This is a genomic window from Streptomyces sp. NPDC058295, from assembly GCF_042880655.1.
Taxonomy (GTDB): Bacteria; Actinomycetota; Actinomycetes; order Streptomycetales; family Streptomycetaceae; genus Streptomyces; species Streptomyces coriariae.
Map to the genome: position 1 here is coordinate 170,275 of NZ_JBHVYO010000004.1, position 115,343 is coordinate 285,617.

94 protein-coding genes (2 of these 94 only partly in view) are annotated in these 115,343 nt (G+C 71.0%); 32 read left to right on the forward strand and 62 right to left on the reverse strand.

Annotation, left to right across the window (positions count from 1 at the left end):
* Positions 1-403, reverse strand: the 5' portion of a protein-coding gene (locus tag ACFVYS_RS06230) for a citrate synthase/methylcitrate synthase (RefSeq protein WP_389499352.1). 767 nt of this gene lie to the left of the window's left edge; only the first 403 of its 1,170 coding nucleotides appear in the window; its start codon is at positions 401-403; its stop codon lies beyond the left edge, outside the window.
* A 98-nt stretch (positions 404-501) separates the two neighbouring features.
* On the opposite strand from ACFVYS_RS06230, the gene ACFVYS_RS06235 reads away from it, so the two are divergent.
* The 4 genes from ACFVYS_RS06235 to ACFVYS_RS06250 all read left to right on the forward strand — a co-directional run bounded on the left by ACFVYS_RS06235 (position 502) and on the right by ACFVYS_RS06250 (position 5,402).
* Positions 502-1,758, forward strand: a complete 1,257-nt coding sequence (locus tag ACFVYS_RS06235) for a citrate/2-methylcitrate synthase (RefSeq protein WP_389499354.1) — start codon at positions 502-504, stop codon at positions 1,756-1,758.
* A gap of 225 nt (positions 1,759-1,983) precedes the next feature.
* Positions 1,984-2,925 carry a sucrase ferredoxin gene (locus ACFVYS_RS06240; RefSeq protein ID WP_389499356.1) on the forward strand — a complete coding sequence of 314 codons (942 nt, stop codon included), beginning with the start codon at positions 1,984-1,986 and terminating at the stop codon, positions 2,923-2,925.
* Between the two features lie 129 nt (positions 2,926-3,054).
* Positions 3,055-4,725 (forward strand): ATP-binding protein, encoded by a 1,671-nt coding sequence (locus tag ACFVYS_RS06245; RefSeq protein ID WP_389499358.1) that lies wholly within the window; start codon positions 3,055-3,057, stop codon positions 4,723-4,725.
* On the forward strand, positions 4,722-5,402 hold the full coding sequence (locus ACFVYS_RS06250; protein ID WP_054243652.1) for a response regulator: 681 nt from the start codon (positions 4,722-4,724) through the stop codon (positions 5,400-5,402). Before ACFVYS_RS06245 ends, ACFVYS_RS06250 begins: the two co-directional genes overlap by 4 nt.
* A gap of 79 nt (positions 5,403-5,481) precedes the next feature.
* Here ACFVYS_RS06250 and ACFVYS_RS06255 read toward each other — a convergent pair whose 3' ends face one another.
* The 3 genes from ACFVYS_RS06255 to ACFVYS_RS06265 form a co-directional block, all read right to left on the reverse strand.
* Positions 5,482-6,543: an ABC transporter substrate-binding protein gene (locus ACFVYS_RS06255; protein WP_389499360.1), complete on the reverse strand. Its 1,062-nt coding sequence runs from the start codon at positions 6,541-6,543 to the stop codon at positions 5,482-5,484.
* A gap of 132 nt (positions 6,544-6,675) precedes the next feature.
* Positions 6,676-7,539: an ABC transporter permease gene (locus ACFVYS_RS06260; RefSeq protein WP_389499362.1), complete on the reverse strand. Its 864-nt coding sequence runs from the start codon at positions 7,537-7,539 to the stop codon at positions 6,676-6,678.
* On the reverse strand, positions 7,529-8,344 hold the full coding sequence (locus ACFVYS_RS06265) for an ABC transporter ATP-binding protein (protein WP_020125102.1): 816 nt from the start codon (positions 8,342-8,344) through the stop codon (positions 7,529-7,531). Before ACFVYS_RS06265 ends, ACFVYS_RS06260 begins: the two co-directional genes overlap by 11 nt.
* Positions 8,345-8,505: 161 nt before the next feature.
* On the opposite strand from ACFVYS_RS06265, the gene ACFVYS_RS06270 reads away from it, so the two are divergent.
* Positions 8,506-9,198, forward strand: coding sequence for a response regulator (locus tag ACFVYS_RS06270; RefSeq protein WP_389499365.1), 693 nt, complete (start codon positions 8,506-8,508; stop codon positions 9,196-9,198).
* A gap of 46 nt (positions 9,199-9,244) precedes the next feature.
* Here ACFVYS_RS06270 and ACFVYS_RS06275 read toward each other — a convergent pair whose 3' ends face one another.
* The 6 genes from ACFVYS_RS06275 to ACFVYS_RS06300 form a co-directional block, all read right to left on the reverse strand.
* Positions 9,245-10,837, reverse strand: coding sequence for a cation acetate symporter (locus tag ACFVYS_RS06275; RefSeq protein WP_389499367.1), 1,593 nt, complete (start codon positions 10,835-10,837; stop codon positions 9,245-9,247).
* The gene (locus ACFVYS_RS06280) at positions 10,834-11,409 is read right to left on the reverse strand and encodes a DUF485 domain-containing protein (RefSeq protein WP_389499369.1); all 576 of its coding nucleotides are present in this window, start codon (positions 11,407-11,409) and stop codon (positions 10,834-10,836) included. Before ACFVYS_RS06280 ends, ACFVYS_RS06275 begins: the two co-directional genes overlap by 4 nt.
* 80 nt (positions 11,410-11,489) lie before the next feature.
* The gene (locus ACFVYS_RS06285) at positions 11,490-12,173 is read right to left on the reverse strand and encodes a response regulator (RefSeq protein ID WP_389499371.1); all 684 of its coding nucleotides are present in this window, start codon (positions 12,171-12,173) and stop codon (positions 11,490-11,492) included.
* A complete protein-coding gene (locus ACFVYS_RS06290; protein WP_389499373.1) occupies positions 12,170-13,321 on the reverse strand; it encodes a sensor histidine kinase in 1,152 nt (383 codons plus the stop codon). The genes ACFVYS_RS06285 and ACFVYS_RS06290 overlap by 4 nt, the downstream gene beginning before the upstream one ends.
* A complete protein-coding gene (locus tag ACFVYS_RS06295; RefSeq protein WP_389499374.1) occupies positions 13,318-13,842 on the reverse strand; it encodes a DUF1453 domain-containing protein in 525 nt (174 codons plus the stop codon). The genes ACFVYS_RS06290 and ACFVYS_RS06295 overlap by 4 nt, the downstream gene beginning before the upstream one ends.
* A gap of 279 nt (positions 13,843-14,121) precedes the next feature.
* Positions 14,122-16,242: a type IIA DNA topoisomerase subunit B gene (locus ACFVYS_RS06300; protein ID WP_389499376.1), complete on the reverse strand. Its 2,121-nt coding sequence runs from the start codon at positions 16,240-16,242 to the stop codon at positions 14,122-14,124.
* Positions 16,243-16,687: 445 nt separating this feature from the next.
* Between ACFVYS_RS06300 and ACFVYS_RS06305 the strand changes: the two genes are divergently transcribed.
* Complete coding sequence (locus ACFVYS_RS06305; RefSeq protein ID WP_020125094.1) at positions 16,688-16,918, forward strand: hypothetical protein; 231 nt, start codon at positions 16,688-16,690, stop codon at positions 16,916-16,918.
* A 120-nt stretch (positions 16,919-17,038) separates the two neighbouring features.
* Here ACFVYS_RS06305 and ACFVYS_RS06310 read toward each other — a convergent pair whose 3' ends face one another.
* From ACFVYS_RS06310 to ACFVYS_RS06340, 7 genes are all read right to left on the reverse strand, one after another.
* Positions 17,039-17,905 carry a serine protease gene (locus tag ACFVYS_RS06310; protein WP_389499377.1) on the reverse strand — a complete coding sequence of 289 codons (867 nt, stop codon included), beginning with the start codon at positions 17,903-17,905 and terminating at the stop codon, positions 17,039-17,041.
* A gap of 135 nt (positions 17,906-18,040) precedes the next feature.
* Positions 18,041-19,570 (reverse strand): RNA polymerase sigma factor, encoded by a 1,530-nt coding sequence (locus ACFVYS_RS06315; protein WP_389499379.1) that lies wholly within the window; start codon positions 19,568-19,570, stop codon positions 18,041-18,043.
* Between the two features lie 428 nt (positions 19,571-19,998).
* Positions 19,999-20,886 carry a FadR/GntR family transcriptional regulator gene (locus tag ACFVYS_RS06320; RefSeq protein ID WP_389499381.1) on the reverse strand — a complete coding sequence of 296 codons (888 nt, stop codon included), beginning with the start codon at positions 20,884-20,886 and terminating at the stop codon, positions 19,999-20,001.
* 165 nt (positions 20,887-21,051) lie between these two features.
* Complete coding sequence (locus ACFVYS_RS06325) at positions 21,052-23,298, reverse strand: ATP-binding cassette domain-containing protein (protein WP_389499383.1); 2,247 nt, start codon at positions 23,296-23,298, stop codon at positions 21,052-21,054.
* A 129-nt stretch (positions 23,299-23,427) separates the two neighbouring features.
* Positions 23,428-24,186, reverse strand: a complete 759-nt coding sequence (locus ACFVYS_RS06330) for an NUDIX domain-containing protein (RefSeq protein WP_020125089.1) — start codon at positions 24,184-24,186, stop codon at positions 23,428-23,430.
* A 130-nt stretch (positions 24,187-24,316) separates the two neighbouring features.
* Entirely contained in the window at positions 24,317-26,236 is a 1,920-nt protein-coding gene (locus tag ACFVYS_RS06335; protein ID WP_389499385.1) for a glycogen debranching N-terminal domain-containing protein, read from the reverse strand.
* A 721-nt stretch (positions 26,237-26,957) separates the two neighbouring features.
* Positions 26,958-28,811 carry a DUF4192 domain-containing protein gene (locus ACFVYS_RS06340; RefSeq protein WP_389499387.1) on the reverse strand — a complete coding sequence of 618 codons (1,854 nt, stop codon included), beginning with the start codon at positions 28,809-28,811 and terminating at the stop codon, positions 26,958-26,960.
* A 163-nt stretch (positions 28,812-28,974) separates the two neighbouring features.
* Here ACFVYS_RS06340 and ACFVYS_RS06345 point away from each other — a divergent pair, with 163 nt between their 5' ends.
* Together ACFVYS_RS06345 and ACFVYS_RS06350 are read left to right on the forward strand one after the other, a co-directional pair.
* On the forward strand, positions 28,975-31,140 hold the full coding sequence (locus tag ACFVYS_RS06345; protein WP_389499389.1) for a RecQ family ATP-dependent DNA helicase: 2,166 nt from the start codon (positions 28,975-28,977) through the stop codon (positions 31,138-31,140).
* Positions 31,141-31,495: 355 nt separating this feature from the next.
* Positions 31,496-32,116, forward strand: a complete 621-nt coding sequence (locus tag ACFVYS_RS06350) for a hypothetical protein (protein ID WP_062651016.1) — start codon at positions 31,496-31,498, stop codon at positions 32,114-32,116.
* Positions 32,117-32,322: 206 nt separating this feature from the next.
* Here the strand turns inward: ACFVYS_RS06350 and ACFVYS_RS06355 are convergent, their stop codons facing one another.
* From ACFVYS_RS06355 to ACFVYS_RS06365, 3 genes are all read right to left on the reverse strand, one after another.
* Entirely contained in the window at positions 32,323-32,961 is a 639-nt protein-coding gene (locus ACFVYS_RS06355) for a hypothetical protein (RefSeq protein WP_389499391.1), read from the reverse strand.
* A 68-nt stretch (positions 32,962-33,029) separates the two neighbouring features.
* Complete coding sequence (locus ACFVYS_RS06360) at positions 33,030-33,731, reverse strand: ribonuclease HII (protein WP_389499393.1); 702 nt, start codon at positions 33,729-33,731, stop codon at positions 33,030-33,032.
* Between the two features lie 93 nt (positions 33,732-33,824).
* Complete coding sequence (locus ACFVYS_RS06365; protein WP_389499395.1) at positions 33,825-34,448, reverse strand: TetR/AcrR family transcriptional regulator; 624 nt, start codon at positions 34,446-34,448, stop codon at positions 33,825-33,827.
* Between the two features lie 204 nt (positions 34,449-34,652).
* Between ACFVYS_RS06365 and ACFVYS_RS06370 the strand changes: the two genes are divergently transcribed.
* Positions 34,653-36,200 carry an MFS transporter gene (locus tag ACFVYS_RS06370; protein ID WP_389499396.1) on the forward strand — a complete coding sequence of 516 codons (1,548 nt, stop codon included), beginning with the start codon at positions 34,653-34,655 and terminating at the stop codon, positions 36,198-36,200.
* Positions 36,201-36,582: 382 nt separating this feature from the next.
* Here ACFVYS_RS06370 and ACFVYS_RS06375 read toward each other — a convergent pair whose 3' ends face one another.
* From ACFVYS_RS06375 to ACFVYS_RS06385, 3 genes are all read right to left on the reverse strand, one after another.
* On the reverse strand, positions 36,583-37,503 hold the full coding sequence (locus tag ACFVYS_RS06375; protein WP_389499398.1) for an ADP-ribosylglycohydrolase family protein: 921 nt from the start codon (positions 37,501-37,503) through the stop codon (positions 36,583-36,585).
* Positions 37,504-37,515: 12 nt separating this feature from the next.
* Positions 37,516-38,175 (reverse strand): histidine phosphatase family protein, encoded by a 660-nt coding sequence (locus tag ACFVYS_RS06380; RefSeq protein ID WP_028806031.1) that lies wholly within the window; start codon positions 38,173-38,175, stop codon positions 37,516-37,518.
* 139 nt (positions 38,176-38,314) lie between these two features.
* Complete coding sequence (locus ACFVYS_RS06385; protein WP_389499505.1) at positions 38,315-38,920, reverse strand: YdbC family protein; 606 nt, start codon at positions 38,918-38,920, stop codon at positions 38,315-38,317.
* Positions 38,921-39,075: 155 nt separating this feature from the next.
* Here ACFVYS_RS06385 and ACFVYS_RS06390 point away from each other — a divergent pair, with 155 nt between their 5' ends.
* Positions 39,076-39,609 (forward strand): TerD family protein, encoded by a 534-nt coding sequence (locus ACFVYS_RS06390; RefSeq protein WP_389499400.1) that lies wholly within the window; start codon positions 39,076-39,078, stop codon positions 39,607-39,609.
* 131 nt (positions 39,610-39,740) lie between these two features.
* Here ACFVYS_RS06390 and ACFVYS_RS06395 read toward each other — a convergent pair whose 3' ends face one another.
* Positions 39,741-42,641, reverse strand: coding sequence for a vitamin B12-dependent ribonucleotide reductase (locus tag ACFVYS_RS06395; protein ID WP_389499402.1), 2,901 nt, complete (start codon positions 42,639-42,641; stop codon positions 39,741-39,743).
* A 166-nt stretch (positions 42,642-42,807) separates the two neighbouring features.
* Positions 42,808-43,377, reverse strand: coding sequence for a transcriptional regulator NrdR (gene nrdR / locus ACFVYS_RS06400; protein ID WP_389499507.1), 570 nt, complete (start codon positions 43,375-43,377; stop codon positions 42,808-42,810).
* A 582-nt stretch (positions 43,378-43,959) separates the two neighbouring features.
* Here nrdR and lexA point away from each other — a divergent pair.
* Positions 43,960-44,739, forward strand: coding sequence for a transcriptional repressor LexA (lexA, locus tag ACFVYS_RS06405; protein WP_093779254.1), 780 nt, complete (start codon positions 43,960-43,962; stop codon positions 44,737-44,739).
* Between the two features lie 169 nt (positions 44,740-44,908).
* On the opposite strand, the gene ACFVYS_RS06410 is transcribed toward lexA, so the two are convergent.
* The 4 genes from ACFVYS_RS06410 to ACFVYS_RS06425 form a co-directional block, all read right to left on the reverse strand.
* The gene (locus tag ACFVYS_RS06410) at positions 44,909-46,885 is read right to left on the reverse strand and encodes an ATP-dependent DNA helicase (protein ID WP_389499404.1); all 1,977 of its coding nucleotides are present in this window, start codon (positions 46,883-46,885) and stop codon (positions 44,909-44,911) included.
* Positions 46,886-47,055: 170 nt separating this feature from the next.
* The gene (locus tag ACFVYS_RS06415; protein ID WP_389499406.1) at positions 47,056-47,679 is read right to left on the reverse strand and encodes a GNAT family N-acetyltransferase; all 624 of its coding nucleotides are present in this window, start codon (positions 47,677-47,679) and stop codon (positions 47,056-47,058) included.
* A 78-nt stretch (positions 47,680-47,757) separates the two neighbouring features.
* Positions 47,758-49,695, reverse strand: coding sequence for an IucA/IucC family protein (locus ACFVYS_RS06420; RefSeq protein ID WP_389499408.1), 1,938 nt, complete (start codon positions 49,693-49,695; stop codon positions 47,758-47,760).
* 157 nt (positions 49,696-49,852) lie between these two features.
* The gene (locus ACFVYS_RS06425; RefSeq protein ID WP_389499410.1) at positions 49,853-51,451 is read right to left on the reverse strand and encodes a diaminobutyrate--2-oxoglutarate transaminase family protein; all 1,599 of its coding nucleotides are present in this window, start codon (positions 51,449-51,451) and stop codon (positions 49,853-49,855) included.
* A gap of 522 nt (positions 51,452-51,973) precedes the next feature.
* Between ACFVYS_RS06425 and ACFVYS_RS06430 the strand changes: the two genes are divergently transcribed.
* Positions 51,974-53,197 carry a trypsin-like serine peptidase gene (locus ACFVYS_RS06430; protein ID WP_389499412.1) on the forward strand — a complete coding sequence of 408 codons (1,224 nt, stop codon included), beginning with the start codon at positions 51,974-51,976 and terminating at the stop codon, positions 53,195-53,197.
* A 211-nt stretch (positions 53,198-53,408) separates the two neighbouring features.
* On the forward strand, positions 53,409-54,608 hold the full coding sequence (locus ACFVYS_RS06435) for a hypothetical protein (RefSeq protein WP_389499414.1): 1,200 nt from the start codon (positions 53,409-53,411) through the stop codon (positions 54,606-54,608).
* Positions 54,609-54,682: 74 nt separating this feature from the next.
* Here ACFVYS_RS06435 and hflX read toward each other — a convergent pair whose 3' ends face one another.
* From hflX to miaA, 6 genes are all read right to left on the reverse strand, one after another.
* Complete coding sequence (gene hflX, locus ACFVYS_RS06440) at positions 54,683-56,176, reverse strand: GTPase HflX (RefSeq protein WP_389499416.1); 1,494 nt, start codon at positions 56,174-56,176, stop codon at positions 54,683-54,685.
* Positions 56,177-56,311: 135 nt separating this feature from the next.
* Positions 56,312-57,823: a M1 family metallopeptidase gene (locus tag ACFVYS_RS06445; protein WP_389499418.1), complete on the reverse strand. Its 1,512-nt coding sequence runs from the start codon at positions 57,821-57,823 to the stop codon at positions 56,312-56,314.
* Positions 57,824-58,001: 178 nt separating this feature from the next.
* A complete protein-coding gene (locus ACFVYS_RS06450) occupies positions 58,002-60,197 on the reverse strand; it encodes a RelA/SpoT family protein (RefSeq protein ID WP_389499419.1) in 2,196 nt (731 codons plus the stop codon).
* Positions 60,198-60,497: 300 nt separating this feature from the next.
* On the reverse strand, positions 60,498-61,367 hold the full coding sequence (gene dapF, locus ACFVYS_RS06455) for a diaminopimelate epimerase (RefSeq protein ID WP_389499421.1): 870 nt from the start codon (positions 61,365-61,367) through the stop codon (positions 60,498-60,500).
* Between the two features lie 73 nt (positions 61,368-61,440).
* The gene (locus ACFVYS_RS06460) at positions 61,441-61,950 is read right to left on the reverse strand and encodes a hypothetical protein (RefSeq protein ID WP_327187760.1); all 510 of its coding nucleotides are present in this window, start codon (positions 61,948-61,950) and stop codon (positions 61,441-61,443) included.
* Between the two features lie 108 nt (positions 61,951-62,058).
* Positions 62,059-62,997 carry a tRNA (adenosine(37)-N6)-dimethylallyltransferase MiaA gene (gene miaA, locus ACFVYS_RS06465; protein WP_389499423.1) on the reverse strand — a complete coding sequence of 313 codons (939 nt, stop codon included), beginning with the start codon at positions 62,995-62,997 and terminating at the stop codon, positions 62,059-62,061.
* Between the two features lie 181 nt (positions 62,998-63,178).
* Between miaA and ACFVYS_RS06470 the strand changes: the two genes are divergently transcribed.
* Positions 63,179-63,502 carry a hypothetical protein gene (locus ACFVYS_RS06470; protein WP_389499425.1) on the forward strand — a complete coding sequence of 108 codons (324 nt, stop codon included), beginning with the start codon at positions 63,179-63,181 and terminating at the stop codon, positions 63,500-63,502.
* A 24-nt stretch (positions 63,503-63,526) separates the two neighbouring features.
* Positions 63,527-63,796: an antitoxin gene (locus tag ACFVYS_RS06475; RefSeq protein ID WP_355703477.1), complete on the forward strand. Its 270-nt coding sequence runs from the start codon at positions 63,527-63,529 to the stop codon at positions 63,794-63,796.
* Between the two features lie 124 nt (positions 63,797-63,920).
* Here ACFVYS_RS06475 and ACFVYS_RS06480 read toward each other — a convergent pair whose 3' ends face one another.
* From ACFVYS_RS06480 to ACFVYS_RS06495, 4 genes are all read right to left on the reverse strand, one after another.
* Positions 63,921-64,637, reverse strand: a complete 717-nt coding sequence (locus ACFVYS_RS06480; protein ID WP_389499427.1) for a class III extradiol dioxygenase subunit B-like domain-containing protein — start codon at positions 64,635-64,637, stop codon at positions 63,921-63,923.
* Positions 64,638-64,698: 61 nt separating this feature from the next.
* Positions 64,699-66,228: a tRNA (N6-isopentenyl adenosine(37)-C2)-methylthiotransferase MiaB gene (miaB, locus tag ACFVYS_RS06485; RefSeq protein WP_389499429.1), complete on the reverse strand. Its 1,530-nt coding sequence runs from the start codon at positions 66,226-66,228 to the stop codon at positions 64,699-64,701.
* An 82-nt stretch (positions 66,229-66,310) separates the two neighbouring features.
* Positions 66,311-67,009, reverse strand: coding sequence for a response regulator (locus ACFVYS_RS06490; protein ID WP_389499431.1), 699 nt, complete (start codon positions 67,007-67,009; stop codon positions 66,311-66,313).
* Positions 67,009-67,989, reverse strand: a complete 981-nt coding sequence (locus tag ACFVYS_RS06495; protein ID WP_389499433.1) for a sensor histidine kinase — start codon at positions 67,987-67,989, stop codon at positions 67,009-67,011. The genes ACFVYS_RS06490 and ACFVYS_RS06495 overlap by 1 nt, the downstream gene beginning before the upstream one ends.
* A 373-nt stretch (positions 67,990-68,362) precedes the next feature.
* Between ACFVYS_RS06495 and ACFVYS_RS06500 the strand changes: the two genes are divergently transcribed.
* Positions 68,363-68,848 carry a cation:proton antiporter regulatory subunit gene (locus tag ACFVYS_RS06500; protein WP_389499435.1) on the forward strand — a complete coding sequence of 162 codons (486 nt, stop codon included), beginning with the start codon at positions 68,363-68,365 and terminating at the stop codon, positions 68,846-68,848.
* 4 nt (positions 68,849-68,852) lie between these two features.
* Entirely contained in the window at positions 68,853-70,076 is a 1,224-nt protein-coding gene (locus tag ACFVYS_RS06505) for a cation:proton antiporter (RefSeq protein ID WP_389499437.1), read from the forward strand.
* A gap of 51 nt (positions 70,077-70,127) precedes the next feature.
* Here the strand turns inward: ACFVYS_RS06505 and ACFVYS_RS06510 are convergent, their stop codons facing one another.
* The gene (locus ACFVYS_RS06510) at positions 70,128-70,535 is read right to left on the reverse strand and encodes a MazG nucleotide pyrophosphohydrolase domain-containing protein (RefSeq protein ID WP_389499439.1); all 408 of its coding nucleotides are present in this window, start codon (positions 70,533-70,535) and stop codon (positions 70,128-70,130) included.
* 98 nt (positions 70,536-70,633) lie between these two features.
* On the opposite strand from ACFVYS_RS06510, the gene ACFVYS_RS06515 reads away from it, so the two are divergent.
* Complete coding sequence (locus ACFVYS_RS06515) at positions 70,634-71,632, forward strand: TAXI family TRAP transporter solute-binding subunit (RefSeq protein WP_389499440.1); 999 nt, start codon at positions 70,634-70,636, stop codon at positions 71,630-71,632.
* Positions 71,633-71,641: 9 nt separating this feature from the next.
* On the opposite strand, the gene ACFVYS_RS06520 is transcribed toward ACFVYS_RS06515, so the two are convergent.
* Both ACFVYS_RS06520 and ACFVYS_RS06525 read right to left on the reverse strand, forming a co-directional pair.
* Positions 71,642-73,048, reverse strand: coding sequence for an ATP-binding protein (locus ACFVYS_RS06520; RefSeq protein WP_389499442.1), 1,407 nt, complete (start codon positions 73,046-73,048; stop codon positions 71,642-71,644).
* A gap of 12 nt (positions 73,049-73,060) precedes the next feature.
* Positions 73,061-73,747: a response regulator transcription factor gene (locus ACFVYS_RS06525; protein WP_389499444.1), complete on the reverse strand. Its 687-nt coding sequence runs from the start codon at positions 73,745-73,747 to the stop codon at positions 73,061-73,063.
* Positions 73,748-74,061: 314 nt separating this feature from the next.
* Here ACFVYS_RS06525 and ACFVYS_RS06530 point away from each other — a divergent pair, with 314 nt between their 5' ends.
* From ACFVYS_RS06530 to ACFVYS_RS06565, 8 genes are all read left to right on the forward strand, one after another.
* Positions 74,062-74,838, forward strand: coding sequence for an amino acid ABC transporter ATP-binding protein (locus tag ACFVYS_RS06530; protein ID WP_054243698.1), 777 nt, complete (start codon positions 74,062-74,064; stop codon positions 74,836-74,838).
* 106 nt (positions 74,839-74,944) lie between these two features.
* Positions 74,945-75,802, forward strand: a complete 858-nt coding sequence (locus ACFVYS_RS06535) for a glutamate ABC transporter substrate-binding protein (protein ID WP_389499446.1) — start codon at positions 74,945-74,947, stop codon at positions 75,800-75,802.
* Between the two features lie 110 nt (positions 75,803-75,912).
* Positions 75,913-76,578 (forward strand): amino acid ABC transporter permease, encoded by a 666-nt coding sequence (locus ACFVYS_RS06540; RefSeq protein WP_389499448.1) that lies wholly within the window; start codon positions 75,913-75,915, stop codon positions 76,576-76,578.
* Positions 76,575-77,477, forward strand: coding sequence for an amino acid ABC transporter permease (locus tag ACFVYS_RS06545; RefSeq protein ID WP_389499450.1), 903 nt, complete (start codon positions 76,575-76,577; stop codon positions 77,475-77,477). The genes ACFVYS_RS06540 and ACFVYS_RS06545 overlap by 4 nt, the downstream gene beginning before the upstream one ends.
* 175 nt (positions 77,478-77,652) lie before the next feature.
* Positions 77,653-79,272: an FAD-dependent monooxygenase gene (locus ACFVYS_RS06550; protein WP_389499509.1), complete on the forward strand. Its 1,620-nt coding sequence runs from the start codon at positions 77,653-77,655 to the stop codon at positions 79,270-79,272.
* A 188-nt stretch (positions 79,273-79,460) separates the two neighbouring features.
* Positions 79,461-79,532, forward strand: coding sequence for a putative leader peptide (locus ACFVYS_RS06555; protein WP_309544753.1), 72 nt, complete (start codon positions 79,461-79,463; stop codon positions 79,530-79,532).
* A 95-nt stretch (positions 79,533-79,627) separates the two neighbouring features.
* Complete coding sequence (locus ACFVYS_RS06560; protein ID WP_389499452.1) at positions 79,628-80,158, forward strand: cysteine dioxygenase; 531 nt, start codon at positions 79,628-79,630, stop codon at positions 80,156-80,158.
* Positions 80,155-80,583 carry a rhodanese-like domain-containing protein gene (locus tag ACFVYS_RS06565; RefSeq protein ID WP_389499454.1) on the forward strand — a complete coding sequence of 143 codons (429 nt, stop codon included), beginning with the start codon at positions 80,155-80,157 and terminating at the stop codon, positions 80,581-80,583. The genes ACFVYS_RS06560 and ACFVYS_RS06565 overlap by 4 nt, the downstream gene beginning before the upstream one ends.
* Before the next feature lie 21 nt (positions 80,584-80,604).
* On the opposite strand, the gene ACFVYS_RS06570 is transcribed toward ACFVYS_RS06565, so the two are convergent.
* The 5 genes from ACFVYS_RS06570 to recA form a co-directional block, all read right to left on the reverse strand.
* Entirely contained in the window at positions 80,605-81,582 is a 978-nt protein-coding gene (locus ACFVYS_RS06570) for a sugar ABC transporter substrate-binding protein (RefSeq protein ID WP_389499456.1), read from the reverse strand.
* A gap of 179 nt (positions 81,583-81,761) precedes the next feature.
* Positions 81,762-84,299, reverse strand: coding sequence for an FtsX-like permease family protein (locus ACFVYS_RS06575; RefSeq protein ID WP_389499458.1), 2,538 nt, complete (start codon positions 84,297-84,299; stop codon positions 81,762-81,764).
* Positions 84,296-85,039, reverse strand: a complete 744-nt coding sequence (locus ACFVYS_RS06580) for an ArsR/SmtB family transcription factor (protein WP_389499459.1) — start codon at positions 85,037-85,039, stop codon at positions 84,296-84,298. Before ACFVYS_RS06580 ends, ACFVYS_RS06575 begins: the two co-directional genes overlap by 4 nt.
* A 153-nt stretch (positions 85,040-85,192) precedes the next feature.
* Entirely contained in the window at positions 85,193-85,978 is a 786-nt protein-coding gene (gene recX / locus ACFVYS_RS06585) for a recombination regulator RecX (RefSeq protein WP_389499461.1), read from the reverse strand.
* 3 nt (positions 85,979-85,981) lie between these two features.
* Positions 85,982-87,112 carry a recombinase RecA gene (gene recA / locus ACFVYS_RS06590; RefSeq protein ID WP_389499463.1) on the reverse strand — a complete coding sequence of 377 codons (1,131 nt, stop codon included), beginning with the start codon at positions 87,110-87,112 and terminating at the stop codon, positions 85,982-85,984.
* Positions 87,113-87,467: 355 nt separating this feature from the next.
* Here recA and ACFVYS_RS06595 point away from each other — a divergent pair, with 355 nt between their 5' ends.
* Positions 87,468-88,310, forward strand: coding sequence for a hypothetical protein (locus tag ACFVYS_RS06595; RefSeq protein WP_389499465.1), 843 nt, complete (start codon positions 87,468-87,470; stop codon positions 88,308-88,310).
* A gap of 13 nt (positions 88,311-88,323) precedes the next feature.
* Here ACFVYS_RS06595 and ACFVYS_RS06600 read toward each other — a convergent pair whose 3' ends face one another.
* Together ACFVYS_RS06600 and ACFVYS_RS06605 are read right to left on the reverse strand one after the other, a co-directional pair.
* Positions 88,324-89,583 carry an AI-2E family transporter gene (locus ACFVYS_RS06600; RefSeq protein ID WP_389499467.1) on the reverse strand — a complete coding sequence of 420 codons (1,260 nt, stop codon included), beginning with the start codon at positions 89,581-89,583 and terminating at the stop codon, positions 88,324-88,326.
* 60 nt (positions 89,584-89,643) lie between these two features.
* Positions 89,644-89,838 (reverse strand): DUF3046 domain-containing protein, encoded by a 195-nt coding sequence (locus ACFVYS_RS06605; RefSeq protein WP_314224525.1) that lies wholly within the window; start codon positions 89,836-89,838, stop codon positions 89,644-89,646.
* Positions 89,839-89,917: 79 nt separating this feature from the next.
* On the opposite strand from ACFVYS_RS06605, the gene ACFVYS_RS06610 reads away from it, so the two are divergent.
* Complete coding sequence (locus tag ACFVYS_RS06610; RefSeq protein ID WP_389499469.1) at positions 89,918-90,862, forward strand: hypothetical protein; 945 nt, start codon at positions 89,918-89,920, stop codon at positions 90,860-90,862.
* A 54-nt stretch (positions 90,863-90,916) separates the two neighbouring features.
* Here ACFVYS_RS06610 and ACFVYS_RS06615 read toward each other — a convergent pair whose 3' ends face one another.
* Genes ACFVYS_RS06615 through ACFVYS_RS06625 form a run of 3 tightly spaced genes read right to left on the reverse strand, consistent with a single transcriptional unit; the run spans position 90,917 to position 92,300 of the window.
* Entirely contained in the window at positions 90,917-91,225 is a 309-nt protein-coding gene (locus ACFVYS_RS06615) for an AzlD domain-containing protein (RefSeq protein WP_327185417.1), read from the reverse strand.
* On the reverse strand, positions 91,222-91,977 hold the full coding sequence (locus ACFVYS_RS06620) for an AzlC family ABC transporter permease (RefSeq protein ID WP_389499471.1): 756 nt from the start codon (positions 91,975-91,977) through the stop codon (positions 91,222-91,224). The genes ACFVYS_RS06615 and ACFVYS_RS06620 overlap by 4 nt, the downstream gene beginning before the upstream one ends.
* Positions 91,956-92,300, reverse strand: coding sequence for a helix-turn-helix domain-containing protein (locus ACFVYS_RS06625; protein WP_389499473.1), 345 nt, complete (start codon positions 92,298-92,300; stop codon positions 91,956-91,958). The genes ACFVYS_RS06620 and ACFVYS_RS06625 overlap by 22 nt, the downstream gene beginning before the upstream one ends.
* Between ACFVYS_RS06625 and ACFVYS_RS06630 the strand changes: the two genes are divergently transcribed.
* The 3 genes from ACFVYS_RS06630 (at position 92,283) to ACFVYS_RS06640 (ending at position 99,046) form a co-directional block, all read left to right on the forward strand.
* On the forward strand, positions 92,283-97,274 hold the full coding sequence (locus ACFVYS_RS06630) for an ATP-dependent helicase (RefSeq protein WP_389499475.1): 4,992 nt from the start codon (positions 92,283-92,285) through the stop codon (positions 97,272-97,274). The two genes, ACFVYS_RS06625 and ACFVYS_RS06630, sit on opposite strands and share 18 nt — an antisense overlap.
* Positions 97,275-97,318: 44 nt before the next feature.
* Entirely contained in the window at positions 97,319-98,161 is an 843-nt protein-coding gene (locus ACFVYS_RS06635) for an Fpg/Nei family DNA glycosylase (protein ID WP_389499477.1), read from the forward strand.
* 120 nt (positions 98,162-98,281) lie between these two features.
* Positions 98,282-99,046, forward strand: a complete 765-nt coding sequence (locus ACFVYS_RS06640; RefSeq protein WP_389499479.1) for an SDR family NAD(P)-dependent oxidoreductase — start codon at positions 98,282-98,284, stop codon at positions 99,044-99,046.
* A gap of 558 nt (positions 99,047-99,604) precedes the next feature.
* Here ACFVYS_RS06640 and ACFVYS_RS06645 read toward each other — a convergent pair.
* From ACFVYS_RS06645 to ACFVYS_RS06690, 10 genes are all read right to left on the reverse strand, one after another.
* Positions 99,605-99,907, reverse strand: a complete 303-nt coding sequence (locus ACFVYS_RS06645) for a hypothetical protein (protein ID WP_389499481.1) — start codon at positions 99,905-99,907, stop codon at positions 99,605-99,607.
* A gap of 158 nt (positions 99,908-100,065) precedes the next feature.
* Positions 100,066-100,536, reverse strand: coding sequence for a Dps family protein (locus ACFVYS_RS06650; RefSeq protein WP_389499482.1), 471 nt, complete (start codon positions 100,534-100,536; stop codon positions 100,066-100,068).
* Between the two features lie 207 nt (positions 100,537-100,743).
* A complete protein-coding gene (locus ACFVYS_RS06655; RefSeq protein ID WP_020125026.1) occupies positions 100,744-101,124 on the reverse strand; it encodes a helix-turn-helix domain-containing protein in 381 nt (126 codons plus the stop codon).
* 109 nt (positions 101,125-101,233) lie between these two features.
* Positions 101,234-101,779: a CinA family protein gene (locus tag ACFVYS_RS06660; protein WP_389499484.1), complete on the reverse strand. Its 546-nt coding sequence runs from the start codon at positions 101,777-101,779 to the stop codon at positions 101,234-101,236.
* Positions 101,776-102,576, reverse strand: a complete 801-nt coding sequence (gene pgsA, locus ACFVYS_RS06665; protein ID WP_389499485.1) for a CDP-diacylglycerol--glycerol-3-phosphate 3-phosphatidyltransferase — start codon at positions 102,574-102,576, stop codon at positions 101,776-101,778. Before pgsA ends, ACFVYS_RS06660 begins: the two co-directional genes overlap by 4 nt.
* A complete protein-coding gene (gene rimO, locus ACFVYS_RS06670) occupies positions 102,573-104,042 on the reverse strand; it encodes a 30S ribosomal protein S12 methylthiotransferase RimO (protein ID WP_389499487.1) in 1,470 nt (489 codons plus the stop codon). Before rimO ends, pgsA begins: the two co-directional genes overlap by 4 nt.
* 89 nt (positions 104,043-104,131) lie before the next feature.
* Entirely contained in the window at positions 104,132-104,971 is an 840-nt protein-coding gene (locus tag ACFVYS_RS06675) for a helix-turn-helix domain-containing protein (RefSeq protein WP_389499489.1), read from the reverse strand.
* A gap of 255 nt (positions 104,972-105,226) precedes the next feature.
* Complete coding sequence (locus ACFVYS_RS06680) at positions 105,227-107,950, reverse strand: DNA translocase FtsK (RefSeq protein WP_389499491.1); 2,724 nt, start codon at positions 107,948-107,950, stop codon at positions 105,227-105,229.
* Positions 107,951-108,114: 164 nt separating this feature from the next.
* The gene (locus tag ACFVYS_RS06685; RefSeq protein ID WP_389499493.1) at positions 108,115-108,804 is read right to left on the reverse strand and encodes a two-component system response regulator; all 690 of its coding nucleotides are present in this window, start codon (positions 108,802-108,804) and stop codon (positions 108,115-108,117) included.
* Positions 108,805-109,085: 281 nt separating this feature from the next.
* Complete coding sequence (locus ACFVYS_RS06690; RefSeq protein WP_389499495.1) at positions 109,086-114,548, reverse strand: HAMP domain-containing protein; 5,463 nt, start codon at positions 114,546-114,548, stop codon at positions 109,086-109,088.
* 375 nt (positions 114,549-114,923) lie between these two features.
* Here ACFVYS_RS06690 and ACFVYS_RS06695 point away from each other — a divergent pair, with 375 nt between their 5' ends.
* Positions 114,924-115,343: the start of a SpoIIE family protein phosphatase gene (locus tag ACFVYS_RS06695; protein WP_389499497.1), read on the forward strand. Its footprint extends 2,322 nt past the window's final position; only the first 420 of its 2,742 coding nucleotides appear in the window; its start codon is at positions 114,924-114,926; its stop codon lies beyond the right edge, outside the window.

The window sequence follows — 115,343 nt, forward strand, 5'->3', positions numbered from 1 at the left end:
CCCGGCGCCGGTCCGCGTCGACGTCGTACACCGGTCGAAAGCCCTTCGCCGCGCCCAGCAACGACAGGGCCGTCCGCATCCCGGCCAGCGGATTCGCGCCCGCACCGGCCGCTGCCGCCAGGGCGGGCAAGGCGGCGGCCACCTCTTCGGGGAGGCCCCTCAGTGCCGCGGTCTCGGCGGCGAAGGCGGCGCTCCGTCGCCCGTCCGGCAGTTCTCCGTGGATCAGGAGGTGCCAGACGTCCTCGAAGCGGCGGGTGCGCGCGAGGTCCACGGCCGAGTACTGGCGGTAGTGGTAGAAGCCCTCACGTCCTCGGACGTCGCCGACCTCCGTGTCGGCGACGATGACACCCGCGAGTCCTCGCGGCACGTCCATGGATGAGGCTGCTGACAGGTTGACGGACATGTTTCCTCCCTGAACTTGATTCGACTGTCCATGCTTGACTCAAACTCTGTCAACATTGATTGAGTCAATGCATGCGTCTTGTGGATACGGTGACTCCCATGCGCGATCACGAACCCGGACCCGGCCACCCCGAACGACGGCTGAGCACCAAGGAGGCCGCCGAGCTGCTCGGCGTGAAACCCGAGACCGTGTACGCGTACGTCAGCCGTGGCCAGCTGAGCAGCAGGCGAACGCCCGGGGGCCGGGGCAGCACCTTCGACACCAAGGAGGTCGAGGCGCTCGCGCGGCGCAACAAGCGGGAGAGCAGCGGGAGTCCGGGCTCGGGGGCGGAACTGTCCGTGCGCACGCGCGTCACCTTCATCGACCAGGACCGGTACTACTACCGGGGCGTCGACGCGGTCGAACTGGCCTCCCGGCACTCCTACGAAGAGGTCGCGGAGTGGCTGTGGACCGGTCGGCTTCGGCCCGGTGTCACTTTCACCGCGCCCGAGGCGTCCGTCGAGGCCGCCCGACGCGTCGTCGCGGCACTGCCCGAACACACCGGGCCCACCGACCGGTTGCGGGTCGCCGCCGTGGCGGCCGCGGCCGCGGACCCGCTGCGGTTCGACCTGTCCGAGGACGCCGTGCTCGGCACCGCCCGCATCCTGATCCCCACCCTCGTCGCCGCCCTGCCCCCGAAACTGCCCACGCACCAGGACGAAGGCCCTCTCGCCCTGCGCCTGTGGGGCCGACTCAGCGGACGACCCGCCGGGAAGGCACAGCTGCACGTCCTCGACACGGCGCTCGGCCTGCTCGTCGACCATGACCTGGCCGCCTCGACGCTCGCGGTGCGGGTCGCCGCCTCGGCCCGCGCGCACGCCTACGCGGCCGTCTCCGCCGGGCTCGGAGTGCTCGAGGGGCCGCTGCACGGCGCGGCCGGGGGCCTGGCCCACCGCATGCTGCTCGAGGTGCTGGACGTCGGCAGTGCCGCCCCGGTGATCGCCGAGGAGCTGCGCGCGGGCCGCCGCATTCCGGGTCTCGGTCACCGGCTCTACCCCGGCGAGGACCCACGCGCGCGAGCCCTGTTCGCACTCCTGGAGGAGATTCCCGCTGCCGGGCCGGCCCTGGCCGCGGCCCGGGACATCGTGGCCACGACCGCGCGCCACGCACCGCTGCACGCCAACGTGGACCTGGCGCTCGCCGTCCTCACCGCGTCCTGTGGAATGGAGTCCTCGGCCAGCGAGACGATCTTCGCCGTCGCCCGTACTGCGGGCTGGATCGCCCATGCCCTGGAGGAGTACGGCGAGCGTCCCCTGCGGATGCGCCCGAGCGGGCACTACGTGGGGCCGAAGCCGCCCCAGCCACTGCCGAGGTAGGAAGACCGCGGAAGCCGTCACGAGCGGGCCCGTATCACCCTTCAGGGCGCCACTCCCGCTCGGGCGCCACGCCCGCTCGGGCGGCCGTCAGCGCCGCGACCAGCGACGACGCCAGGGCAGGCCAGGCTGCCCCGCCATTCGCCGCACACGCACGCGTACGCGCACGGCCGAGCACGCGCCCCGGCCGGAAGCCACGCTCCGGCAAGTCAGGTTAGGCTCACCTCTGTGAGTACGTGCGCGACCGTCTCGCGGGATCTCGGCGAGCCCATTTCCGGAACCGCGGCCACGGCAACGACCTGGCTCCTCCTGGAACAGCCCGGCCCCTGGGGTGCCAAGGCGCTGGTGTCGAGCCACCTGGACCCGGCCCTGGGCCGCGCCCTGGATGCCGCCGCGCGGGACACGGGCGTACGCGTCGCGCTCATCCGCCACCCGGGGCGCCACGCGGATTTCGGCGCACCGCCCCTGCGGCAGGTGTACGCGGCCCACACCGCCCCCGGCAGGGTGTGGCTGCGCAGCGCCACCACCCACGACCCACGACTGCTCCTGGACCTCGACTTCGCCGCGCTCGGCAGGGGTGACCACCACACCTTCGACACCGCGCTGCGGGGCGGGCCCCACACAGGTGACCCGCTCGCCCTCGTCTGCACCAACGGCAAGCGCGACCGCTGCTGCGCGCTCCTCGGCCGTCCGCTGGCCGCCGAGCTCGCCGCCTCGGGGGTGCGGGGTGCCTGGGAGGTCACTCATCTGGGGGGTCATCGCTTCTCCCCCACCCTGCTCGTCCTGCCGTACGGGTACGCGTACGGCCGCGCCGAGGCCCACACCGTCAGGGAGGTCCTGCGCGGCGTCCGGGACGGGCGGATCGTCGTGGAGGGGTGCCGCGGGTGTTCGGCCTGGGAGCGGCCCGGCCAGGCGGCGGAACTGGCGGTGCGCTCGGCGACCGGAGAGGACGCGGCGGAGGCGCTGAGCGTCGTCCGGACCACGGGCGGCGCGCCGCGCTGGGAGGTGACCGTCGCGCACCGGGACGGACGCCACTGGCAGGTCGTCGTCGACCAGGGCCCTTCACTGCCGCCCCGGCCGGAGAGCTGCGGCGCCTCGGTCCTAGGTTCACCTGCACGGATGGACGTGGTGGCGGTACGCGAGTTGGCCGGATCGGCCCTGGTGGGCTGACACGCCTCCGGACACCGTGCGGCCGCACGCCGCGCGGGCACGGATGAAGCGTTTCCTCTTGAGTCGGTCAAGAGATCCACACCACCCGGCCCTACGGCTGCGCCGGTCCACCCACGTACCGTCTTGGGTATGAGCCCCACTCCCCCCGCCCGCCGCCTGCGCCTCGGAATGCCGCGGCGCATGTTCTCGCAGGTCCTGCTCATGCAGCTGACGATCGCCGCGGGAGTCGTGGTGCTCGCGACCGGGCTGTTCCTCGCTCCGCTCAGCGATCAGCTGGACGACCAGGCGATGCGCCGTGCCCTCGCCATCGCGCAGACCACCGCGGCGGTGCCGCAGATCGCCGAGGACCTCCGGAGCACGCCGCCGTCGGTCGACGGTCCGGTGCAGCGTGAGGCCGAGCGGATCCGCAGGGCCAGCGGCGCGGAGTACGTCGTGGTGATGGACCTGCACGGCACCCGCTGGTCGCACGCCGACCCCGAGCAGGTCGGCGGCCATGTGTCGACGGACCCGAGCCAGGCCCTGGCGGGCAAGGACGTCATGGAGATCGACAGCGGCACCCTGGGCCGCTCGGCCCGCGGCAAGGTGCCTCTGCGTGACAGCGACGACAAGATCATCGGCGCGGTCTCGGTCGGTATCGAGTACGACAGCGTGCGCGCCCGCCTGATCCACGCGATCCCCGGACTGTTCGCCTATGCGGGCGGGGCCCTCGCCGTGGGCGCCCTGGCTGCCTGGCTGATCTCCCGGCGGGTCCAGCGACAGACTCGCGACCTGGCCTTCTCGGACATCTCGGCGCTGCTCGCCGAGCGCGAGGCGATGCTGCACGGCATCCGGGAAGGTGTCGTCGCCCTGGACCGCGCCGGCCGCGTCCGGCTGCTCAACGACGAGGCTCAGCGCCTCCTCGGCATCGGGGAGGAGGCGGTGGGCGCTTCACCCGACGAGGCGCTCGGCGACGGACGTACGGCCGATGTCCTGGCGGGGCGGGTGACCGGCACGGACCTGATCGCCGTCCGCGGACAGCGCGTCCTGGTCGTCAACCGCATGCCCACCGACGACGGCGGCGCCGTGGCCACCCTGCGCGACCGCACCGAGCTGGAGCAGCTCGGCCGCGAACTCGACTCGACGCACGGACTCATCGACGCGCTGCGCGCCCAGGACCACGAGCACGCCAACCGCATGCACACGCTGCTGGGGCTGCTCGAACTGGAGATGTACGACGACGCGGTGGACTTCGTCGGGGAGGTGGTCGGCGATCACCGGGCCACCGCGGAGCAGGTGACCGAGAAGATCGAGGACCCGCTGCTCGCCGCCCTGCTGGTCGGCAAGGCGACCGTCGCGGCCGAGCGCGGTGTCGCCCTGTGGGTCTCCGACCGCACCCGGCTGCCCGACCGCCTGATCGACCCGCGCGGGCTGGTCACGGTCGTGGGCAACCTCGTGGACAACGCGCTCGACGCCGTCGCGGGCAAGCCGCACGCGCGCGTGGAGGTCGAACTGCGCGCGGAGGGCCGTGCCGCGGTCCTGCGGGTGCGCGACACCGGCCCCGGCATCCCGGCCGAGCAGCGCGAGTTGATCTTCACCGAGGGCTGGTCCACGAAGAAGCCCCCGGCGCACGGCAAGCGCGGGATCGGGCTGTCCCTGGTGCGCAGGCTCGCCGAGCGGCAGGGTGGCCACGCCACGGTGGACGAAGCCAACGGTGGGGGCGCCGAGTTCACCGTCGTCCTGCCCGAGGCACTCACCGAGCCCGACCTGGAACCCGCGCTGGCGGCACCGGCGAAGAGCACTGCCGAGGAGGAGTCGCGATGATCGAGGTCCTGGTCGTGGACGACGACACCCGGGTCGCCCAGGTCAACGCCGCCTACGTCGAGAAGGTGCCGGGCTTCCACGTCGCCGGCGAGGCCCACAGCGCGGCCGACGCGCTCCGCCAGCTGGAGCTGCTGCCCCGCCTGGACCTTGTCCTGCTGGACCACTACCTGCCCGACGAGACGGGTCTCGAGGTCGTCCAGGAGATGCGCCGGCGCGGCCACCAGACCGACGTGATCATGGTGACCGCCGCGCGGGACGTCACGACCGTGCAGGCGGCGATGCGCCAGGGTGCCCTTCAGTACCTGGTGAAGCCGTTCGCCTTCGCGGGTCTGCGCGCCAAGCTGGAGGCGTACGCCGAGCTGCGCCGGACGCTCGACGGGGGCGGGGAGGCCGAACAGGCCGATGTCGACCGCATCTTCGGCGCGCTGTCCGCCTCCTCGGAGCCCGGCCTGCCCAAAGGCCACTCCCCCACCACCGCCGAACTCGTACGGCAGTCCCTGATGAACGCCGAAGGGCCCCTGTCGGCCCAGGAGATCGCCGACCGGACCGGGGTGAGCCGCCAGACCGCCCAGCGCTACCTGAAGCTCCTGGAGCGCACGGGGCGGGCCCGGCTGACCCTGAAGTACGGCGACGCGGGCCGCCCGGAACACCGCTACGTGTGGGCGACCCGCGCCTGAAGGGCACGGTCCTCGGGGGCGGGGGAAGGAACCGTGCCCCTCCTGGGATACGGATCCCGGCCCGCCGCCTGCTCGACCGTCAGCCCGCCGCCTTCTCGACGAACTCGGTCGTGTAGGTCCTGCTCAGGTCCACGTCGGCGTTCTGGATGTTGGGGTTGAAGGCCTTGAGCACCTTCTCGACGGTCTCGGGGCCGTTCTTGGGCATCACGCCGTCCTTGGTGAACATCGGCAGCGTGTTCTTGATGGCCACGGAGTACAGCAGCTTGTTCCCCTGGGAGTAGTCCGTCGGCATCTTCTCGGCGATCTCGGCCGCGCTGTGGGTGGACATCCACTTGAGCGTCTTGACGAATGCATTGGCCAACTTCTGCACGGTGTCCTTGTGACTGTTGACCCAGTCCGTCTGCATGTACAGGCTTGACGAGGGATACGGTCCGCCGAGCGCCTCCTCGGAGCCCTGCGGGGTGCGCATGTCGAGCAGGACCTTGCCGGCCTTCTTGTCCAGGATGGTCGCCACGGTCGGGTCGGTCGTCATACCTCCGTCGATGGCGCCCTGCTGGAGCGCGGCGATGAAGGTCGGCCCCGCGCCCACGGCGACGGGGGTGAACTCGCTGACCTTCACGCCGTTCTTGACCGCGAGGTACTTGGTGAGGAAGTCGGTCGAGGAGCCGAGGCCCGTGACGCCGAGTTTCTTGCCCTTGAAGTCCTCGGGCGAGGTGATGTCGCCCTCTGCCTTCGTGGAGACGATCTCCACCTCACCGGGCGCGTGCGAGAACTGCACGACGGACTCCACCTCCTTGCCCTTCACCTGGAGGTCGAGGGTGTGGTCGTAGAAGCCGACGGCTCCCTGCACCTGGCCCGAGACGAGCGCCGTCTCGGCCTGGACACCGGCCGGTTCGCTCAGCATCTCGACGTCCAGACCCTCGGCGTCGAAGTACCCCAGGCGCTGGGTGAGCATGGCGGGCAGGTAGATGACCTTGTCCAGGCCACCGACCATGATCTTGACCTTGGTGCCCTTGCCGTCTCCCTTGCTCCCGGAGCCCGTGGAGGCGGTGCTCGCCGCGTCGTTGGCACAGGCGGTGAGCGAGGAGAGGGCGAGCAGACCGACGGCGGCCAGGGCCGTGTATCTGGCGGTTGTGCGCATGGCGGGTTCACGTCCTTGTGAGAGGGCGATGCGGGGGTGGGGGCAGCAGCGAGGGGAGGGCGGAGAGCTGCCTGCGGAAGGTCCCGAGGCACCTTCGCGGGACGACTCCTCGATGGATCGTTGAACAAAGGGTCAGCTGTCGGAGCCCGACGGCTTCCACCGGAAGATGCGGCGCTCGGCGAAGGTCAGCAGCCCCTCCGCGACGAGTGCGACGACGGCGAGGATGACCATCGCGGCGTACACACCCGCCGCGTTGAACGTGCCCTGCGACTGCGCGACGAGCAGCCCGATCCCCTTGGTCGCGCCGATGTACTCACCGACGATGGCGCCGATCAGGGCGAAGCCGAAGCTCACGTGGAGGCTGGTGAAGATCCAGGAGGTGGCGGACGGGACGACCACCTGGAGCGTCACCCTGCGGTCGCTCGCGCCGAGGATGCGGGCGTTGGCGACGAGGTTGCGGTCCACCTCGCGGGCGCCCTGGAAGGCGTTGAAGAAGACCGGGAAGAACACCAGGACGACGGCCGAGGCGACCTTGGAGGCGGGGCCGAGGCCGAACCAGATCACGAAGATCGGGGCCAGCACGATCCGGGGTATCGAGTTGAGCACCTTGATGTATGGACCAAGAATGTCGGCGAGGAAGGTGATCCGCCCCAGTGCGATACCGCACACGACACCGGCGACCACACCGATGACCCAGCCGAGCAGGGCCTCGTAGAGCGTGTACCAGATCTGCTCGCCCAGAGAACCGAGCGCGGTCCCGTGCGTCACCCAGGTCCAGATCTGGTCCCAGATCTTGGAAGGCATCGAGAAGTTGAAGGGATCGATGACCTTGGCCCGGGAGAACGCCTCCCACAGGCCGAGCACGGCCACCAGGAGCAGGACACGCGACGCCGTCACGACGGCCTTGCGTCTGCGAGCGGCACGCGCGCGTGAGCGGGCGCGGTCCGGCACCTTGGCCGTGTCGACGACCGGTGTGCTGAGAACTTCAGGCGACATGGGCGGCACCTCTCTCGCGGGTGATGCGGACCTCTTCGCCGAGGGACTCCCAGATCTCGCGGTAGATCTCGATGAACCGCGGCTCCAGACGCACCGACTCGACCTTGCGCGGCCTCGGCAGGTCGATGTCGAAGACCTGCTTCACGGTGGCGGGTCCGGCGGTCATCACGACGACCTTGTCGGCCAGCGCGATGGACTCCTCCAGGTCGTGGGTGACGAAGACGACGGACGCGCCCGTGCCCTCCCACAGCTCCAGGAGCTCGTCCGACATCAATGCCCTGGTCTGCACGTCGAGCGCCGAGAACGGCTCGTCCATGAGAAGGATCTCGGGGTCGTTCACGAAGGTCGCGGCGAGGGCGACGCGCTTGCGCTGACCGCCGGAGAGCTGGTGCGGGTAACGGTCCTCGAAGGCGGTGAGCCCGACCCGGGCCAGCCACTCGCGCGCCTTCCGCTTCGCCTCCGCCTTGGGCACACCGCGAAAGCGGGGCCCGGCCATGACGTTGGACAGGACCGTGCGCCAGGGAAAGGTGGCGTCCTGCTGGAAGACGAAGCCGACCTTGTCACCGACGCCACGCACGGGCTGCCCGGCGACCATCACCTCGCCCTGGGTGGGCTCTTCCAGGCCGCTGACCAGGGTCAGCGTGGTCGACTTGCCACAGCCGGTCGGGCCGACGACGGCCACGAACTCGCCACGCCCGACGGTGAGGTCGAGTTCCCGCAGGGCGGTGTGCGGAGCCCCCGACGGGGTCCTGAAGACCTTGCTCGCGCCCCGCAGCTCGATGGCGGGGCTGGTGTGTGCGCTCATGTCCGGGGACGGTAGAGGCGACCCGGGAAGCGGCATCAGCCTTCTCGGCGCATGCGCTTCTTTTGCCTGCAGTAGCCTGTTGTGCTCGTTCTGCTCGCGCTAGAACAGCGGAGCCGAAACACGGGCGTGACGCCCGCCTGGCCTTGACGGAGAGAGGCCCGATGATTGACGTCCTGGTGGTGGACGACGACTTCCGTGTCGCCGAGATCAACGCCAAGTACGTGGGAAAGGTTCCCGGCTTCCGGGTGGCCGCCCGCGCGCACAGTGCCGCCCAGGCGCTGGGAACCATCGAGCGCGGAACCATCGACCTGGTGCTGCTCGACCACTACCTGCCCGACCAGACCGGCCTCCAGCTCATCCACCGCATGCGTGAGCAGGGCCATGGCACCGACGTCATCATGATCACGGCGGCCGGTGACGTCACGACGGTCCGGACCGCGATGCGTCTCGGTGCCCTGCACTACCTGGTCAAACCGTTCACCTTCGCCGCCCTGCGTACCCGCCTCGACTCGTACGCCGCCCTGCGCCGCACGGTGGACCGGGTCGGTGGGCACGGCATCGCCGGCCAGGAGCAGGTCGACCGGATCTTCGGCGCCCTGCGCACCGGACCGGCGCCGTCCTCGCCCGGCCTGCCGAGCGGCCACTCGGAACCGACCACGGACCTGATCTGCGACGTTCTGCACCGCGCGAACCACCCTCTGTCGGCCCACGAGGTCGCCGCCGAGACCGGCCTGAGCCGGTCCACCGCCCAGCGCTACCTCCGCCACCTGGAACAGGCCGGACGCCTGCACCTCTCCCTCAAGTACGGCGACACGGGCCGCCCGGAACACCGGTACGCCTGGGTGGCGCCGTAGCCGTGCGCAGGCACCTGGATGCGCCACGGCGGTGAAGCGTTGCCCGTTACGCGGCTCCCGCCCCGGTCAGTGACCGCACCTCGGTCTCCGCGTGCTTGGCCTCGTCCGCGACCTCGGCCGAGGTGACCGTGCCGAGCCAGCCCGCCAGGAAGCCCAGAGGAATCGAGACCAGGCCGGGGTTCTGCAGCGGGAAGTACTGGAAGTCCACGGTCGGGAAGAGCGACTCGGGGCTGCCGGAGACCACCGGGGACAGCACGACGAGCCCCAGAGCCGGGACCAGTCCGCCGTACACCGCCCACACGGCGCCCCGCGTGGTGAAGCCCCGCCAGAACAGCGAGTACAGCAGGACCGGCAGATTCGCGGACGCCGCGACGGCGAAGGCGAGCCCGACCAGGAAGGCGACGTTGAGATCGCGGGCCAGCAGGCCGAGGGCGATCGCGACCACGCCGACGCCCACGGCGGCGACCCGCGCCACCGCGACCTCGCTGCGGGGTTTGCCCTGCCGGCGGCGCAGGGTGGCGTACAGGTCGTGCGCCACCGACGCCGAGGAGGCGAGCGTGATCCCGGCGACGACCGCGAGGATCGTGGCGAAGGCGATGGCACCCACGACCGCGAACAGCACCGCTCCCCCGGTGGAGTCGGGGCCGCCGCCCAGGTCGAGTGCCAGCAGCGGAACCGCCGTGTTCCCCGCCGCGTTCGAGCCGCGCACCGCCTCCGGGCCGACGATCGCCGCCGCACCGAAGCCGAGGACGATCGTCATCAGGTAGAAGCCGCCGATCAGCCCGATCGCCCAGACGACGGAGCGACGGGCGGCCTGCGCGGTCGGCACCGTGTAGAAGCGGGACAGGATGTGCGGCAGTCCCGCCGTGCCCAGCACCAGCGCGAGCCCCAGGCTCATGAAGTCGAAACGCGCGGTCCAGTCCCCGCCGTATTTCAGTCCGGGTGCCAGGAACGCGTCCCCGTGCCCACTGCGCTCGGCGGCCGTGCGCAGCAACTGGTCGAAGTCACCGTGGAAGCGCACCAGGACGAGCACGGTGAGCGCGACGGTGCCGGCCAGCAGCAGAACCGCCTTGACGATCTGGATCCACGTGGTCGCCCGCATCCCTCCCAACGACACATAGATCACCATGAGCGCGCCCACCCCGATGACGGCCCAGGACTGGGCCGCCTCGCCGGTGTTCCCGAGGAGCAGCGCGACCAGGCTGCCTGCGCCCACCATCTGGGCGACCAGATAGAGCACGGACACGGTGACCGAGGAGGTTCCCGCCGCGATCCGCACCGGCCGCTCGCTCATCCGCGCGGCAACCACGTCGGCGAGCGTGAACCGCCCGCAGTTGCGCACCAGTTCGGCGACGAGGAACAGCACCACCAGCCAGGCCACGAGGAAGCCGACCACATACAGCAGCCCGTCGTACCCGAACAGCGCGATGAGCCCGGTGACCCCCAGGAAGGAGGCGGCGGACATGTAGTCACCCGCGATGGCAAAACCATTCTCCATCGGGGAGAACAGACGCCCGCCGACGTAGAACTCCTCCTCCGAACCATGGCGGTTGCGGCTCACCCAGGTCGTGATCCCCAACGTGACCGCTACGAAGGCGCTGAACAGCAACAACGCCAGGGCCTGATGGTTGCCGGTCACGACGCACCGCCCTTTGCTCCCCGGGTCAGCTCCTGTGTGTCCCAGCGCAGTTCGAGCGCGGCACGGTCCCGGCGCAGCCGCGCGTGCCGGGCGTAGGCCCAGGTGAGCAGGAACGTGCTGAGGAACTGCCCCAGCCCGGCGAGCAGTGCCACGTTCACCGCGCCCGCCACCGGCCGTGCCATGAGCCCGGGCGCGGTCGTCGCGGTGACCACGTACGCCACATACCAGACGAAGAACCCGGCGGCGGCGGGCACCACGAACCGCCGGTAACGGCTGCGCACCTCCTGGAAGGCCGCGCTGCGCTGCACCTCGAGGTAGATCTGAGCCGCCGCCCCGGCTCCGGTCTCCCGCCTGCGTGCCGCGGGAACCTCGGGTCCTGGCGTGCTCATGATGGCCGACTCGCCCCAGCCCGAGGCGAGCGCGTCGTACCACGGGTCCTCGTAGCGCACATCCCCTGGCACCTCGGCGTGCGCCTGGCCCTGGCCTTGAAGATGTTCGTACGCGTGTGGTGTGGGGGCACCGCTGTCGGGACCGTCCCCGTCGGCGTGGGCACGACCGTTGCTTGACTGCATGCCCAAGGATGGACAGAACGGGAAGATCCCCGACTATTGTTCCCCGAACACTTCACCCCATCAGGTGACCAACGTGCCGTTCACCCCGCGGGCGGCCGGACCAGCCCCTTCCCGTACGCGTAACGCACCGCCTGAGCCCGGTCCTTGAGTCCCGTCTTGGAGAACATGTTGTTGATGTGCGTCTTCACCGTCGCGGTGGACACGCTCAACCTGCGTGCGATCTCCTGGTTGCTGAGCCCTTCGGCGATCAGGACCAGCACTTCCGCCTCCCGTGTCGTGAGCCCGTCGGGCACGACAGCGGGCGCGGCAGGTTCCGGTTCGGGCGCCGACAGACGCTCCAGCAGCCTTCGCTGGACACTGGGCGACAGCCCCGCGTCCCCGGACAGCACACTGTGCACGGCCCGTACGATCTCGTCCCCGCCCGCGTCCTTGGTGAGGTACCCCCGTGCGCCGGCCTTCAGCGCCGGGAAGAGGGATTCGTCGTCCGCGTAGGTCGTGAGGACCACGACCTGTGTCCCGGGATACTCGGACCGGATGCGCCGGGTCGCCTCCACGCCGTCACAGCGAGGCATACGCAGGTCCATCAGCACCACGTCGGGAGCCAGTTCGGCGACGAGCCGCACGGCCTCCTCGCCGTCCCCTGCGGCGCCCACGACCTCGACTCCCGGCAGCAGCCCGAGCAGCATCACGATGCCTTCCCGGACGACCGTCTGGTCGTCCGCGACCACCACCCTGGCGGGCTTCCCCGCCGCCTCCTCCGTCATACCGGCACCTTCAGCGTCACCACGAACCCTTCCTCGTCCGGCCCGGCCGCCAGCGAACCACCCAGCAGTTCGGCGCGCTCCCGCATACCCAGCAGACCGTACCCGCCGCCGGCCTCGGCGAGTTCGCCCGGCGAACCACCCGAGTCCCGCACGTCCAGGGTCACTTCATGCCGGCCGTACTCCAGCCGGACACGCACCTTGGCGCCCGGCGCGTGTTTGCGGGCGTTCGTCAAGGCCTCCTGAGCCACCCGGCGCACAGCCTGCGACGCCTCGGCCGACAGCGGTCTGCGTTCACCGCCCACGGTGACCTCGGCGCCGTAGGACGTACGGACGAGATCGGTCAGGAAGTCCTCCAGCGGCGTCAGTTCACCGCGCAACGCGGAGAGCGACTGCCTGGTCTCCTCGAGACCGTCGCGGGCCATCCCCCGTGCCGCCACCACGCGGTCGAGGATCTGCTCGCGGTCCGCGCCCCGCTCGATCAGCAGCCGGGCCGCCTCCAGGTGCACGAGCTGCGCCGAGAGACTGTGGGCCAGGACGTCGTGGATCTCCCGGGCGATGCGGGCCCGCTCCGCGAGTGCGGCCGACTCGGCCTCGGCCACGCGCGCGGCCCGCTCCTGGGTGAGCAGTCGCTGTGTGGTGCCTCTGGCTTCGGCGTCCAGACGCAGTGCATATCCGGCGAGGGCCATGCCCGCGATGGCGGTGGCCGAGGTCACCCCCGAGTCGTCGTTGACCACGGCGAAGGCGGCGAATCCGACCGAAGCCGCCGGCAGCGCCGCGCCCAGAGGCAGTCGCTCGAGTGCCGCGATGGCGCATCCGCACCACAGGACCGCGGCCGGGGAGCGGAAGTCCGCGGCCTCGGCGCCGGCCGCCAGCCCCAGCAGCAGGAGGAGAAGGGCCAAGGACGGCCACAGCCGGTGCTCGAGGGTGGTCCGGAACAAGGCCCACGCCAGGCCACCGGCCACGAGAACGCCGCCGACGCCGGCGACCGCGACCCACCCCTGGATGCGGCTGTCGTGGAGGGCGCTCCACCCGAGCGCGCCCACGACCAGCAGCCTTACGGCCCAGGCCAGCAGCTTCCTGGGGCGCGATACCCCTCTGGGGCCCAGCGCCTCCCGTGACGGCCAGCGTGTCCAGACGTTCTCCGTCACACGCGCTCCTTCCAAGGGGACCGGGGCACGGGGTGACCGTACGCCGTGGCGTACGCGGGAGCCTGATCCAGGGACCGCACGCGCCAGATCAGGATCCCGGAGCGGACCAGCAAGGTGGCCGCGAGTCCCAGCATCAGGGCCGCGCTGTCCTGGTGGATGCCCAGCAGGGCGCCGCCCCCGAAGAGGCCCAGCCGCAGACCGATCCCGGCTCCCCACACGGCCACGCTCGCTTTGGTGCTCCTGCTCCACACGGCGCCGTCCGGCTCCACCCAGATGCGGGTGGTCCAGGCCCAGGCTGCTCCCATGGCCAGGGCGACGATCAGTTCGGCGCCGAGCACCAGGGCCGACTCGGTGTGGTGACGGGTGCCGAGCAGATCGGGTTCGCGCAGCGCTATGACGGCGAGGATTCCCGGCAGGAGCCACCATCGCCGGTCGGTGTCGATGCGGCTTGTGCGGAACTGCCGAGCGATCACGAGCGCGGCCACAGCCACGATCACCAGTGCGTTGACGAGCCCGGACATCACAGCCTCCGTGAGCGGGAAGGGGAGGCCGGCAGCGAGCGCTGCCGACGCCTTCGACGCTACGGAAGCGAGCCGGTCCGCAGATCGGAGCAGGGGTGGATCATGGGTGGATCTCCGGAAGCGAGGGTTCTCCACCCATGGGTGGAGAACCCCCAGTCGGACCTGCCCGACAACCGGCCTGACCTGCGCGAGGCCGAGCCGGACCCGCTCAAGAACCGACCGGACCTGTACGAGATCCGGCCGGATCCACCTGCGACCCGGCCGGACCGAACACGGCGCCTACGCGTCGATACGGGACCGGTCCAGCGTCGCCGCCGAGCTGGAGATGAACTCCTTGCGCGGTGCCACGTCATTGCCCATCAGCAGATCGAACACCTGCTCGGCCGCCTCCAGGTCGGAGAGGTTGATGCGACGCAGGGTGCGGTGGCGTGGGTCCATCGTCGTCTCGGCCAGCTGGTCGGCGTCCATCTCACCGAGACCCTTGTAGCGCTGGATGGAGTCCTTGTACCGGACACCCTTGCTCTGGAACTCCATCAGCTTGTCGCGCAGCTCACGGTCCGAGTACGTGTACACGTACTTGTCCTGGCCCTTCTTGGGCTGGATGAGCTCGATGCGGTGCAGGGGCGGGACCGCGGCGAACACCCGCCCGGCCTCGACCATGGGCCGCATGTAGCGGTGGAACAGCGTCAGGAGCAGCGTCCGGATGTGGGAGCCGTCCACATCGGCGTCGGTCATCATGATGATCTTGCCGTAGCGGGCCGCGTCGATGTCGAAGGTGCGCCCGGAGCCCGCCCCTATGACCTGGATGATCGCGCCGCACTCGGCATTCTTGAGCATGTCGGTGACGGACGACTTCTGGACGTTGAGGATCTTGCCCCGGATCGGCAGCAGTGCCTGGAACTCGGAGTTCCGGGCGAGCTTGGCCGTACCGAGCGCGGAGTCTCCCTCGACGATGAACAGCTCGCTGCGCTCGACGTCGTCGCTGCGGCAGTCGGCGAGCTTGGCGGGCAGGGACGAGGACTCCAGAGCCGTCTTGCGGCGCTGCGCGTCCTTGTGCTGGCGGGCCGCGATACGCGTGCGGGCGGCGGCGACCGCCTTCTCCATGACGACCCGCGCCTGAGCTGCGGCATCGCGCTTGGCGGAGGTCAGGAACGCCTTGAGCTCCCTGGCGATCACGGTGTTCACGATGCGCCGGGCCGCCGAGGTGCCGAGTACCTCCTTGGTCTGGCCCTCGAACTGGGGCTCGGCGAGACGCACCGTGACGACGGCGGTCAGGCCCTCCAGAGCGTCGTCCTTCACGATGTCGTCCTCGGCGACGCGCAGCAGCTTCTTGGCGCGCAGCACCTCGTTCATCGTCTTGGCGATCGCCTGTTCGAAGCCCGCGACGTGGGTGCCGCCCTTGGGCGTGGCGATGATGTTGACGAACGACTTGAGGTTCGCGTCGTAGCCGGTGCCCCAGCGCAGCGCCACGTCGACGCCGAGTTCACGGGTGACCTCCGTCGGAGTCATCTGCCCGTGCTCGTCCAGGACCGGGACGGTCTCCTTGAAGGTGCCCTGCCCGGTGAAACGGAGGACGTCGCAGACGGGCTTGTCGGTGGCCAGGTACTCGCAGAACTCGCTGATGCCACCGTCGAAGCGGAAGGACTCCTCGCCCTTGCTGCCGCCCTCACCGAGGCCGTACTCGTCGCGGACGACAATGGTCAGGCCGGGCACCAGGAAGGCGGTCTGGCGGGCGCGCTGATGGAGGTTCTCGAGGGAGAGCTTGGCGTCCTTGAGGAAGATCTGGCGGTCGGCCCAGTAGCGCACGCGCGTGCCGGTCCGGTTCTTGGTGACTCTCTTGATCTTCCGCAGTCCGCCCGCCTCGAACTTGGAGTCGGGGCCGTCCGCGGCGAAGGCGCCCGGAACACCACGCCGGAAGCTGATCGCGTGCGTGTGACCGCCTCGGTCCACCTCGACGTCGAGGCGGGCGGACAGGGCGTTGACCACGGAGGCGCCGACGCCGTGCAGACCGCCGGAGGCGGCGTAGGAGCCGCCGCCGAACTTGCCGCCGGCGTGCAGCTTGGTCATGACGACCTCGACGCCGGACAGACCCGTCTTGGGCTCGACGTCGACCGGGATGCCACGGCCGTTGTCACGGACCTCGACCGAGGCGTCGTCGTGGAGGATCACCTCGATGTGGTCGCAGTAGCCGCCCAGGGCCTCGTCGACGGAGTTGTCGATGATTTCCCACAGGCAGTGCATCAGACCACGGCTGTCGGTCGAGCCGATGTACATGCCCGGGCGCTTCCGCACGGCCTCGAGCCCCTCGAGGACGAGCAGGTGCCGCGCGGTGTAATTGGATCCGTCCCGGTCTGCTCCTGCCAGCAGCGCTGTGGACGGCACGGACGTTTCGGCGGTCACGCGGTTCGCTCCTCGCTGAATTTCACTTGGGGCCCTTCTGGGTAAGGGCGCGGCTTGGGTTGCCGCCAAGAGGGTACCGAGGCCTGGTAGAGCCGTTGTAACGCCACCCTCGTCTGAAACTCAGACTAGTCCAGCGTCGCATACGTGTTCGATCCCTCGATTGAGTGAAGTACATATCACGTTCCCTTCGGGGCATGAACCATTTAGGCTCCGGGCACGTCCTCATGAACAAACCGGCAACCCAGCCGGGAGGATCGAACCATGACCGACAGCGCGAAACCGTAAGCACCACAGACCACGCAATACGGCACATTCGCCGCCAAACCGGCAGCAGACGGCCACCTCGGAAAGATTTTTTCGAGGACAAGCCACGAGCGGGAACGTTTTGGGCCTGGTTGGATGTTGACCCTGGTACGACAGCTCGTCGAGCTAGAGAAGAGGCGACGTGACTACTGTTCTGACCCCCGCGAGCCCGCTGACGGCCGCGGACCGCTGCGACCGCTGCGGCGCCCAGGCGTACGTACGCGTCGTGCTGCTCAGCGGCGGAGAACTGCTCTTCTGCGCCCACCACGGTCGCAAGTTCGAGCCGGAACTCAAGAAGATCGCCGCTGAGATACAGGACGAGACAGAGCGGCTGACGACCGTTCCGGCCTCTACCCCGGAAGAAGAGCGCTGATCTGCGCGTCCACGACGAGCCATGACCGGCATAGGCCGGTATACGGGCGGCCGCCCCTGCTTCAGGGGCGGCCGCCCGCTCTCGTGACCCGAAGACCGGCCACGAGGGGGCGGGGCTCGCTCAGACGCCCTCAGGGAGCCTGGTGGGGCCTCCGAGCGCCCGCGACCAGCCGAGCGTCTTCACGGCGTCGGACACCCGCGTGTAGACGCCGGGACTCCCGGGCCGCCCACAGCCGCTGCCCCACGACACGAGCCCGATGAGTCGGCCCTGTGCGACCAGCGGCCCACCGCTGTCCCCCTGGCAGGCATCCCGACCGCCACGCTCCTCCCCGGCGCACACCATGCTCCGCGCGTCGTAGGTGCCGTCGGAGGGCCCCGGGTAGGCCCGCTCGCAGGACGCGTCGGACAGCACATGCACCCGAGCCGCCCGCAGACTGTGGGCGTACGCACCGAACCCGGTGCTGTCGCCCCAGCCGTAGACGACGGCCTCCGCGCCGGCCTCGTACGCCGGATCGCCCTCGGCGGCCATGGGGATGACCGCAGCCGCCGGAAGCGGCTGGGCAAGGGTGAGTACGGCGAAGTCGCCGGCGTTGCTGGCACCGTCGTAGCCCGGGTTCACCCAGACGCTGCGTACGGAGACCTCCTGTCCGGTGTCCCTGTACAGGTCTGTACGGCCCGCGACGACCTTCAGGTCGGCCAGCTGCCCCGGCGGTGCTCCCAGGACGTCCTCGCCCATGCAGTGGGCCGCGGTGAGCACGGTGGAGGGGCCGACCGCAACGCCTCCGCAGAACTGCCCGGAGCGCATACCTCCGAACCGGTCACGACTGGACAGCGCGACCGTCCACGGGCTCTGGGAGACATCGACCGGGAAGCCGCCCACGACGACACCGTCGGAGGCTGCCGGGGCGGCGGAGCCCAAGGGTATGGCCACCGCCGCGGCCGCCAGGATCAACGGCCGGGACAAGGCCCGGACAAGGGGACGACGCATGCGCCCTCCTCACTCTGGAGTGACTGATGGACACCCAGAGTCATCCAGCGCGCGGCAGCCCGCACCCCCGAGCCGAAGCCGAAGGCCCGGCCCCCTGACGGGGAGACCGGGCCTTCGGCTTCGTACGGCTACGACCTAGTCGAGGTAGTCGCGCAGCACCTGCGAACGGGACGGGTGGCGCAGCTTGGACATGGTCTTGGACTCGATCTGGCGGATGCGCTCGCGCGTCACGCCGTACACCTTGCCGATCTCGTCGAGGGTCTTCGGCTGACCGTCGGTGAGACCGAACCTCATGGAGACGACGCCCGCCTCGCGCTCGGACAGGGTGTCGAGGACGGAGTGCAGCTGCTCCTGGAGGAGCGTGAAGCTGACCGCGTCGGCCGGGACCACGGCCTCGGAGTCCTCGATGAGGTCACCGAACTCGCTGTCACCGTCCTCACCCAGCGGGGTGTGCAGCGAGATGGGCTCACGACCGTACTTCTGGACCTCGATGACCTTCTCGGGGGTCATGTCGAGTTCCTTGGCCAGCTCCTCCGGGGTGGGCTCGCGGCCCAGGTCCTGGAGCATCTGGCGCTGCACGCGCGCGAGCTTGTTGATGACCTCGACCATGTGCACCGGGATACGGATGGTGCGGGCCTGGTCGGCCATGGCGCGGGTGATCGCCTGACGGATCCACCAGGTGGCGTACGTGGAGAACTTGTAGCCCTTGGTGTAGTCGAACTTCTCGACCGCGCGGATCAGACCGAGGTTGCCCTCCTGGATGAGGTCCAGGAAGAGCATGCCGCGGCCGGTGTAACGCTTGGCCAGGGAGACCACCAGACGGAGGTTGGCCTCCAGGAGGTGGTTCTTGGCGCGTCGGCCGTCCTCGGCGATGATCTCCAGCTCGCGCTTGAGCTTCGGGGCGAGCTTGTCGGCGTTGGCCAGCTTGTCCTCGGCGAACAGACCGGCCTCGATGCGCTTGGCGAGCTCGACCTCCTGCTCGGCGTTGAGCAGCGGGACCTTGCCGATCTGCTTGAGGTAGTCCTTCACCGGGTCGGCGGTGGCACCGGCCACGGCGACCTGCTGGGCGGGCGCGTCGTCCTCGTCGTCGTCGGAGAGGACGAAACCCTTGTTCTCGGTCCCCTCCTCTTCCTCTTCGCCGGGCTTGGCGTCCTCGAGGACCTCGTCCTCGGCGACTTCGGCGTCGTCCTTGCCTGTGGTCTTCTTGGCCGCCGTCTTCTTGGCGACGGTCTTCTTCGCGACCGCCTTCTTGGCGGTCGTCTTCTTGGCAGCCGCCTTCTTGGCAGGGGCGGCTTCGTCTGCGGGATCGTCCACAGCAGGAGCGGCCGGGGCGGCCGTGGCGGTGGCCTTCCTCGTGGTCACCGCCTTCGCCGCGACCGTCTTGGTGGCGGTGCGCTTGGCCGGACTCTTCGCTGCGACGCTCTTTCGGGTGCGCTTGGGCTCCGCGGCACTGACCATCAGCGTCACACCCTCTTCCTCGAGGATCTGGTTGAGGCTGCGCAGTACGTTCTTCCACTGAGTGGCCGGAATCTGGTCAGCTTCGAAGGCCCGACGCACATCGTCGCCGGCGATCTGCCCCTCAGCCTTTCCCCGCTCAATGAGCGCCATGACAGAGACGGACTCGGCGATCTCAGGCGGGAGCGTACGGGATGTGCTGGCCGACACGAACAACCTCTCGGAACGTTGGAAAACGGCTTCCGGCCCCGTCCGTGACGGACAGGAGCCGACCACCGGCCTGGGGGTGGGCCGACGGCGCGGGCGGGGGCCGGGAGGATTCACAGCGCCTTGAACGGCGTCCGTATTCCCTCCGCGGCGGTCACCTCTTAGGTCATCGCGTTGTTTCCACAAGCGTTACGCCCAATCTTCGTGGCCCGAGTCACACCCCGTAAGCGTTCAAAGACGGTCAGACGCGGGCAGATGAGGTCACCCGTCGAGCCTACCGGTACCGCCAGGGCCTGTTCCGCCACATCGACCGTCGGACCCCGCAGGCCCCGTGACGGGTTCTGCGGGGTCCGAGGGGAGTACGGGGGGGGGACCGGCCGAGGACGACGCGGGAGGAGGCGGCACCCCCGCCCGTCCCCCGCGCGGTGCGGTCAGTGTTCGCGCGGCGCCGGCACGACGCGCTCCACCTCGGGATGAACGGTGAGCAGTGCCCGCATGGCCGTCTCGGCGGCGGTGCCGTCGCCCGCCGCGAGGGCGTCGGCGATCCGGCCGTGGTGCCCCAGCGACGCGTCGTTCGGCCGGTCACAGCCCGTGACCGGGCCGCCGGAGACGTGGAGTGCGGAGGACACGATCCCGGAAAGGTGTTCCAGCATGCGGTTGCCCGCGACCTGGATGAGCAGAGAGTGGAACTCGGCGTCGGCCCGGGAGTAGGTGAGCGCGTCACCCTGCCCCATGGCGTGCGCCATGATCTCGACCATGTCGGACATTCGCTGCTGGATGTCGGCGCGCCCGTGCCCCGCGGCGAGGCGCGCGGCAAGGGGCTCGATCGTCCAGCGCAGCTCATTCAGCTCCCGCCGCTGATCATCGCGCTGGGGGCCGAACGCCCGCCATTCGATGATGTCCGGGTCGAGAAGGTTCCAGTCGCTCACGGGACGCACGCGCGTGCCGACGTTCGGCCGGGCACTGACCAGGCCTTTGGCCTCGAGGACACGCAGCGACTCGCGGACGACCGTGCGGGACACCTCGAAGCGCTGACCGATCTCCTCGGGCACCAGCGGTCGGTCGGCACCCAGGTCGCCCGCGACGATCATCTGACCGAGCTGCTGGACGAGTTGGCCGTGCAGTCCGCGTCCGCGGCTGCCCGCGGCGCGGCGGCCCACGCGGCCCAGCTCGGGTTCCGCGGACTCCCAAACGGGGGCTCCGACGCGTTCGGCCACGGGGGCCTCACCGAAGGGATAGCGGTCGAGTTCGCCCGGGCCGGCCAGACCGGAGTCGGTGGAGCGGGCGGCGGTCATCATGGTGTGCGCAAGGGTACTCACGGATCCTTTGTCGGCGCTGCTCCCAACTCCCTTGAGGTCTTTGGTGAAAAGCACACGAAAGGGTGATCGCTCACCCCGTCGCAATTGACGCCTTATCGGAAAGAAATGGCCTTTCTCCGGGGAGTTGCGCACATGCCGGGATCGGATCGGCCCGGACGGTGGTCATCAGGCTCTGTTTCGCAGGGTCGTGAGCAGGTACGCGCACAGCAGGGCCGTCAGCGACAACGTCATTGCGCCGCCGACCGGTTGGGCGACCACGCGTGCCGCGGCGGCCAGATAGCGCTCTCCACCGAAGGGCCACTGCACCAGAAGCAGCTCGCGCAACCGCATCGAGAATCCGGCCGCCGTCCGCACGGACGCGCTCTCCACGGCCTTCTGTACGACGGGCAGGACGACGACGGGCATGGCGACCACCGCCGCCATCCCGGCCGTGGTGGAACGGAAGACGCCGGCGGCCAGCACACCGGTCCAGGCGCAGCCGACCACGAGGCCGATCCAACTCGCGCTCAGCGAAAGCCAGTCCCCGGGAACCTGTGCGACCTCCCGTCCGTATACGAGATAGAGCGCTTCGGCGTCGCAGCCCACCGTGAGAAAAGCCAGCATCAGAGCGGTAAGAGCGGCGACGAGGAGCTTGGCGGTGAGTACTCCCAGCCTTCGGGGCACGGTGCCGCGGTCCGCGGCCAGGGCGGGGTGGCGGAATTCGTCTCCGAAGGCCAGCGCACCGAGCAGTCCCGCGCCGAGCGCCGCGGGCGGCAGCGGAAGCTCCGTGGGCCACGCGGCCAGCAGCCGTGCCTGCGCGGTGTGACCCGCGCGGGCCAGGAGCAGGGCGATGAGGGCGGAGACGATCAGCACGGCGGCACCGGTGGTGAATCCGGTGCCGATCCCGGTGGCTCGACGGAGTTCGTAGCGGAGCGGACGCAGTGGGCTGGGGGCCGAGCGGACGGAGATGGGCGGCGGCAGGGCGGGCAGGGTGTGGACATCGCGAGACGCGAACGGACGGGCGGGGCGCTGGGCCGAGGACTCGACAGAGGCGGCTGAGGAACGGGAGGCGGCGGGGCGGGTATCTGAGGCGGCGCCGTCGGCGGAGCCGGCTTCTCCGGCCCGCCGGGGTTCGTCGAGGATCGTGCCTGCGGAGACGGCCGACCCGCTCCCGGAGTGACTGTCGGGGGCAGCCGGAGACACCGCGGTGTCCGAGGCCTTCGCAGCCCGGCCGACGGCCGCGGACGCCACGGGGCCGGGCGGGAAGTCGCCGTCGGAAGCCGGGATGCCGTCGCGAGGCAACGCGACGACCGGCCGGTCCGGCAGGGGGGACGGCAGCGGTGCATCGTCGGGTCCGCACGGCGCGTCCGCGGCGGCCGTGCGCCGGGATTCGCTCGCCACCCGCGCACCTTCCGGGACCTCCGCGCGTTCCGCCCCCGGCTCGGCGGCGGCGGCGAGGGTGACCGGTTCCCCGCCCGAGGGGCCCCGGCCTGCTTGCACCGAGGAGCCCGGCGTTGCCTCGGGGTGCGCCGGCCGCTGATCCTCCGTGCCTGCTCCCGGCCCCATGTCCCCTGTCTCGTCGGCGAGTTGGTGGACCAGGATGTCGTGCCGGAACGCCGTCTCGCCGACCTGGGCACAGCTACTGCCGTACACCGAGAGCCGGTTGCCGTCCTCCTGCACGACCTCGACCGAGCGTTGCCCGGCTCGCGCCTCCCTGGCGAGCAGGGCGGCCAGGCGGGCGGCGTGCGGGCTGCGGACGGCCACCCGGGGGCGCAGCCGGGTGCGGGCGAAGTCGGTGGCCTCCTGGTCGGCGACCAGTGTGCCCCGGTCCAGGGTGATGACCCGGTCGGCGGTGCGGGCGGCCTCCTTGGGATCGGTCGTGGTCGTCAGGACGGTGCCGCCCTGGTCCACATGGGCGCGCAGCATGCCGTACAGCCAGCGGCTCTCGCGCCCGGAAAGCCCGTCGGCCGGATCGTCGAGGACGAGGGTGTGCGGGTCCGCGAGAAGAGCGCAGGCCAGGCCCAGCCGCCGGTCCATGCCGCGGGACAGGGTGCCGAGGCGTTCGTCGCGCAGACTGACCAGGCCGACCACCTCGAGCACTTCGTCGGCGCGCCGCACCGGAACCCCGGCGGCCGCGCACAACATGCGCAGGTGGCCCCGGACCGTGCGGGCCGGGTGCCCCGGGACATCACCGAGGACGACGCCCACCTCGCGCGAGGGGTGGGCGATGCGGTGCAGCGGACGGCCGCGGAAGTAGGCGAGTCCGCGGCCCTGTTGGAGTTCGAGCATCAGTCTCAGCGCCGTGGTCTTACCCGCGCCCGGCGCTCCGAGCAGCATGGTGACGCGGCCCGCGCGCGCCTCGAAGGAGACATCGTCGACGGCGGGCGGAAGCGCCTTGCGGGAGTTGCTGGTCAGTCCGAAGGCCTGGATCACCCGTAGCAAGATAGCGCGTTATATCCCTTTTTTCCGTTCACCGCACGGTGGCAGCATGCGGACGTCGGCAGCCGCGACCGACCGGCTCAAACCCCTCCCGCGCCTGGGGGCGGGCGCGGTGGGCCTGCGTCACACCTCGGGCCGCAGCATCGGCGGGTTGAGCAAGGTGGCGCCGCCCGCTCGGAACAGCTGCGCCGGGCGGCCGCCCTGCCGAGTGGTGGTGCCACCGGTGGGCACCAGGAAGCCGGGCGTGCCGGTCACCTTGCGGTGGAAGTTCCGCGGGTCGAGCGCCACGCCCCACACCGCCTCGTAGACCCGGCGGAGCTCGCCGACGGTGAATTCGGTGGGGCAGAACGCGGTCGCCAGGGACGAGTACTCGATCTTGGAACGGGCCCGCTCCACCCCGTCCGCGAGGATCTGGGCGTGGTCGAAGGCGAGTGGTGCGACGGGTTCCCCGTCCCGCCCGTAACCGCCGTGCTGAAGCAGTTCCTCGACCGGCGCCCAACGCGCGTTGCTGGCGTCTCCGCCCGCTCGCGGCGCCGGCAGGTCCGGCGCGAGCGCCAGGTGCGCGACGCTGACGACGCGCATCCTGGGGTCGCGCTTGGGGTCGCCGTACGTGGCGAGCTGCTCCAGATGGGCACCGTTGTCGTACGCCGGGGCCGAGGGGTCGTGGGCACGAAGCCCCGTCTCCTCGGCCAGCTCGCGCGCCGCCGCCTGGGTGAGGTCCTCGTCGGCCCGCACGAAGCCGCCCGGGAGCGCCCACCGCCCCTGGAACGGCGCCTCACCCCTGCGCACCGCCAGCGCGCACAGGGCATGGCGGCGCACGGTCAGCACGACCAGGTCCACGGTGACGGCGAAGGGCGGAAAGGCTGACGGGTCGTAGGGCATGCGGCGATCATAGTCGTCTTCCTGACGATAAACACTCCCTTCGTCGGCCGCTTCGATGGCTGATCCACTTCGGTACCGCGCAGCCGTCGTCGGCCACCCGGGCCGGCGTCCGGAGCTGCGTCGTACGAGGTCAGACTCCCAATTGGAGGCCGTCGGCCGCTTCCTCCACCATGGCGAGGCCGAGTCGACTGACCCGTACGGAGAAGGGGGCGCCGGCGACCCGCAGCCCGGTCAGGCCGATCTCCCCCAGGGGCGCGCCACGCAGGGGGCGCAGCGTGACGGTTCCGGCCGGAGCGTCGGGCCGGACGCCGGCCAGGGTGGTCAGCAACAGGACACCGGCCGCCGCCGCGGTGGCCGCGGGACGACAGGCGGCCGGATGGGGAAGCGGGGCCGTCCCGTCACCGCGTTGCTCCCCCGCGTACATCTCCGGGAGGCGGTGCCCGAAGGCCTCGGCCGCCGTCAGTACACCGCGCAGCAGTGCGGCACCCTCCGTCTCGTAGCCCGCGGCGGCCAGGCCGGCGACGGCGATCGCCGTTTCGTGGACCCGGACGGCACCGCTGCGGTGGCCGAAGGGGTTGTAGCCGATCTCCTTCGCACCGAGGCCACGGAGCCCCCAGCCCGAGTCCATGACGGGGCTGCCGAGCAGCCGGGCCAGCTGTTCGGTCTGCACCCGGTCCAGCAGCCCCGGAGCGTGGGTGCCGCCGCCCAGCAACCCGGTGTCGAGCAGGTGGACGGCCGTCGCGCAGAGGTGGGGCAGAGGCCGCCCGTCCGGGGTACGGGCGGCCGCGGGGCGACCGCCTCCGGGGTCGTCGATCCAGAAGTCCCGCCGGAAGGTGGCGCGCAGTTTCCGGGACCACTCCCGAAGCCCGTCCCCGCCCGGTCTGCCGCAGGCTTCGAGCAGGTCGGCGCCGAGCAGTGCGGCCCGGTGGGCGTGGGCCTGTGTCTCGCAGCGGACGGGCCCGCTGGGCTGGGGATCGCTCAGGTAGGGTCCCTCGCCGACCGCGGCACGCAGCCAGGTCAGGCAGCGCTCGGCCGCCGGAAGCAGTTCCTCCGTGTCGTGGTCGGGCAGGCCCCATCGGCGGGCCTCCGCGAGGAGCACCGGGAAGAGCAGTGTGGCCTCGGTGCCCGTGCATCCCGGCGGAAGGTGCGCGCCCGCGTCGCGACGAGGGCCGGGGATCATGCCGCACCGTGGCCCCGGAGCCGTGATCTGTGTACGGGCCAGGGTGCGCAGCGTGCCGGCGGCGAGGCGGGTCCCGAGCGGCAGGGTCATGCGGGCTGCGGCAAGCGCGTCCGCCGGGGCCAGGCCGCAGCGCCACGGCGCCCCCGCAGCGAGGTGGGTGTCAGCGGGATGCGCGGGGTCTCGCACCAACAGGGCCTGCAGATCCGCGACGCTCGTCGCCAGGAGCGCCCGGACGCGTGGATCGTCGCCCGTCGCCTGGGCCGTGGCCAACGGGCTCGTGGCCGCCCGCCCCACGGCTCGGACCGGTCCCGCACCGTCCAGGCGGACCCTCAGCTCCACACGGACGGTTCCGCCGGGAGGCACCTCGAAGTCCCAGCGCAGCAGTCCCGCGGAGGCAATCGCGTCGGCCGGGGGCGGGTCGGCCGTGACGCTCGAGGCCCCGGCGGCACAGGACCACCGCAGGCCGGAATCGTGGACGGTGGCGGCGAGTTCGGGCCCCACGGTGCCGGACGCGATCGCCCCCAGGTCGGCCAGATCGGTGCCGAGCGCCACCTCGACCGGGAGGCGCAGCGGCCGGACGGCGGCACTGTGCAGCGTGATCAGTTCCGTGCCGTCCGCGGAACGGGTCCGCTCGACGACGATGTCCGGGTCCGGGCCGCCGTGCGGTGTCACACGGAGCGTGCCGACGAAACGGACCCGGTCGGCCGAGGTCATCCGGGCCTGGACCGCCAGCGGTTCACGTCCCGCCACTCGCACCTGGCAACGGGACAGGGTGCGCCGGCCGGCCCGGTAGAACCCCTCCAGCCCGTGTCCCGTCAGCTGCCCCTGATCCGTCGAGATGGCGAGGCCCGGCAGGGCGACGCAGATCATCGCCGTGTGGGCGGGGGGCAGGCCGACCGAGCGAGGCTGGGAGGGTGTACCGGGCGGAGGTCCGGCGCCTCGGGACGAGGACGGCGGCGGGCGGCGTGCTGTGCCGGCGGGCGTCGATGGGAAGGCGGACGTGCCACGGATGCCCGGACCGGGGGACGGGCGCGGGCCTCCCGCCGGCCCGATGGGCGGAGCGGGTGGTGAGGTGCGCCGGCCCGCGTCTCGAAGTCCGGCCCGTTGCGGACCTGGCCCGTCCGCGAGCGGTGGGTCGGTTCCCGCACCGGGGACCGGCGTCGAGTTGTCGTAGCTGGAGCGTTCGTCGGCGGCTGAGGGCGGAGTCGGCTGATGCATGCGGTGACTTCTTCTGCTCTCTGTGCGCCTCGGGCATGGTCGAGGCCGGGTGGACGGCTCCGGCAGGGCGGGTGCGCTTCGGCGGCACGACCGGTGCGGTCGTTCCGCCACTCAGGTGAACGGGGCGGGACTCCCCCAGGTCACGCCCCTGGGCCGCAGGCCCCACCGAATGGCCGCCGGATCCGGACGGACGGGGCCGGCTTCGGAGCCTGCCGAGCCGACTTCGAGACCACGCCTGAGCCGCTTGGGCGGGGTGTGGTGTCCGGGCACAGGCGTTCACCGGTCAGGTCGGGGCAGTCCGTCGACTCTGCCTCGGTCATCGCCGGCCTGCCCACGCAGCAGCACCTCCTTCACCACAGCGGCGGAACTGACGTCATCCCTGCCCCGTCGTGTCGTCGCTGTCGGACAGCGTGACTTGCGGGCCGTCGTCGCGGCGCCGCGCGGAGGCCTTCCCCACAGGGCGGGTTCGGGATCCTCCTCGGCTCGGCGCGGCAGGGCGCGTGACATGCGGCCTCGGTGTACGCGCGCGAAGCTCGTCCGCTCCTCGCGCGGGTTCCGGTTCCTGGCCGCCTTCCGCTCCGGCCGCAGCCTGTGCGTGGACCGCGCCGGTACCGGTTGGGCGGACCCGGCGGCGCCTGCGAGCAGTTGTGGAGGCGGGTACCGGCACAGGCTCCGATGCGCACGTGGCTGGAGTGTGCGGGAGTCCGCCGGACGTGTGGCCCTTCACTGCGCCGGGCCGGTCCTCGTTCTCGGCTTCGCCGGAGCCGTCCGCGTCATTCAGCTCGCCGGACCGCTCTTCTTCGCCGGAGCGGCTCCCCTGCTCGGGGCGGCTTCCCTCGCCGGGGTGACTCTCCCCGTCTGGACACCGGAGGCCGGTGGACGCCTCTCCCCTCTCTGCACCGCACAGGCCTGCGGGGAACTCCGTTCCGCCCGGGTCCTCTGGGCCCTCCAAGCCCTCGGCCGACTTGTCAGGCGTCTCCGCGGCCGTGGGCAGCCCGCTTTCCTCGCGCTCGGCTCGCAGACAGCGTCGTACCGACTCGGGGTCGAGGCCCTCGTTGCAGGCCTGGTGCAGCAGGCGGGCGAACAGATAGTCCGGATCCGCACCCAGGGCCATGGCGAGGGCCTCCCTTGCCTCGAGTTCATCGCCGGTGGACCAGGCGACCCAGCCGGCGAGGGTGAGGGGCGCCGCCGCGTGCTCGCCGTACGGTCCGACGCAGCGTCGTGCCAGGGCGCGCCAGAGACGCAGGGCGGGGGCCGCCTCGTCGCCCTCCATCCACCCCGCCGCCCGGTCACGCGTCACCCGGTCCTGCAGGCCGAGAATCAAAGCTGCGGCTTCGTCGAATCCGAGCAGTTCGTCGTCGTGGCGGTCCGCCAGGAGAGCGCCCGGCACGACGGGCGCCTCGGCGAGGCGGCGCACAACCCGCCCGGCCAGGTCCAGCGTCTCCTCGGCCACCGCCGCGCGACTCGCCTCGTCGAGGATCCTCGGGACGAGCGCCATGCCTGCGGTGTCCAGGGCGATCTCCTGCTCCAGTGCGGCACCGGTCTCCAGGGGCAGCAGTCGGGCACGCAGCTCGCGCAGGGTGCCCCGGACCTGGATGCCCGCGTAGGTCGCGGCCGCGGCCAGCACAGAGGTGCCGGGCAGGCCCATCGCCACCCCTTCGACCGGGCAGCAGCCCTTGCCGCCGCAGCAGTACGACCAGAACCGACCGTCGGCGATACAGAGCGCCTCGATCACGGGGACGTCGAGGCGGCCGCACTCGAGACGCAGTCGGTGGGCCAGCGGTTGGAGCCGTTCCATGACCTGACGGCCTGTCTCCCCCTTCCCCGGCTCCTGGCAGAGGTAGGCGACCATGCTCGCGGGACGGGTGCCCCGGCGTTCGCTGCCCTTCACCAGCCCTTGCGTCAACTGCTGGGCGACGGCTCCCCAGTCGTCCGGGTTCGCGGGAATGCCGAGCCGGGCCCGGCCGCCGAACCGGCCTCGTCCGCCGCGGTCGTGCAGGGCGACCAGGACGATGCTGTCCTCCGGTCGGTACCCGAGCAGGTAGGGCAGGGCGTCGGCCAGCTCCGCCGGAGTCCGCAGGGTGACCTGGTGGTCGGCGGGACTTGCGCCGTACCCGACGTCTCCCTCGAACACCGTGCGGCCGGACCGGGCCGGGTGCTCGCGTCCGTCCCGTCCGGTGATGTCGCCGTTTTCGGAGGATCCAGTGGTTTCGCTGTGATTCGTCATGCGCTGACGATCTCGCGGATCACGAGATTCCGGTTGGCCTGTGGATAAGTACGGTCAGGGGCACGTCAGACATCCGGGCGGAGGGACCGCGGCACCGTCGGGCGACGCCCTGCCCCCACCCGCCACCGACCGGATTGTCAGCGCCGTCCTGTTGTATGGGGGCATGGAGCACACGAACAACGCGGATCTCCGGGCCGACGCCGACGCCGTCCTCGCCCGCCTCGTCGGCGACGCCACGGGCGTGGCCAGGCTGCGCGAGGACCAGTGGCGGGCGATCGAGGCGCTGGTCGCGGACCGGCGCCGGGCCCTGGTGGTGCAGCGGACGGGGTGGGGCAAGTCCGCCGTCTATTTCGTGGCGACCTCGCTGCTCCGCGCCCGCGGTTCCGGCCCCACGGTGATCGTCTCCCCGCTGCTGGCCCTGATGCGCAACCAGGTCGAGGCCGCGGCCCGGGCCGGTATCCACGCACGGACCATCAACTCCTCGAACACCGAGGAGTGGGCCACCGTGCAGGCCGAGATCGCCGCCGGCGAGGTCGACGTCCTGCTGGTCAGCCCGGAGCGGCTCAACAACCCTGATTTCCGTGACGAGGTACTGCCCGCGCTGGCCGCCGCGACCGGGCTGCTCGTGGTCGACGAGGCCCACTGCATCTCCGACTGGGGCCACGACTTCCGCCCGGACTACCGTCGGTTGCGGACCATGCTCACCGATCTCCCGCCCGGCGTACCGGTGCTCGCGACGACCGCGACCGCCAATGCGCGCGTGACGTCCGATGTCGCCGAACAGCTCGGCACCGGTGGCACCTCGGACGCCCTGGTGCTGCGCGGCCCGCTGGACCGCGAGAGCCTCAGCCTGAACGTGCTGCGGCTGCCCGACGCGGCGCACCGGATGGCGTGGCTCGCCGATCACTTCGACGACCTGCCCGGCTCCGGCATCGTCTACACCCTCACCGTCGCCGCGGCCGAGGAGGTCACCGCCTTCCTCCGCCAGCGCGGCCACATCGTCGCCTCGTACACCGGGCGCACGGAGAACGCCGACCGGCAGCAGGCCGAGGAGGACCTGCTGGCCAACAAGGTCAAGGCGCTGGTGGCCACCTCCGCGCTCGGCATGGGCTTCGACAAGCCCGACCTCGGATTCGTCGTGCACCTGGGCTCGCCCTCCTCCCCCATCGCGTACTACCAGCAGGTGGGCCGCGCCGGTCGCGGGGTGGAGCACGCGGAGGTGCTCCTGCTGCCGGGGAAGGAGGACGAGGCGATCTGGGAGTACTTCGCGTCGCTCGCCTTCCCCTCGGAGGAGCTCGTACGCCGCACCCTGGATGTCCTCGCGCGCGCGGAGCGGCCCGTGTCGCTGCCCGCCCTGGAGCCCTTGGTGGAGCTGCGCCGCTCCCGCCTGGAGACCATGCTCAAGGTCCTCGACGTGGACGGAGCGGTCCAACGGGTCAAGGGCGGCTGGCTCGCGACCGGGCAGCCGTGGAGGTACGAGACCGAGCGGTACGAGTGGGTCGCCCGGCAGCGCAAGGCCGAGCAGGAGGCGATGCGGCAGTACGCGTCGACGACGGACTGCCGGATGGAGTTCCTGCAGCGTCAGCTCGACGACGAGGGCGCCAAGCCCTGCGGCCGCTGCGACAACTGCGCGGGGGCGCGCTACACCGCCGAGACGTCCACGGCCGCGCTGGACGCCGCGCGGGTGGACCTGGGCCGCGCGGGCGTCGAGGTGGAGCCCCGCCGGATGTGGCCGACCGGCCTACCGGCGATCGGCGTGGAACTCAAGGGGCGCATTCCGGCCGGTGAACAGGCTTCGACCGGGCGCGCGTTGGGGCGCCTCTCCGACATCGGCTGGGGCAACCGGCTGCGCCCGATGTTCACTGCCCAGGCTTCCGACGAGCCGGTTCCGGACGATGTGGCGCGGGCCGTGGTGGGGGTGCTGGCCGACTGGGCGAAGGGTCCCGGCGGTTGGGCCTCCGCGGTGGCCGACGCCTCGCCGCGCCCGGTCGGCGTGGTGACCATCGCCTCCCGCACCCGACCGCGGTTGATCCACTCCCTGGGTGCGCGCATCGCCGAAGTCGGCCGACTGCCGCTCCTGGGCTCGGTGGAGTACACCGCTGACGCCCCGCCGATCTCGCGGAGCAACAGCGCCCAACGCCTCAAGGCGCTCCACGGCATGCTGGAGGTGCCGCCCGCCCTCGCCGCCGCGCTCGCCGAGGCCCCAGGGCCCGTGCTGCTCGTGGACGACTACACCGAGACGGGCTGGACCCTCGCGGTCGCGGCCCGGATGCTCCGTCGCGCGGGCGCGCAAGGGGTGTTGCCACTGGTACTGGCCGTGCAAGGCTGACCACTGGTTGCGACCGCCGAAGCCCGCCCCGAGCGTCCCGGCCACCTTCCGGTGGCGCTTCTGCGCCGGTGTGCCGGGGTGGCTGCCCGTCGAATCCGCTGCCTCGGAAGCACTCACAAGGCGTGAGCTGCCGGCTCACGTGTCCTTCCGAGAATCACTGGGTAAGGATATAAGTCACTCATCGTCAGATAACGGTCGGTGGCCCCAATTGCTCGTTGCCGCATCCAAGTTCGACAGGAAGAATTGAGCTCCGCTCCCCGCACGGCTTGCCCGTAGTCCGGTAGGGCTCTGCTGCGGCGTGCGCTCCCCCGAATCCGACCCGCCCGCAGTGTGGGCCGTAGCCGAAGGGAGGATCGTGACCTTCGGATTCGCTCCGTCCTCGGCGGCATCGTTGTCGACGTCCACGTCCGCCACCTCCGCCACCCGCTTGCTCGAGCCCGCCGAATGGGCAGCGGCCGGCATCCCGCTGCTGCGCAACCCGCGGGAAGTCGTCAGCGGACTGCACTCGCGGCACCGGCCACGGCCGGCCACCGCGATCGTGGCCGTGCTCGACCCGGACGAACGGGTGCGGGCCAGCGCCTCGTTCACCCGGCGCCAGGCGTCGACCGACGGCTGGATGTTCCGCAACGCCCTGCTCGCCCAGTTGCGCCGGGTCATCCCGCACGACCTGCGGCTGCGCACGCCCGTGCGCACCGCCGTGCTCCTCTACTGCCGGGACGGCGACGCGCGCTGGACGGAGGAGGACGGGGCGTGGATGTGGGGTCTGCGCGATGCCTGCACGTTGCACGGGTTGCGCTGTGGGGCGTACATCACTCTCACCCGGGACGGCTGGCAGGTCCTCGGCGAGGGTCGCGGAGGCCGTCGGCCGCACGCCGATTCGACTCCGGAACCCTTCGCCCTGTCCGAGGCCCCACCACCGCTGCCCCGAACGGGCGGCGCCGCCTCGGAGGTACTCCGTCGCGCGGCGGCCCGCTGAGAGACGGCCAGGCGGCCGAAAGAGCCCGCAAGAACATCGGCCCCCGGGAGGCGCAAACCTCCCGGGGGCCGACCTGCATCGTCGCGCGCCGAGACCTGGACCGTCCGGCACGCGCAAGGCCGTACCGCCGGCGCACACACGGCACGGAGACGCCGCGCGAGCGACGCCTCCGCGACCCCGGCGCCTACCGGCCTACCGGGGTCGGCTCAGACGCCGGCGCCCAGCGCGGCATTGATCTGCTGCGGGTCGCCACAGACGATCAGCAGGCCGGCGGCCCGAGTGCGGGCCAGCGGCAGAACGGTGGCGGCCACGGTGTCGGGTCCGCCGTTGACGGCGACCACGACGACGGGACGCACGCCCGCCCGGTCGAGCACTGCGGCATCGGCGTAGAAGACGTCGTCTCCCGCGTCGTGCTGCGCCCAGTAGGGCGCCTCGCCGAAGGACAGTTCATGGGTGGCCCACGGGTGCTGCTCGCCGGTGGTGACCACCAGCACTTCCCCCGGAGTACGACCCGAGTCCAGGAGGAGGTCCACGGCCTCCTCGGCGGCGTCCAGCGCCCCCTCGGCCGAGGCCGGGATCAACTGGACCTGGGGAGTCACCGAAACGGGCGCGGCGACGGCAGGGGCGGCCGGGGCCGAGGGCCCGGGCTTGGCGGCCGCGTCACGCGGCGCGCGTTGCGCCGGTGGGGTGGGCCGGACGGGTCCGGGACGACCGGGACGCGACGGAGCCGCGGGACGGGGTCCGGGTACAGGTCGAGGGGTCGGCGCTGTGCGGCCGCTGGCCGGAGTGGCGCGGGGACCCTGGGCACTCTCGTGAATCTGAGGCTCCTGGGGAATGAGAGGCATGAGCTGTTATTTATCAAACGCTGGTACGGCAAGCGCCAGCGGGTGGCACATCAGTGCGACCGGAATCGTCAGAAGTCGAAGCCGAGTTGACCTTCGACTCCCGGAACGCTCCCGTTCGCCCAGGTACGGGCCTTCTTGAGGTGCCGCCACTGGGGCAGCGCATCAAGATACGCCCACGACAACCGGTGGAACGGAGTGGGTCCCCGCTCCTCCAGTGCGGCCTTGTGCACGGGCGACGGATACCCGGCATTGTCCGCAAAACCGAAGTCTGCATGGTCGACACCCAGTTCGGCCATCATTTTGTCGCGCTGGACCTTGGCGATCACCGAGGCCGCCGCGACCGCCACACAGGACTGGTCGCCCTTGATCACCGTACGGACCCGCCACGGGGCGCCGAGATAGTCGTGCTTCCCGTCGAGGATCACCGCGTCCGGGCGGATCGGGAGGGCCTCCAGGGCCCGCCCGGCTGCCAGCCGGAGCGCGGCGGTCATCCCCAGGTCGTCGATCTCCTCCGGGGAGGCGTGACCCAAGGCATGCGAGGTCACCCACGTCAGCAGCTCCCGGGAGAGCTCGTTACGCCGCTTGACGGTGAGCAGTTTGGAATCGGTGAGGCCTACGGGGGGTCGACGGAGTCCGGTGACGGCCGCGCAGACGGTGACGGGTCCGGCCCAGGCACCGCGGCCCACCTCGTCGACACCGGCGATGACCTTCGCTCCGGTCGTGGCGCGGAGGGAGCGCTCGACGGTGTGAGTGGGTGGTTCGTACGGCATGGCGCCCTTAGATTACGCCGCCGGGATCCCGTCGCGACACCCCGGGCGGCACCGGGCCCCCGCCGACCGATCGCAAGGGCGCCGAATCCGTGCTCAGGGCAGGTCCGGTCGCAGCAGCGGCAGCATGAGCCGGTCGATCATCTCGTCGAGCTCGCCGTCATCCCATTCGCATCCGCACATCTTCGATCGATACATCATCATGGCCGGAATGACATCGAACACGTAGCTGTTCGCCGCGTCGGACCGCACCTCCCCCCTCTCGATTCCACGCGTGACGACCGCATGCAGCAGTTTCACGGTTGGCTCCACCACTCCATCGATGATCAGGGCATGGAAGCGCTCGCCCTGAATCGGATCGCATTCGTGAATGATCGAACGCAACGCGAAACCCGGGCGGGAAAACATGGCGTCACGCGCGTCACGGCACAGCGCCATCAGATCCGCACGCACGCTGCCCAGATCGGGTACGGCGTCCAGCCGGGGCAATCCGGCCCGTAGGGCGTCCGTGACGAGGGCCTCCTTGGAGGGCCAGCGGCGATAGACGGCGGCCTTGCCGGTCTGGGCGCCGGCCGCCACCCCTTCCATCGTGAGGCCGTTCCAGCCGACGGTGCCCAACTGCTCCAGCGTGGCATCGAGAATCGCACGTTCGAGCACGGCGCCGCGCCGGCGGGGAGAGGACGCCCGAGCGGGGGCGGCCGTCCAGCGCGAAGTAACCATCCAGGTGTCTCCAGCGAGCAGAGGAAGCGGGGATCAGGGGGGAGCGGGGATCAACAGGTGGAGCGAGGCTCCGTGCGACCGCGACGGGGGACACGCCGAGAGGCGACGCCGCGAGTGAACGCTTGCGTTCACTACGAAGGACTCACTACCGTTGACGGGCCAGTGAACGCCATCGTTCACTAATGCTCTTGTGGGGGACTCATAGTGACAACCTCTCAGCTGACTCAGAACCAGAAACCCGGGGCGGCCCGCCGGGAGGGACATCCCGGTATTGCGCTCACCGTGATCGCGGCCTGCCAACTCATGGTGGTACTCGACGCGACGATTGTGAACATCGCGCTTCCGCACATTCAAGACTCGCTCAAGTTCAGCACCACCGATCTCACCTGGGTGGTCAGCGCCTACACGCTCACCTTCGGCGGCCTGCTGCTGCTCGGCGCCAGAGCGGGTGACATCCTCGGCCGGCGACGAGTGTTCATGGCCGGCATCCTGCTCTTCACCTTCGCCTCCCTTCTGGGCGGACTGGCTCAGGAACCCTGGCAGTTGCTCGCCGCACGCGCCCTTCAGGGCGTGGGAGGCGCCATCGCGTCGCCCACCTCGCTGGCGCTCATCACCACCACGTTCCCCGAGGGGCCGGAGCGGAACCGGGCCTTCGGTGTATTCGCCGCGGTCTCCGCGGGCGGCGGCGCCATCGGCCTGCTCGCGGGCGGCATGCTCACCGAGTGGCTCGACTGGCGCTGGGTGCTGTTCGTCAACGTGCCCATCGGCGTGCTCATCGCCTTCGTCACGCCGCTCTACATCAGCGAGTCCGAACGCCATCCAGGACGCTTCGACATAGCCGGCGCGCTGACCTCGACGCTCGGCATGGCCTCCCTGGTCTACGCGTTCATCCGGGCGGCGGAGGAAGGCTGGCGGGACGGTCTGACCGTCGGCGCCTTCGCGGTCGCACTGGTCCTGCTGGTCGCCTTCGTGTTCACGGAGTCCCGGGCCAAGGAGCCCATCACTCCGCTGAAGATGTTCGCCGACCGCAACCGCTCCGGTACGTACGTGATCATGCTGAGCCTCGCTGCGGCCATGTTCGGCATGTTCTTCTACATCGTGCTCTTCGTGCAGAACGTGCTGGGCTACAGCCCGATCAAGGCGGGTCTCGCCTTCCTCCCCGTCACGGTCGCCATCGCCGCGGGCGCGGGCCTGTCGCAGCGCTTCCTGCCCACCGTCGGCCCCAAGCCGTTCATGCTCGTCGGTTCCGCTCTGGTGGCGGTCGGCCTCACCTGGCAGGCCTTCATCAGCCCCGACAGCTCCTACGTCGGCGGAGTGCTCGGGCCGATGGTGGTCTTCGGCTTCGGCATGGGACTGAACTTCGTGACGGTCACGGTCACCGCTGTCTCGGGTGTCTCCCCGCACGAAGCGGGCGCCGCGTCCGGTCTGCTCAACGCCACGCAGCAGGTGGGAGGTTCGCTCGGCCTGTCCATCCTGACGACCGTCTTCGGTACGGCCAGCAAGGACGAGGCGGAGAAGCAGCTGCCGAAGTTCCTCACGGAGGGAACCCCGGAGCAGAAGGCCGAGTTCGCCAAGACGCACCAGCTGCCCGCTCCCTGGGGGCATGACGTACTCGCTCACGGCATCTCGACGGCCTTCGTCCCGGCCGCCGCGATGGCCGTACTCGCTCTGGTGACGGCCTGGTTCGTCATCCGTGTCCAGAAGAGCGATCTGGAGGCACTGTCGGGCACGGCGGGCCCCATGGCCGGCTGATGGAACAACGCTGCCGACCGACCCGGGAGTGTCACCGCCTGTCCCGACGAAGGCGCGTCCACCGCTCCCGGGTCGGCCCGCACGGCCTCTCGGTACCGACGACATGATCGCCAACAGGTCGAACCGCACGTGCACCCCCTCTGTCGTCCCACGGTCGCCCGCCGACCTGCGCGCACACGTCGCACAGCGGATGTCCGAAGAACACCTGGGCAGTCACGCAGAGTTCCCGTCAGGTACCGAAAGTTCCCAAAGACTCCCGTGCCGCCTCACCCAGCGTGACGACACAGAAGCACGGTGAGCCGCCATACGACGACCGCCGACCGCCGACCGCCGACAGCCCGCAAACGTCAGGCATCAGGCGTCAGGCATCAGCCGGTCGCCTTCAGGCTTCTGGCACCACGTGCCGCTCCGGCATCCACCCAGGCAGCGCTTCCACCTGCCGTGTCCACGCCTCCGGAGGAGTCCCCGCCTCACCGGAGGCGAGTATTCCGCCCACGATGGCGCAGGTCGTGTCGACATCGCCGCCCACCTGCGCGGTGGTCCAGAACGCCGTCTCATAGTCACCGAGGGCGCGCGCCGCCGACCAGACCGCGAAGGGGACGGTGTCGTGGGCCGACGTCCGCCTCCCGCAGCCCAGCACCGCCGCGACGGTGGCCGCGTCGGCGTAGTCGAGCATGTCCCTGGCCCGCCGCAGGCCGGCACCGACGGCGCTCTTCGGAACGAGGGCGACGACGCCGTCCAGAAGCGCCTCGGCACTCGGCGGCCCTCCCGGGGCGCCGACCAGCGCGGCGGCCGCGGCGACGGCCATGGCCCCGACGACGGCCTCCCGGTGCTGATGCGTGGGGTAGGCGGAGATCTCCGCCTGGTGGGTCGCCTGCTCGGGATCGTCCGCGTACCAGGCTCCCAGCGGGGCGACGCGCATGGCGGCGCCGTTGCCCCAGGACCCCTGCCCGTTGAACAGGGCGGCCGACAGCTCACGCCAGTCGGAGCCCTCCCTGACCAGCCTCAGCAGCCGGTTGACCGCGGGACCGTACCCGCGGTCGAAGTCGTGGTGCCCCGCGAAGGACTGCGCCAGCGCGTCCTGGTCGATGCGGTGGTGGGCGGCCAGGACGGCCACGACGGAGCAGGCCATCTCGGTGTCGTCGGTCCACTGCCAGGGGCCGGGCGGCAGCGCGCGGCGTTGGAGCAGCGGATAGTTCACCGGCACGAAGAACTGTGAGCCCAGCGCGTCACCCAGGGCGAGGCCACGCAGGCTGGCCAGCGCGCGCTCCAGGCGCCGGTCGGGAGAGGAGTCAGCGGTCATCGCTTTGCCACTCTATCCGGTGATCCCGTACGGTTCCGGATCTCGCCAGCGATTGAAGGGCCGGTCGAGCGTGTACCTGTCGTCGTCCCCGAGAACGAGCATCCGCATCTCGGCGTTCCCCGGATTCGCGAGGGACTCGAATTCCGCGACCGTCCAGTGGAACCAGCGCATGCAGAACAGCCGCATCGCGAGGCCGTGGGTCACGATGAGCACGTTCGGCGGGTGGTCGGGGGCCTCGAAGCTGCGGAAGAGGCTCTCCAGGAAGCCGCCGACCCGGTCGTAGACGTCGGCGCCGCTCTCGCCCTGGGCGAAACGGTAGAAGAAGTGCCCGTAGGCGTCCCGGTAGGTCTTCTGCAACCGTACGTCGTCGCGGTCCTGCCAGTTCCCCCAGTCCTGCTCGCGCAGCCGGGGCTCTTCGCGTGCCCGTATGAGCTCGGGGTCCAGGTGGAAGGCCCGGAGGGTCTCATGCGTACGCCGGTAGGGGGAGACGTACACGCTGACCCGCTCGTGGCCGAACACCTCCCGCAGGGTCTTTCCCGTCTCCTCCGCCTGCTGCCAGCCTCGCTCGGTCAGGGCCAGTGCATGGTCGGGTTCACGCTCGTAGACGGTGTCATCAACATTGCCCGTTGACTCCCCGTGCCGGACAAGGACGATGCGCCGTGGTCGTGCCATGCCAAAACCCTAGATCGGGTGACGGCCGACTGAGCACTCGTACGGCCTTCATACAGCGTAGGTCACACAAATCCCGCAACAGAAAGCGCGTACAGCACACGATCGGCGAGTCCGACGCGTCCGCCGGTGAGTCCGGTTCTCAAACCGTCCAGGTCGATTCGAGTTCGACGATGCCACCGGTAAGGGCGGATATGTCCGCCTCCGTCTGGGCGCGCAGCGCGAGCCGCTCCACGCGTTCGGTTCGGTACTTTCCGTGTTCGGCCGCCGAGCGCCACATCGAGAGCACCATGAACTCGTGCCCGGGCGCCTCGGCGAACAGCCCCCGGATCATGCCGGGCGAGCCGGCCATGGCGGGGTTCCATACCTTCTCCTGCATGAGGGTGAAGTGCTCGGCGCGTTCCTCGTGGACCCGGCAGAGAGCCACCCGCAGCAGGTCGGAGTCGGTGAAGCGCGGCTCGAAGCCCGTCTTCACGTCGAAGCGGTAGTCGAACAGCCGCACCTGGGCGTCCTTGAAGGTGCCCGACTGAGCCGCCGCCAGCCGGTCATGGGAACGCGCCATGAAGGAGTCGTAGAAGGCGCGGCTCTCCCAGAACGCGAAGACATGCGCGACGGAGGGCCGCCCCCTGCTCCAGCCCCCGCCCTGCCCCCGGAACCCCGGCTCCCCCAGAAGCCCCGCCCACTTTCGCTGTCCCCGTTCGAAACCGCGGCGGTCCACCACGGTGCAGCGAATCCACTTGACCAGCACCGCGCCATCGTACGGCCAGTGGGCGTGGCGTTGGTCACCCTCGTTCACAGAGGGACGCTGCGACGGCGCACACGCGCGTGGCAGGATGGGCAACCGGCCCTGAGAGTCGGCGGGTTCGGGGCGATATCAGACGGGGAAACGGGGAGGGGAATCCGGTGAGCGGCCTCAACAAGGGAATCCGCAAGGTCGAGATGGCGCTGAAGTGGGACCCGAGTCCGGCGGGTCAGCCACCCACCGATCTGGACATCGTGGCCGCGACCTACCTGGAGAGCGATCCGCATGGCGCCCCTGCCTATGTGGTGCACTTCGACAGTCGCTCCCCCGACGGAACGATCTACCTCAACCGGGACAGCAAGGACGGCAAGGGCTTCGGCTGGGACGAGGTGATGACGCTGGAGCTCGATCGCCTGGACGCGCGGTACGCGCGCGTGGTCGTCGGTGTCGTCATCCAGCAGAACCCGGAGCACCGGACGTTCGTCGGGGTGCTCAACCCCGCCTTCCGGATACGGGAGGGCTACACGGTCCTGGACGAGGACGACTTCGCCGGCGTCCTCGGCGCGACCGCGGCGACGGTCGGGGAGTTCCTGCGCGAGTCGTCCGACGGGTGGTCGTTCCACTCCGGCGTCCAGGGCTTCGAGGACGACCCGGCGACGTTCACGAGGACCATGGGCCAGGTGCGCCACTCCTGAACGCACGGAGGACGACACCACCGACGCCTCGCGGACGGTGGAACCTCCGGAAAACACCGAGGGCGGTGGAGCCGGGAACCGGCTCCACCGCCCTTTGTCAGGTCATCGCGACCTGACCGGCACGGCGGGGATCAGCTGCAACCGCTGGTCGAACCGCAGCCCTCGCAGATGTAGCAGGAACCGGCCCGCTGCATCTTCGTACCGCAGGAGAAGCACAGCGGGGCGTCGGCCTGGATGCCCAGCTGCATCTCCACCAGCTCGGCGCTGGTGTGAACCTGCTTCGGGGCGGGCTCGGCCACCTCGACGTCGGCCTTGGGAGCGGCCACGGCCTTCAGGTCCGTCTGACGCGGAGCGGACTGCGCGAGCCCCTCGACGTCCACGTTCTCCTCCTCGAAGGTCGGCTCGTACGAACCGGTCTCCAGGTGGCGCTGACGCTCCTCGGCGGAGTGGATGCCGAGGGCGGAACGCGTCTCGAAGGGCAGGAAGTCGAGCGCCAGGCGGCGGAAGATGTAGTCGACGATCGACTGCGCCATCCGCACGTCCGGGTCGTCCGTCATGCCGGCCGGCTCGAAGCGCATGTTGGTGAACTTCGAGACGTACGTCTCCAGCGGCACGCCGTACTGGAGACCGACGGAGACCGCGATGGAGAAGGCGTCCATCATCCCGGCGAGGGTCGAACCCTGCTTGGACATCTTCAGGAAGACCTCGCCGAGACCGTCGTCCGGGTAGGAGTTGGCGGTCATGTAGCCCTCGGCGCCACCGACCGTGAAGGAGGTCGTGATGCCGGGCCGGCCCTTGGGCAGACGCTTGCGGACCGGGCGGTACTCGATGACCTTCTCGACCGCGGTGCGGATCGTCTCCTCGGCCTTCTCGGTGATCTCGGTCTTCTCCTTCTCCTTGGTCTTCGCGGAGAGGGGCTGACCGACCTTGCAGTTGTCGCGGTAGATCGCGAGCGCCTTGACGCCGAGCTTCCAGGCCTCGAAGTAGATCTCCTCGACCTCCTCGACGGTCGCCGTCTCCGGCATGTTGACCGTCTTGGAGATGGCACCGGAGATCCAGGGCTGGATCGCGGCCATCATGCGGACGTGGCCCATCGGGGAGATGGCGCGCTCGCCCATGGCGCAGTCGAACACCTCGTAGTGCTCCGGCTTGAGGCTGGGGGCGTCGATCACGTTGCCGTTGTCGGCGATGTGGGCGACGATCGCCTCGATCTGCTCCTCCTGGTAACCCAGGCGGCGCAGGGCCTGCGGGACGGTGCCGTTGACGATCTGCATCGAGCCGCCGCCGACCAGCTTCTTGAACTTGACCAGGGCGAGGTCGGGCTCGACGCCGGTGGTGTCGCAGGACATCGCCAGACCGATGGTGCCGGTCGGGGCGAGCACGGACGCCTGGGAGTTACGGAAACCGTTCTTCTCACCGAGTCGCAGTACGTCCTGCCAGGCCTCCGTGGCGGCGGCCCAGACCGGGGAGTCCAGGTCGTCCATGCGGACGGCCGTCCCGTTGGCGTCGGAGTGCTGCTTCATGACGCGGTTGTGGGCGTCGGCGTTGCGGGCGTAGCCGTCGTACGTGCCGACGACGGAGGCCAGTTCGGCGGAGCGGCGGTAGGCCGTGCCCGTCATCAGGGAGGTGATGGCGCCGGCCAGCGCGCGGCCGCCGTCGGAGTCGTACGCATGGCCGGTGGCCATCAGCAGAGCGCCGAGGTTGGCGTAGCCGATGCCGAGCTGGCGGAACGCGCGCGTGTTCTCGCCGATCTTCTGGGTCGGGAAGTCCGCGAAGCAGATGGAGATGTCCATCGCGGTGATGACGAGCTCGACGACCTTCTGGAAGCGGTCGGCCTCGAAGGACTGGTGGCCCTTGCTGTCGTCCTTGAGGAACTTCATCAGGTTCAGCGAGGCGAGGTTGCAGGACGTGTTGTCCAGGTGCATGTACTCGCTGCACGGGTTCGACGCGGTGATCCGGCCGGACTCGGGGCAGGTGTGCCAGTTGTTGATCACACCGTCGTACTGGATGCCCGGGTCGGCACAGGCCCACGCGGCCTCGGCGAGCTTGCGGAACAGCGCCTTGGCGTCGACCTTCTCGATGATCTCGCCGGTCATACGGGCGCGGAGGCCGAACTCGGTGCCGTTCTCGACGGCCGTCATGAACTCGTCGTTCACGCGGACGCTGTTGTTGGCGTTCTGGTACTGGACGGACGTGATGTCGTCGCCGCCCAGGTCCATGTCGAAGCCCGCGTCGCGCAGGGCGCGGATCTTCTCCTCCTCCTTCACCTTGGTGGCGATGAAGTCCTCGACATCCGGGTGGTCCACGTCGAGGACGACCATCTTGGCCGCGCGACGGGTGGCGCCACCGGACTTGATGGTGCCGGCGGAGGCGTCGGCACCACGCATGAAGGAGACCGGGCCGGAGGCGTTGCCGCCGGAGGAGAGGAGCTCCTTGGAGGAGCGGATGCGGGAGAGGTTCAGGCCGGCGCCGGAGCCGCCCTTGAAGATCATGCCCTCTTCCTTGTACCAGTCGAGGATCGACTCCATGGAGTCGTCGACGGCCAGGATGAAACAGGCGGAGACCTGCTGGGGCTGCGGCGTCCCGACGTTGAACCAGACGGGGCTGTTGAAGCTGAAGATCTGGTGCAGGAGGGCGTACGCCAGCTCGTGCTCGAAGATCTCGGCGTCGGCGGGCGAGGCGAAGTACCTGTGGTCCTCACCGGCCTTCCGGTACGTCTTCACGATGCGGTCGATCAGCTGCCTGAGGCCGGTCTCGCGCTGCGGGGTGCCCACGGCACCGCGGAAGTACTTACTGGTGACGATGTTGACCGCGTTCACCGACCAGAAGTCGGGGAACTCGACGCCACGCTGCTCGAAATTGACCGAGCCGTCGCGCCAGTTGGTCATGACGACGTCACGACGCTCCCAGGCCACCTCGTCGTAAGGGTGCACGCCGGGGGTCGTGTGGATGCGCTCGATACGCAGGCCCTTGGTGGTCTTGGTGCCCTTGGCTCGGGAACCTCGTGCCGGACCGCTCGCCGTCTCTGTCATGCCGCCTCCCTCTACGGGCGAAAACGCCCTAAAATGCCACGTTTGTTCCCGTGACACGATGTTCTGTCTCGTGCTGTGAGCACCCACGCGCTATCACCCACAGCAGGTCTTGGTCCGCCGCCGCCCGGCCGTTCCCGGACTCGAAACCCCGGTTCCGGCCCTCCGGTCAGTCGGCGGCGTGGGCGGGCTCGGGGACCTGCACGGTCCCTCCGGGCCCGCCTTCGTCTTCCCGGCTCCCCACTACAGTCCCTGCATCGCCCTCGCGGTCGTCGTCGTCCGCGGCGGGGCGTGCCGTCTGGTTCCTCAGTTCCGCGATGGCGGCCTCGAAGTCCTCGAGCGAGTCGAACGCCCGGTAGACAGAGGCGAATCGCAGATAGGCGACGAGGTCGAGCTCCTGCAACGGGCCGAGTATGGCCAGCCCCACGTCATGGGTGGTCAACTCGGCGCTTCCGGTGGCCCGGACCGCCTCCTCGACCCGCTGGCCGAGCTGAGCCAGCGCGTCCTCGGTGACAGGCCGCCCCTGACATGCCTTGCGCACGCCGTTGATGACCTTGATACGACTGAAGGGCTCGGTGACTCCGGACCGCTTCACCACCATGAGCGAGCACGTCTCCACGGTCGTGAAACGACGGGAGCAGTCAGGGCACTGGCGGCGCCTGCGGATCGACGTGCCGTCATCCGTCGTACGGCTGTCGACGACGCGGCTGTCGGGGTGCCTACAGAAGGGGCAGTGCATGAACTCCAACCCTCCTCACAGCAGACTCAATGGCCTCGCCGGACCTCACGGGCCCCTCGAAGCAGCCCCAAGCATAGGGGATCCATGAGCATCCGAAGACACCGGGGACCACAACTTCTGGGCCGCTGGTGCAATCCAACCACTACATATGGGGGCTTGGCCCATACGTCCAGGCTGCGACGCGTGTCGCGTCCGACACCTTCACCCCTCGCGATCCCGCCGTCACACCCAGCACCCGAAAACCACCCGCGCACGCGTGCGTGCACCCGTATCGGCGCGCCGGATACGGCGATACCGTGGGCGCCGCAGGGAGGACAGGTGGGACTCTCGCGCAGAGCGGGCCCAATTCCCGGTCTGCGGGGCGCCGGATGGCAGACTGAGGCCACACCCCACCGGGCCATCCGTCTCGGCGGTGAAGAGTACAACAATGAGCCCTTTTGTCCGCGGGCGGCACGTTAGCCATACACCCCGACACATGATCAAGTCAGGCTATCCACGCTTTTTCACTCGAACGTGTGTTTGGCGCAACCTTTCGAAAGCAACTACCGTTGTCCAGCAGGGAGACAATCGAGAGGGGCCGACGTGACCACCACCGCAGACAGTGCCACCATCACTGCCCAGGACCGCTCCCAGGGCCGACTCGAGCCGGTGCATGCCATGAACGAAGCCATGAATCCCGAGGCACACAAGCGCTCTCTGCCTGGGCGACCTCCAGGCATCCGCGCCGACAGCTCGGGACTCACCGACCGGCAGCGCCGAGTGATCGAGGTCATCAGGGACTCCGTACAACGGCGCGGCTACCCGCCGTCCATGCGGGAGATCGGTCAGGCGGTAGGCCTGTCCAGCACGTCCTCGGTCGCCCACCAGCTGATGGCACTGGAGCGGAAGGGCTTCCTGCGCCGCGACCCGCACCGGCCGCGCGCCTACGAGGTCCGAGGTTCCGACCAGGCCAGCTCCGTGCAGCCCACGGACACCGCCGGCAAGCCCGCCGCGTCGTACGTCCCGCTGGTCGGACGTATCGCCGCCGGTGGCCCGATCCTCGCCGAGGAGTCGGTCGAGGACGTCTTCCCCCTCCCGAGGCAGTTGGTGGGTGACGGCGAGCTGTTCGTCCTGAAGGTCGTCGGTGACTCGATGATCGAGGCCGCGATCTGCGACGGCGACTGGGTCACCGTCCGCCGTCAGCCCGTCGCCGAGAACGGCGACATCGTGGCGGCGATGCTGGACGGCGAGGCCACCGTCAAGCGTTTCAAGCGCGAGGACGGCCATGTGTGGCTCCTTCCGCACAACGCTGCCTACGAGCCGATCCCGGGCGACGACGCGACCATCCTCGGCAAGGTGGTGGCCGTACTCCGCCGCGTCTGAGTACGGCGGTGGACGGGACACCTCCGTCCGCCCCCTGAAACTGGGCCCCGGGATCCCTGCGCCGGTTCCGGGGCCCTGTGCTGTGCCCGATCGGCCATGAGCCCGATCAGCAGTGAAGGATCAGCGGTGAAGGAGGGGGGCCGCCCCGGAAGCGGGACGGCCCCCTCCTTCACTGTGCCTCCGCCTGCTTGGCCACCGCGTCGATCGCCGCGAGCGACCTGCGGACCTGGTTGCGGTCCGTCGTGTACCAGAAGTCCGGCAGGGACGCCTTCAGGTAGCTCCCGTAGCGGGCCGTCGCCAGCCGCTGGTCCAGCACGGCGACCACGCCACGGTCCCCCGACGCCCGGACGAGTCGTCCCGCACCCTGGGCCATCAGCAGCGCCGCATGCGTGGCCGCGACGGCCATGAAGCCGTTGCCGCCGGAATCCTCCACCGCTTTCTGGCGGGCGCTCATCAGGGGATCGTCCGGGCGCGGGAACGGGATCTTGTCCATGACGACCAGCTGGCAGCTGGGACCGGGGACGTCGACGCCCTGCCAGAGCGACAGCGTGCCGAAGAGGCACGTCTGCGGATCCGCCGCGAAGTTCTTGATCAGCTCACCGAGTGTCTCCTCGCCCTGGAGGAGGATCGGGAACTCGGGAACACGCGTGCGCAGTTCCTCGGCGGCGAGCTGCGCGGCCCGCATGGAGGAGAACAGGCCGAGCGTGCGACCGCCGGCCGCCTGGATCAGCTCGGTCAGTTCGTCCAGCATGTCGCCGCGGTCGCCGTCCCGCGCGGGACGCGACAGGTGTTTGGCCACATAGAGGATGCCCTGCTTGGGGTAGTCGAAGGGCGACCCCACGTCGATGCCCTTCCACTGCGGGACGTCCTCCCCCTCGGTGCCCTCCGGCGCCAGCCCCATCGAGGCGCCCACACCGTTGAAGTCCCCGCCCAGTTTCAGGGTCGCCGAGGCCAGGGTCACGGAGCGGTCGGCGAAGAGCTTCTCCCGCAGCAGGCCCGACACGGACATGGGCGCGACGCGCAGGGAGGCGCCGAAACGGTCGTGGCGCTCGTACCAGACGACGTCGTACTCGGAGCCGTTGACGATCCGCTCCGCCACATCGTGCACGCTCTCCACGGACGCCAGGGCCTGCTTGCGGACCGCGTCCTCGTCCTGGACGGACTTGTCGCGGGTCGCGCCGATCCCCGAGATGACGGTCCTCGCGGCGTCACGCAGAGCCATGAGGGCATACCCGAGGTCCTCCGGGATCTCCTCCAGACGGCCGGGCAGCGCCAGTTCCATGAGCCGCTCGAAGCCCTCGGCGGCGGTCTGCAGCTGGTCGGCGGCCTTCTCGTTGACCAGCTTCGCCGCCCGGCGTACGGCCCGGTTGACCTGGCCGGAGGTGAGCTCGCCGGTGGCGACACCGGTGACCCGCGAGACCAGCTCGTGCGCCTCGTCGACGATCAGCACCTCGTGCTGCGGAAGGACCGGCGCGCCCTCGATGGCGTCGATGGCGAGCAGCGCGTGGTTGGTGACGACGACCTCGGCGAGCTTGGCGCGCTCGCGGGCCAGCTCCGCGAAGCACTCGGCGCCGTAGGCGCACTTCGTGGCTCCCAGGCACTCCCGGGAGGACACCGACACCTGTGCCCAGGCCCGGTCGGAGACCCCCGGCGTGAGGTCGTCCCGGTCACCGGTCTCGGTGTCGTCCGACCAGTCCCGCAGCCGGAGCAGGTCCTGGCCCAGCTTGCTGGTGGGTGCGGCGGCCTCGAACTGGTCGAAGAGGCCCTCCTCCTCGTCCTGCGGGACGCCTTCATGGAGGCGGTGCAGGCACAGGTAGTTCGACCTGCCCTTGAGCATCGCGAACTCCGGGCGGCGGCGCAGCAGCGGGTGCAGCGCGTCCACCGTACGCGGCAGGTCCCGCTCCACGAGCTGGCGCTGGAGGGCCAGCGTGGCGGTCGCGACCACGACGCGCTCCCCGTGCGCGAGTGCGGGCACGAGGTAGCCGAGCGACTTACCGGTGCCGGTGCCGGCCTGGACCAGCAGATGGGATCCGTCGTCGATCGCCTCGGCGACGGCTTCGGCCATGGTCACCTGGCCGGGGCGCTCCGTGCCGCCGACAGCGGTGACGGCAGCGTGCAGGAGTTCGGGGAGTGAGGGCTTCGTCATAGCGCGACCACCCTACGGCGCGGCACTGACAAACGTGTGGTCAAGGCGGACGGGAGGGAAGGGATCAAGACGGTGCGTTTCTCGGTGGGGGCGGGGAAGCCGGGCTTCGGCGGGGGGGAACTGTTGCGCGGTGACGGGCGTTCCAGGTGTGACGGCTCGATCACTCACCGTCATGACGGATCACACGGGACCCGGTCCCGCACCATGAGGGCGGCCCGCTTGGTGGGCAGGTCGACCTCTGCGAGGAGCCGGAAGCCCGCACTCAGGAAGGTGGCGATGGACGGAATGTTGCGAAGGTCGGGTTCGGCGACGACGCGGGCACAAGCGGGCCTCCTGTCGAGGATCAGGTCGGCGACGGCCCCGAGCAGACGGCTGCCAAGCCCTCGCCCGCGGTCGGCGCCACCGCCGATGAGCAGGTGGACGCCGGTGTCGTGCGGTCGGGCCGGATAGTGGCACGCCAGCGGGTCGAGGTCCGCCCGGTAGATCTCCCAGTAGCTCATCGGCCGGCCCTCCAGTAGCCCGAGGCAGGGGATGCTGCGCCCGTCGCTGTCGAGTTGGCGGCGCAGGTGTCGCGCCGTCCTGGATTCGGGCCCCGCCAGTTCCCAGAACGCCGCGACGACGGGGTCGTTCATCCACCGGCAGACGAGCGGAAGGTCCCTCTCGACCTGCACGGGGACCAGGTGGAACGCACCCGTCGGGGTGGTGGCGGTCCCCCAGCCGCGGACGCCGTCGAGCAGGTCGGAGGCGGCGGCAAGGGTACGGCGGCTGTCGGAGGCCGTCCCGACGGGAGCCACGGCAGCCTCCTCTCGGCAGGTCGGGCGGGATGTGCCCCTCGGAGAAGGGCAGGGGTCGATGGCCGGTGAAGCGACGGCTCAGGAGCACAGGGGGTTGGCGATGGTGACGTACACGGACTGGGTGTCCACGGGACCGACGAGTTCGTCGAGGCCGTGCAACCGGGTGAGCAGATTGGCCTTGCAGCGCAGGCGGGGCGAGTCGAGCAGCCGGGCGGGCAGCGAGCAGCGCAGCCGGCGGGGGCCGGAGGCGGCGTCGGCGAGAAAGCGCCGGAAGGCGGCGAGCAGCAGTTGCTCGTCGGCGAGCCGCTGGGAACCGAACGCGCCGATGAGTCCGAGCACGTTGTTGATGCCGAGGTAGTAGGCGAAGCGCTCGTCGGTGACGTCGTCGGAGACGAAGGTGTCGCTGTGTTCGCCGATGCCGGGCAGCCGGTCCTCGAGTTCCGCGCGGCTGGACTCGCGGAAGTAGTAGCCCTGGTTGTCGCGGTAGCGGCCGCCGGCGGGCCAGCCGTCGGGGTCCAGGAGGAGGAGCGTGTTCTGCTGATGCGCCTCCAGGGCGATCCCTGCCTCACCGTCGAGCCACAGGACGGGGCGGACGACCTGCTCCAGGTAGCGCAGGAACCACTCGGCGGCGACAGCCGACAGCGGCCGGCCTGTCCGTACGGCAAGGTGCCCGACGATCGCGGCCAGCCGGGAGCGGCGGGCGCAAGCCGTGTCCGGCCGGGGTGCGACGAGACCGGCGATGCAGGAGACGTCGTCCTGAGGGGCGAACGGGTTGTGGCGGATCATCACGTCGAGGCCCGTCAGCGGAAGGCCGTCGGCACCGTCGACCGCGAGCCAGGCCGGGTCTCGGACGATGTCGAAGTCCGGGTGGGCAGCCTGCCACTGCTTGGCCAGGCCCGCGCGCAGAAGCCGGTGCACCTCGACACCGCGGTGCAGTTCTTTGCGGAGGTTCTCACGACGGGAGTTGGTGATGCGCAGGCCGAGCGACAGTTTGAGCATCGCGGGGGCTCCGGGCCGGTGCACGGTGCGTACGGAGGAGGTCGGATGCCACGAAGGGCCATGGGCGCCCAGGTCCTGGAGGAGCCCGGCGTCGAACAGGGCCGCGACCTCGGAGCGGTGCCGGGCCTCGCGCAGTTGCCACGGGTGCACCGGCAGGGCGGCGAACCCGGTCGGCAACGGCAGCCCGGCGCCGAGTCGGGCCGTCAACCGGGCGGCGGGGACGGGGCGGCCGCCTTCGGTCCAGGCGGAGTCGGTGGCGACCAGGGAAGGAGCGACAGCGAGCCAGCGCAGGGGGAAGGAGCCACGCGACTCCGGAGAGTAGAGACACGCCTCGCCCTCCGAGAGGCCTTCCCGGCTCTTCGGCGTCGGGTGCAGCGGATGCCCGAGCAGCAGTGCCTGTTCGGCGGTCAGGAACAGGTCGGGTCGGTCGTCGGGCCGTTCCCGGCGCTCGCCGATGAACACCGCGGTGCGGCGGACGGAGTCGGCGACGCGGGCGACGAGGTCGATGCCTTCCCCGCTGCTCCTGCTGGTGTGCGCAGAACAGGGCGTCGGCTCGGGAGCGGTGGCGCGCTCCACCTGAAGCGCGCCCGCGTGGGCCGCTGCCACGGCCTCGGCGGTTCCGTCGGGCGGGCCGCCGTCCCGGAGCGTCTCGCGGACCAGCAGGGCCGCAACCGTGACGGCGTCCGCGGGCGGGGAGTGCTCGGGCGCGCCGGCCAGGCGCGGGAGGCCGAAGCGGTGCCAGCCGGTCGGCGACCAGTAGTGGACGGGGGCGAGCAAGGTGATGTTGCTGGCGGACAGCGGCAGGCGCAGGACGCCGTCGTGGGGTGCGGGCACGCCCGTCTCGCGCACCCAGCAGCGCAGCAGGTTCTCCACGGCGGCCGCGTCGGCGGCCGTGTGCGGATCGGGGTGGTCGAGGAGGTCGGCGAGGTGGCTCGGCGATGCCACGTGGACGGCGTCTCCCTGCTGGTGGGGGACGGGGGACGTACGGGAGGTGGACTGGTGGGAGGAGGTGGTCAAGGTCGTTCCTCGTGAAGTGGTGGGGTCGGCCGCGAGCAGGCGGTGGTGGGGAGCCCGCACGCCCGCGGGTCGTATGGGCGACGCACACCGGTGGAGCGGTCGGCACCGGTCCCGCCGGCGTCCGCGGGCTCGGGGGTACGCCGGCGGTTGCCCGGGGCTACCCCGTCCACCCGGCATGACCGTCCTGGCGCCGGTCCGGCCCCGGCTGCCGCCCTGGCCGGTTCAGTGGCTGGGGTCGGTGCTCCGGCTGGTGTCGGTGCTCGGGCTGATGGTTCGGCTGATCGGGCACCCTCGGGCCCGTGCCGCGGAGGTGTTCGCGGGACACCGCCGCCACCGCGTCCGACAGCCGGTCGAGCACCGCGGCGGCCTGCTCGTCGGTGATCGTCAAGGGCGGAAGCAGCCGTACGACGCTGGCGTGGCGTCCGCCGAGTTCGACGATCAGGCCCCGCCGCAGGCACTCCCGTCGGACGGCGGCGGCCAGCGCAGGGGCAGCGGGGTGGGGGGAGCGCCCGGGAGCCGAAGGCGGCGTCGGGCGGTGCGTGACGTCAGGGGTCCGGACACCGTCGGCCGACGCGCCGGGCTCGTCACCGGTCCGCGCGACGGCCTGCGGGGCGCCGATCGCGCCGGACCCGCTTCCGGCCTCGGGATCCACCATCTCGACCCCGATCATCAGCCCGCGACCCCGCACCTCTCCCATGCACGGGAACTCCTGGGCGAGAAGGCGGAGTTGCCCCAGCATGCGGCCTCCCAGGGTGGCCGCGCGTTCGGCGAGGCCGTTCTCGCGGACGTAGGCGAGGGTGGCCGTACCCGCGGCCATGGCGAGCTGGTTGCCGCGGAACGTGCCCGCGTGGGCACCGGGTTGCCAGACGTCGAGGGCGTCGCGGTAGACGACGACGGCGAGCGGCAGGCTGCCTCCGATGGCCTTGGACAGGACCATCACGTCGGGGACGACCCCGCTGTGCTCCACCGCCCAGAAGGCACCGGTGCGGCCCACGCCCGTCTGGACCTCGTCGGCGATCAGGGGGATCGAGCGCTCGGCCGTGATCTGCCGCATACGCCGCATCCACCCGTCCGGCGCGGGAATCACACCGCCCTCGCCCTGGACCGGTTCGAGGATCATCCCCGCGGGCTGCCGCACCCCCGACTTGGGATCGTCGAGGACGGACTCGGTCCAGCGGGCGGCGAGTTCGGCGCCGCGCTCACCGCCGATACCGAAGGGACAGCGGTAGTCCTGCGGATAGGGCAGCCGCGCCACCCGCACGTCGAAGGCGCCCCCGGAGGCTTCGAGGGATCCGGCGGTCATCCCGTGGTAGGCACCGGTGAAGGCCAGGACACCGGAGCGGCCGGTGGCGGCCCGGACCAGCTTGAGTGCGGCCTCCACGGCGTCCGTACCGGCCGGTCCGCAGAACTGCACACGCGCGTGGTCGGCGAGACCGGGCGGCAGTGTCCGGAACAGTTCGGTGACGAAGGCGTCCTTGACCGGGGTGGCGAGATCGAGGACGTGCAGGGGTGCCCCCGAATCGAGGACCCTGCGGATGGCCTCCAGCACGACGGGGTGGTTGTGGCCGAGCGCGAGGGTTCCGGCGCCCGAGAGACAGTCGAGGTAACGGCGGCCGTCCGCGCCCTCGATGGTCAGCCCGCGCGCCCGTACCGGCACGATCGGCAGGGCACGCGCATAGGTGCGCGCAGCGGACTCGCGAGCCGACTGACGCCGCAGGATCCCCTCGTGCGCGGGCCGCCCGTCCGTCCGGCTCACCGCGGCGGCCGGTCCGGCGAGGAGGGTTCCCGCGACGGAAGATCCGGCGACGGGCGATCCGGCGTCCGAGGCTCCGTCGGGGCGAGTTCCGGTGGTACGCCCCGCGGGGCCTCCCCGGGTACCGGCTCGGTCACGGCCACGCCTCCCCCTGTCCTCCCGCCCGTCGAAGGGCGGGCACACACAGCAGCCCTCATCGCTACCAACACCGCACGGCCGCGCTGGTTACGGGTCGTTCGGGAAGGACCTTGCCCACGTCGGCGCCGGTGGCGCCCGTGCGGCCCACCGCCGCCCGCTCCCGGCCTGTTCCGTCCGCGGTCTGTTCCGTCCGCGGTCTGTTCCGTCCGCGGTCTGTGGCGGAACAGTTGCCATTCGGTCGGGAGTCCCCCGCGGCGACCGCATATCGTGTGGTGGCATCACACATGGCCGTGAGACCCGCTTGAACTCGGTGTGAGATCACCATGAGTTCCACTCGGCGGGGTCGGCCGGTACTTCAAGTTCGTTGACAGCAGGGGGAGTCAGATCATGCGATCCATACGGCCGTCGTTCACCGCTCGGCGGGGGAGGAACGCGCGCCGCAGAACCTCCCCCGTACTGGGCGCCGTGGCCCTCGCCTCGGTGCTCGCGCTCACCGCGACCGCCTGTGATTCGGGCGACACCGAAGCGGACAACCAGGCCGGCGCGACGGCGTCGACCGGCAGCGACGGCAAGATCACGATCCCGGACGACATCAAGGACAGGCTCAAAGAGCACGGGATCGACCTCGACAAGTGGAAGAACGGCGCCTGGAAGAACTGGGACAAGGACGACTGGCTGCGTGAGGCGCAGGACTACGTCAACCCGATCATCGAGGGGCTGTGGGACCCGGACCGGATGCGGGAGGCGGAGGACCCGGACCGGAGTGTCGACGAGAACGACCTCTCCGGCGACCAGGGCGTGACCGACCCGACGCCGCAGGAGGTGGACGCGAAGGCCGTTTCGCCCTCGTACCACGAGAACGCCGCCGAGGCGGGCAAGGTGCTCTTCGACTCCCCCGAGGGCACGATGGTCTGCTCGGCGACGGTCGTGAAGGATCCCGCTCACCCCGGAAAGTCCAACCTGGTGTGGACGGCCGGACACTGTGTGCACGCCGGTAAGGGCGGCGGCTGGTACCGCAACATCGCGTTCGTGCCGTCGTACAACGATTCGGGCATGTCGGCCGAGCAGTTGGAGACGGCCACCAAGGAGCAGGTGGCCCCCTACGGGGTCTGGTGGGGCGACTGGACGAAGACGTCCGACCAGTGGATCGCGCAGGGCGGGCAGACCGGCGGTGACGGTGCTTCGTACGACTACGCCGTCATCCATGTGACGCCGGAGGAGGGCGGTACGGGCAAGTCCCTGGAGGAGACGGTCGGCTCGGCTCTCCCGGTGAACTTCAACGCCCCGGCGGTGCCGAAGGTGAGCAGCATCACCGCGACCGGCTACCCGGCGGCGGCACCGTACGACGGGCAGAAGCTCTACCAGTGCCAGGACAAGCCCGGGCGGTTCTCGCTGAGTGCCTCGGACCCGACGATGTACCGCATCGGCTGCACGATGACCGGCGGTTCGTCGGGCGGCGGCTGGGTGGCGGCGGGGCCGGACGGGAAGCCCGCGCTGGTGTCCAACACCTCGATCGGCCCGGTGAATGCGGGGTGGCTCGCGGGGCCGCGGCTGGGTGAGGTGGCCAAGGGTGTGTACGACTCGGTGAGCGACAAGTTCGCCGGTCAGTAGCTTGATCGGCGGTGGGACGCCTGACGGGAACCTTCACCGTCCCACCGCCGTTCGTCCCGAATTCCACGGGCATGATGGGGTGTCACCTGTGAGCGAGCGCGGCGTCGACCCGGCACCGCGCCCTGTCAGGCTCATGACACTCCAGGTCGGCTCGGACTTTCGACGATCCACACGCTTCACCTTCACACGCTTCAACGGGGGACATCGCACCATGCGTTTCACACGTACGCCCGCCGCGCGCCCACACGGCCGACGGCGCACCCTGCTCGCGGCCGGGCTCGTCACCGCCCTGGCTCTGACGGCGACCGCGTGCAGCGGCTCCGACGACACCGAGGCCGACGCCACCGCCTCCAAGACGGCCACCGGCTCCGGCGACGGCAAGGTCCGGGTCCCGGCCGACATCGCCGACAAGCTCGAGAAGCACGGCGTCGACGTCGACAAGTGGGCCGACGGCGGCTGGCAGGACTGGGACAAGGACAAGTGGCTCAGCGCGGCCAAGGACTTCGTCAATCCGGTGATCGAGGGGTTGTGGAAGCCCGAGCGGATGCAGTCCGCGAAGGAGGCGAAAAAGACCGTCACCACCAAGGACGCCGCCGCCGACCAGGGCGTCAGCGACCCGGATCCGACGACCGTGAAGGCGGAGGCCGAGAAGACTCCGTACCACGAGAACGCGGCCCCGGTCGGCAAGGTCTTCTTCGACTCGCCCGAGGGGGCGATGGTCTGCTCCGGCACGGTCGTCAAGGACGTGAACCACCCGGGCAGGTCCAACCTGGTGTGGACGGCCGGGCACTGTGTGCACGCCGGCGGCGACGGCGGCTGGTACCGCAACCTCGTCTTCGTCCCGGCCTACAACGACCTCGGCAAGACGGAGGCCCAGCTCGGCGACGCCACGGCGTCGGAGATCGCCCCCTACGGCAACTGGTGGGCCGACTGGGCGTCGACGTCGAACGAGTGGATCGCCGGCGGATCGGACACCGGCGGCGCGGGAGCCGCGTACGACTACGCCGTGCTGCACGTGACGCCGGAGCAGGGCTCCAAGTCGCTGGAGGAGACGGTCGGCGGCGCACTGGACGTGGACTTCTCCGCGCCGTCCGCGACCGAGGTCGCCTCGATGGGCGCCTGGGGCTACCCGGCGGCACCGCCCTACAACGGACTGAAGATGTTCAAGTGCCTCGACCGGCCGGGGCGGTTCTCACTCGACCCGTCGCTGCCGACGATGTACCGCATCGGCTGCACGATGACCGGCGGTTCGTCCGGCGGCGGCTGGTTCCGGGTGGCGGACGGCAGGACCGAGCTGGTCTCCAACACCTCGATCGGCCCGGCCGACAACAGCTGGCTGGCGGGGCCCCAGCTCGGCCAGGAGGCCGAGGCGCTCTACCAGAACATGAGCAAGACGTACGGCGGTCAGTGACCCGAGCACGCCGAAGGCCCGCTCCCCGCTCGACGCGGGGGCGGGCCTTCGGGCATAGCGCGGGCTGCTACGGCTCAGCCGAGCGGAGCCGGTACGTACGGCGCGAGGTCCGCCGCCAGCTCCTCGTGCACCCGCACCTTCAGCAGGGTGCCCTCCGCCGTGTGCTCCGCGGAGATCACCTCGCCCTCGGTGTGGGCGCGGGCGACCAGGCCACCGTGGGTGTACGGCACGAGCGCCTCCACCTCGACCGACGGCCGCGGCAGCTCGTTGTCGATCAGCGCGAGCAGCTCTTCGATGCCCTGGCCGGTGCGGGCCGAGACGGCGATGGAGCGCTTCTCGATCCGCATGAGCCGCTGGAGCGTCAGCGGGTCGGCCGCGTCCGCCTTGTTGATCACGACGATCTCGGGCACGCCGGTGGCGCCGACGTCCCGGACCACCTCGCGTACGGCGGCCAGCTGCTCCTCCGGGTTCGGGTGCGAGCCGTCCACCACGTGCAGGATCAGGTCGGACTCGCCGACCTCCTCCATGGTGGAGCGGAACGCCTCGACCAGGTGGTGCGGCAGGTGCCGGACGAAGCCGACCGTGTCCGCCAGCGTGTACAGGCGGCCGCTCGGCGTCTCCGCCCGGCGCACGGTCGGGTCCAGGGTCGCGAACAGGGAGTTCTCGACCAGGACGCCCGCGCCCGTGAGACGGTTGAGCAGCGACGACTTGCCGGCGTTGGTGTAGCCCGCGATGGCGACGGACGGCACCTTGTGGCGCTTGCGCTCCTGGCGCTTGATCTCGCGGCCGGTCTTCATCTCCGCGATCTCACGGCGCATCTTCGCCATCTTCTCGCGGATCCGGCGCCGGTCCGTCTCGATCTTGGTCTCACCGGGACCACGGGTGGCGAGGCCGCCGCCCTTGCCGCCGCCCATCTGACGGGACAGCGACTGACCCCAGCCGCGCAGCCTCGGCAGCATGTACTGCATCTGCGCGAGCGCGACCTGCGCCTTGCCCTCTCGGGACTTGGCGTGCTGGGCGAAGATGTCCAGGATCAGGGCCGTACGGTCGATGACCTTGACCTTGACGACGTCCTCGAGGTGGATCAGCTGGCCCGGGCTGAGCTCACCGTCGCAGATGACGGTGTCCGCGCCCGTCTCGAGCACGATGTCGCGCAGCTCCTGGGCCTTGCCGGAGCCGATGTAGGTGGCCGCGTCGGGCTTGTCACGGCGCTGGATGACGCCGTCGAGCACCAGGGCGCCCGCCGTCTCCGCGAGGGCGGCCAGCTCCGCGAGGGAGTTGTCCGCGTCCTGTGCGGTTCCCGTGGTCCACACACCGACGAGCACAACCCGCTCCAGGCGGAGCTGGCGGTACTCGACCTCGGTGACGTCCTCGAGTTCGGTGGAGAGGCCCGCCACGCGGCGCAGGGCCGCGCGCTCGGAGCGGTCGAACTGGTCGCCGTCCCGATCTCCGTCGATCTCGTGGCTCCAGGCGACGTCCTCTTCCATCAGGGCATCGGCCCGGAGACCTTCGGGGTAGGCGTTCGCAACGCGCTGGGTGTCCTGGGAAGGGGAAGAAGAGGAGGTCATTGGGTCCTTACGTCGTTGGATGCCGGTACGGCTGTCTTCATGGGGGACAACGCGCGAGAGCACCGGGAGATTCCCGTGTCCCGCGCTGCACCGACCTCACGATGGTCGCACGGTACGGCCCGTCTCGTCACGGCCTTATTTCGCGGCCCGCGCGGCCGGCGGGGCGACCTTCGGTGCGGCCTTCGGCTCGCCCTTGGCGAGCGGTGCCGCCGGCTTCCAGTCCGGGTGGCCGGGCATCGGCGGGGTCTTCTCGCCGTACAGCCACTCCTTGAAGAACCGGGCCAGATCGCGTCCGGAGATCTCCTGGGCTAGGCGCTCGAAGTGGGCCGTGGTCGCCGTGGAGTCCCGGTGGTTGTGGACCCACGCCCGCTCCAGGTGCTCGAACGCGGTGCGGCCGATCTCCTGGCGCAGGGCGTAGAGGACGAGGGCCGAGCCGTCGTAGACGTTGGGCCGGAAGATGCTGATCTTCTGGCCGGGGTTGGGGGCCTTGGGCTGCGCAGGCGGGCCGCCCGTGGTGCGCCAGCGGTCGGAGGCGCCGTACGCCGCCTTCATCCGCGCCTCCAGGGTGCGCCCCGCCTTCTCCTCGGCGTACAGCGCCTCGTACCAGGTGGCGTGTCCCTCGTTCAGCCACAGGTCGGACCAGGTGCGCGGGCTGACGCTGTCGCCGAACCACTGGTGGGACAGCTCGTGCACCATGATCGACTCGACGTACCACTGGGGATAGCCGGGCTCGGTGAAGAGGTCTCGCTCGAACAGGGAGAGGGTCTGTGTCTCGAGTTCGAACCCGGTGGAGGCCTCCGCCATGAGCAGGCCGTAGGTCTCGAAGGGGTAGGGGCCGACCTTGCCCTCCATCCAGGCGATCTGGCCGGGGGTCTTCTTCAGCCACGGTTCGAGGACTTCGCGGTCCTTCGTGGGCACGACGTCCCGTACCGGCAGCGCGTGCGGCCCCTCGCGGTGCACGACCGTGGAGCGCCCGATGGACACCTGGGCGAGCTCGGTGGCCATGGGGTGCTGGGTGCGATAGGTCCAGGTGGTGGCCTCGCCGGTCCGCTCGACCCCGGTCGGCAGCCCACCCGCGACGGCCGTGTAGCCGTTGGGGGCGGTGATCCGGACGGTGAACATCGCCTTGTCGGAGGGGTGGTCGTTGCACGGGAAGACCAGGTGCGCGGCGTCCGCCTGGTTGGCCATGGCGAGGCCGTCCGCGGTCCGTACCCAGCCGCCGTCCCGGCCGCCGGTGCTCACGGGATCGCTGGTGTGCCGCACGGTGATCCGCATCCAGCTGCCGGCCGGCAGCGCGTCCTCCGGGGTGACCACCAGGTCGTCGCCGGCGCTGCTGAACGTGGCGGGTGCGCCGTCGACCTCGACCGATTCGACCTTGCCCTGGGCGAAGTCGAGGTTGATCCGGTCCAGGGCGGTGGTGGTCCACGCGTCGATGGTGGTGACCGCCTGGAGGGGCTTGGTGTTGGTGCCGGGATAGGTGAAGGCCAGGTCGTACGAGGCGACGTCGTACCCGGGGTTGCCCAGGTACGGGAAGAGGCGGTCGCCGACGCCGAGCGGTACCTCCGGGGCACTCGCGGCGACGAGGCAGACGGATACGGCCGAGGCGAGGAGCGCGGATTTCAGCCGGGCGCGAGGGGTGAGCAGCATGCACCACCGCTACCAGCGCGCACGTCCGTGGCGTCGGCGACGCGCGCCCGGCCCACTCGAACGGGTTGCGCACGCGCAGGTGCTTGACGCTCGGGAGGACGACCGCGCGAGGCGCCCTCGCTTTACGCGCGCGTGGACAGCGGCGCGGCCGTCCACCTCACGCGCGCGTGGGCACGGCCTACGCCGGTTCCGGGGAGGCGGAAGCGTGATGCTGCGCGCGGCCCACGTCGTAGACGCCGGGCACGTTCCGCATGGCGCGCAGGAGGGTGGGCAGGTGGCCGGCGTCCGGGAGTTGCACGGTGTACGTGTGGCGCACCCGCTGCTGGCTCGGAGGCTCGACGGTCGCGGAGACGATCTCGGCGCCCTCCAGTGCCATGGCCTCGGTGAGGTCGGCGAGCAGATGGGGGCGGCCGAACGATTCGGCGACCAGGGTGACCCGGCAGCCGCTGGTGTCGCCCCAGCGCACGTCGACCTCTTCGCGCCCCGCGTTCGCCATGCGCGCCACGGCGGAACACTCGGCGCGGTGCACGGTCACCACTCCCCCGCGCACCGCGAAGCCGGTGACCTCGTCGAAGGGCACGGGTGTGCAGCACCCGGCGAGCCGGACGCTCGCGTCGGGCCGGCCGACGACGGTGATCGCGGCGCCGGGCCGCGAGGCCGGGGCGTCCGGCGTGGCCGTATCGGCCACGGGCCGGGCGGTCGCCTCGGCGGCCTTGGTGGCCTTCACCGCCCCGGAGCCCTCCGCCGGCTCCGCGCCCTCGTGCTCGGCCGGGGCGGGGTGCGTTGCCAGCCACCGTTGGATGGCGATGCGGGCGGCGGGGGTGTGGGCGTGCTCCAGCCACTCCCTGGAGGGCTCCGAGGCGGGGTCCTGGCCCATGAGGAGCTGGACGGTGTCGCCGTCCCGCAGAACGGTGCTGAGGGTCGCCAGACGGCCGTTCACCCGGGCGCCGATGCAGGCGTGGGCGTCCTCGCCGTACTGCGCGTACGCGGCGTCGACGCAGGTGGCTCCTTCGGGCAGGCCGAGCGTGCCGCCGTCGGGGCGGAAGACGGTGATCTCGCGGTCCTGGGCGAGGTCCTCGCGCAGGGTGGACCAGAAGGTGTCGGGATCGGGCGCGGCCTCCTGCCAGTCCAGGAGGCGGGAGAGCCAGCCGGGCCGGGTCGGGTCGACGCGTTCCTCGTCGGCCGGGACCCGCCCCCGGGCCTGCTCCTCCGCGGGAGCCGTGTAGGGATTGCCGAGGGCGATGACGCCGGCCTCGGCGACCTTGTGCATCTGGTGGGTGCGGATGAGGACTTCGGCGACCTGGCCGTCCTCGCGGGCGACGGCGGTGTGCAGCGACTGGTACAGGTTGAACTTGGGAACCGCGATGAAGTCCTTGAACTCCGAGACGACCGGCGTCATACAGGTGTGCAGTTCGCCCAGGACGGCGTAACAGTCGGCGTCCTCGTTCACCAGTACCAGCAGCCGGCCGAAGTCGGCGCCCCGCATCCGGCCGCGCTTGCGGGACGCGCGGTGCACGGAGACGAAGTGCCGTGGCCGGATGAGGACTTCGGCCTGGATGTCGGCGTCGCGCAGGACCGTGCGCATCGCCTCGGCGAACTCCGCGAGGGGGTCGTCCGCGCGGGAGGCGTTGTCGACGATCAGTTCGCGGGTGTGCTGGTACTCCTCGGGATGGAGGATCGCGAAGACGAGGTCCTCCAGCTCGGTCTTGAGGGCCTGGACACCGAGGCGTTCGGCGAGCGGGATGAGGACGTCGCGGGTGACCTTGGCGATGCGTTCCTGCTTCTCAGGCCGCATCACGCCCAGGGTGCGCATGTTGTGCAGCCGGTCGGCGAGTTTGATCGACATCACGCGGACGTCGTTGCCGGTGGCGACGAGCATCTTGCGGAAGGTCTCGGGCTCGGCGGCCGCCCCGTAGTCGACCTTCTCCAACTTCGTGACGCCGTCGACGAGATAGCGCACCTCGGCGCCGAACTCCTCGCCGACCTGATCGAGCGTCACATCGGTGTCCTCGACGGTGTCGTGGAGCAGCGAGGCCGTCAGGGCCGTGGTCTCCGCGCCGAGTTCGGCGAGGATCAGGGTCACGGCGAGCGGATGGGTGATGTAGGGCTCGCCGCTCTTGCGCATCTGGCCGCGGTGCGAGGACTCGGCCAGCACATAGGCGCGGTGCAGCGGTTCAAGGTCGGCGTCGGGATGGTGGGCGCGATGGGCCTCGACCACGTGACCGATCGCGTCGGGCAGCCGGCCGCGGGAGGCCGGGCCGAGCAGCGCTGCCCGGCCGAGGCGACGCAGGTCGATCCGGGGGCGACTGCGCCTGCGGGGCGCTGATGGCACTACCGGGCCTGGGGTCGCGGGATTCGTGGCCTCCGCACTCATGGGCACCTCCGGCTGCGTGGACCGGCGGACGGGGTGTCCCAGGGCGGACACGGCTCAGGGGACTGGCGAACGGTCCCCCGTCCGGGCCGGTGCTTGATGCTACCGAGCCCATCACGCGCGACCGACCGCCTCTCGCCGAGCGTGAAACGGATCACCCATTCGAGCGACGGATCGGGGGTTTGAGATTTTGAGCCACCCGGCCTGATCTCGATCGTGAATTCGAGCCCCCGACCGGACTCCCGGGAGCAGCCCTTCGGGTCGTCAGGCCGCTCCCGCCTCCGATGCCAAGCTCTCGCGCAATCAGCGGGCGACTGTTTCCAGCCACTCCGGATCGATCTCGCCTGTGGCCACGATCACTGCGGGCCCGGTCATCTCGATCTCGCCGTCGGGCCGCTCGGTGATCACCAGACGTCCGCCGGGGACGTCCACGACGTACGTCGCCGGCACACCGGTGGCCGCCGGGTCGGTGCCGTCCCGGCGCGCGGCCGCCACGGCGACTGCGCACGCGCCCGTGCCGCACGAGCGGGTCTCGCCGGCCCCGCGCTCGTGCACGCGCAGGGCGACGTGCTGCGGACCGCGGTCCACGACGAACTCGACGTTGACCCCGTCCGGGTAGGCCGAGGCGGGGCTGAACGGCGGCGGGGCCGACAGGTCGCCCGCGTGCGCGAGGTCCGCCACGAAGGCGACGGCGTGCGGGTTGCCCATGTTCACGTTCCGCGCGGGCCAGCTTCGCTCGCCGACGCTCACCGTGACGTCTCCCTCGGGGAGGCGGGCCCTGCCCATGCCGACGGTGACGTCACCCTCCTTGTCGAGGTGCGCGCGCTTGACGCCCCCGCGCGTGGCGACCGCGATGTCGCCCTCGGTGACGAGCCCGGCGTACTGGAGGTAACGCGCGAACACCCGGACGCCGTTGCCGCACATCTCCGCGACGGAGCCGTCGCCGTTGCGGTAGTCCATGAACCACTCCGCCTCGGCCGCCATGTCCTTCGCCTCGGGGTGCGCGACGGACCGCACGACGTGCAGCAGTCCGTCGCCGCCGATGCCCGCCCGGCGGTCGCACAGGGCGGCGACGGCGGCCGGAGGGAGGTCGATGGCGTTCTCCGGGTCCGGGACGATCACGAAGTCGTTCTCGGTGCCGTGACCCTTGAGGAAGGCGATCCGCGTGCTCATTCCTCGATCGTACGGGGTGGCCAGGACACCCCGTCCCGGGGCGGCAGCGCCGGTGGGCACGCGCGCGTGGAGCTCAGCGCAGCCGGGCGACCCGCCCGACGGCCAGGGCCACCACCGCGGCGACCATCACGACGTACGCGAGGACGACCCGCCAGTCGGGACGGCGCCCGGAGCCGCGCTGGGGCAGACCGGGCCACGTGTAACCCACGCGGCGCGCGGCCGTCATGCCCCAGCCGGCCGCGCAGGAGCAGATCAGCAGCCCGAGCATGGCGATCATGGCGCCGCTGTCACCGAAGTCGAAGGCGAGCGGGAAGGCGAACATCAGGGAGCCGCCGGCGGCCAGCGCCACGATGGGCGCGAGCTGCCAGATCCGGAGCCGGCGCTGCGGGCGCAGCTCGACCTCGACCTCGGGTCCGCCCGCGAACATCTCCTCGGGCTCGGGACCGTCGTCGCTCACGCCGTCCCGGGTGTCGTCCTCGTCCGGCCCGTCAGGGCTCAGACCGCCTTCCTCGGGCTCCGGTTCACCACGCTCGGTGGTGAGGTGCTCGGTGCCTTTTGCGGTGTCGCGAGGGCCGGCCTCCATCGCCACGCGCCCTCCCAACTCGGACTCCACTTGGTCGATCGAAGCTCGATGATGGCACGGCGTCGGACGCCCGGATGACGGCCTGGGCGTCCCGATGCCATGACGTGATCAGGCTGTGACCGGTCGTTCCACCAACGCCAGCGCGAGCCCCGGAAGTTCTGTGAGGTCAGCCGCGGCCCCACTCAACCAGTGCACCCGCGGATCGCGCCTGAACCACGAATCCTGACGGCGCGCGAAGCGCTTGGTGGCACGGACCGTCTCGGCGCGCGCCTCGTCCTGTGTGCACTCGCCGGTCAGGGCGGTGAGGACCTGCTGGTAGCCGAGCGCGCGCGAGGCCGTGCGCCCCTCACGCAGGCCCTGCGCCTCCAGCGCGCGGACCTCGTCCACCAGCCCCGCGTCCCACATCCGGTCGACGCGGCGGGCGATGCGCTCGTCGAGTTCGGGGCGCGCCACGTCGACCCCGATCTGGACGGTGTCGTAGACCGAGTCGTGACCGGGCAGGTTGGCCGTGAAGGGCTTGCCGGTGATCTCGATCACCTCGAGGGCCCGCACGATACGGCGGCCGTTGCCGGGCAGGATGGCGTGCGCGGCCTCGGGGTCGGCGGCGGCCAGCCGGGCGTGCAGCGCACCTGAACCGCGCAGCGTGAGCTCCTCCTCCAGCCGGGCCCGGACCTCGGGGTCGGTGCCGGGGAACTCCAGGTTGTCGACGGCGCCACGGACGTACAGCCCGGAGCCGCCGACGAGGATCGGCCAACGGCCCTCGGCGAGCAGGGCGTCGATCCTTTCCCGGGCCAGCCGCTGGTACTCGGCGACGGAGGCGGCCTCCGTCACGTCCCAGACGTCCAGGAGGTGGTGCGGGACGCCGCCGCGCTCCTCGGGCGTCAGTTTGGCGGTACCGATGTCCATCCCTCGGTAGAGCTGCATGGAGTCGGCGTTGACGACCTCGCCGCCGAGCCGCTGGGCCAGGAAAACGCCCAGATCGGACTTTCCGGCCGCGGTCGGTCCGACGACGGCGATGACGCGGGGGGCGGGGGGTGCGCTGCTCACGGCACCAGTCTCGCAAACCCCGGCCACCGCCCTCGAACGAGTTACGTGACGACGTCGCTCCGGGGTCGTTGCCCGTTGCGAGATTCCCGTCACCCTTCGCGGGGGCGGTGACCCCGGTGACGCAAACGGACGTACCGGCCAACGCGGGATTTCGCCCGCACGAGTACCGTATGGAGTGGATATGGGCGTATTGGCGCGAATTTTCCGGAGGTCGAAGGCGACGGAGGAGGCGACGGCGGAGACGACGAGCGCCGCCGACGCATCGACCGGAACGCCGGTGGACGGCGTCGAGGCGGAGCGAAGGGGCGAGTCGCCCTCCGCACAGGAGTCGGCCGAGGCAGAGAAGGCCGAGACGGCGGACAAGGCCGGGAACGCCGCCGAGCCGGAGACGGAAAAGACGACGGAACCGGTTGCCGTCGCCGGCACCGACGGGGTCGAGATTCCCCGGCAGCAGTCCGCCGAAGAGGCGGCCGACAGCGAAGCGGGCGAAGGCGCCCGCACGTAGCGGAACCCGCGAGGAAGGTGCCCCATGGGTCTTTTGGACAATTTGAAGGCCAGACTCTCCCCGGCCAAGGGCAAGGTCTCGGGCCTCGCGCAACAGCACGGGGACAAGGTCCAGCACGGTCTCGACAAGGCCGCGAAGGTCGTCGACGAGAAGACCAAGGGCAAGTACAGCGACCGGATCCAGTCGGGCACCGGCAAGGCCAAGGGCGCCATGGACCGGCTGGCGCACAAGGACGAACCCGCCGGGGGCGGCGACACCTTCACCCCGCCGAACACTCCCCCGCCGGCCTCCTGAGCAACACCTCACGCCGGCCCATCGATCGGCGGACGGCCGAGCGGCGGAAACGCTCGCGGCCGTCCGCCGTTCCACCGGTCGGCGCCGCTCGGCCGGGGGCCGTACGACGCCGCCGTCCGGCCTTCTACGACCAGGTCGCGACCACGTATCCCACCCCGTAGGGCGCGTCCTCGTAGAGCAGCGCGCCCGCCAGCCCCGCGTCCTCGGCCGCACCCGCCAGCACCTGCCAGGGCGCCCGGCCCGAGGCCTTGAGCTCGTACGCCAACTCGGCGTCCAGCGCCTTGAGGGCCGCGAGGTCCGCCGTGCCGAGCGCCCGCGCGACCTCGGCGTCGAACGGTGCCGCACGCTCGTCGAGATAGCCCGGCGCCTTCAGCGTCCGGCACGCGCTGGCGTCGCCCATGACCAGCAGCGCGACCCGATCCGCCGCCGCGCCGATGCCCCGGCCGACCTCGACGCACCGGTCGACCGCGAGCGGTTCCCCGACGCCGAGCCCCTCGACGGGGGCGGCCGACCACCCCGCCCGGTCGAGCAGCCAGGCGGCGACGGCGAGGGACGGCGGCAGTTCGCGTGCGGGCGGCGGGTCCCCGCCGCCCCGGCCCAGCCTTACGACGAGATCCACCCCGAAGCCGGCGAACGAACCCCGGCCGCCCTCCGGGTGCGGGCCACGCCCGGACTGCTCGGCCGGCCCGACGACCACGAGCCGGTCCGGCCGGGCGGCGGCCAGCACGGCCAGTGCGTCCGAGCAGGCGGCTCGCGCGGTGTCCAGTTCGGCAGCGGCGCCCGCGGCGACCTCGGGTACCAGCAGGGGCGGACAGGGACAGACTGCGGCGGCGACAAGCATGATCGGCAGGGTAACCCCGTACCGGACCCGCGGGGCCACCGACCAGGCGTGGCGTCGGCTGTCAGTCGCAGCCGCAGCCGCTGCCCGTGGCCACCGGCAGCGGCGCCGGCACGCCGATCTTGGGCAGGCCGAGCAGGACGCCGGCCGGCTTCGCCGCCTTCTCGGCGGTGCGCTTCTCCCAGGCGTCCCCCGCGCGCGTGCGGCGCACTTCCAGGACGGGACCCTCGGCCAGAAGGTGGTGCGGGGCGGCGTACGTCACCTCGACGGTCACCACATCGCCGGGACGCACCTCCTGCTCCGGCTTGGTGAAGTGGACCAGACGGTTGTCGGCGGCGCGGCCCGACAGACGGTGGGTGGCGCCGTCCTTGCGGCCCTCGCCCTCGGCCACCATCAGCTCCAGGGTGCGGCCGACCTGCTTCTTGTTCTCCTCCCAGGAGATCTCCTCCTGAAGGGCGACGAGACGCTCGTAGCGCGCCTGCACGACCTCCTTGGGGATCTGGTTCTCCATGGTCGCGGCCGGGGTGCCGGGGCGCTTGGAGTACTGGAAGGTGAACGCCTGCGCGAAACGGGCCTCGCGGACCGCGTGCAGAGTCTGCTCGAAGTCCTCCTCGGTCTCGCCGGGGAAGCCCACGATGATGTCGGTGGTGATCGCCGCGTGCGGGATGGCGGCCCGGACCTTCTCGATGATCCCGAGGTAACGCTCCTGCCGGTAGGACCGGCGCATCGCCTTCAGGACCGTGTCCGAGCCGGACTGGAGGGGCATGTGCAGCTGCGGCATCACGTTGGGCGTCTCCGCCATGGCGGCGATGACGTCGTCGGTGAAGTCGCGCGGGTGCGGGGAGGTGAAGCGGACGCGCTCCAGGCCCTCGATCGCGCCGCATGCGCGCAGCAGCTTGCCGAACGCCTCACGGTCGCCGATGTCGGAGCCGTAGGCGTTGACGTTCTGGCCGAGCAGGGTGATCTCGGAGACGCCCTCACCGACCAGCGCCTCGATCTCGGCGAGGATGTCGCCGGTGCGGCGGTCCTTCTCCTTGCCGCGCAGGGCCGGGACGATGCAGAAAGTGCAGGTGTTGTTGCAGCCGACGGAGATCGACACCCACGCCGCGTAGGCGCTCTCGCGCCGGGTCGGCAGGGTGGAGGGGAAGGCCTCGAGCGACTCGGCGATCTCGACCTGGGCCTCTTCCTGCACGCGCGCGCGTTCCAGCAGGACCGGGAGCTTGCCGATGTTGTGCGTACCGAAGACGACGTCCACCCAGGGCGCCTTCTTCACGATGGTGTCGCGGTCCTTCTGGGCGAGACAGCCGCCGACCGCGATCTGCATCCCGGGCCGGCTCGCCTTCCTCGGCGCGAGCCGGCCGAGGTTGCCGTAGAGGCGGTTGTCGGCGTTCTCGCGCACCGCGCAGGTGTTGAAGACGACGACGTCCGCGTCACCGTCGGAGCCCTCGGGGGCACGCACATACCCGGCTTCTTCGAGCAGCCCGGACAATCGCTCGGAGTCGTGGACGTTCATCTGGCACCCATAGGTGCGGATCTCGTAGCTCTTGGGTGTGTGAACGTCCACTGCGAGGCTCCGGTCGCTGCTGCTGGTCATGGCTCAAGGGTAGGCGCTCCCCGGGGAACGCCCGTCTGCCCTCCTGTGCGCCCTCCGCCGCCGCCTTCGGGGCGTCAGGGCGTCAGGGGTCGATGAGGCCCGCGCGGATCGCGTAGCGGGTGAGCTCCAGTCGGTCGCGCATGCCGAGTTTGTGCAGGAGGTTGGCACGGTGCCGCTCCACCGTCTTGGCGCTGATGAACAGCAGCGCGCCGATCCCCCTTGAGGTGTGCCCCTCCGCGACGAGCTTGAGGATCTCCTCCTCGCGCTCGGTGATGGGCCGCTCGGGCAACCCGTCGACACCGGCGCCACCATGCAGCCGGTCCAGGTACGAGCGGACCAGGGCCCGCTCCGCGCCCGGACAGATGAACGGCTCGTCCCGCACCACCGCCCGGCACGCCTCGACCAGGTCCCGGTCGGCGACCGACTTCAGGACGTACCCGCCGGCTCCGGCCTTGAGCGCCTCGAAGAAGTACTGCTCGTTGTCGTACATGGTCAGGATGAGGATGCGCAGGGCCGGGAGACGACGGGAGAGTTCACGGGCCGCCTGAAGACCGGTCATCCGGGGCATGGCCACGTCGAGGACGGCCAGGTCGATGTCCCCGGCCCGGGCGCGCTCGACCGCCTCGGCGCCGTCGCCGGCCTCGGCGACCACGGTCAGGTCGGGCTCGCCGTCCAGGATGAGCCGTACCCCCCGGCGTACGAGGGTGTGGTCGTCGGCGAGCAGGACGCGGGTCGGAGAGGGCACCGAACCGGGTGCGGCCGGTGCTGTGCCGTCTGCCATCAGCGGCCTCCGACAGGGGCCGCCGCGTCCGGTCGGCAGGCCCGCGCGGCCGCCCTCAGCCGGATGTCCGCCCCGCCGCCGTCGGCCCTCGACGACACCGTGAGGCTCGCGCCGATCAACAGGGCCCGCTCCCGCATCCCCCGGATCCCGGCGCCCTCCCCGGCCGCCGCGCCCAGACCCCGCCCGTTGTCCTGTACGAGGAGCTCGACCCCGTCGGTGACCGGGCGCAGGCGCAGCTCGGCGCGGTCGGCGCCGGAGTGCCGGGCGGTGTTGGTGAGGGCCTCCTGAGCCACGCGGTAGAGCACGAGTTCCGTCTCCTCGGTCAGCGGGGGCAGGCCGGTGCGAAGGTCGTGGCGCACCGTCAGCCCATGGGTGGTGAACTCGCCCGCGAGCGAGCGCAGAGCGCTGAGCAGTCCGAGTTCGTCGAGGACGCCCGGCCGCAGCCGACGGGCGATACGGCGGATCTCGTCGAGGCCGGCCCGGGTGGCCTCCTGTGCCTGGCTCAACTCCTCGCGCAGGTCCCGCGGGGCCCGGTCGGCGACCCGCTTGAGCTGGAGCAGCACGGCGGTCAGGGTCTGGCCGACCTCGTCGTGGAGTTCACGGGCGATGCGGTGGCGCTCGCGTTCCTGGGCGGACAGCGCCCCGGCCGCGCTGGCGGCGCGCTCGGCCTCCAGCCGGTCCAGCATGGCGTTGTACGTCGTGATCAGCTCGGCCGTCTCGACCGGTCCCGAGACCACGGCACGGGCCCCGGGGTGCAGCAGGTCGGCGTCGGCCATGGCCCGTCCCAGCCGCCCCAGCGGGGCCAGCCCCACGCGCAGCACGACCGCGTTGACGGTCAGCAGGGCGGCCAGACCCGCGACCACGACGAGTACCTCGCCCGGCAGTATGGGGGTGGAGACGGTGACCGGGCCCAGCAGCAGCGCGGCCGCGGCGATCAGGCCGAGGGCGTCGAGCACGAAGATCCGCCAGAACAGTGACATGTGCGCGGCTCCTCCTCCTTGCCCTGCTCGCCTTACTCGTCGGACTCGCCTGTCTCGCCCGACTCGCTTGTCGCGTTCATCTCGCTTGTCGTGTCGGGCCGACTCGTCTCGTCCGTCGCGCGTTTCGTTTCCGTCCGGCTGGTCTCTTCCGTCTCGCTCGTCTCGTACGGCTCGTCCGTCCCGCTCGTCTCGTGCGGCTCCTCTGCCTCTCCATGGCACTGCCGTGACCAGCCTCTCCGCCCACCGCCGGCCCTGTCCATCCGTCACGACACCCATGTCGTCACCGTACGGGGGGATGGCAGCATGGCCGTTTTGGGCACTCGTCCCAGACGTCACAGGTAACGCCCAGCAACGACCAGCAAGGGGAAGAAACGTGTCTGCTCCACGCCTCCGGACGACACCGCTGCCAGGCATCGGAGTCCAGTACGACCTCGTGACGCGGGAGCAGCGCCACCTGTCCGTGGTGGCCCATCGCGACGGCACGCGGACGGTCGGTCTCTACCAGGCGGACGACCCCGACTCCTGCGCCCAGTCCCTGCGGCTGACCGGCGCCGAGGCGGGCTCGCTGATCGACGCGCTGATGCCGTCCCACCACAGCGCGAGCCTGCTGTACACGACGGACCTGGGGCTGGTCGCCGAGCGCATCGAGGTCGCGGCCACCTCGCGCTGGAACGGACGGCTGCTGGGCGACACCCGAATGCGAACGGAGACCGGCACCTCCATCGTGGCCGTGCTGCGGCGGGCCGAGGCCATCCCGTCCCCGACGCCGGACTTCCGTCTCGCGGGCGGCGACACCCTCATCGTCATCGGCACCCGCGAAGGTGTGGACGCGGCGGCGGCCATACTCGGTCGGGAGTGATCGAGTGCACTCCGCAGTCCTGCTGATCGAGTTCGGTTCCATCATCCTCGGCCTCGGCCTGCTCGGCCGGTTCGCCGCCCGTTTCCGGTTCTCGCCGATCCCGCTGTACCTGCTGTCCGGTCTGGCCTTCGGCGAGGGCGGGCTGCTGCCGCTCGGCGCGAGCGAGGAGTTCGTCGCCACCGGTGCCGAGATCGGCGTCATCCTGTTGCTGCTGATGCTCGGCCTGGAGTACACGGCCAGCGATCTGGTCTCCAACCTCAAGGCCCACTATCCGGCCGGTCTCGTCGACTGCGCCCTCAACGCCCTGCCGGGCGCGGCCGCCGCGCTGCTGCTGGGCTGGGGGCCGGTGGCGGCCGTGGTGCTGGCGGGCGTCACCTGGATCTCCTCCTCCGGGGTGATCGCCAAGGTGCTGGGCGACCTGGGCCGGGTCGGCAACCGGGAGACCCCGGTGATCCTCAGCGTGCTGGTCCTCGAGGACCTGGCCATGGCGGTCTACCTGCCCATCGTCACCGCCCTGGTGGCCGGGGTCGGGCTGGCGGCCGGCAGCGTCACCCTGGCGATCGCGCTGGGCGTCGCGGGGCTCGTGCTGTTCGCGGCGGTGCGCTACGGCCGGGTCATCTCCCGGTTCGTGTCGAGCGACGACCCGGAGAAGCTGCTGCTCGTCGTGCTGGGGCTCACCATCCTGGTCGCCGGCGTGGCACAGCAGCTCCAGGTGTCGGCGGCCGTGGGGGCGTTCCTGGTGGGCATCGCCCTGTCCGGAGAGGTCGCCGAAGGGGCGCACACGCTGCTGAGCCCGCTGCGCGACCTGTTCGCGGCCGTCTTCTTCGTCTTCTTCGGTCTGCACACCGACCCGGCGAGCATCCCTCCCGTCCTGCTGCCCGCCCTCGCGCTGGCCATCGTCACCGCCGCGACCAAGATCGCCACCGGCTACTGGGCGGCCCGGCGGTCCGGGATCTCGGTCAAGGGGCGCTGGCGTGCGGGCGGCGCGCTGGTGGCGCGCGGGGAGTTCTCGATCGTCATCGCGGGGCTGGCGGTGACCGCGGGCATCGAGCCTTCTCTCGGACCGCTGGCCACGGCGTACGTCCTGATCCTGGTCGTGGTGGGCCCGCTGACGGCCCGCTACACGGAGCCACTGGCGGCCTGGTGGGCGCGGCGCCGGACGCCTCCCGGCCACGGCGCCGCCGAGCGACTTCCCGAGGCGAGGACGCAGCCGGCGGTGCGCGACTGAGGCGAGGCGGGCGCCGGGCGGCGGGTCACCCTCCTGACCGGTCCACCGGCTTCAGGCCGCGCCGCCGGGGGTCCACCCCTGGCGGCGCAGCACCGCGGAGACGTCCGGTATCTCGTAGTGCTCCCCCTTGAGGACCTTGCCGTCGGCACGCCGGGCGACCTGGCCGTCGGGCCCCCGCTTGGTCATGTTGGACCGGTGGATCTCGGCGAGCACCGCGTCGAGGTCGATCCCGTGCACCAGCGCCGTGCCGTAGGCGACGTAGACGACGTCGGCCAGCTCGTGCGCGAGCCGGTCCAGCGGGCCGCTCACCGACACCTCGGCGACCTCCGCCGCCTCCTCGGCGAACAGCTCGCCACGGTGCGCGGCGAGGCGGGGCGACACCTCCGTCGGCGTGCTGCGGGCGTCGAGCCCGAAGGCACGGTGGAACTCACGGACCAGTTCGGCGGGCGAGGAACTCATGCACCGACTGTAACGACGGCCACTGACACTCCGGCCGGATCCGGCCCTGTGAGCCCCGCCCTGGTCAGCACGGCGTTCCGGCTGGCAGGATCGCGCCCATGTCCCCGTCGTTCTCCCGTATCGGCAGGCGCCGTGCCCTCCAGGGCACGGCCGCCGGTGTCGTCGTCCTCGGGCTGCTGCTGTGGTGGCTGCTGCCGCTGGGCGAGGACCCGCCGAGCGGGTCGATCACCTTCAGCACGGGCACGACGAGCGGCGTCTACTACGAGTACGGCAGCCGCCTGCGCGCGGAGCTCGCCCGTGACATGCCCGACCTGGACGTGAAGCTGTCGACCAGCAACGGCTCGCAGGAGAACGTCGCGCGCGTGGCGACCGGCGAGGCCGACTTCACGATCGCCGCGGCCGACGCGGTGGAGACGTACGAACGGCAGCACCCCGGCTCGGCCGCCCGGCTGCGCGGGGTGGCCCGCCTGTACGACGACTACGTCCAGCTCGTGGTGCCGCGTGACTCCGACGTCCGGTCCGTCGCCGACCTGCGGGGCAGAACCGTGGCGACCGGACTGCCCCGCTCGGGCGTGCGGCTGATCGCCGAGCGGGTGCTCAAGGCGGCGGGTCTGGACCCGGCGAAGGACATCACGGCCGCGTCGCAGGGCATCGACACCGGCCCCGAGGAGCTGAAGAAGGGCAAGATCGACGCCTTCTTCTGGTCCGGCGGGGTGCCGACGGCCGGGCTGGAGAAGCTGGCCGACACCTTCACCTTCCGGTTCGTGCCGATCGGCCCCGCCCTGGTCGCCAAGATGCACGACCAGGACGACGCCACGGGGTTCTACCGGGCCACGAACATGCCGGAGTCGGCGTACCCCACCATCCAGAACGGCTCGACCGTGGCGACGATCGCGGTGTCCAACCTGCTGATGACCCGGACCGACATGGCGCCCCGGCTCACCGAGTGGCTGACCCGGACCGTGATCAAGAGCCGGGACGGCATCGGTGCGCATGTGCACTCCGCGCAGCTGGTCGACCTGCGCACGGCCATCTACACCGACCCGCTGAAGCTGCACGAGGGCGCCCGGCGCTACTACCGCTCCGTCAAGCCGTAGGACCCCTGGCTACGACGTCGGCGACCTCGGCACCGACACGGTCGCCGTCAGTCCACCGGGCTCGTGATGGTCGTACGAGAGGGAGCCGCCGCCCGCCGCGAGCAGGGCCCGGGAGATGGACAGGCCGAGACCTGAGCCCTTGATGTTCTGGTGCCGGCCGCTGCGCCAGAAACGGTCCCCCACGCGCGTGAGTTCCTCGTCGGTCAGCCCGGGGCCGTTGTCGGTGACGACGACGGTCGAGGTCTCGCCGTCGGCCGCGACCGTGACCGTGACGCTCTCCCCCTCCGGGGTGAACTTCACCGCGTTGTCGATCACGGCGTCCAGCGCGCTGGACAGCGTCACCGGGTCGGCCCATGCCGTGGTGGGCGGGCAGTCGCCGACCAGCCGGACGCCCTTGGCCGCGGCGGTGGGCGCCCAGGCGGCCACGCGCTCGGCGGCCAGCGCGCCGATGTCGGTGACCCGCAGGTCGGCCTCCGCGTGCTCGGCCAGGGCCAGGTCGAGCAGGTCGTCCAGGACCTGGGCCAGGCGCTTGCCCTCGTTCTGGACGGAGGCGATCTCCTCGTTGCCCTCCGGGAGCTCGTACCCGAGCAGTTCGATGCGCAGCAGCAGTGCGGCGAGCGGGTTGCGCAGTTGGTGCGAGGCGTCGGCGACGAAGGCGCGCTGCTGCTCCAGCACGTCCTCGACGTTGTCCGCCATCTCGTTGAACGCCCCGGCCAGCCGCCGGAGTTCCGGCGGCCCGCCGGCCACCGCGACCCGGGACTTCAGACGGCCGCTCGCGATCTCGTGGGTGGTGGCGTCCAGGACCCGCACCGGCCGCAGCACCCAGCCGGTCAGCCGCAGGGCGGCGCCGATCGCCAGCAGCATCGCGGCGATCTCGCCCGCGCCGACCACCAGCCAGCCGTGCAGGATCCGCGACCGCATCGGCCCGGTGGGCGAGTCGGTGACGACGACGGCGACGACATCACCGTCCCGGATGACCGGCGACGCCACGACGAGCCGGTTGCGCTGCCATGGCCACACCTGCCGGGGGTCGTGGCTGCGACGGCTGAGCAGCGCCTCCTCGAAGGCTTCCCGCACCTCCCCCGTTTCGGGGAGGTACCAGTCCCTCGGGGCATGAGCCATGGGGGTGTCGGTGCCGTAGAAGACACCGGCACGAATGCCGTAGACGTCGTAGTAGCTGTCGAGCTCCCGGCTGAGCGTCGCGCGTCGCTCGTTCGTGGCCGACGCGGAGTCGTTGACGCCCGACGAGGCGGTGACGAACTGGGCGAGCGCCGCGAACCGCGCGGTGTCGTCGATGCGGTCGACCACCACGTTCTGCTGCTGGGCGCCCGCCACACTGACGGCCAGCGGCACCCCGAGGGCCAGCAGTACAGCCGCCATCAGCACGATGAGCAGCGGCAGGAGACGTGTACGCAACCGCGGTCCCCGCTACGCGCCGGGGGCGACGAGCCGGTAGCCGACGCCGCGCACGGTCTCGATCAGCGCGGGCATGCGCAGTTTGGCGCGCAGCGAGGCCACATGCACCTCCAGGGTGCGCCCGGTCCCCTCCCAGCTGGTGCGCCACACCTCACTGATGATCTGTTCCCGGCGGAAGACCACACCGGGACGCTGGGCGAGCAGCGCCAGGAGGTCGAACTCCTTGCGGGTCAGCTGGACGACCGAACCGTCCACCGTGACGCGCCGGGTGGGCAGCTCGATGTGCACGGGGCCCAGGAGCAGCGCGTTCTCCCCGCCGGCCTCCGGGTCCTCGTGGACGGTGCGGCGGCTGACGGCGTGGATACGGGCGAGGAGTTCCCCGGTGTCGTACGGCTTCACCACGTAGTCGTCGGCGCCCAGGTTGAGGCCGTGGATGCGCGAGCGCACGTCGGAGCGGGCGGTCACCATGATCACCGGCGTGGCGGTGCGCTTGCGGATCTTGCCGCAGACCTCGTACCCGTCCTGGTCGGGAAGGCCCAGGTCGAGCAGCACGACCCCGAAGCCGGGCCCCTCCGGGACGAGCGCCTGCAGGGCCTCCTCGCCACTGCGCGCGTGGGTGACGTCGAAACCGTGCCGCTTCAGGACCGCGGACAGCGCGGCGGCGACGTGGTTGTCGTCCTCGACGAGCAGCAGTCTCATGCCGGCCTCCTCCGGTTCATCGGGCATACGGTCTGACTCACTAAAACAGGCGTTCGGTTCTCCGGTCGGGAAAACACGGGCACACGCGTGTGTGCATCATGGCAGTCACGCTGATGGACGAGGACGCCGTCAAGAGGGTTCCGGTTGCACCCGGCTACCGTTATCCGCCCGATACGCCCGCAGGTCACAAGTGCTACGACACGTGTCCGATTGCTATCGGATCGTGATGCTCAGATTCCCCTCAGATGTAATGACGCTGGTCGCGGCAGGTCACTACTGTCCTCCGAAACCGAGGAGGACGGAGCACCAGAGCGATGACCGAAGTATCGGTGACCAAGGAAGACGCGGTCGCGAGCGGTGAACTGGTCGTCCTGAGGAGCGTCAACAAGCACTTCGGCGCGTTGCACGTCCTCCAGGACATCGACCTCACGATCGACCGCGGCGAGGTCGTCGTGGTCATCGGACCCTCCGGGTCCGGCAAGTCGACCCTGTGCCGCACCATCAACCGCCTGGAGACGATCGACGAGGGCGCGATCACCATCGACGGGAAGCCGCTGCCCCAGGAGGGCAAGGCACTGGCCCGGTTGCGCGCCGACGTCGGCATGGTGTTCCAGTCGTTCAACCTGTTCGCGCACAAGACCGTGCTCGAGAACGTGATGCTCGGCCAGATCAAGGTCCGCAAGACCGACAAGAAGAAGGCCGAGGAGAAGGCGCGCGCCCTCCTCGACCGGGTCGGTGTGGCCACCCAGGCCGACAAGTACCCCGCTCAGCTCTCCGGTGGTCAGCAGCAGCGCGTCGCCATCGCGCGGGCGCTGGCGATGGACCCGAAGGTCATGCTCTTCGACGAGCCGACGTCGGCTCTGGACCCCGAGATGATCAACGAGGTCCTCGAAGTCATGCAGCAGCTGGCCCGGGACGGCATGACGATGATCGTCGTCACCCACGAGATGGGTTTCGCACGATCGGCTGCAAACCGCGTGGTGTTCATGGCGGACGGGCGGATCGTCGAAGAGGCTGCGCCCGACCAGTTCTTCAGCAATCCGCGCAGCGACCGTGCCAAGGACTTCCTGTCGAAGATCCTGCATCACTGACCTGTAGACACCTACAGACACCTACAGACACCTGCAGAACCGACTTGCAGCGCTGCCGGACCCGCACCGCACGCAGTACTTCACCACTCTTCTAAGGAAGTTCCTCATGAAGCTTCGCAAGGTCACCGCCGCCTCCGCCGCAGTCCTCGTCCTCGCCCTGACCGCCACCGCCTGCGGCGGCGACGACAACAAGGACGACAGCGGCAGCAGCTCCAGCGGCGGCAGCGGCAAGATCAAGGTCGGCATCAAGTACGACCAGCCCGGCCTCGGTCTGAAGAAGCCCGACGGGTCCTTCGCCGGCTTCGACGTGGACGTCGCGACCTACGTCGCCAAGCAGCTCGGCTACGAGCCGGACCAGATCGAGTTCGTCGAGACCAAGAGCGCCGACCGCGAGAACGCCCTCGCGCGCGGTGACGTGAAGTTCATCGCGGCCACGTACTCGATCAACGACGAGCGCAAGAAGAAGGTCGACTTCGCCGGCCCGTACCTGCTGGCCCACCAGGACCTGCTGCTCAAGAAGGACTCGAAGATCGCCAAGGCCGCGGACCTCAACGGAAAGAACCTGTGTTCCGTGGTCGGCTCGACCTCGGCGCAGAACATCCACGACACGATCGCTCCGAAGGCCAACCTCAAGGAGGTGAGCTCCTACTCGGAGTGCATCGCCGGCCTGCAGAGCGGCGCCGTGGACGCGGTCACCACCGACGACTCGATCCTCGCAGGCTTCGCCTCGCAGGAGCAGTACAAGGACAAGTTCAAGCTCGCGGGTCTGAAGCTGAGCAACGAGAACTACGGAGTCGGCGTCAAGAAGGACGACAAGGCGACCGTGGACAAGATCAACAAGGCGCTGGAGCAGATGGTCAGCGACGGCTCCTGGCAGAAGGCGGTCGACGCGAACCTCGGCCCGGCCGACTACAAGAACGAGCCCGCCCCGAAGATCGGCGTCATCGTCCCGAACGCCTCGTAACCACCGCTCAGTCAAGCGGGGTTACCGCGGTGCGCCGCCGTCCGTCGCGATCACGGCGGCGGCGCGCCCCGCCCTCCTCATACGCCACCCACCCGGAAGCGCGGGAGATCGTGTTCGACTTTCTTGAAGGTTACGACGTCCTAGGGGCGTTCTGGATGACGGTGAAGCTCACCGCCCTCTCCGCCGTGGGCTCCCTGATCTGGGGCACGCTGCTGGCCGGGATGCGGGTCAGCCCGGTCCCGCTGATGCGCGGGTTCGGCACCGTCTACGTCAATGTCGTCCGGAACATCCCCCTGACGGTCATCATTCTCTTCAGCTCGCTCGGCCTCGCCGACATCTTCGGCATGACTCTGGGCGCCGATGACTTCAAGGTCCAGGGCTTCCGGCTCGCCGTGCTCGGCCTGGTCGCCTACACGGCGGCGTTCGTCTGCGAGGCGATCCGCTCCGGCATCAACACGGTGCCCATGGGGCAGGCGGAGGCTGCCCGGGCCATCGGGCTGAGCTTCACCCAGACCCTGACGCTCATCGTGCTGCCGCAGGCGTTCCGCTCGGTCATCGGCCCGCTGGCCAACGTCCTGATCGCCCTGACCAAGAACACCACGGTCGCGGCCGCCATCGGCGTCGCCGAGGCCGCCTACCTGATGAAGACGATGATCGAGAACGAGGCGCAGACGCTGCTCATCGGCGCGGTCTTCGCGTTCGGCTTCGTGGTACTGACCCTGCCGACCGGCCTCATCCTGGGCTGGCTCAGCAAGCGACTGGCGGTGAAGCGATGAGCTCGGTCCTCTACGACACTCCCGGCCCCCGCGCCAAGCGGCGCAACGTCCTCTTCTCGGTGATCTTCTTCGTCCTCCTCGCCCTGTTCGTGTGGTGGGTGTGGCAGAAGATGGACGAGAAGAACCAGCTCACCTCCGCCCTGTGGAAGCCGTTCACCGAGTCCGAAGCCTGGACGACGTACCTGCTCCCCGGCCTCGCCAACACGTTGAAGGCCGCGGCGCTCTCCATGGTGATCGCCCTTCCGCTGGGCGCGGTCTTCGGCATCTCACGCCTGTCCGACCACCGGTGGGTGCGCGGCGTGGCCGGCACCGTCGTCGAGTTCTTCCGCTCGATCCCGGTACTGCTCCTGATGCTGTTCGCCAACGAGTTCTACGCCCGCTCGACGGACGTCACCAGCGAAGACCGGCCTTTCTACGCCGTCGTCACCGGCCTGGTGCTCTACAACGCCTCGGTCCTGGCCGAGGTGGTCCGGGCCGGCATCCTCTCCCTGCCCAAGGGGCAGACGGAGGCCGCGTACGCGATCGGCCTGCGCAAGGGCCAGACGATGACCAGCATCCTGCTTCCGCAGGCGGTCACCGCCATGCTCCCGGCGATCGTCAGCCAGCTGGTGGTCATCGTGAAGGACACCGCGCTCGGCGGTGTGATGATCGGCTTCACCGAGCTGCTCAACTCGCGCGGCACCCTGGCGGCCAACTACGCCAACGTGATTCCCAGCTTCATCGTGGTCGCGGTCATGTTCATCGTGCTGAACTTCATCCTGACCAGCTTCGCGAGCTGGCTGGAGCGCTACCTGCGGCGCAGCAAGCGCAGCACGGGTGCGGTGCTCGGCGTCGACAAGGTGGACGACCTCAACGCGGCCGAGATCGGCGGCGGCTTCGGAAGCGGCGCGTCCGCCTGACGCCCGCTCAAGCGGTGTGACCTGTACGGAGGCAGTGGCGTGCGCGCCACTGCCTCCGTCACTTGACGCAAGCAGCGGCAATGGGTTGCATACGTTCTGTGATCGTGCACCCTGCTCCTACCTCTTGTTCCCTTACGTCCCTGAGGACACCGTCGTGGGCAGGGGGCGGCACGCCGTGGACCCGGTGATCATCGTCGGAGCGGGGCCGGTGGGGCTCACGCTCGCCCTGGCACTGGCCCGCCAGCAGGTGCCGTCCGTGGTCCTCGACGAGGGCCCAGGCAAGGACGAACCACGGCTCGCGCGCACCGTCGTCCTGCGCGAGGACACCTCCGCCCTGATCGAGCGGCTCACCGGAACGTCCCTCGACCAGGCCGGGGTCCACTGGGCCGGATGGCGGTCGATGCGGCGCAAGCAGGTGACACGCGAGGTCAGGTTCGACGACGCGACGGATCCCGCTCCCCTGCACATCGCCCAGCATGTACTGACGGGCGTCCTGCGCGCCGCCCTCGTGAGCCAGCGGCTGGTGAAGATCGCCGTGGACAGCCGCCTGGACGGCATCGAGCAGGAACCTTCCGGTGTCACGGCCCACACGCGCGGCCCCCAGGGCACCTGGTGGCGGGGCAGCCACCTGGTCGGCTGCGACGGCCCGCGGTCCACCGTCCGCAAACTCCTCGACATCCGCTTTCCCGGCCGTACCGCGGTGGAACGACACGCCGTCGCCGCACTGCGCACGGAACTTCCGTGGGCCGACGAGGCGTTGCTCCATCGGACACCGCCATGGCGGGTGTCCGGTCCCTCCGCCGGGGAAGTCACCGGACGCCCGCTGCCGGACGGCGTCTGGCGTCTGGACTGGCTGCTGCCGCCCGGCAAGGACCTCGTCACGCCCGAGCTGCTGGTGGCCCGCATCCGCGAGACCCTGGCGGGCTGGAGCGGCGGTTCCACACCCGCCTACGAGCTGCTCGACACCGGTGTCCACACCGTGCACCACCGGCTGGCCCGCCGCTGGCGCGTGGGGCGGGTCTTCGTCGCCGGGGACGCCGCGCATCTGCTCGGCGCGTTCGGCACCCAGGGCCTCGACGAGGGCCTGCGGGACGCCGACAACCTGGCCTGGAAGCTGGCCCTGGCCTGGCACCACGGATCGCACGAGACGCTGCTCGACAGCTACCAGACGGAGCGGCGCGCGGCCGTCGCCGCCCGGCTGCGCGCCGCCGACCAGGCACTGCCGGTACTGCGCGGCGGCGCGGGCATAAGGGCGTACGTCCCCGGCACGGCCCGCGGTGACGTGCTGCTCACCGACGGTCACCTGGGCCGCGGTCCGCTGGGCGCACCGGGCACCTACGACGGCTCGCCGCTCGCGCCCCGGCATCTGGAGGCGGAGGTGCCGGTGGACACGCCTCCCGGCGCGCCGGTCGAGGACGTGCGCGTGACTGCGGAGGACGGCTCGTTCGTGCGGCTGCGGGACCGGCTGGGGCGCGGCGCCCTGCTCGTCCTGCTGATCGCGCCGGGCACCGGTGTGTGGGAGCGCAGGCACTGGGTGGGCGCCGGGATCATGCCCCGGCTCGCCGCCGCGGTGACGGCCCTGCCGAGCCCGGCCGAGCTGCTGGTGGCCGAGAGCTATCCGGGCGCCGCCGCGCACACCGTCCTGCTGATCCGGCCCGACGGCCATCTGGTCACCGCGCTCCACGGAGTCCGCGCGGCCGACCTCTACGCGGCGGCGGAGGCCGCGGTGGGCGGGCCCACGGGGGCACGGGAGACGTCCGACGCGGAGGCCACGGCGGGCTCCGCGGCCAAGTGACGGTACGGCCCCGGCCAAGTGCCGGGGCCCCACCCGGCGCCCGCCCGTACGAGAACCCGGCGGGACCGAAAAGGAGCCGTACGACGAACGCACGATCGCACCGGCTGTGACTGTGCGGTCCACATGGTGACAGTGAGTTGACCGGGGTGCACCGGCGTGGTGTACTCCGGATCGTGACCGACACCGATGTGCGCCTGTGGCGGAGGGTCCATATGGACCTCGTCCGCTATGCGGGCTGCGTGTGTCGCCCGTCCTGCTGAATTCGCATCCCTGTCCCACCGGCGCGTGCCGCCGATGCGCACCTCACCCCGTGCGCGGCCGCGCGCTCCCCGCGAACGTTCACAGGACGGTCTCCATGTCTGTCTCTTCCCCCGTGCCCAGCACCGCCGTCGCCGCCCCCACGCAGGCGGACCTCCTCGACTTCGTCCGGCGCACGGCCGCCGACGCCGAGCTGATCGCCTCGCTCCCGCTCGACCCGGAGGGCCGCACCTGGGTGCGCCTGGAGGGCCCCGGCGGCAGCGAGGCCTGGCTGATCGGCTGGCCGCCCGGCACCGGCACCGGCTGGCACGACCACGCCGACTCGGTCGGCGCCTTCCTGACCGCGCGGGGTGAGCTGAAGGAGTACTCGCTCGCCGCGCGGCTGCCCACCGACGGCTGGAAGACCCTGGAGCTGACGGACGACGTGGACCGGGAGCGCACCCTGCCGGCCGGCCGGGGCCGCTCCTTCGGACGCCACCACGTCCACGAGGTCCTGAACCGGTCCACCGAGGAACACGCCGTCTCCGTCCACGCCTACTACCCGCCGCTGCCGCGCATCCGCCGCTACAGCCGTACCGGACACGTCCTACGGCTGGAGCAGGTCGAGCGCCCGGAGGACTGGCAGTGAGCGGCCCGGCCATACCTCGAAAGGGGCGACCGGACGGCGAACGGCCGACGGGCGTGGACGAGCTGCTCGAGCGGGTGCGTGCGGGGTACGCGCGCGTGGAGGCGCGAGAGGCGTACGAGGCCGCCCGCGCGGGTGAGGCACTGCTGATCGACATCCGGTACGCGGCCCTGCGCGAGCGGGACGGTCTGATCCCCGGCGCCCTGGTCGTCGAGCGCAACGAACTGGAGTGGCGCCTCGACCCCCAGGGCAGCCATCGCCTCCCCGAGGCCACGAGTCATGAAGTGCGGGCGGTCGTGATCTGCAACGAGGGCTACGCGTCGAGCCTGGCCGCCGCTTCCCTGCACCAACTGGGGCTGCACCGGGCCACCGACCTCGTCGGCGGTTTCCAGGCGTGGCGGGCGGCTGGGCTCCCCGTGACGTCGTAGCGGGGCCGCGGCGCGCCCGGCTCAGTCCCGCGGCGGGCAGTACAGGGGGGCCGTGTCCGCGTTGTCCCGGGTGACCAGGCGGACGGGCGTCTTGTCGATCCTGTCGGCCCTGTCGTCCTTGCGGAGCAGGGAGACGACGTTCTGCACCGCCAGTTCGCCGGTGTCCGCGGCCGAGTTGGAGACGGTGGCGGCGAGGCTGCCGGCCTTGAGCGCGGCCAGTGCCTCGTCGGCGCCGTTCACCGTCACGATTCTGACGTCCTCGGCCCCGGCCGCGTCGAAGGCCTTGCGGGCGGCGAACGCCATCTCCTCGTTGGCGACGAAGGCGTAGTCCAGGCCGGGATCGTCCTTGATCATGGCCGCGGCGACCGTCCGCGCCTTGACGGGGTCGTACATGCCGGGTCGGCTGGCGACCACCTCGGCACTGTCCGGCAGCCTCTGGGTGAAGGCCTCGGTGAGCACGTCGGAGGCGGCACCGGGGGCTCCCGCGATCACCGCGACACTCACCTTGCGGCCGGCCGCGTCCCGCTCGATCCACTCGGCGTCCAGCTCCCCGACCTCCCTCAGATCGACCACGACGGCCCCCAGCAGGTCGGACGTGTCGTCGGGGGCGACCGAGGTGAGGAAGATCGGCACCCCGGCCGCCTTCGCCTCGGCGATGTCGCCCTTGAGGGCGTCGACGTCGACGGTCTGCACTATCAGCGCGTCCACCTTGCGGGCGATCATGGCCTCGATATTGGAGACCTCCGTGTCGCCGTCCTGGCGCGAGTTGGCCGTGAAGAGACGGACGCCGTTGCTGCGGGCCGTCCGCTCGACGGACTCCTGGAGGCACGTATGGAACTCGGTGCTACCGCCGTTGACGAAGCCCAGCGTGATCCTGCCCTTGACCGCGCCCGCGGGTGCGGTGGCCTGCGAGGGCCACACTCCACAGCCGGTGAGCAGCAGACCGGCGCCGAGGACCGACACGACGAGCGGTCTTCGGGAGCGGGTGGGCACGAGCATGGCGGAGCCGCCTTTCAGGAGGTGGGGAGGCAACCCCCGCAAGAGGGACGGGGGTTCACGGGCGGCAGCAGACGGTACCGGCAGGCCGGACGAGCTCACCCCTCCGGGAGCGCAAGGTAATCCTGCGCTCCGCGGGGGTCTCGGAGATCACGCCTCCCGGCAGGGGACCGGGGGATCGCTCACTCCTGCGCCGTCGCCACCGTCACCGCGCGCACCCTCAGGGCCACGCGTCCCGGCACAGCGGTGGCGACCAGCGCGAGGAGCCCGGCCCCGGCGACCACCGTGGCGTACACGAGCGGTACGACCGCCGGCGCCGCCCGCCCGGTCATACCGATGCTGAACGCGGTCAGGACCGCCAGGGCGATGGCACTGCCGAGGGCGACGGCGAGGAGCAGGACCGACAGGGCCTCGGTACGCAGCATGCGCAGCACCTGACGACGGGTCGCCCCCGCCAGGCGCAACAGCGCGAACTCCCGGATTCGCTCGGCCACCGACATGGCGAGCGTGTTGACCACGGCGATGGCCGTGAACGCCAGCACGAGCCCCATGGCCAGGAAGTTGACCTCGGCGTTCGCCTGCTCCCGCTCGGCCCGCAGTGAGTCGGCCGTGGCCGGTGACATCACCTTGAGTCCCGGGAACTCACGCAGTGTGGTCGCGAGTTGTGTCTGTGTACGGGCCGTGCTGACGAGCAGGGAGGAGGCGAGCGGGTTGTCGACATGGTGGGCGACCAGGTCGTGCGCGAAGGTGAGGTATCCGAAGCCGAGACCCCTGGCATAGACGGCGGCGACGGTGAGCGAGGCGGGCGTGCCGTCGCCGAGCGTGAGCTTCAGGGTGCTTCCGGGCGCCAGGTGGAGCTGGTCCGCGGCCAGTTCACTGACGGCGACGGTGTGCTCGGTGAGCCCGTCGAGGGAGCCGGCGGTGACCTCGGGGTCCCAGGTGCGGCTGACGGCGGCCGGAGTGACGCCCTGGGCCGCGTACTTGTCGAGGCCGACCCTGACGGTCGTACGGACCACTTCGGTGACGACATCGTGCTGCGTACGCAGTCGTCGTGCCGCCTCGCCGGGCACACCGGGCCCCTGGGAGGCGACGACCCAGTCGGCGCGTACGCCCTCGCGGACCTGGGCGCGGGCCGCGTCGCCGAGGGTGGGCTGGACGAAGAGCACCGTGCAGGTCATGCCGATGAGCAGGGTGAGCGGGGTGACGACGGAGGCCATCCGGGCGGCGTTTCCGTGGAGGTTCGCGGTGGCGAGCCTGCCGCTGGGACCGGTCAGGCGCAGCGGACCGGCGAGGAGAAATGCGGCCGCCCTGACCAGGAGCGGCCCGAGCAGCGCGACGGAGGTGGACAGCACGACGACGGCGAGGAAGGTCACGGGCGTCGAGGCGGGCTCGGTGCGCAGGAAGCCGAGCAGGGTGACGAGGACCGCCCCGGCCGCGAGCAGCAGCAGGCCGGCGAGGAGGCGCCCCCAGCCGGGCCGGGTGCCCTCGGTCCGGGCCTCGGCCAGCGCCTCGGCCGGGCGGATCCGGGACACCCGGCGGGAGGCGATCCGCGCGGAGGCCCAGGCACCGAACAGGGTGGCGGCCACCGCGGCGAGCAGCGGGAGTGCGCTCACGGTGTGCTGAAGCGTGGCGGGTACCGCGCCCAGGGCGACGAACCTGCCGTGCAGCCAGGCCCCCAGGGGAAGCCCCAGGAGCGCGCCGACCGTGCCCGCGGCGAGCGCGACGATCAGGGCCTCGCGCCCGAGGAGGCGGCGGATCTGCCCGGCGGTGGCGGCGATGGCCCGCAGCAGGGCGAGTTCGCGGTGGCGCTGCTGGACGGAGAGCGCGAAGGTCCCGACGACCACCAGGACCGCGACGAGCAGCGAGGTGCCGCCCATCGCTCCGCCCATGCTGACCAGCTTGATACGGGCCGCGGCGGCGTCCAGGAACTCGACCGGCCCTCGGTCGTCACCGGTGCTGACCTGAGCTCCGGTGCCGTGCAGCGCCGTGACCACGGCCTCGCGGAGCCGGTCCGGGTCGGTGCCCTGCCTCGGCAGCACGCCGAACGCGGTGACCTGCCCGGGGTGTGCGGCGAGACGACGGGCCTCGCCGGTGGAGAAGAAGAGGGCGCTCTGGTGGCGTACGGCTGTGGCGGGGGCGGCGATGCCGGAGACGTGGTAGGTGCGCGGGGCCTGTGTCGACTGGACGGTGAGCCGGTCGCCGGGGGCGAGGTGGGCTCGTGCCGCGAGGTCACTGTCGACGACCACGTCGGTGGCGGCTGCTGGAGCGGTGCCCGCGGTGAGCCGGTAAGGCGTCAGCGCGGCGGAGTCCCAGGCATGGCCGTAGGTGGACCTGCCGTCGGCGTCCGAGGCGCCGGTGGGCATCAACGGCTCGGCGAGGAAGGTGAGTTCGGGGATCACGCGAGCGACACCGGGCGCGGTGGCGAGTCTTTGCTCGAGGTCGGCCGGGAGCCAGGCGCGCTCGGCGATGGGTTTGGCCTTGTGCTTGACCTTGGTCTTGCCCTTCTTGTGCTTGACGGTGGTCCGGTGGACGTTCTGGTCGGCGGAGACCACGACCGGCGCCGCGGCGTAGCGCTCGGTGCGGATGGTGCCCCGCAGCCCGGTCTCCAGGAGGGTGCCGCACGCGCTGATCAGGGCGGCCGCGCACAGCAGCGCGAGGAAGGCGCCCAGGAAGCCCGCTTTGCGGGCACGAACCGTCTTCAGGGCATAGCGCAGCATCATGAGGGATCGGCCTCTCTTCCGTCACTGGCGGAGGGGGTGACGGAGGGCGTGACGGAGGAGGTGGGGTCGGAGGAGGCGACGGGGAAGGCGAGGAAGCGGGTGAGCAAGGTGCGTGCTCCCGCAGGTGTCGCCGATTCGGGGCGCTTGTAGCGGTTGAGGAGAGCGATGTACTCCTCGAAGAAGTCCCGGAGTTCGGGCAGGGTGAGCCGGATGGTGCCGCGCGAGTAGGGGAACGCGTCCGCCCACGGGTCGTCGCCCTTCGCGTCCCGCTGGAGCCGCTCGAAGAGGTCCAGATCGGCTGCGTAGGCATGGTGGTTCAGCTCGTCCATGACGAGCCGCATCTCGGGACTCTGACGGCTGCGGGGCGGGAACCGGCGGTCCCCGGGGACCGCCCGCCACCAGCGTTCCCGGTGGGTGGACGGCTCCGCGTGCCGCGCTTCGGCCGGGCTGTCGCCCCGGTGCGCGGGCCTGTCCGCGTCGGTCTCCTCGACGAAGCCGTACCTGGCCAGCTCACGCAGGTGGTAGCTGGTGGATCCGGTGTTCAGGCCGAGGGCGCGGGCGAGGGTCGCCGAGGTGGCCGGGCCGTGCAGGGTGAGGTGTTCGAGCATGCGCTGACGGCGTGGCTGGGCGAGCGCCCTGAGTGCGGCGAGGTCGCCGAGTTCTACGGGGGCCGCAGCGGCGTGTTCCGCTTCCGGAGGCTCGTCGGCACCGGAGTCCGTGGCTTCGGGTTCCTGGGACATGGGTACACACTCGCCTGTGCACAGATGCCTGTGCACTGCGGTGGTCCGGCGTCCTCAAAGGGGGGTTATCCCCACCCCGCCGCAGGGGACCGGTCGTTCGGCGCCCGTCGTCAGCGCCTCTCGCCGCGCATCCCCTCGTTCCGCGCCGCGCGTTCAGAACCCCTCGCCGTCCAGGAACTCCGTGTCCTGGCCCTCCTCCTCCAGCGCCTGTCGGACCACCCGCAGGGCCATGCCCTCGGGATAGCCCTTGCGCGCGAGCATGCCGGCGAGGCGGCGCAGCCTCTTGTCGCGGTCGAGGCCGCGGGTCGAGCGCAGCTTGCGGGCGACGAGCTCGCGTGCCGTCCCCTCCTCCTGCTCGGAGTCGAGCCGGCCGACCGCCTCCTCGATCAGCTCCGAGTCCACTCCCTTGGTCCGCAGCTCCCGGGCGAGCGCCCGCCGGGCCAGCCCCCGGCCGTGGTGCCGGGACTCCACCCAGGCGTCCGCGAAGGCGCCGTCGTTGATCAGCCCGACCTCCTCGAACCGCAAGAGCACCTCCTCCGCCACGTCGTCCGGGATCTCTCGTTTGCGCAGGGCGTCGGCGAGTTGCTTCCGGGTGCGCGGGGTCCCGGTGAGCAGGCGCAGGCAGATCGCCCGTGCCCGCTCAGCCGGGTCCCCTGAAGACGCCTCCTGCTCGGCCCTCGACGAGGAGGAGGTGCCTTCGTCCTCGGCGGACGGCTCTCCGAAGCCGCGCCGACGGCGCCCACCGCGTGGACCTCCGTCACCGCCGCGCCGTGCCCGACCGCCACGGGGCCGGTCGTCGCCGTCCGTCCCCTCACCGCGGTGCGAGCCGCCCTCCGGCCGGTCGCCGCCGGCCGGGGCGGGGCCGTCGTCGGCCCCGCCCCCCGCCCCCCGGGGGGCGTCGGGGTGGACGTACTCGGCCCAGTCCGTTCGTCGCGTCACGGATCAGCTCTTGGCAGCCGCGGCCTTGGTCTTGGCCGTCTTGGCCGCGGCAGCCGGCACCGCCTTGGCGGCGTCGTCCGCGGGCGTGCCCGCGGTAGCCGTGGCGACCGCGGCCGGCTCTGCGGCGGGCTCCTCCGGACGCACGCCGACGCCCAGCTTCTCTTTGATCTTCCTCTCGATCTCGTTGGCGAGGTCGGGGTTGTCCTTCAGGAAGTTACGGGCGTTCTCCTTGCCCTGTCCCAGCTGATCGCCCTCGTACGTGTACCAGGCACCGGCCTTGCGGACGAAGCCGTTCTCCACGCCCATGTCGATCAGACCGCCCTCGCGGCTGATGCCCTGCCCGTAGAGGATGTCGAACTCGGCCTGCTTGAAGGGGGGCGCGACCTTGTTCTTGACGACCTTGACGCGGGTGCGGTTGCCGACCGCGTCCGTGCCGTCCTTCAGGGTCTCGATGCGTCGGATGTCGAGGCGCACCGAGGCGTAGAACTTCAGCGCCCGGCCACCGGTCGTGGTCTCCGGGGAGCCGAACATCACGCCGATCTTCTCGCGGAGCTGGTTGATGAAGATCGCGGTGGTCTTGGACTGGTTGAGCGCGCTGGTGATCTTCCGCAGCGCCTGGCTCATCAGACGGGCCTGGAGACCGACGTGGCTGTCGCCCATCTCGCCCTCGATCTCGGCGCGCGGGACGAGCGCGGCGACGGAGTCGATGACGATGAGGTCGAGGGCGCCGGAACGGACCAGCATGTCCACGATCTCGAGGGCCTGCTCGCCGTTGTCAGGCTGCGAGAGGATCAGGTTGTCGATGTCGACGCCGAGCTTCTTCGCGTACTCGGGGTCGAGGGCGTGTTCCGCGTCCACGAAGGCGACCTGTCCGCCGGCCCTCTGCGCGTTCGCCACGGCGTGCAGCGTCAGCGTCGTCTTACCGGAGGACTCCGGGCCGTACACCTCCACCACGCGGCCTCGCGGCAGCCCGCCGACCCCGAGGGCGACGTCGAGTGCGGTCGACCCGGTGGGGATGACCTCGATGGGCTCGTTCGGTCGCTCGCCGAGACGCATCACGGCGCCCTTGCCGAACTGCCGTTCAATCTGTGCGAGTGCGGCATCCAGTGCCTTCTCGCGGTCGGTTCCTGCCATGGGTTCCACCCGGTTTGCTTGAGTCGATCGCTTCACGTCAAAGACGCTAACGCCTGCCACTGACAATGCGCCCCGACGCCGGTCCGGCCTGTGGATAACTCGGGTGCTTATCCGTCCAAACCTGGACGGAACGCCCGACCAGGATCTCACCGGAGCCTTAATAAGAATGGATGTTCGATTTCCGTGTCAAGCGCACCACGCGGCACTCCCGAGGCTACGTTCACACGCCGATACCACCCTCGATCCTTCGCACTCGGGCCCCCGTCCCGCACGCTCCCGGCTGCTTCCCCGGGCGTACGGCAGGTGTCTTCAACAGGACGACGACGGCGCACGACATGACCGGGACGCTCGGTGCATGGACCAGCAGAAGACCGGGCCCGCCCGCGGCGAAGCGGAATCCGGGTACCCGATCCCGCGCCCACGCCCCCTGGACGGCCAGGACCACCCGTACGTCCGGTACCCCCGATACCGCCGATACCGCCTCTACGAGGCGACGGCACTCCTGCTGATCCTCTCCGGGCTCGTCCACCTCGTGGTGTTCGCCGTCGACGGCGGCCCCTGGAACGGACCAGTCTCCTGGCGCAAGCCGGTGACCTTCGGGCTCTCCTTCGGGGTGACGCTCCTCGCGGTCGTCCGGATCACTTCGTATGTGCGTGTCGGACCACGCATGCGCGCCGCGCTGCTCGGGGTGTTCGCCGCCGACTGCGTCGTGGAGGTCACGGGCATCACCCTCCAGGCGTGGCGCGGAGTGCCCTCGCACCTGGACATGGAGACACCCTTCGACACGATCGTGTCCATGGTGTTGGCGGTCGGCGGCGGGGTCCTCGTGGTGCTGCTCGCCGGGTTCGCCGTGGCGTCCTTCCGGCACCGCCCGACGGGCCCGGCCGGAATGGACCTCGCGGTGCGCTCCGGGTTCGCGATCCTGCTCGTCGCACTCGCCTCGGGGGCGGCGATGATCGCGCGCGGTGTCGTGCTCACCCGCACCGGACACCAGGACGCGGCGTACCACTCGACGGCCTCGCTCAAGCCCCTGCACGGGGTGAGCCTGCACGCCGTCCTGGTGCTGCCCGCCCTGGCCTGGCTGCTGTCCCGCACGCCCTGGAGCGAGGCCGTACGCCGGCGGATCGTGGCCACGGCGGTGGGTTGCTACGCGGCCGCGGTCACCGCGGCCGGAGTGTGGGCGGTCCTCAGGTACTGACCGCCGCTCCCCCTCAGCCGGACCCGTCCCGCGACCCGTCCTGCCGATGCCGTACCCGCCCCCACAGCCGCCGCGCGCGCGTGAGCGGGCCCGGCCCGTCCCCGCGTCCCCGGTGTCCGTGGACGCGGGGATCGTCCGTGACGTCGTAGCGCTTCACGTAGGCGCCCAGGAAAGCCTGGAGCGTCGCGACGGCCGGGATGGCGACCAGCGCGCCGACGGCGCCGAGGAGGGCGGTACCCGCGATGACGGAGCCGAAGGCGACGGCGGGATGGATGTCGACGGTCTTCGAGGTCAGCTTGGGCTGAAGCATGTAGTTCTCGAACTGCTGGTAGACCACGACGAAGATGAGCACCCACAGCGCGTACAGGGGCGAGACCGTGAACGCGATCAGCATGGGCAGGGCGCCCGCGAGATAGGTGCCGATGGTGGGGATGAACTGCGAGACCACACCCACCCAGACGGCGAGCACGGGCGCGTACGGGATGCCGAGCGCCTCGAGCAGTACGTAGTGCGCGACGCCGGAGATCAACGCCATCAGTCCGCGCGAGTACAGATAGCCACCGGTCTTGTCGACGGCGATCTCCCACGCCCGCAACACCTCGGCCTGCCGGGCGGGCGGCAGGACGGAGCACAGTCCGCGGCGCAGGCGCGGTCCGTCGGCGGCGAAGTAGAACGAGAACAGGGCGATGGTCAGCAGCCGGAAGAGACCACCGAGGACCTGGGTGGAGACGTCCAGCACCCCGGCCGCGCTGTTCTGCGCGTACTTCCTCAGCCAGTCGGAGTGGAGCAGACCCTCCTGGATGTCCACGCGCCTGAGCTCGGTGTGGAACGTGGTGTTGATCCAGTTGATCACCGAGTCGAGGTACTCCGGGAAGCCCTCGATCATCTTGATGATCTGACCCGCGAGCATCGAACCGAGCAGCGTGAAGAAGCCGGCGGCCACGATCAGCAGACCGAAGAAGACCAGGAAGGTGGCCAGCCCCCTGCGCATCCCGCGGGCCGCCATCCGGCTGACCGCCGGCTCTATGGCGAGGGCCAGGAAGAACGCGATCAGGATGTTGAGCAGCAGACCGATGAGCTGGTGAAAGGCCCACAGGCCCAGCTGGAACACACCGATGAGAGCGAGCGCGAGCACCATGGCGCGCGGCAGCCAGCGCGGCATGCGCGCTCCCTGCTCGGCGCCGCCGTCGGCCGGGGGCGGCCCGGTGGGCGGCGTCGCGCCGAGCGGGGATGTGTGCCGGGCGACCTGCCCGGTCTCGTCAGTGGGTGCCACGGACCAAGTCTCGCCTACGGGACCGACAATCGGAGAACCGCCTCCGATCTTCAGGTGGGATCAGCGCATCTCCTGTGGAACGTTCATCACCGTGCACACCACGCGCCACACGTCCTTGGCCTCCCAGCCGTCGGCCAGCGCCTCGTCCACCGTGCGTCCGCCCAGTTCCGCCATCACGTGATCGCGCGCGAACGTCTCCGCGTACCCCGCACCGAAGTGCTCGTCCATTCGCTGCCAGAAGACCGTCAACCGCATGACATCAGTATCCCGCGCGCGGGGGTGCCCCTCGCCGGGACCGCCTGCCGAGACCGCTTTCCGCCCTACGGTCTGACGCATGGCCGAATCCGGAGCATCCCCACTCCCCCCGACGCCCCCGGCGCACTCCCCGCTCTTCCGCGCCGAGCACTTCGTCTGGCTCACCGCGCGCGTGCTGGAGCAGCGCCTCTTCGCGCACGACTTCCTGCACGGCGCCGCCGACCCCGTCGAGACCGCCCTCGACGCCTACCGCAACGAGGACGGCGGATACGGCCACGCGCTGGAGCCCGATCTGCGCGGCCCCGTGAGCCAGCCCCTGCACACCGTGCGGGCACTGCGCGTCCTGGACTCCGTCGGTCGCCTCGGCGGCCGGCGCGTGGAGCGGGTGTGCCGCTATCTGACCTCGGTCTCCACCGGCGACGGCGCCCTGCCGGCGATCCATCCCAGCCAGCGCGGGTACCCGGCCGCACCCTTCATTCCGATCGTGGACGACCCACCCAGCGAACTCCTGACCACCGGCCCCGTGGTGGGCCTGTTGCACCGCAACGACGTGTGGCACGCCTGGCTGTTCCGGGCCACGGACTTCTGCTGGCAGGCGATCGACTCCCTGGAGCGGTCCCATCCCTACGAGATCCAGGCCGCCGTGGCCTTCCTGGACTCCGCCACCGACCGCCCGCGCGCGGAGGCGGCCGCCGACCGGCTGGGCCGCCTGGTGCGCGCGCACCGGCTCGCCGCACTGGATCCGGACCACCTGGACGCGTATCCGGTCGCACCCGGCTACGCCCCCGGCGAGCACCACTTCCCGTACGACTTCGCGCGGACACCGCACTCCCTCGCGCGGGCGTGGTTCACCGACGACGAGATCGCACGCTCCCTGGACCACCTCGCCGACGATCAGCAGCAGGACGGCGGCTGGCCCGTCCGGTGGCGCCGCTGGGCACCCGGCACCGCCCTGGAGGCCCGGCCCATGGTGACGATCGAGGCCCTGCGCACCCTCAGGGCCTACGGCCGCGCCATCGGCTGACCCCACCCGTCCCGGCGGCGCCCGCCCGTCCCCCGGACCGGCCCTCCCCGTCCCTCATCCGCCCAGGGCCCGCACTCCCGCCGTCACCACCACGGCGGCCGCGACGACCAGCAGGAAGGGAGCCCGCAGTATGAGGGCGACGACGGCCGCGGCGAGCCCTGCGGCCCTCGCGTCCAGCACGAGCGCGTGCCCGTCCGCGAAGGTCTGCTGGGCGGTGAGGGCGGCGAGCAGGGCGACGGGGAGCAGTGCGGCGAACCGCCTCACGAGGGGCCGTTCGAGCAGGCCCGCGGGGACGAGCAGTCCGGCGAGCTTGACGGCGTAGCAGCCGAGAGCGGTCGCGCCGATCGCGATCCAGGTGTTCAACGCTCCTCCTCCCTCGTGTCGACCCGACCGGCCGTCCGACCCGCCCGGCGCCGGCCCTCGAGGTACAGGACCACCGGCACGGCGAGCGCGGCCATCAGCACGGGCACGCCGGCCGGCAGCACGGGCAGCAGGCCCAGCCCCAGGAGCACCGCGAGCCCGGCGACGGCCCGCTCGGCGGTGGTCTTCAGCATGGGCGCGAGCAGCGCGAGGAAGACGGCGGGACCGGCCGCGTCGAGTCCCCACGCGTCCGTGTCCCCGATGGCCTCGGCGCCCAGGGCACCCAGCAGCGTGGTGAGGTTCCACAGCACGTACAGCGTCAGCCCGGTGACGCCGAAGCCGATCCGCGCGGCACGCCGCCCGGTCTGGGCGAGCGAGACCGCCGCCGTCTCGTCGATCACCCATTGGGCGGCGAACGGGCGCACCGCGCGCGGGAGCGCCAGCGACTGCGACAGACGCAGGCCGTAGAAGGCGTTGCGCACGCCCAGGAAGAAGGCGCCCGCGGCCGCCGTCAGGGGGTTTCCACCCGCCGCCAGCGCCCCGACGAGCGCGAACTGGGACGCCCCCGTGAAGACGAGGAGACTGAGCGCGCAGGTCTGCCACACCGAGAGTCCGCTGCCCGCCGAGGTCACCCCGAAGGCGAACCCGGAGAGTCCTACGGCGACCCCGACCCCGAGGGCGTCCCGTACGACGGCGGCGTCCGGCCGTCCGCCACCGTCGGCGCGTATGTCCGTCAAAGCTGTCTGTTCTGCCACGACGACGAGGGTAGGAGCAGCCCTCCGGGCGGGTCTTGTACGTTCTTGCGCTCGCGCTGGTACGCCCCTGGAGGGACTCCGACGATCCGGGCGAAGTGGCGGTTGAGGTGAGGCTGGTCGGTGAACCCCACGGCGACGGCCGCCTCCGCGGGGGCGGTCCCCGCGTCCAGCAGCCGCCGCGCCCGCCGCACGGCGAACACCGACAGCCCGGCACGCCTGGGCACGGAAGCGCCGACAGCCCGGCGTGGAACGCCGTATCTGCGCAGGTCAGAGCGATTGTCAGTGGGTGGGTGCAGGATGGACGCATGGTCAGCTCCGCACACCGAGCCCTCGACGGCTTCTCCCCCGCGACCCGCGGCTGGTTCACGGGGGCGTTCTCCGCGCCCACCGCGGCCCAGGCGGGTGCGTGGCAGGCCATCGGCGAGGGCGCGGACGTGCTGGTGGTGGCCCCGACCGGCTCCGGGAAGACCCTGGCCGCCTTCCTCGCCGCCCTGGACCAGCTCGCCTCGACACCTCCTCCCGCCGACCCGAAGAAGCGCTGCCGGGTCCTCTACGTCTCCCCGCTCAAGGCGCTCGCGGTCGACGTGGAGCGCAATCTGCGCAGCCCCCTGACCGGCATCCGGCAGGAGTCCGTGCGTCTCGGTCTGCCGGAGCCGGAGGTCAAGGTCGGCATCCGCTCCGGCGACACCCCGCCCGCCGAGCGCCGCGCGCTGTCCACCCGCCCCCCGGACATCCTGATCACGACCCCCGAGTCGCTGTTCCTGATGCTCACGTCGGCCACGCGCGACGCGCTGACGGGCATCGAGACGGTGATCCTGGACGAGGTGCACGCGGTGGCGGGCACCAAGCGCGGCGCGCACCTGGCGCTGTCCCTGGAGCGGCTGGACGAACTGCTGCCGAAGCCGGCCCGCCGCATCGGCCTCTCGGCCACGGTCCGGCCGGTCGACGAGGTGGCGCGGTACCTCTCCCCGCAGCGCAAGGTGGAGATCGTCCAGCCGAAGTCCGGCAAGGAGTTCGACCTCTCGGTCGTCGTCCCGGTGGAGGACCTGGGCGAACTGGGCGGCTCCCCGGTCGCCGAAGGTTCGGAAGGGGCGGAGCGCCCGTCGATCTGGCCGCATGTCGAGGAGCGGATCACCGATCTCGTCCAGGCCCACCGCTCCACCATCGTGTTCGCCAACTCCCGCCGTCTCGCCGAACGCCTGTGCAACCGCCTCAACGAGATCGCCTACGAGCGGGCCACCGGCGAGCCGCTGGACGAGCACCACTCGCCCGCGGAGCTCATGGGTGGCTCGGGCGCGGCCCAGGGCGCCCCGCCCGTCATCGCGCGCGCCCACCACGGCTCGGTCTCCAAGGAACAGCGCGCGCTCGTGGAGGAGGACCTCAAGGCGGGCCGGCTGCCCGCCGTCGTGGCGACCTCCAGCCTCGAGCTCGGCATCGACATGGGCGCGGTGGATCTCGTCGTCCAGGTCGAGTCCCCGCCGTCGGTGGCCTCGGGCCTCCAGCGCGTCGGCCGCGCGGGGCACCAGGTGGGCGCGGTGTCCACCGGTGTGGTCTTCCCGAAGTACCGCGGTGACCTCGTCCAGGCGGCGGTGGTCACCGAGCGGATGCGCACCGGCTCGATCGAGTCCCTGAAGGTCCCCGCCAACCCCTTGGACGTCCTGGCGCAGCAGCTCGTCGCCATGACGGCGCTCGACACCTGGCAGGTCGACGACCTACTGACCACGGTCCGCCGTGCCGCCCCGTTCGCGTCACTTCCGGAGTCCGCGTTCACCGCGGTCCTGGACATGCTGGCAGGCCGCTACCCGTCCGACGCGTTCGCCGAGCTGCGCCCGCGCGTGGTGTGGGACCGCGTCGCCGGCACGATCACCGGCCGTCCCGGCGCCCAGCGTCTCGCCGTCACCTCCGGGGGCACGATCCCCGACCGCGGCCTGTTCGGCGTCTTCCTGGCGGGCGCCGACCCCAAGAAGGGCGGCGGCCGGGTCGGCGAGCTCGACGAGGAGATGGTCTACGAGTCGCGCGTGGGCGACGTCTTCACGCTCGGTACCAGCTCATGGCGCATCGAGGACATCACCCGCGACCGCGTCCTGGTCTCCCCCGCCCCCGGCGTCCCCGGACGCCTGCCGTTCTGGAAGGGCGACCAGCTGGGCCGCCCGCTGGAGCTCGGCCGCGCGGTGGGCGCGTTCCTGCGAGAGGTCGGCTCGCTGCCCAAGGAGGACGCCCGGCTCCGGCTGCGCACCGCGGGCCTGGACGTCTGGGCGGCCGACAACGTGATCTCCTACCTGGACGAGCAGCGCCAGGCCTGCGGACACGTCCCGGACGACCGCACGATCGTCGTGGAGCGCTTCCGGGACGAACTGGGTGACTGGCGGGTCGTCGTCCACTCCCCCTTCGGGGCCCAGGTCCACGCCCCCTGGGCCCTCGCGCTGGGTGCCAAACTCTCCGAGCGCTACGGCATGGACGCCCAGGTCATGCACGCCGACGACGGCATCGTCCTGCGGCTGCCGGACGCCGACCTCATGAGCCTGGACCTGCTCGACCGGGAGCCTTCGAAGGCGGGCACGGAATACGACGCCGAGCAGGCACCGGTCGGCGCGGCCGACGTCGTCTTCGACAAGGGCGAGGTCGATCAGATCGTCACCGATCAGGTCGGCGGCTCGGCCCTGTTCGCGGCCCGCTTCCGCGAGTGCGCCGCCCGCGCGCTGCTGTTGCCGCGCCGCAATCCCGGCAAGCGCACCCCGCTGTGGCAGCAGCGCCAGCGTGCCGCCCAACTGCTCCAGGTGGCGAGCGAGTTCGGCTCGTTCCCGATCGTCCTGGAAGCGGTCCGCGAGTGCCTCCAGGACGTCTTCGACGTTCCCGGACTCGTGGAGCTGATGGGTGACCTGGAGGCCCGCAAGGTGCGCCTGGTCGAGGTCACCACGCCTGAGCCGTCACCCTTCGCCCGCTCCCTCCTCTTCGGTTACGTCGCCCAGTTCCTGTACGAGGGGGACTCCCCGCTCGCCGAGCGCCGTGCGGCCGCCCTCTCCCTGGATTCACGTCTGCTGGCCGAGTTGCTCGGCCAGGCGGAGCTGCGCGAGCTGCTCGACGCCGAGGTCCTCACCGAACTGGAGCGGGAACTCCAGTGGCTCACCGAGGACCGCCGGGTGAAGGACACAGAAGGCATCGCGGACCTCCTGCGCCTCCTCGGCCCGCTCACCGACGCCGAGCTGGCCGAGCGTGGCGCCGAACCGCACTGGGCGCAGGAGCTGGCCGCCGCCCGCCGTGCCATCCGGGTCCGTGTGGCGGGTGCCGACCACTGGGCCGCGATCGAGGACGCGGGGCGCCTTCGCGACGCGCTCGGCACGGCGCTCCCGGTGGGTGTGCCGGAGGCCTTCACGGAGCCGGTCAAGGATCCGCTCGGCGACCTCCTCGCGCGGTATGCCCGCACCCACGGACCGTTCACGTCGGCAGGCGCGGCGACCCGCTTCGGCCTCGGCGTGGCGGTGACCGAGGGCGCCCTCCAGCGGCTCTCGGCCGGCGGGCGCGTCGTCCAGGGCGAGTTCCACCCGGCCGGCATCGGCCAGGAGTGGTGCGACGCGACGGTCCTGCGCAGGCTGCGCCGTCGCTCCCTGGCCGCCCTGCGGCACGAGCTGGAGCCGGTCCCGCCGCCCGCACTCGCCCAGTTCCTGCCCCAGTGGCAGCACATCGGCAAGGGCCACTCCCTGCGCGGCACCGACGGACTGGTGCGCGCGGTCGAGCAGCTCCAGGGCGCTTCGGTGCCCGCCTCGGCCCTGGAGCGGCTCGTCCTGCCGTCCCGCGTGCGGGACTACACCCCCGCGATGCTGGACGAGCTCACCGCGGCCGGAGAAATCGTCTGGGCCGGAGCGGGCGCCCTCCCCGGCAAGGACGGCTGGCTCTCCCTGTACGTGGCGGACGCGGCGCCCCTGCTCCTGCCGCCGCCCCACCCGCTGGAGCTGACGGCACTGCACCAGTCGGTCCTGGACGCCCTCTCCGGGGGCTACGGCCTGTTCTTCCGCCAGATCGCCGACCGGGTCCGCGCCACCACGCACCCCGAGGCCACCGACCCGCAGCTCGCCGACACCGTCTGGGACCTTGCCTGGTCCGGACGGCTCACCAACGACACGCTCACCCCCCTGCGTGCCCTGCTGGGCTCGGGGCGCACGTCCGGCTCCACGGCCCACCGCGCCAAGCGCAGCGTCCCGCGCGGTCGCTACGGCTCGCTGACGGCCGCGGCCCGCCCCGCTTCCCGCGGCGGCCCTCCGACCGTCGGCGGTCGCTGGTCCCTCCTGCCGGCCCACGAGTCCGACCCGACGGTCCGCGCCCACGCCCTCGCCCGTACCCTCCTCGACCGGCACGGCGTGGTGACGCGGGGCGCGGTCGCGGCCGAGGGCGTCGAAGGCGGCTTCTCGGCGACGTACCGCATCCTGTCCGTCTTCGAGGAGAGCGGTCAGGCCCGTCGCGGGTATGTCGTCGAAGGCCTCGGCGCGGCACAGTTCGCCATGGACGGCGCCGTGGACCGACTGCGCGCGGTGGCCAACGCCCGCGACCGCGGCGAGCCTCTGCCCGGCCCGAACTCGGCGACGAGCCCCTCGGACGACTTCGCCTTCCCCGATTCCTTCCCGGCAGACACCTGGGACGTCCCCGGCGTCGACACCCGTCCGCCCTCCCCCTTCGACGCCCCGGCAGCCCCCGCTTCGCCGGACGAGTACGTCTCCCCCCTCGACCTCGGCTCACCGGGCGCCGGTGGCCCGCGCGGGGGCGGCGGCTTCCCGAACGGCTCAGGCGGTCCGTACGGCACAGGCAGGCAGAACGGCTCGGACTACTCGACCGGCCCGGGCTTCCCCGACCACCGCGACCCCCGGCGCGCCCAGAACCGCAATCGCTACGGCACCACATCCGGCGTCTCCCGCGCCGTCGTCCTCGCCGCCGCCGACCCGGCGAACGCGTACGGCGCCGCGCTGGGCTGGCCCGAGCCACCGAGCGGCGCCGGGCACAAACCGGGCCGCAAGGCCGGCTCCCTGGTGGTGCTCGTGGACGGCGAACTGACGCTCTATATGGAGCGGGGCGGCAAGACCCTGCTGGCCTGGCCGTCCAACCCGGACGGCGAGAACACCCCCACCGACGACCCACGGCTGCACACCGCCGCTGAGGCCCTCGCGGAGGCCGCGCGCGCGGGCGCTCTCGGCACGGTGACGGTGGAGCGCGTCAACGGCGCCTCGGCTCTCACCTCCCCCATCGGCGCCCTCCTGGAAGGAGCGGGCTTCATCGCGACCCCTCGCGGCCTGCGACTGCGCGCCTGACCGCCAGGCCCCGCCCGGAGCGACTCGCATGTCACCCTTGACCCATGCCCGAAGGTGACACGGTCTGGCAGGCCGCGAGGCGCCTGCACGACGCCCTCGCGGGCAAGGTGCTGACCCGCTCGGATCTCCGGGTGCCCAAGTACGCCACCGCCGACCTCACCGGCCGCACCGTCCTGGACGTCACTCCGCGCGGAAAGCATCTCCTCACCCGCATCGAAGGCGACCTGACGCTCCACTCGCACCTGCGGATGGACGGCTCGTGGAAGGTGTTCACGAACGACCAGCGCTGGACCGGTGGCCCGGCGCACCAGATCCGGGCGATCCTCGGCACCCACGACCGCACCGCCGTCGGTTACCGCCTCCCCGTCCTCGACCTGTTGCGCACCGCCGACGAGGCACGAGCCGTCGGGCACCTCGGCCCCGACCTGCTGGGCCCCGACTGGAACCCCGAGCGCGCCCTCGCCAACCTCCTGACGGACCCCGCCCGCTCCCTCGGCGAGGCCCTCCTCGACCAGCGCAACCTCGCCGGCATCGGCAACGTGTACAAGAGCGAGCTCTGCTTCCTCCTCGGCGTCACCCCATGGCTCCCGGTCGGCACGCTCCCCGCCGACCGCGCCGCGAAGCTGCCGGCCCTCGCGAAGAAACTCCTGGAGGCCAACCGCGACCACCCGGTCCGCAACACGACGGGCCGCCACGGCCAGAACCTGTTCGTCTACGGCCGCGCGCCCCGCCCCTGCCTGCGCTGCGGCACACCGGTCCGGGTCGCCGACCAGGGCGACGGCTCCCGCGAGCGCCCGACCTACTGGTGCCCCGCCTGCCAGACGGGCCCCGCCCCGGCACCGGGCTCCCCGCCGACGCGCCGCCTCCGCCCCCGCACCACCCGGTGACGACCCTCGACGGCCGTTCCCCGGAACCGCGTTGACCAGCCGGACGAGCCGCCCGCAAGCCTCCGAACGAACAAGCCGCCACAATTGACGGACCGTCAGAAATCCTCGTACCGTCCCTACATGGCCGTCAAGGCGTACGACCTCACCGGACGCACCGCATTCGTCACCGGCGCCGCGAGCGGAATCGGCCGCGCCTGCGCCGTACTTCTCGCCCAGGCGGGCGCCACCGTGCACGGCGCGGACCGCGACGAACAGGGCCTGCGCGAAACGGCGACGATGATCAAGGACCGGGGCGGCACGGCCCGCACCCACCCCCTCGACGTCACCGACCGCGTCCAGGTCCGGCAGGCGGTCGAATCCTGCGAGCGGCTGGACATCATGGCCGCCGTCGCCGGGATCATGCACAGCAGTCCGGTCCTGGACACCCGGGACGAGGACCTCGACCGGGTCCTGGCCGTCAACTTCAAGGGGGTGCTGTACGCCTGCCAGGAGGCGGCCCGTCTGATGCTGGCACACGACGCCGGCGGCAGCATCGTCACCATGGCCTCGGGTGCGGTGGACACCGGCGGCCCCGGTCTGCTCTGCTACGGCGTCGCCAAGGCGGCCGTGGTCCAGTTGACGAAGACGCTCGCGACGGAGGTCGGTCGGTACGGCATTCGCGTCAACGCCGTCGCCCCGGGCTGGATCCGCACCCCCATGACCGACCGCCACGACGCCGGCGCACAGGCGCACACCGAGGCGCTCATGGCCCGCATGTCGCCCCTGGGCCGGGTCGGCGAACCGGAGGACATCGCCCACGCCGTTCTCCACCTGGCCTCGGACGCGTCGGCGTTCACCACGGGCCAGATCCTCCGCCCGAACGGCGGCGTGGCAATGCCCTGGTGACCACCGCCCCACGGCCCCTCGACGAACCACCCCGACAGCCTCCGCTCCGGCCTCCTCCCGGCCCCCGTCCCGGCCTCCGCCCGGCCCCCACCACGCCCGCATGCCGCCCCGCCTCGGCCCACCCCCGGTTTCCCAGCGACATCGCGGCCGCACCGCACCACACGGGGCCCCACCTGATCCGGATCGCCGCCCGCCCGGCGCAGCGCCCTCCGGAGGCAGCATGGACCTCTCTACACCCCCTCCCACCGCGGACTCCCGGCACCCAGTCCCCTCCCCAACCCGCAGCCCGCAGCCCCCAGCGGCCCCTCCCCGCCGTCGATACCGCCCGTCAGCCCGCCCGGCCCCGCGGCCTCGTTCCAGCCGTCAGCGAAGAACATCGGGCCAAGCATCGGGCCACGGCATCGCCCCCAGCGCCGCGCCAAGCGCACACGGGCAGCACAGCCCGCACAGCACAGCCCGAACACCGTCGGAGCCCTGACCGACGGCCGGAGCCAACACCCTCCCGAAGACATCCCACCCCACCACCCAAAGGCACTCCCCCTACCCCCGCGCCTCCCCCTACGCGCCGCTCCCGCCCCCCGCGCCACCACCGAATCTCCCGCCACCACCGGCCCCACCGTCGCCCGCGACCCCCCGCCAAGCAGCCCTCCAGCGCCCCTCCCCGACCGCCCCCACCGCGCGTGCCTTGGCCACGCAGTGCACGGGCAGCAGGCTCAGCCCCCACCCTCCGGCGGCGACCGCCCCCTCCAGCACGCCGGCGTCCGGCGCCACGGCGAGTCTCAGCACGGCCCACCACCACACCGCGCCCAACCCCAGGCCGAGCCCCAGCACGGCCCCACGCTCCGCTATTCGCGTCACCACGGCCGTCACCTCCAGCCCGAGCCCGACCACGACACCCAGTAACCCCCGGTGCCTCCGCAGAGGCCGACGCTAGACGTCCGTCCCGGCCCCCGGCAGGGCGCACGGGCGGCACATCGGCGCATCGGGCGTGCCAGGTCGCGGCGGGCGCCCCAGCCGCCTCACACGCTCTCCGCCTGGAACATCCAGTGGTGCTTCTCGAGATCGGCGGTGATCCCGATGAAGATGTCCTGGCTCACCGGATCCGGGTCACCCGTGGCCGTCACCCGTTCCCGCATCCGGGTGATCACCGCGCCCAGGGCGGCGACGAGGGTGCCCACCGCGTCGGCGTCCTTCACCCAGCCGCCCGCCACGGCACTGATCCCGCTGCCGGCCGCCACCGTCGCCGCACGTCCGTCCGGTGAGACGCCCAGCGCCGAGGCACGCTCCGCCACGGTGTCGGAGTGGGTGCGGGCGATGTCCACGACCTCGTCGAGTTGCAGGTGGACGGACCGGAAACGGGGCCCGACGACGTTCCAGTGGACCTGCTTGGCGACGAGCGACAGGTCGACCAGGTCGACGAGCGCGCCCTGCAACGCCTCCGAGACGGTCTTCAGATCGGCGTCGGACAGGGGACTCTTGACGACGTACATCGGTACCTCCGGTGGTTGGCCCCCGAGATGCCCCTCCACGATGACCTCGGCGCCCCGCCCCGGCAAACGGACGACGGACGCGAAAAACCCCGACCGCACCTTCCCCGGGTCTCCCCGAAGAAGCCCCGGCCGGGGCCTCACACATGCTTTCCTACGTGCCTGTGTCGCGTCACACGCCCACGCGTCACACGCCCGTGCGCGTGAATGTCACGCGGCGACCACGTCCACCGCCTCGGCAGGGGCCTTGATGGTCACCCGCTCCGGTGGCACACCGGTCACCGACACGGAACCCAGCATCGGACGAACCGACGCCGGTACAGGCTCGCGGGGGGTGGCGGCAGCAGACTGAGCCAGCTCGGCGAGAGCGAGCTCGTCGCTCACTTCTCGCATGAGCTCGGACATCCGTACGTCCAGCGCGTCGCAGATGGCGGAGAGCAGCTCGGAGGAAGCCTCCTTCTGCCCCCGCTCCACCTCGGAGAGATAGCCGAGTGAGACTCGGGCGGACGAGGAGACTTCGCGCAGAGTACGGCCCTGGCGCTGGCGCTGCCGACGCAGCACGTCACCCAGCAGGCGACGGAGCAGAATCATCGGTGGCTCCCTCCTCGGACCGCGTAGCCGCATCCTTCACGCCCCACCGTACCGCCTTGCGCTGCGGCCGTGCGGGGAGCGATGTCGTGTTCACTCAGGGCTGCAAACATCAAAACCCCCCGTTCTGTTCCGTATCCTGTGCCCGCTCATTCCCGGTGTGTTCGCCCGCAAGCTCTGTCAGGAGCAGTGCGAGTACGCTCCGTACACTCTCTCTACGAATTTCCGCCCGGTCGCCGTTCAACCGCAGGGCCTCCACTTTTCCGCCGCCGGCAGAACCGGAAGCCGCCCGGAACGGGCCGTCCACCGCCACGAAAACCGTCCCCACCGGCTGTCCGTCCTGTGGATCGGGGCCGGCGACGCCCGTGGTCGCGATGCCCCAGTCGGCTCCCAGCGCCTTCCGCACGCCGACGGCCATCTGGGCCGCGACCTGCGCGTCCACGGCACCGCGCGCGGCCAGCAGGTCCGCGTCCACCGCGAGCAGTCCGTGCTTGAGGTCGGTGGCGTAGGCGGTGACGGAACCGCGGAAGACCTTGGACGCGCCGGGGACCGAGGTGATCTCCGCCGCGACCAGGCCACCGGTCAGCGATTCAGCCACGGCGAGCGTCGCTCCGTTCACCGTGAGTAGTCGCACCACGTCGGTGGCCGGGGAATTCACGCCTGCGTCTCCTCCGACGCGGCCTTGCGCTCGGCGATTCCCTGCCTGCGCAGCACTACGGCCTGCCTTATGTAGTCGAGCCCGGTCACCACGGTCAGGACGACCGCCGCGGCCATCACCCACCACCTCAGGGTGGCCAGCCAGCCCGTGAGCGCCAGGACGTACATCCCGACCGCCACGCCCTGCGTGAGCGTCTTCAGCTTGCCGCCCCGGCTCGCCGGGATGACGCCGTACCGGATGACCAGGAAACGCAGGAGCGTGATCCCGAGTTCCCGGCCGAGGATCACGATCGTCACCCACCACGGCAGGTCGCCGAGCGAGGAGAGGCAGATCAGCGCCGCTCCCATGATCGCCTTGTCGGCGATGGGGTCGGCGATCTTCCCGAAGTCGGTGACGAGGTTGTACGTCCGCGCGATGTGCCCGTCGAACAGGTCGGTGATCATGGCGATCGCGAAGGCCGCCCAGGCGAACGCGCGCCATGCCGGGTCGTAGCCGCCGTCGGCCAGCATCAGCGCGACGAAGCCGGGCACCAGGATCAGCCGAAGCATCGTCAGCAGATTGGCGATGTTCCAGACGCTCGCCTGATTGACCGCGGCGGCCGCCAGCTTCGCGCCCCTCGGCGGCCTGCCGGCATCCTCCGGATCGACGATCGCGGCCGCATCGGCAGTCACCTCGGAGGGAACCACCACGGCGCCCGCCGCCGGTGCGGCCTGCGAAGCCTGGGGACCCGGTGAGGTCTGCGAAGCCGGTGAAGCCTGCGAGGAGCCGCCCGCAGCCGATGCCGGAACACCCGTCATCTGCCCGCCTCCTCGCTACACCCGAACGAGCCCGGCAGGGGCTCGGCCACCAGGTCGACACCTTCGGTACCGACCACCTTCGCCTCGACCATACGACCGACGCTCAGGTTTCCGCCCGATGTGAGCAGCACCTGTCCGTCCGTCTCCGGAGCCTGGTGCTCCCCGCGGCCGTACACGCCCTCCTCGTCCACCGACTCGACCAGCACGTGCACGGTCTCGCCGACCCGCTCCTCGGCCCGCTGCGAGACGAGCTCCTCGGCGAGCCGGGAGACCCGGGCGAGGCGTTCGGCCACGACGTCCACGTCGAGCTTGCCGTCGTATGTCGCGGCCTCGGTGCCGTCCTCGTCGGAGTAGCCGAAGACGCCGATCGCGTCGAGGCGAGCCCCGTTCAGGAAGCGCTCCAGCTCGGCCACGTCGGCCTCGGACTCACCGGGGAAGCCCACGATGAAGTTGGAGCGCACACCCGCCTGGGGCGCCTTGCTCCGGATGGTGTCGAGCAGTTCCAGGAAGCGATCGGTGTCGCCGAAGCGGCGCATCGCGCGCAGCACGCCGGGCGCCGAGTGCTGGAAGGACAGGTCGAAGTAGGGCGCGATCTTCGGCGTCGAGGTCAGCACGTCGATCAGGCCGGGCCGCATCTCGGCCGGCTGGAGGTAGCTGACCCGCACCCGCTCGAGGCCGTCGACCTCCGCCAGCTCGGGCAGCAGCGACTCCAGCAGCCGGATGTCGCCGAGGTCCTTGCCGTAGGAGGTGTTGTTCTCGGAGACCAGCATGATCTCCTTGACGCCCTGCTCGGCCAGCCACCGCGTCTCGTTCAGCACGTCGCTCGGCCGCCGCGAGATGAAGGAGCCGCGGAAGGACGGGATGGCGCAGAAGGAGCAGCGCCGGTCGCAGCCGGAGGCGAGCTTGACCGAGGCGACCGGGGCGCCGTCGAGCCGGCGGCGCAGGGGCGCGCGGGGGCCGGAGGCCGGGGCGACACCCTCGGGAAGGTCGTTCGGCCCGTGGCCGGGCAGGGCCACCGAGGCGGCCGACTCCTGCCGCTCCGCCGGGCTGATCGGCAGCAGCTTGCGCCGGTCGCGCGGGGTGTGGGAGGCGTGGATGCCGCCGTTCAGGATGGTCTGGAGGCGGTCGGAGATGTCGGAGTAGTCGTCGAAGCCGAGCACACCGTCGGCCTCGGGCAGGGCGTCGGCGAGTTCCTTGCCGTACCGCTCGGCCATGCAGCCCACCGCCACGACGGCCTGGGTTCTGCCATGCCCCTTGAGGTCGTTGGCCTCCAGCAGGGCGTCGACGGAGTCCTTCTTGGCGGCGTCGACGAAGCCGCAGGTGTTGACGACGGCTACGTCCGCGTCTTCGGCGTCCTCCACGAGCTGCCAGCCGTCCGCCTCCAAACGGCCTGCGAGCTCCTCCGAGTCCACCTCGTTACGGGCGCAGCCAAGGGTGACGAGTGCGACGGTACGGCGTTCAGGCATGGGCTCAAGACTACTTTGTCCCACCGACACCGAACGTCGACGGGGTTGGCGATCTTCGCCAACCCCGTACACCCGAAGGCACGCCTGGCCTATCCGACCTTGGGGTCGCCCTTCGTGTACGTCAGCCGCTCCACGGCGCCGGGCCGGAAATCGTCGTCGAGCTTCTTGCCGTTGACGTAGAGATCGATCGCGCCGGCGTCGCCGAGGACGAGGTTGATCTTCTCGCTGTCCTGGAAGGTCTTGGAGTCGCCCTGCTTGAGCAGGCCGTCGAAGAGCAGCCGGCCGTTGTGGTCCTTGGCAGCGACCCAGCTGCGGCCGTCCGCGGCACTGACCTGGACGGTCACCTTGTCCTGGGGGGCCGCGGCGATGGCGCTGTCGGAGGGTTCGGGCTTCTTGTCGACGGGCTTGTCGGTCTTCGTCGTGGGTGAGGCGGTCTTGCCGGTCGCGGGGGTGGCGCCCTCGGCGACCTGTTCCTTCGACCCGTCGTCGTCCCCGCCCGTGAAGGCGGTGAAGCCGACGAAGCCGACCACGGCGACGATCGCGGCGACCATGGCCGCGGTCCAGTTCGGCCCGCGCCGCTCGGGTCGGATACGTTCCGCCTCGAAGAGGGGCGCGGCCGGGGTCGGTGCCGGACGGCCGCCGTGGGTGTCGTCGTACCGCTCGATCAGCGGGGCGGGGTCGAGGTGGACGGCCCTGGCCAGGGTCCGGATGTGCCCGCGGGCATAGACGTCCCCGCCGCAGGCGGCGAAGTCGTCGGACTCGATGGCGTGGACGATGGCGATGCGGACCCGGGTGGCGGAACTGACGTCATCGACGGTCAGCCCCGCCGTGATGCGGGCCTGCTTCAGGGCGCGGCCGATGGAGAAGGGGGCTTCCTCGGACGGGTCTTCGAACGGACGCTCGTCTTCAGGGGAGTTGCCGATGGACACGGGGGCGCCTTTCGAGCGTATAGCCACCTGTGCTGGAGGTTCAGTCTAGGGGGGGTGCCAAAGGGAGGGGCAACCGGGCGGTACGACTTTGTACGCCATCGGTATGGCCGGTCACACCGATGACGGGCCGGTTACGGCCCCGGCGGGGAGCCGCACCTGTCCTCTCGCTCAACTGGACGTATGCCAAAGGGAAACGGTTGCCCACTGCTCTCTAACGGGTGAGTCACGGCCGGCCGCCCCTTCCCTGACTGACGTCTACCCCCCAGAATCCCCCCGGATCACGGCGAGCACGCCGTCCAGCTCGTCCGGTTTCACGAGAACGTCACGCGCCTTGGAACCCTCGCTGGGCCCGACGATGTTCCGCGACTCCATGAGGTCCATCAGCCGACCGGCCTTGGCGAAGCCGACGCGCAGCTTGCGCTGGAGCATGGACGTCGATCCGAACTGGGTGGAGACGACCAGTTCGGCCGCCTGGCACAGCAGGTCGAGGTCGTCGCCGATGTCCTCGTCGATCTCCTTCTTCTGCTTGGTGCCCACGGTGACGTCGTCCCGGAAGACCGGCGCCATCTGGTCCTTGCAGTGCTGTACGACGGCCGCGACCTCGGCCTCGGTCACGAAGGCGCCCTGCATACGGGTCGGCTTGTTCGCGCCCATCGGCAGGAACAGTCCGTCACCCTTGCCGATCAGTTTCTCGGCGCCCGGCTGGTCGAGGATGACGCGCGAGTCGGCGAGCGAGGAGGTGGCGAAGGCGAGCCGCGAGGGCACGTTCGCCTTGATCAGGCCGGTGACGACGTCGACCGACGGGCGCTGGGTGGCGAGCACCAGGTGGATGCCGGCCGCGCGCGCGAGCTGCGTGATGCGCACGATCGAGTCCTCGACGTCACGCGGCGCGACCATCATCAGGTCGGCGAGCTCGTCGACGATCACCAGCAGGTAGGGGTACGGCTGAAGCTCGCGCTCGCTGCCCTCGGGCGGCTTGACCTTGCCGTTCCTTATGGCCGCGTTGAAGTCGTCGATGTGCCGGAAGCCGTACGCCGCCAGGTCGTCGTAGCGCAGATCCATCTCCCGTACGACCCACTGCAACGCCTCGGCGGCCCGCTTCGGGTTGGTGATGATCGGCGTGATCAGGTGGGGGATGCCCTCGTAGGCGGTCAGCTCGACGCGCTTGGGGTCGATCAGGACCAGCCGCACGTCCTCCGGGGTCGCGCGGACCATGATCGACGTGATCAGGCAGTTGATGCAGGACGACTTTCCGGAACCGGTGGCTCCGGCCACCAGGACGTGCGGCATCTTCGCCATGTTGGCCATCACGTAGCCGCCCTCGACGTCCTTGCCGAGCGCCACCAGCATCGGGTGGTCGTCCTCGGCCGCGTCCGCGAGCCGCAGCACGTCGCCGAGGTTGACCATCTCCCGGTCGGTGTTCGGGATCTCGATGCCGACCGCGGACTTGCCGGGGATCGGGCTGATGATCCGCACGTCGGGGCTGGCGACGGCGTACGCGATGTTCTTCGCCAGCGCGGTGATCCGCTCGACCTTCACGGCCGGGCCGAGCTCGATCTCGTAGCGGGTGACCGTCGGCCCGCGCGTGAAGCCCGTGACGGCCGCGTCGACCTTGAACTCGGTGAAGACGTTCGTCAGCGAGGCGACGACGGCGTCGTTGGCCGCGCTGCGCGCCTTGCCGGGCCCGCCGCGCTCCAGGAGGTCGAGGGAGGGCAGCGAGTAGGTGATGTCGCCGGACAGCTGGAGCTGCTCCGCGCGCGGCGGGAGCTCGCGCGGCTCCTGGGGGGCCGACTTGGTCAGGTCGGGGACCGCTCCCCCACCCGTCTTGAGCTTCTGCTGCCTGGGCCGGGAGGCCGGGGCGGGAACGGGCGTCGGCGTGGTCGGCTCCCCGTCGCCGCCGCTCACCCCCTGGGTGAGGTCGGCGACGATCCGCGAGGGCGGCATGCCGTGCAGGACGGCGCCGTCGAGGTCGGCCGCGGCGGCCGCGGCGATGTCCACGGCGTCCAGTCGCCGGTCCATGGCCGGCTGCGGCACCGCGGAGCGCCTGGGGCGGCCGCGCCGCCGGGAGAGCGCCTCCTGCTCGGCGTCCTCGGCGTCGTACGCCCCGGCGGCGCCCGAGCGCCGGCGGGGGCGCCCGGGCAGCGCCTCGCGCCACTGCTCGTCGTAGCGCTCGTCGTCGTCGAGGTCGTCGTACTCGTCCGCCGCCGGGTCGTGCAGCACCCCCAGCCGCACCCCGAGCTGCCGCAGCCGCTGCGGGACGGCGTTGACCGGGGTCGCCGTGACAACCAGCAGCCCGAAGACCGTGAGCAGCACCAGCAGCGGTACGGCGAGAACCTCGCCCATGGTGTAAGTCAGCGGGGTAGCCGCGCCCCAGCCGATGAGTCCGCCCGCGTCCCTTATCGCCTGCATGCCGTGGCTGCGGGCGGGCGCGCCGCAGGCGATGTGGACCTGGCCGAGCACGCCGATGACGAGCGCGGACAGGCCGATCACGATACGGCCGTTGGCCTCGGGCTTCTCGGGGTGCCGGACGAAGCGCACCGCGATGACCGCCAGCAGGATCGGCACCAGCAGGTCGAGCCGCCCGAAGGAGCCGGTCACCAGGATCTCGACGAGATCGCCGACAGGGCCGCGCAGGTCGGCCCAGGTCCCCGCGGCGACGATCAGCGCGAGGCCGAACAGCAGCAGCGCGACGCCGTCCTTGCGGTGCGCCGGGTCGAGGTTCTTCGCGCCGTTCCCTATGCCGCGGAACACGGCGCCGACGGCGTGCGCCAGTCCGAGCCAGATGGCGCGCACCAGCCGGTAGACGCCCCCTGTGGGACTGGGCGCCGGCGCGGGCACGGGTTTCCTGGCCGCGGCTTTCCTGGCGGGCGCCTTCTTCGCCGGGGCCTTTTTGGCGGCGGCCCTCTTCGCCGGAGCCTTCGCGGGAGCAGCCGCCTTCTTGGCGGGTTGCTTCTTGGCTGCGGACGGACGTGAGGCCATGGGTGTGAGGTTACCGGTGGAGACCACAACGGACACGTGTGCCCACTGCTTCACCCGTTCGTGTCGCCCTCGCGAAGGCGCGGAACTGACACGTCGGCCTTCGGTGGAGGTGGAACTGACGCGCCCTCACGCACAACTCGATGCGTCGCACGCGTCAGTTCCGTTCAGTTCGGTGACGGCAACGCGGCCGTGCCGCTGCCGGTGCCCGGCTCCAGGGCGTCCAGCGCCCGGCGCAGACCGGTGAGTTTGCGCTCCAGGTGTGCCGCCGTGGCCACCGCCGCCGCGTCCGCGGACTCGTCGTCCAACTGCTTGGACAGGGCCTCGGCCTGCTCCTCGACGGCAGCGAGCCGCGCGGAGAGCTCGGCGAGCAGCCCCGCGGACTCCTTGACGCCACCGCCCGCGGCGGCCTTGACGCCGCCACCCTCCAACTGCAACCGCAGCAGCGCCGCCTGTTCGCGCAGCTGGCAGTTCTTCATGTACAGCTCGACGAACACCGAGACCTTCGCGCGCAGCACCCACGGGTCGAACGGCTTGGAGATGTAATCCACCGCACCGGCCGCGTACCCGCGGAAGGTGTGGTGCGGCCCGTGGTTGATCGCGGTGAGGAAGATGATCGGGATGTCCCTGGTCCGCTCCCGCCGCTTGATGTGCGCGGCCGTCTCGAAGCCGTCCATTCCCGGCATCTGAACATCCAGCAGAATGACCGCGAAGTCGTCCGTCAGCAGTGCTTTCAGCGCCTCTTCCCCGGACGATGCCCGCACCAGCGTCTGATCGAGCGCAGAGAGGATCGCCTCCAGCGCCAGCAGATTCTCCGGCCGGTCATCGACCAGGAGGATCTTGGCCTTCTGCACCATGGCCCGCCCTCCTCGCCCCGGCAGTGCACCGGGCGCCGCCCCTGGGGACGACTCCTTTGCGCCGCCCTTCCTTGTGCCGGTCATGGTAGCCGCACCCCGACCGTCGCCACACCCTGTCACCGTGATGTCACTGTGCACGTAGCAGGAACGCAGCAGGAGACCAGAAGGTTCCCCGAATTCCGCCCCACTACACGACAGCGGACACCCTGAGTCAGCAACTCCGGGCGCCTCCCGAAGGTTCCCGTCACGCCGCAGGTCCCCTCACTCGTCCCGCATCCACTTCACTCGTCCCGCATCCACTGCCGCATCACCGACAGCAGGTGATCGGGGTCGACCGGCTTCGTCACGTAGTCGGAGGCACCCGACTCGATCGCCTTCTCCCGGTCGCCCTTCATCGCCTTCGCGGTCAGCGCGATGATCGGCAGCCCGGAGAACTGCGGCATCCTGCGGATGGCCGTGGTCGTCGCGTAGCCGTCCATCTCGGGCATCATGATGTCCATCAGGACGACCGCCACGTCGTCGTGCTGCTCAAGCACCTCGATGCCCTCACGGCCGTTCTCCGCGTACAGCACCGACAGTCCGTGCTGCTCCAGGACGCTGGTCAGCGCGAACACGTTGCGGATGTCGTCGTCGACGATCAGCACCTTCTCACCGCCGAACCGGATGCCCACGTGCGCGTGCGCCGCCGTCTCCTGCGCGCGGGCCGGCCACTGCTCCGGCCGTCCCACCTGCTCGCCGCCGCTCACCAGGCGGCGCCGGCGCCGGAAGAGAGCCGCAGGCCCGTTCTGCGCGTCCTGGTACGACCGCACCTCGGCCGGCATCTCGATCTCCGCGTCGGACAGCTCCGACAGCTCACGCACCCCGTTCTCCGAGGCCACCAGGTCACCGGCCTCCAGGGCCGGCACGACCTGCTGATAGCCCTGCGGAGGCAGCTCACTGGGGTGCAGCGGCAGGTAGAGCGTGAACGTCGAGCCACGGCCCGTCTCGCTCTGCGCGTGGATCTCACCGCCGAGCAACTGCGCGATCTCCCGCGAGATCGACAACCCGAGGCCGGTACCGCCGTACTTACGGCTGGTGGTGCCGTCGGCCTGCTTGAACGCCTCGAAGATCACCCGCATCTTGCTCGCGGCGATCCCGATGCCGGTGTCGGTCACCGAGAACGCGATCAGCGGCGCGTCCGCGTCGGTCAGCGAACCCGCCTCCAGCAACTGCTCCCGGATCGCCACCGGCACCTCCGCCCCGGCCGGCCGGATGACCAGCTCGACCGACCCGGAGTCGGTGAACTTCACCGCGTTGGACAGCAGGTTGCGCAGCACCTGGAGCAGCCGCTGCTCGTCGGTGTGCAGCGTGGCCGGCAGCTCCGGCGACACCCGCACGGACAGGTCGAGGCCCTTCTCCGCGGTCAGCGGACGGAAGGTGGCCTCCACGTAGTCGACCAGCTGGACCAGCGCGATACGCGTCGGCGAGACGTCCATCTTGCCCGCCTCGACCTTCGACAGGTCGAGGATGTCGTTGATCAGCTGGAGCAGGTCCGACCCCGCGCCATGGATCGTCTCGGCGAACTCGACCTGCTTCGGCGTCAGGTTGGTGTCCGCGTTGTCGGCGAGCAGCTTGGCCAGGATCAGCAGCGAGTTGAGCGGTGTGCGCAGCTCGTGCGACATGTTGGCGAGGAACTCGCTCTTGTACCGCATCGACACCGCGAGCTGCTCGGCACGCTCCTCCAGGACCTGCCGCGCCTCCTCGATCTCGGTGTTCTTCACCTCGATGTCGCGGTTCTGCTGGGCCAGCAGCTCGGCCTTCTCCTCCAGTTCGGCGTTGGACGCCTGAAGGGCCTTCTGCCGCTGCTCCAACTCGGCCGACCGCTCCCGCAGTTGCTCGGTCAGCTCCTGCGATTGCTTCAGCAGCTGCTCCGTCTTGGTGTTGACGGAGATCGTGTTGACGCTGGTCGCGATCATCTCGGCCAGCTGGTTGAGGAAGTCCTTCTGGATCTGCGTGAACGGCGTGAACGACGCCAGCTCGATCACCCCGAGCACCTGGCCCTCGAACAGCACCGGCAACACGATCACCTGCGCGGGCGGCGCCTCGCCGAGCCCCGAGGAGATCTTCAGATAGCCGGTCGGGGCGTTCGCGACGAGAATCGTCCGCTTCTCCTCCGCCGCCGTCCCGACCAGCGCCTCACCGGGCCGAAACGACGTCGGCATGGAGCCCATCGAGTAGCCGTACGAGCCCAGCATCCGCAGCTCGTACAGGTCCGTGCCGCCTTCGGCCGGCGGCATCGCCAGGAAGAACGCACCGTGCTGCGCGGCCACCAGGGGCGGCAGCTCGCTCATGATCAGCGAGGCCACGTCCTGGAGGTCGCGCCGGCCCTGCATCAGGGCGGACACGCGCGCGAGGTTGCCCTTGAGCCAGTCCTGCTCCTTGTTGGCGATCGTGGTGTCGCGCAGGTTGGCGATCATCTTGTTGATGTAGTCCTGGAGTTCCTGGATCTCCCCGGACGCGTCCACGTCGATCTTCAGGTTCAGGTCACCGCGGGTCACCGCGGTCGCCACGCGCGCGATGGCACGCACCTGCCGGGTCAGGTTCCCGGCCATCTCGTTCACGGACTCGGTCAGGTCGCGCCAGGTGCCGTCGACGTCACGCACGCGTGCCTGACCGCCCAGCTGCCCCTCGGTACCCACCTCGCGGGCGACCCGGGTGACCTCCTCGGCGAACGACGACAGCTGGTCGACCATCGTGTTGATGGTCGTCTTCAGCTCGAGGATCTCCCCGCGCGCGTCGATGTCGATCTTCTTCGTCAGGTCACCCTTGGCGATGGCCGTCGTGACCATGGCGATGTTGCGCACCTGACCGGTCAGGTTGGACGCCATGCCGTTCACCGAGTCGGTGAGGTCCTTCCACGTGCCCGCCACACCCGGCACATGCGCCTGCCCGCCCAGGATGCCGTCCGTGCCCACCTCACGGGCCACCTTGGTGACCTGCTCGGCGAACGAGCTCAGCGTCTTCACCATGGTGTTGAAGGTGTCGGCGAGTTGCTGGACCTCACCGCGCGCCTCGATCGTCACCTGCCGCGTCAGGTCGCCGTTGGCGACGGCCGCAGCGACCTGGGAGATGTTGCGCACCTGCATGGTCAGGTTCTTGGCCATCAGGTTGACGTTGCCGCTGAGGTCCTTCCAGATGCCCGTGACGCCGGGCACGTGCGCCTGGCCACCCAGGATGCCCTCGGTGCCCACCTCGCGGGCCACCCGGGTCACCTGCTCGGCGAACGACGACAGCTGGTCCACCATCGTGTTGACGGTGGTGACGAGCTCCAGGATCTCGCCCTTGGCGTCGACCGTGATCTTCTTCGACAGATCGCCCTTGGCGACCGCGGTCGTGACCTCGGCGATCTGACGCACCTGGATCGTCAGGTTGTTCGCCATGAAGTTCACCGACTGGGTGAGGTCCTTCCAGGTCCCGGAGACACCCTGCACCTCGGCCTGTCCGCCGAGCTGCCCCTCCGTACCCACCTCGCGGGCGACCCGCGTGACCTCCTGGGCGAACGACGACAGCTGGTCGACCATCGTGTTCAGCGTGTTCTTCAGCTCGAGGATCTCCCCGCGCGCGTCCACGGTGATCTTCTGCGACAGGTCACCGCGGGCCACGGCGGTGGCGACCTGGGCGATGTTGCGCACCTGGGCGGTGAGGTTGCCGGCCATGCCGTTCACCGAGTCCGTCAGGTCCCGCCACACACCGGCCACGCCGGGCACCTGCGCCTGCCCGCCGAGCCGGCCCTCGGTTCCCACGTCCCGCGCCACCCGGGTCACCTGGTCGGCGAAGGCCGAGAGCTGGTCGACCATCGTGTTGATGGTGTTCTTCAGCTCGAGGATCTCCCCGCGCGCGTCCACGTCGATCTTCTGCGACAGGTCCCCACGGGCCACGGCCGTCGTCACCTGCGCGATGTTGCGCACCTGGGAGGTCAGGTTCCCGGCCATCGAGTTGACGGAGTCCGTCAACTCCTTCCAGGTGCCCGACACACCGTCCACCCGCGCCTGACCGCCCAGCCGGCCCTCGGTACCCACGTCCCGGGCCATCCGGGTCACCTGGTCGGCGAACGACGACAGCTGGTCCACCATCGTGTTCACGGTGTTCTTCAGCTGGGCCATCTCACCGGAGACGTCCACCGTGACCTTCTGCGACAGATCACCGTTGGCCACGGCCGTGGTGACCTGCGCGATGTTCCTCACCTGTCCGGTGAGATTTCGGAACGCCGTGTTGACGGAGTCCGTCAGGTCCTTCCACGTTCCGGCCGCGCCCGACACCTGCGCCTGACCGCCCAGCTCGCCCTCGACCCCGATCTCCCGCGCCACGCGCGTCACCTCGGCGCCGAAGGCCGACAGCTGGTCGACCATCCCGTTGACGGTGTTCTTCAGCTCCAGCATCTCGCCGGCCACGTCCACCGTGACCTTCTGCGACAGATCTCCGCTGGCCACGGCCGTCGTCACGGCCGCGATGTCCCGCACCTGCGTCGTGAGGTTCCTGAAGACGGTGTTGACGGAGTCCGTGAGGTCCTTCCAGGTGCCCGCCGCCCCCGGCACGTTCGCCTGGCCGCCCAGCTGCCCCGCGGCTCCCACCTCGTTGGCCACGCGCGTGACCTCGTCCGCGAAGGTCCGCAGCGTCTCGGTCATCTGGTTGATCGTGTCCGCGAGCTGCGCGACCTCACCGCGCGCCGACACCGTCACCTTCTGCGACAGGTCACCGTTGGCGACCGCCGTGGTCACCTCCGCGATGCCACGCACCTGGGCCGTCAGGTTGCCGGCCATGGTGTTCACCGAGTCGGTGAGCTCTTTCCACACCCCGTCCACGCCGGACACCTGCGCCTGACCGCCCAGGATGCCCTCGGTGCCCACCTCACGGGCCACCCGCGTCACCTCGGACGAGAACGCGGAGAGCTGGTCCACCATCGTGTTGACGGTGTTCTTCAGCTCGAGCATCTCGCCCTCGACGTGAACCGTCACCTTCCGGGACAGATCACCCTTGGCCACGGCCGTCGTCACCAACGCGATGTCCCGCACCTGGGCCGTCAGCCGGTACGCCATCGTGTTGACGGACTCGGTGAGGTCCTTCCATGAACCGGACATACCGCGCACCTGGGCCTGACCGCCCAGCTTGCCCTCGGTCCCCACCTCACTGGCCACCCGCGTGACCTCGTCGGTGAACGTGGAGAGCTGGTCGACGAGGTTGTTGACCGTCCGCCCGACCTTCAGGAACTCACCGCGCAGCGGATGCCCGGTCCCCTCCGGCGTGTGCGTCCTGAGCTCCATCCGCGGCGACAGATCACCCTCGGCGACCGCCGACAGCACCCGCCCGACCTCGGAAACAGGCCGTACGAGGTCGTCGACCAGCGCGTTCGAGTTGTCGACGGCCGTCGCCCAGGAACCCTCGCAGGCGCCCGTCTCCAGCCGCTCGGTGAGCTTTCCCTCACGTCCCACCATGCGCCGGACCCGCGACAGCTCACCCGTGAGATGCAGATTCCGGTCCGCGACCTCGTTGAACACGGCCGCGATCTCCGACATCACGCCGTCCCCGGACACCGTGAGCCGCTTGCGGAAATTGCCGTCCCGCATGGAGCCGAGGGCTCCCAGCAGCCGGTGCAGGGCCGCTGTGTCCACGACGGTCGTCCCGCCGCGTGGTGTACGCGGCCTGCTCAGAGACTGTCCGCCTTTCGCGCGCGCCTTAGTGCCCCGCGTCGCTGCGCCAGACTCCACTTGTCCCTCCCACAGGGATCGACCGTTACCGCTGTGCCTGAGTGCTACTGCTCGCCCGACCTGTTGCCACTCGGCTTTCCGCCCGATGAAACCAGGCGGACCCGGGGGGCTGCTGCCCCCTGTACTCAGAAGACACCCAGTCTGCCCGGACCTTCACAAGAAGCTTGCCCAGTGTTTCACCCTTGCCGAACCAGGCCATAACAGTTCGGCAGCTTCGCACATCGTCCGCACACCCTCGGGCGGAAACACTGGCGACCGGCATCCGTAGGGGCCGGGAAGGTAAGTAACCTTGAATGCGGCTGTCCAGCCACGCCGGTCCGACCGGCCTGGGCGGTGGCACGAGCACGAGCGGGCATCGGAGGGGCGGCCGCACACATGACCACCGGACTGATCCCGGGGGGACAGACCCCGGACCCCCGGCCTTCCAGCACGCGCCCGCCCCACCAGCGAGGCGACCTGACCGGCCAGGGAGCCCTGCACGTCGACGACCGGCCGAGGAGTTCAGTGATCACCGCGCGCGCGGCTGCCAGCTTCGAGCCCGTCGGGAGATCCGTGGCGACCGCCCGCTCCTTCGTCCGCGACACCCTCCAGGGCTGGGGCTTCGCCGACATCATCGACGACGCCGTCGTCCTCACCAGCGAACTGGTGACCAACGCGGTCGTCCACGCGGGCACCCACGCCGACGTCCTGTGTCTGCGCAGCGCCGACGGCGTACGCATCGAGGTGTCCGACCGGTATCCGGAACGTGAGATTCCCCTCCAGGGTTCCCTCGCCACCATGGGCAGTCCGGACCGC

Bases quoted from the DNA above. Each gene is read 5' to 3' on its own strand.
- ACFVYS_RS06235 (WP_389499354.1), top strand. From the start codon at position 502: ATGCGCGATCACGAACCCGGACCCGGCCACCCCGAACGACGGCTGAGC.
- ACFVYS_RS06245 (WP_389499358.1), top strand. From the start codon at position 3,055: ATGAGCCCCACTCCCCCCGCCCGCCGCCTGCGCCTCGGAATGCCGCGG.
- ACFVYS_RS06250 (WP_054243652.1), top strand. From the start codon at position 4,722: ATGATCGAGGTCCTGGTCGTGGACGACGACACCCGGGTCGCCCAGGTC.
- ACFVYS_RS06255 (WP_389499360.1), bottom strand. From the start codon at position 6,543: ATGCGCACAACCGCCAGATACACGGCCCTGGCCGCCGTCGGTCTGCTC.
- ACFVYS_RS06260 (WP_389499362.1), bottom strand. From the start codon at position 7,539: ATGTCGCCTGAAGTTCTCAGCACACCGGTCGTCGACACGGCCAAGGTG.
- ACFVYS_RS06265 (WP_020125102.1), bottom strand. From the start codon at position 8,344: ATGAGCGCACACACCAGCCCCGCCATCGAGCTGCGGGGCGCGAGCAAG.
- ACFVYS_RS06270 (WP_389499365.1), top strand. From the start codon at position 8,506: ATGATTGACGTCCTGGTGGTGGACGACGACTTCCGTGTCGCCGAGATC.
- ACFVYS_RS06280 (WP_389499369.1), bottom strand. From the start codon at position 11,409: ATGCAGTCAAGCAACGGTCGTGCCCACGCCGACGGGGACGGTCCCGAC.
- ACFVYS_RS06285 (WP_389499371.1), bottom strand. From the start codon at position 12,173: ATGACGGAGGAGGCGGCGGGGAAGCCCGCCAGGGTGGTGGTCGCGGAC.
- ACFVYS_RS06295 (WP_389499374.1), bottom strand. From the start codon at position 13,842: ATGTCCGGGCTCGTCAACGCACTGGTGATCGTGGCTGTGGCCGCGCTC.
- ACFVYS_RS06310 (WP_389499377.1), bottom strand. From the start codon at position 17,905: ATGCGTCGTCCCCTTGTCCGGGCCTTGTCCCGGCCGTTGATCCTGGCG.
- ACFVYS_RS06330 (WP_020125089.1), bottom strand. From the start codon at position 24,186: ATGCCCTACGACCCGTCAGCCTTTCCGCCCTTCGCCGTCACCGTGGAC.
- ACFVYS_RS06335 (WP_389499385.1), bottom strand. From the start codon at position 26,236: ATGATCTGCGTCGCCCTGCCGGGCCTCGCCATCTCGACGGATCAGGGG.
- ACFVYS_RS06340 (WP_389499387.1), bottom strand. From the start codon at position 28,811: ATGACGAATCACAGCGAAACCACTGGATCCTCCGAAAACGGCGACATC.
- ACFVYS_RS06345 (WP_389499389.1), top strand. From the start codon at position 28,975: ATGGAGCACACGAACAACGCGGATCTCCGGGCCGACGCCGACGCCGTC.
- ACFVYS_RS06355 (WP_389499391.1), bottom strand. From the start codon at position 32,961: ATGCCTCTCATTCCCCAGGAGCCTCAGATTCACGAGAGTGCCCAGGGT.
- ACFVYS_RS06360 (WP_389499393.1), bottom strand. From the start codon at position 33,731: ATGCCGTACGAACCACCCACTCACACCGTCGAGCGCTCCCTCCGCGCC.
- ACFVYS_RS06365 (WP_389499395.1), bottom strand. From the start codon at position 34,448: ATGGTTACTTCGCGCTGGACGGCCGCCCCCGCTCGGGCGTCCTCTCCC.
- ACFVYS_RS06375 (WP_389499398.1), bottom strand. From the start codon at position 37,503: ATGACCGCTGACTCCTCTCCCGACCGGCGCCTGGAGCGCGCGCTGGCC.
- ACFVYS_RS06380 (WP_028806031.1), bottom strand. From the start codon at position 38,175: ATGGCACGACCACGGCGCATCGTCCTTGTCCGGCACGGGGAGTCAACG.
- ACFVYS_RS06395 (WP_389499402.1), bottom strand. From the start codon at position 42,641: ATGACAGAGACGGCGAGCGGTCCGGCACGAGGTTCCCGAGCCAAGGGC.
- nrdR (WP_389499507.1), bottom strand. From the start codon at position 43,377: ATGCACTGCCCCTTCTGTAGGCACCCCGACAGCCGCGTCGTCGACAGC.
- ACFVYS_RS06410 (WP_389499404.1), bottom strand. From the start codon at position 46,885: ATGACGAAGCCCTCACTCCCCGAACTCCTGCACGCTGCCGTCACCGCT.
- ACFVYS_RS06430 (WP_389499412.1), top strand. From the start codon at position 51,974: ATGCGATCCATACGGCCGTCGTTCACCGCTCGGCGGGGGAGGAACGCG.
- ACFVYS_RS06435 (WP_389499414.1), top strand. From the start codon at position 53,409: ATGCGTTTCACACGTACGCCCGCCGCGCGCCCACACGGCCGACGGCGC.
- hflX (WP_389499416.1), bottom strand. From the start codon at position 56,176: ATGACCTCCTCTTCTTCCCCTTCCCAGGACACCCAGCGCGTTGCGAAC.
- ACFVYS_RS06445 (WP_389499418.1), bottom strand. From the start codon at position 57,823: ATGCTGCTCACCCCTCGCGCCCGGCTGAAATCCGCGCTCCTCGCCTCG.
- ACFVYS_RS06450 (WP_389499419.1), bottom strand. From the start codon at position 60,197: ATGAGTGCGGAGGCCACGAATCCCGCGACCCCAGGCCCGGTAGTGCCA.
- dapF (WP_389499421.1), bottom strand. From the start codon at position 61,367: ATGAGCACGCGGATCGCCTTCCTCAAGGGTCACGGCACCGAGAACGAC.
- ACFVYS_RS06460 (WP_327187760.1), bottom strand. From the start codon at position 61,950: ATGGAGGCCGGCCCTCGCGACACCGCAAAAGGCACCGAGCACCTCACC.
- ACFVYS_RS06470 (WP_389499425.1), top strand. From the start codon at position 63,179: ATGGGCGTATTGGCGCGAATTTTCCGGAGGTCGAAGGCGACGGAGGAG.
- ACFVYS_RS06475 (WP_355703477.1), top strand. From the start codon at position 63,527: ATGGGTCTTTTGGACAATTTGAAGGCCAGACTCTCCCCGGCCAAGGGC.
- ACFVYS_RS06480 (WP_389499427.1), bottom strand. From the start codon at position 64,637: ATGCTTGTCGCCGCCGCAGTCTGTCCCTGTCCGCCCCTGCTGGTACCC.
- miaB (WP_389499429.1), bottom strand. From the start codon at position 66,228: ATGACCAGCAGCAGCGACCGGAGCCTCGCAGTGGACGTTCACACACCC.
- ACFVYS_RS06490 (WP_389499431.1), bottom strand. From the start codon at position 67,009: ATGGCAGACGGCACAGCACCGGCCGCACCCGGTTCGGTGCCCTCTCCG.
- ACFVYS_RS06495 (WP_389499433.1), bottom strand. From the start codon at position 67,989: ATGTCACTGTTCTGGCGGATCTTCGTGCTCGACGCCCTCGGCCTGATC.
- ACFVYS_RS06510 (WP_389499439.1), bottom strand. From the start codon at position 70,535: ATGAGTTCCTCGCCCGCCGAACTGGTCCGTGAGTTCCACCGTGCCTTC.
- ACFVYS_RS06515 (WP_389499440.1), top strand. From the start codon at position 70,634: ATGTCCCCGTCGTTCTCCCGTATCGGCAGGCGCCGTGCCCTCCAGGGC.
- ACFVYS_RS06525 (WP_389499444.1), bottom strand. From the start codon at position 73,747: ATGAGACTGCTGCTCGTCGAGGACGACAACCACGTCGCCGCCGCGCTG.
- ACFVYS_RS06530 (WP_054243698.1), top strand. From the start codon at position 74,062: ATGACCGAAGTATCGGTGACCAAGGAAGACGCGGTCGCGAGCGGTGAA.
- ACFVYS_RS06535 (WP_389499446.1), top strand. From the start codon at position 74,945: ATGAAGCTTCGCAAGGTCACCGCCGCCTCCGCCGCAGTCCTCGTCCTC.
- ACFVYS_RS06545 (WP_389499450.1), top strand. From the start codon at position 76,575: ATGAGCTCGGTCCTCTACGACACTCCCGGCCCCCGCGCCAAGCGGCGC.
- ACFVYS_RS06560 (WP_389499452.1), top strand. From the start codon at position 79,628: ATGTCTGTCTCTTCCCCCGTGCCCAGCACCGCCGTCGCCGCCCCCACG.
- ACFVYS_RS06570 (WP_389499456.1), bottom strand. From the start codon at position 81,582: ATGCTCGTGCCCACCCGCTCCCGAAGACCGCTCGTCGTGTCGGTCCTC.
- ACFVYS_RS06575 (WP_389499458.1), bottom strand. From the start codon at position 84,299: ATGATGCTGCGCTATGCCCTGAAGACGGTTCGTGCCCGCAAAGCGGGC.
- ACFVYS_RS06580 (WP_389499459.1), bottom strand. From the start codon at position 85,039: ATGTCCCAGGAACCCGAAGCCACGGACTCCGGTGCCGACGAGCCTCCG.
- recA (WP_389499463.1), bottom strand. From the start codon at position 87,112: ATGGCAGGAACCGACCGCGAGAAGGCACTGGATGCCGCACTCGCACAG.
- ACFVYS_RS06595 (WP_389499465.1), top strand. From the start codon at position 87,468: ATGGACCAGCAGAAGACCGGGCCCGCCCGCGGCGAAGCGGAATCCGGG.
- ACFVYS_RS06605 (WP_314224525.1), bottom strand. From the start codon at position 89,838: ATGCGGTTGACGGTCTTCTGGCAGCGAATGGACGAGCACTTCGGTGCG.
- ACFVYS_RS06610 (WP_389499469.1), top strand. From the start codon at position 89,918: ATGGCCGAATCCGGAGCATCCCCACTCCCCCCGACGCCCCCGGCGCAC.
- ACFVYS_RS06630 (WP_389499475.1), top strand. From the start codon at position 92,283: ATGGTCAGCTCCGCACACCGAGCCCTCGACGGCTTCTCCCCCGCGACC.
- ACFVYS_RS06635 (WP_389499477.1), top strand. From the start codon at position 97,319: ATGCCCGAAGGTGACACGGTCTGGCAGGCCGCGAGGCGCCTGCACGAC.
- ACFVYS_RS06640 (WP_389499479.1), top strand. From the start codon at position 98,282: ATGGCCGTCAAGGCGTACGACCTCACCGGACGCACCGCATTCGTCACC.
- ACFVYS_RS06650 (WP_389499482.1), bottom strand. From the start codon at position 100,536: ATGTACGTCGTCAAGAGTCCCCTGTCCGACGCCGATCTGAAGACCGTC.
- ACFVYS_RS06655 (WP_020125026.1), bottom strand. From the start codon at position 101,124: ATGATTCTGCTCCGTCGCCTGCTGGGTGACGTGCTGCGTCGGCAGCGC.
- pgsA (WP_389499485.1), bottom strand. From the start codon at position 102,576: ATGACGGGTGTTCCGGCATCGGCTGCGGGCGGCTCCTCGCAGGCTTCA.
- rimO (WP_389499487.1), bottom strand. From the start codon at position 104,042: ATGCCTGAACGCCGTACCGTCGCACTCGTCACCCTTGGCTGCGCCCGT.
- ACFVYS_RS06680 (WP_389499491.1), bottom strand. From the start codon at position 107,950: ATGGCCTCACGTCCGTCCGCAGCCAAGAAGCAACCCGCCAAGAAGGCG.
- ACFVYS_RS06685 (WP_389499493.1), bottom strand. From the start codon at position 108,804: ATGGTGCAGAAGGCCAAGATCCTCCTGGTCGATGACCGGCCGGAGAAT.